The organism is Cupriavidus sp. 01L415, assembly GCF_056400065.1.
Genome location: NZ_JBFTSP010000001.1, coordinates 281,387 through 394,877, shown reverse-complemented (window position 1 = coordinate 394,877; position 113,491 = coordinate 281,387). Strand labels below are relative to the sequence as shown.

Annotated in this window: 104 protein-coding genes and 1 pseudogene (2 of these 105 cut by a window edge); 57 read left to right on the top strand and 48 right to left on the bottom strand. The window is 66.2% G+C overall.

All coding sequences use genetic code 11. The features are described from left to right. The 3 genes in view from garL to AC1DOX_RS01815 are tightly spaced (at most 19 nt apart) and all read right to left on the bottom strand, a layout consistent with a single transcriptional unit that may run on beyond the window. Window positions 1-791: the 5' portion of a 2-dehydro-3-deoxyglucarate aldolase gene (gene garL, locus AC1DOX_RS01825; protein WP_441617552.1), read on the bottom strand. It extends 1 nt beyond the left edge of the window; 791 of the gene's 792 nt are visible here — the first part of the coding sequence; its start codon is at window positions 789-791; only part of the stop codon is in view: it crosses the left edge, with 2 bases visible at window positions 1-2. A 19-nt stretch (window positions 792-810) separates the two neighbouring features. Beyond that, entirely contained in the window at window positions 811-1,905 is a 1,095-nt protein-coding gene (locus AC1DOX_RS01820; protein WP_441617550.1) for a malate/lactate/ureidoglycolate dehydrogenase, read from the bottom strand. 2 nt (window positions 1,906-1,907) lie between these two features. Further along, entirely contained in the window at window positions 1,908-2,909 is a 1,002-nt protein-coding gene (locus AC1DOX_RS01815) for a Bug family tripartite tricarboxylate transporter substrate binding protein (RefSeq protein WP_092137895.1), read from the bottom strand. Between the two features lie 202 nt (window positions 2,910-3,111). On the opposite strand from AC1DOX_RS01815, the gene AC1DOX_RS01810 reads away from it, so the two are divergent. Further along, window positions 3,112-4,791, top strand: coding sequence for a thiamine pyrophosphate-binding protein (locus tag AC1DOX_RS01810; RefSeq protein WP_441617548.1), 1,680 nt, complete (start codon window positions 3,112-3,114; stop codon window positions 4,789-4,791). Between the two features lie 14 nt (window positions 4,792-4,805). Here the strand turns inward: AC1DOX_RS01810 and AC1DOX_RS01805 are convergent, their stop codons facing one another. The 5 genes from AC1DOX_RS01805 to AC1DOX_RS01785 form a co-directional block, all read right to left on the bottom strand. Next, window positions 4,806-5,123 carry a CppA family protein gene (locus AC1DOX_RS01805; protein ID WP_441617546.1) on the bottom strand — a complete coding sequence of 106 codons (318 nt, stop codon included), beginning with the start codon at window positions 5,121-5,123 and terminating at the stop codon, window positions 4,806-4,808. A 100-nt stretch (window positions 5,124-5,223) separates the two neighbouring features. After that, window positions 5,224-5,919: a substrate-binding domain-containing protein gene (locus tag AC1DOX_RS01800; RefSeq protein ID WP_441617544.1), complete on the bottom strand. Its 696-nt coding sequence runs from the start codon at window positions 5,917-5,919 to the stop codon at window positions 5,224-5,226. A 72-nt stretch (window positions 5,920-5,991) separates the two neighbouring features. Further along, the gene (locus tag AC1DOX_RS01795; RefSeq protein WP_441617542.1) at window positions 5,992-6,984 is read right to left on the bottom strand and encodes a tripartite tricarboxylate transporter substrate binding protein; all 993 of its coding nucleotides are present in this window, start codon (window positions 6,982-6,984) and stop codon (window positions 5,992-5,994) included. Window positions 6,985-7,039: 55 nt separating this feature from the next. After that, window positions 7,040-8,011 carry a tripartite tricarboxylate transporter substrate binding protein gene (locus tag AC1DOX_RS01790; protein ID WP_441617540.1) on the bottom strand — a complete coding sequence of 324 codons (972 nt, stop codon included), beginning with the start codon at window positions 8,009-8,011 and terminating at the stop codon, window positions 7,040-7,042. A 120-nt stretch (window positions 8,012-8,131) separates the two neighbouring features. After that, window positions 8,132-9,013, bottom strand: coding sequence for a fumarylacetoacetate hydrolase family protein (locus AC1DOX_RS01785; protein WP_441617538.1), 882 nt, complete (start codon window positions 9,011-9,013; stop codon window positions 8,132-8,134). A gap of 181 nt (window positions 9,014-9,194) precedes the next feature. On the opposite strand from AC1DOX_RS01785, the gene AC1DOX_RS01780 reads away from it, so the two are divergent. Next, a complete protein-coding gene (locus AC1DOX_RS01780; RefSeq protein WP_441617536.1) occupies window positions 9,195-9,887 on the top strand; it encodes a FadR/GntR family transcriptional regulator in 693 nt (230 codons plus the stop codon). Between the two features lie 188 nt (window positions 9,888-10,075). On the opposite strand, the gene AC1DOX_RS01775 is transcribed toward AC1DOX_RS01780, so the two are convergent. The 11 genes from AC1DOX_RS01775 to AC1DOX_RS01725 form a co-directional block, all read right to left on the bottom strand. Then, window positions 10,076-11,182, bottom strand: a complete 1,107-nt coding sequence (locus tag AC1DOX_RS01775) for a porin (protein WP_441617534.1) — start codon at window positions 11,180-11,182, stop codon at window positions 10,076-10,078. Between the two features lie 181 nt (window positions 11,183-11,363). Beyond that, window positions 11,364-13,481, bottom strand: coding sequence for an acetate--CoA ligase family protein (locus tag AC1DOX_RS01770; RefSeq protein ID WP_477113984.1), 2,118 nt, complete (start codon window positions 13,479-13,481; stop codon window positions 11,364-11,366). A 57-nt stretch (window positions 13,482-13,538) separates the two neighbouring features. Further along, window positions 13,539-13,934: a Zn-ribbon domain-containing OB-fold protein gene (locus AC1DOX_RS01765; protein ID WP_441622496.1), complete on the bottom strand. Its 396-nt coding sequence runs from the start codon at window positions 13,932-13,934 to the stop codon at window positions 13,539-13,541. After that, window positions 13,931-15,109: a thiolase family protein gene (locus AC1DOX_RS01760; protein ID WP_441622494.1), complete on the bottom strand. Its 1,179-nt coding sequence runs from the start codon at window positions 15,107-15,109 to the stop codon at window positions 13,931-13,933. The genes AC1DOX_RS01765 and AC1DOX_RS01760 overlap by 4 nt, the downstream gene beginning before the upstream one ends. After that, window positions 15,088-16,335: an ABC transporter substrate-binding protein gene (locus tag AC1DOX_RS01755; RefSeq protein WP_441622510.1), complete on the bottom strand. Its 1,248-nt coding sequence runs from the start codon at window positions 16,333-16,335 to the stop codon at window positions 15,088-15,090. The genes AC1DOX_RS01760 and AC1DOX_RS01755 overlap by 22 nt, the downstream gene beginning before the upstream one ends. 70 nt (window positions 16,336-16,405) lie before the next feature. Beyond that, the gene (locus AC1DOX_RS01750; protein WP_441622492.1) at window positions 16,406-17,464 is read right to left on the bottom strand and encodes a cyclase family protein; all 1,059 of its coding nucleotides are present in this window, start codon (window positions 17,462-17,464) and stop codon (window positions 16,406-16,408) included. A gap of 4 nt (window positions 17,465-17,468) precedes the next feature. Beyond that, complete coding sequence (locus AC1DOX_RS01745; RefSeq protein ID WP_441622490.1) at window positions 17,469-18,284, bottom strand: IclR family transcriptional regulator; 816 nt, start codon at window positions 18,282-18,284, stop codon at window positions 17,469-17,471. A 313-nt stretch (window positions 18,285-18,597) separates the two neighbouring features. Beyond that, entirely contained in the window at window positions 18,598-19,833 is a 1,236-nt protein-coding gene (locus AC1DOX_RS01740) for an AI-2E family transporter (protein WP_441622488.1), read from the bottom strand. 416 nt (window positions 19,834-20,249) lie between these two features. After that, window positions 20,250-20,414, bottom strand: coding sequence for a hypothetical protein (locus tag AC1DOX_RS01735; protein ID WP_176860967.1), 165 nt, complete (start codon window positions 20,412-20,414; stop codon window positions 20,250-20,252). A 336-nt stretch (window positions 20,415-20,750) separates the two neighbouring features. Further along, window positions 20,751-21,188, bottom strand: coding sequence for a hypothetical protein (locus tag AC1DOX_RS01730; protein WP_441622486.1), 438 nt, complete (start codon window positions 21,186-21,188; stop codon window positions 20,751-20,753). Window positions 21,189-21,281: 93 nt separating this feature from the next. After that, on the bottom strand, window positions 21,282-22,253 hold the full coding sequence (locus AC1DOX_RS01725; RefSeq protein ID WP_441622484.1) for a LysR family transcriptional regulator: 972 nt from the start codon (window positions 22,251-22,253) through the stop codon (window positions 21,282-21,284). Between the two features lie 117 nt (window positions 22,254-22,370). Between AC1DOX_RS01725 and AC1DOX_RS01720 the strand changes: the two genes are divergently transcribed. Further along, the gene (locus tag AC1DOX_RS01720) at window positions 22,371-23,342 is read left to right on the top strand and encodes a Bug family tripartite tricarboxylate transporter substrate binding protein (protein ID WP_092137880.1); all 972 of its coding nucleotides are present in this window, start codon (window positions 22,371-22,373) and stop codon (window positions 23,340-23,342) included. Window positions 23,343-23,380: 38 nt separating this feature from the next. Here AC1DOX_RS01720 and AC1DOX_RS01715 read toward each other — a convergent pair whose 3' ends face one another. From AC1DOX_RS01715 to AC1DOX_RS01705, 3 genes are all read right to left on the bottom strand, one after another. Continuing rightward, window positions 23,381-25,069, bottom strand: coding sequence for an MBL fold metallo-hydrolase (locus AC1DOX_RS01715; RefSeq protein WP_441622482.1), 1,689 nt, complete (start codon window positions 25,067-25,069; stop codon window positions 23,381-23,383). Window positions 25,070-25,204: 135 nt separating this feature from the next. Continuing rightward, a complete protein-coding gene (locus tag AC1DOX_RS01710) occupies window positions 25,205-27,574 on the bottom strand; it encodes a DNA polymerase II (RefSeq protein WP_441622480.1) in 2,370 nt (789 codons plus the stop codon). Between the two features lie 211 nt (window positions 27,575-27,785). Continuing rightward, complete coding sequence (locus AC1DOX_RS01705; protein ID WP_441622478.1) at window positions 27,786-28,457, bottom strand: response regulator; 672 nt, start codon at window positions 28,455-28,457, stop codon at window positions 27,786-27,788. A 486-nt stretch (window positions 28,458-28,943) separates the two neighbouring features. On the opposite strand from AC1DOX_RS01705, the gene AC1DOX_RS01700 reads away from it, so the two are divergent. From AC1DOX_RS01700 to AC1DOX_RS01630, 15 genes are all read left to right on the top strand, one after another. After that, on the top strand, window positions 28,944-30,203 hold the full coding sequence (locus AC1DOX_RS01700; protein ID WP_441622476.1) for an ROK family protein: 1,260 nt from the start codon (window positions 28,944-28,946) through the stop codon (window positions 30,201-30,203). Then, window positions 30,190-31,836 carry a sugar ABC transporter ATP-binding protein gene (locus AC1DOX_RS01695; protein ID WP_441622474.1) on the top strand — a complete coding sequence of 549 codons (1,647 nt, stop codon included), beginning with the start codon at window positions 30,190-30,192 and terminating at the stop codon, window positions 31,834-31,836. Before AC1DOX_RS01700 ends, AC1DOX_RS01695 begins: the two co-directional genes overlap by 14 nt. Before the next feature lie 71 nt (window positions 31,837-31,907). Beyond that, a complete protein-coding gene (locus AC1DOX_RS01690; protein WP_441622472.1) occupies window positions 31,908-32,915 on the top strand; it encodes an ABC transporter permease subunit in 1,008 nt (335 codons plus the stop codon). A 77-nt stretch (window positions 32,916-32,992) separates the two neighbouring features. Further along, window positions 32,993-33,943 (top strand): ABC transporter substrate-binding protein, encoded by a 951-nt coding sequence (locus tag AC1DOX_RS01685; protein WP_441622508.1) that lies wholly within the window; start codon window positions 32,993-32,995, stop codon window positions 33,941-33,943. A gap of 91 nt (window positions 33,944-34,034) precedes the next feature. Next, a complete protein-coding gene (gene zwf, locus AC1DOX_RS01680) occupies window positions 34,035-35,525 on the top strand; it encodes a glucose-6-phosphate dehydrogenase (protein ID WP_441622506.1) in 1,491 nt (496 codons plus the stop codon). A 125-nt stretch (window positions 35,526-35,650) separates the two neighbouring features. After that, entirely contained in the window at window positions 35,651-37,324 is a 1,674-nt protein-coding gene (gene pgi / locus AC1DOX_RS01675; RefSeq protein ID WP_441622470.1) for a glucose-6-phosphate isomerase, read from the top strand. After that, window positions 37,318-38,253 (top strand): carbohydrate kinase family protein, encoded by a 936-nt coding sequence (locus tag AC1DOX_RS01670; RefSeq protein ID WP_441622504.1) that lies wholly within the window; start codon window positions 37,318-37,320, stop codon window positions 38,251-38,253. Before pgi ends, AC1DOX_RS01670 begins: the two co-directional genes overlap by 7 nt. Before the next feature lie 93 nt (window positions 38,254-38,346). After that, window positions 38,347-38,694: a mechanosensitive ion channel protein MscS gene (locus AC1DOX_RS01665; RefSeq protein ID WP_441622468.1), complete on the top strand. Its 348-nt coding sequence runs from the start codon at window positions 38,347-38,349 to the stop codon at window positions 38,692-38,694. 478 nt (window positions 38,695-39,172) lie between these two features. Continuing rightward, a complete protein-coding gene (locus AC1DOX_RS01660) occupies window positions 39,173-40,138 on the top strand; it encodes a Bug family tripartite tricarboxylate transporter substrate binding protein (protein ID WP_441622466.1) in 966 nt (321 codons plus the stop codon). 25 nt (window positions 40,139-40,163) lie between these two features. Beyond that, window positions 40,164-41,132: an NAD(P)H-dependent flavin oxidoreductase gene (locus tag AC1DOX_RS01655; protein ID WP_092137868.1), complete on the top strand. Its 969-nt coding sequence runs from the start codon at window positions 40,164-40,166 to the stop codon at window positions 41,130-41,132. Then, window positions 41,125-41,856 (top strand): enoyl-CoA hydratase/isomerase family protein, encoded by a 732-nt coding sequence (locus tag AC1DOX_RS01650; RefSeq protein WP_441622464.1) that lies wholly within the window; start codon window positions 41,125-41,127, stop codon window positions 41,854-41,856. The genes AC1DOX_RS01655 and AC1DOX_RS01650 overlap by 8 nt, the downstream gene beginning before the upstream one ends. Before the next feature lie 6 nt (window positions 41,857-41,862). Then, window positions 41,863-43,062 (top strand): CaiB/BaiF CoA transferase family protein, encoded by a 1,200-nt coding sequence (locus tag AC1DOX_RS01645; protein ID WP_441622462.1) that lies wholly within the window; start codon window positions 41,863-41,865, stop codon window positions 43,060-43,062. A gap of 18 nt (window positions 43,063-43,080) precedes the next feature. Beyond that, a complete protein-coding gene (locus AC1DOX_RS01640) occupies window positions 43,081-43,839 on the top strand; it encodes an enoyl-CoA hydratase/isomerase family protein (RefSeq protein ID WP_441622460.1) in 759 nt (252 codons plus the stop codon). After that, the gene (locus AC1DOX_RS01635; protein WP_441622458.1) at window positions 43,836-45,461 is read left to right on the top strand and encodes an AMP-binding protein; all 1,626 of its coding nucleotides are present in this window, start codon (window positions 43,836-43,838) and stop codon (window positions 45,459-45,461) included. Before AC1DOX_RS01640 ends, AC1DOX_RS01635 begins: the two co-directional genes overlap by 4 nt. Window positions 45,462-45,475: 14 nt before the next feature. Beyond that, a complete protein-coding gene (locus AC1DOX_RS01630; RefSeq protein ID WP_441622456.1) occupies window positions 45,476-46,435 on the top strand; it encodes a hydroxymethylglutaryl-CoA lyase in 960 nt (319 codons plus the stop codon). Here AC1DOX_RS01630 and AC1DOX_RS01625 read toward each other — a convergent pair. Beyond that, entirely contained in the window at window positions 46,403-47,026 is a 624-nt protein-coding gene (locus tag AC1DOX_RS01625) for a MarR family winged helix-turn-helix transcriptional regulator (protein ID WP_092137862.1), read from the bottom strand. The two genes, AC1DOX_RS01630 and AC1DOX_RS01625, sit on opposite strands and share 33 nt — an antisense overlap. A 204-nt stretch (window positions 47,027-47,230) precedes the next feature. Between AC1DOX_RS01625 and AC1DOX_RS01620 the strand changes: the two genes are divergently transcribed. Then, window positions 47,231-48,355 (top strand): porin, encoded by a 1,125-nt coding sequence (locus AC1DOX_RS01620; protein WP_441622453.1) that lies wholly within the window; start codon window positions 47,231-47,233, stop codon window positions 48,353-48,355. A gap of 107 nt (window positions 48,356-48,462) precedes the next feature. On the opposite strand, the gene AC1DOX_RS01615 is transcribed toward AC1DOX_RS01620, so the two are convergent. From AC1DOX_RS01615 to AC1DOX_RS01605, 3 genes are all read right to left on the bottom strand, one after another. Further along, on the bottom strand, window positions 48,463-48,867 hold the full coding sequence (locus tag AC1DOX_RS01615) for a DUF2501 domain-containing protein (protein WP_441622502.1): 405 nt from the start codon (window positions 48,865-48,867) through the stop codon (window positions 48,463-48,465). A 202-nt stretch (window positions 48,868-49,069) separates the two neighbouring features. After that, window positions 49,070-50,290: an MFS transporter gene (locus tag AC1DOX_RS01610; RefSeq protein ID WP_441622451.1), complete on the bottom strand. Its 1,221-nt coding sequence runs from the start codon at window positions 50,288-50,290 to the stop codon at window positions 49,070-49,072. Window positions 50,291-50,405: 115 nt separating this feature from the next. Then, on the bottom strand, window positions 50,406-51,329 hold the full coding sequence (locus AC1DOX_RS01605) for a LysR family transcriptional regulator (RefSeq protein WP_441622449.1): 924 nt from the start codon (window positions 51,327-51,329) through the stop codon (window positions 50,406-50,408). 295 nt (window positions 51,330-51,624) lie between these two features. On the opposite strand from AC1DOX_RS01605, the gene AC1DOX_RS01600 reads away from it, so the two are divergent. The 6 genes from AC1DOX_RS01600 to phaZ all read left to right on the top strand — a co-directional run bounded on the left by AC1DOX_RS01600 (window position 51,625) and on the right by phaZ (window position 58,352). Further along, window positions 51,625-52,623: an AraC family transcriptional regulator gene (locus tag AC1DOX_RS01600; protein WP_441622447.1), complete on the top strand. Its 999-nt coding sequence runs from the start codon at window positions 51,625-51,627 to the stop codon at window positions 52,621-52,623. A 291-nt stretch (window positions 52,624-52,914) separates the two neighbouring features. Beyond that, window positions 52,915-54,708: an acyl-CoA dehydrogenase gene (locus AC1DOX_RS01595; RefSeq protein WP_441622445.1), complete on the top strand. Its 1,794-nt coding sequence runs from the start codon at window positions 52,915-52,917 to the stop codon at window positions 54,706-54,708. Between the two features lie 40 nt (window positions 54,709-54,748). Then, window positions 54,749-55,213, top strand: a complete 465-nt coding sequence (locus AC1DOX_RS01590) for a MaoC family dehydratase (RefSeq protein ID WP_441622443.1) — start codon at window positions 54,749-54,751, stop codon at window positions 55,211-55,213. Between the two features lie 161 nt (window positions 55,214-55,374). Beyond that, complete coding sequence (locus tag AC1DOX_RS01585) at window positions 55,375-56,961, top strand: alpha/beta fold hydrolase (protein ID WP_441622500.1); 1,587 nt, start codon at window positions 55,375-55,377, stop codon at window positions 56,959-56,961. A gap of 58 nt (window positions 56,962-57,019) precedes the next feature. Beyond that, window positions 57,020-57,439 carry a phasin family protein gene (locus AC1DOX_RS01580; RefSeq protein WP_441622441.1) on the top strand — a complete coding sequence of 140 codons (420 nt, stop codon included), beginning with the start codon at window positions 57,020-57,022 and terminating at the stop codon, window positions 57,437-57,439. A 70-nt stretch (window positions 57,440-57,509) separates the two neighbouring features. Next, window positions 57,510-58,352, top strand: coding sequence for a poly(3-hydroxyalkanoate) depolymerase (gene phaZ / locus AC1DOX_RS01575; RefSeq protein ID WP_441622439.1), 843 nt, complete (start codon window positions 57,510-57,512; stop codon window positions 58,350-58,352). 51 nt (window positions 58,353-58,403) lie between these two features. On the opposite strand, the gene AC1DOX_RS01570 is transcribed toward phaZ, so the two are convergent. The 10 genes from AC1DOX_RS01570 to AC1DOX_RS01525 all read right to left on the bottom strand — a co-directional run bounded on the left by AC1DOX_RS01570 (window position 58,404) and on the right by AC1DOX_RS01525 (window position 68,675). Further along, window positions 58,404-59,564 carry a porin gene (locus AC1DOX_RS01570; RefSeq protein WP_441622437.1) on the bottom strand — a complete coding sequence of 387 codons (1,161 nt, stop codon included), beginning with the start codon at window positions 59,562-59,564 and terminating at the stop codon, window positions 58,404-58,406. Window positions 59,565-59,649: 85 nt separating this feature from the next. After that, on the bottom strand, window positions 59,650-60,981 hold the full coding sequence (locus AC1DOX_RS01565) for an MFS transporter (protein ID WP_441622435.1): 1,332 nt from the start codon (window positions 60,979-60,981) through the stop codon (window positions 59,650-59,652). Window positions 60,982-61,273: 292 nt separating this feature from the next. Beyond that, window positions 61,274-62,119 (bottom strand): IclR family transcriptional regulator, encoded by an 846-nt coding sequence (locus tag AC1DOX_RS01560; RefSeq protein WP_441622433.1) that lies wholly within the window; start codon window positions 62,117-62,119, stop codon window positions 61,274-61,276. Then, a complete protein-coding gene (locus tag AC1DOX_RS01555) occupies window positions 62,116-63,798 on the bottom strand; it encodes a fatty acid--CoA ligase (RefSeq protein WP_441622431.1) in 1,683 nt (560 codons plus the stop codon). Before AC1DOX_RS01555 ends, AC1DOX_RS01560 begins: the two co-directional genes overlap by 4 nt. Window positions 63,799-63,826: 28 nt before the next feature. Then, window positions 63,827-64,609 carry an alpha/beta fold hydrolase gene (locus tag AC1DOX_RS01550; RefSeq protein WP_441622429.1) on the bottom strand — a complete coding sequence of 261 codons (783 nt, stop codon included), beginning with the start codon at window positions 64,607-64,609 and terminating at the stop codon, window positions 63,827-63,829. Further along, window positions 64,606-65,520, bottom strand: coding sequence for an alpha/beta hydrolase (locus AC1DOX_RS01545; protein WP_441622427.1), 915 nt, complete (start codon window positions 65,518-65,520; stop codon window positions 64,606-64,608). Before AC1DOX_RS01545 ends, AC1DOX_RS01550 begins: the two co-directional genes overlap by 4 nt. A gap of 13 nt (window positions 65,521-65,533) precedes the next feature. Next, window positions 65,534-66,343 carry an enoyl-CoA hydratase/isomerase family protein gene (locus AC1DOX_RS01540; protein ID WP_441622425.1) on the bottom strand — a complete coding sequence of 270 codons (810 nt, stop codon included), beginning with the start codon at window positions 66,341-66,343 and terminating at the stop codon, window positions 65,534-65,536. 17 nt (window positions 66,344-66,360) lie between these two features. Further along, window positions 66,361-66,858, bottom strand: coding sequence for a DUF6841 family protein (locus AC1DOX_RS01535; RefSeq protein WP_441622423.1), 498 nt, complete (start codon window positions 66,856-66,858; stop codon window positions 66,361-66,363). Between the two features lie 26 nt (window positions 66,859-66,884). Next, the gene (locus AC1DOX_RS01530) at window positions 66,885-67,874 is read right to left on the bottom strand and encodes a Bug family tripartite tricarboxylate transporter substrate binding protein (RefSeq protein WP_441622421.1); all 990 of its coding nucleotides are present in this window, start codon (window positions 67,872-67,874) and stop codon (window positions 66,885-66,887) included. Between the two features lie 36 nt (window positions 67,875-67,910). Continuing rightward, entirely contained in the window at window positions 67,911-68,675 is a 765-nt protein-coding gene (locus AC1DOX_RS01525; protein ID WP_477112265.1) for an SDR family NAD(P)-dependent oxidoreductase, read from the bottom strand. 400 nt (window positions 68,676-69,075) lie between these two features. On the opposite strand from AC1DOX_RS01525, the gene AC1DOX_RS01520 reads away from it, so the two are divergent. Beyond that, entirely contained in the window at window positions 69,076-69,684 is a 609-nt protein-coding gene (locus AC1DOX_RS01520) for a methylamine utilization protein (protein ID WP_441622417.1), read from the top strand. A gap of 8 nt (window positions 69,685-69,692) precedes the next feature. After that, window positions 69,693-72,053, top strand: coding sequence for a putative bifunctional diguanylate cyclase/phosphodiesterase (locus AC1DOX_RS01515; RefSeq protein WP_441622415.1), 2,361 nt, complete (start codon window positions 69,693-69,695; stop codon window positions 72,051-72,053). 90 nt (window positions 72,054-72,143) lie between these two features. Here AC1DOX_RS01515 and AC1DOX_RS01510 read toward each other — a convergent pair whose 3' ends face one another. Genes AC1DOX_RS01510 through AC1DOX_RS01500 form a run of 3 tightly spaced genes read right to left on the bottom strand, consistent with a single transcriptional unit; the run spans window position 72,144 to window position 75,384 of the window. Then, a complete protein-coding gene (locus AC1DOX_RS01510; protein ID WP_441622413.1) occupies window positions 72,144-72,869 on the bottom strand; it encodes a Coq4 family protein in 726 nt (241 codons plus the stop codon). Between the two features lie 32 nt (window positions 72,870-72,901). Beyond that, window positions 72,902-73,870: an alpha/beta fold hydrolase gene (locus tag AC1DOX_RS01505; RefSeq protein WP_441622411.1), complete on the bottom strand. Its 969-nt coding sequence runs from the start codon at window positions 73,868-73,870 to the stop codon at window positions 72,902-72,904. Beyond that, window positions 73,867-75,384: a flavin-containing monooxygenase gene (locus AC1DOX_RS01500; protein ID WP_441622409.1), complete on the bottom strand. Its 1,518-nt coding sequence runs from the start codon at window positions 75,382-75,384 to the stop codon at window positions 73,867-73,869. The genes AC1DOX_RS01505 and AC1DOX_RS01500 overlap by 4 nt, the downstream gene beginning before the upstream one ends. Window positions 75,385-75,458: 74 nt before the next feature. Here AC1DOX_RS01500 and AC1DOX_RS01495 point away from each other — a divergent pair, with 74 nt between their 5' ends. Then, window positions 75,459-76,121, top strand: coding sequence for a TetR/AcrR family transcriptional regulator (locus AC1DOX_RS01495; RefSeq protein WP_477113983.1), 663 nt, complete (start codon window positions 75,459-75,461; stop codon window positions 76,119-76,121). Here the strand turns inward: AC1DOX_RS01495 and AC1DOX_RS01490 are convergent. From AC1DOX_RS01490 to AC1DOX_RS01470, 5 genes and pseudogenes are all read right to left on the bottom strand, one after another. Continuing rightward, window positions 76,072-76,636, bottom strand: a pseudogene (locus AC1DOX_RS01490) (hypothetical protein); the annotation flags it as partial. The gene AC1DOX_RS01495 and the pseudogene AC1DOX_RS01490 sit on opposite strands and share 50 nt — an antisense overlap. A gap of 257 nt (window positions 76,637-76,893) precedes the next feature. Then, complete coding sequence (locus tag AC1DOX_RS01485) at window positions 76,894-78,081, bottom strand: patatin-like phospholipase family protein (protein ID WP_441624627.1); 1,188 nt, start codon at window positions 78,079-78,081, stop codon at window positions 76,894-76,896. Between the two features lie 59 nt (window positions 78,082-78,140). Next, a complete protein-coding gene (locus AC1DOX_RS01480; RefSeq protein ID WP_441624624.1) occupies window positions 78,141-79,067 on the bottom strand; it encodes a PhaM family polyhydroxyalkanoate granule multifunctional regulatory protein in 927 nt (308 codons plus the stop codon). Between the two features lie 55 nt (window positions 79,068-79,122). After that, window positions 79,123-79,983 carry an enoyl-CoA hydratase/isomerase family protein gene (locus AC1DOX_RS01475; protein ID WP_441624625.1) on the bottom strand — a complete coding sequence of 287 codons (861 nt, stop codon included), beginning with the start codon at window positions 79,981-79,983 and terminating at the stop codon, window positions 79,123-79,125. A gap of 193 nt (window positions 79,984-80,176) precedes the next feature. Continuing rightward, window positions 80,177-81,157 (bottom strand): fumarylacetoacetate hydrolase family protein, encoded by a 981-nt coding sequence (locus AC1DOX_RS01470; RefSeq protein ID WP_441624626.1) that lies wholly within the window; start codon window positions 81,155-81,157, stop codon window positions 80,177-80,179. A 127-nt stretch (window positions 81,158-81,284) separates the two neighbouring features. Here AC1DOX_RS01470 and AC1DOX_RS01465 point away from each other — a divergent pair, with 127 nt between their 5' ends. The 4 genes from AC1DOX_RS01465 (at window position 81,285) to AC1DOX_RS01450 (ending at window position 84,537) form a co-directional block, all read left to right on the top strand. Further along, window positions 81,285-82,130 carry an IclR family transcriptional regulator gene (locus AC1DOX_RS01465; protein ID WP_092135507.1) on the top strand — a complete coding sequence of 282 codons (846 nt, stop codon included), beginning with the start codon at window positions 81,285-81,287 and terminating at the stop codon, window positions 82,128-82,130. A gap of 88 nt (window positions 82,131-82,218) precedes the next feature. Continuing rightward, window positions 82,219-83,163: a DUF3108 domain-containing protein gene (locus AC1DOX_RS01460; protein ID WP_477101358.1), complete on the top strand. Its 945-nt coding sequence runs from the start codon at window positions 82,219-82,221 to the stop codon at window positions 83,161-83,163. Window positions 83,164-83,192: 29 nt separating this feature from the next. Next, a complete protein-coding gene (gene pcaD / locus AC1DOX_RS01455) occupies window positions 83,193-84,044 on the top strand; it encodes a 3-oxoadipate enol-lactonase (protein ID WP_441623836.1) in 852 nt (283 codons plus the stop codon). 235 nt (window positions 84,045-84,279) lie between these two features. After that, window positions 84,280-84,537, top strand: a complete 258-nt coding sequence (locus AC1DOX_RS01450; RefSeq protein WP_092135510.1) for a BTH_I0359 family protein — start codon at window positions 84,280-84,282, stop codon at window positions 84,535-84,537. A 141-nt stretch (window positions 84,538-84,678) separates the two neighbouring features. On the opposite strand, the gene AC1DOX_RS01445 is transcribed toward AC1DOX_RS01450, so the two are convergent. Beyond that, window positions 84,679-85,071, bottom strand: a complete 393-nt coding sequence (locus tag AC1DOX_RS01445) for a rhodanese-like domain-containing protein (RefSeq protein ID WP_092135511.1) — start codon at window positions 85,069-85,071, stop codon at window positions 84,679-84,681. A gap of 194 nt (window positions 85,072-85,265) precedes the next feature. On the opposite strand from AC1DOX_RS01445, the gene AC1DOX_RS01440 reads away from it, so the two are divergent. From AC1DOX_RS01440 to AC1DOX_RS01420, 5 genes are all read left to right on the top strand, one after another. Further along, window positions 85,266-86,339: a homocysteine S-methyltransferase family protein gene (locus AC1DOX_RS01440; protein ID WP_092135513.1), complete on the top strand. Its 1,074-nt coding sequence runs from the start codon at window positions 85,266-85,268 to the stop codon at window positions 86,337-86,339. Window positions 86,340-86,377: 38 nt separating this feature from the next. Further along, window positions 86,378-89,125 carry a methionine synthase gene (gene metH / locus AC1DOX_RS01435; protein ID WP_441623839.1) on the top strand — a complete coding sequence of 916 codons (2,748 nt, stop codon included), beginning with the start codon at window positions 86,378-86,380 and terminating at the stop codon, window positions 89,123-89,125. 288 nt (window positions 89,126-89,413) lie between these two features. Beyond that, window positions 89,414-89,779 (top strand): hypothetical protein, encoded by a 366-nt coding sequence (locus AC1DOX_RS01430; RefSeq protein ID WP_441623841.1) that lies wholly within the window; start codon window positions 89,414-89,416, stop codon window positions 89,777-89,779. A gap of 289 nt (window positions 89,780-90,068) precedes the next feature. Next, window positions 90,069-90,701, top strand: coding sequence for a response regulator (locus tag AC1DOX_RS01425; RefSeq protein ID WP_441623843.1), 633 nt, complete (start codon window positions 90,069-90,071; stop codon window positions 90,699-90,701). A gap of 52 nt (window positions 90,702-90,753) precedes the next feature. Then, window positions 90,754-91,161, top strand: a complete 408-nt coding sequence (locus AC1DOX_RS01420; RefSeq protein WP_092135519.1) for a response regulator — start codon at window positions 90,754-90,756, stop codon at window positions 91,159-91,161. Between the two features lie 23 nt (window positions 91,162-91,184). Here the strand turns inward: AC1DOX_RS01420 and AC1DOX_RS01415 are convergent, their stop codons facing one another. After that, complete coding sequence (locus tag AC1DOX_RS01415) at window positions 91,185-92,573, bottom strand: CHASE3 domain-containing protein (RefSeq protein ID WP_441623845.1); 1,389 nt, start codon at window positions 92,571-92,573, stop codon at window positions 91,185-91,187. Window positions 92,574-92,826: 253 nt separating this feature from the next. Between AC1DOX_RS01415 and AC1DOX_RS01410 the strand changes: the two genes are divergently transcribed. Then, a complete protein-coding gene (locus tag AC1DOX_RS01410; protein ID WP_092135520.1) occupies window positions 92,827-92,994 on the top strand; it encodes a DUF1328 domain-containing protein in 168 nt (55 codons plus the stop codon). Between the two features lie 100 nt (window positions 92,995-93,094). Then, window positions 93,095-93,523, top strand: coding sequence for an ElaB/YgaM/YqjD family protein (locus AC1DOX_RS01405; protein ID WP_441623848.1), 429 nt, complete (start codon window positions 93,095-93,097; stop codon window positions 93,521-93,523). 404 nt (window positions 93,524-93,927) lie between these two features. On the opposite strand, the gene AC1DOX_RS01400 is transcribed toward AC1DOX_RS01405, so the two are convergent. Beyond that, window positions 93,928-94,248, bottom strand: a complete 321-nt coding sequence (locus tag AC1DOX_RS01400; RefSeq protein WP_092135523.1) for a DUF1840 domain-containing protein — start codon at window positions 94,246-94,248, stop codon at window positions 93,928-93,930. A 209-nt stretch (window positions 94,249-94,457) separates the two neighbouring features. On the opposite strand from AC1DOX_RS01400, the gene argS reads away from it, so the two are divergent. From argS to AC1DOX_RS01375, 5 genes are all read left to right on the top strand, one after another. Further along, window positions 94,458-96,266: an arginine--tRNA ligase gene (gene argS, locus AC1DOX_RS01395; RefSeq protein WP_441623850.1), complete on the top strand. Its 1,809-nt coding sequence runs from the start codon at window positions 94,458-94,460 to the stop codon at window positions 96,264-96,266. Window positions 96,267-96,423: 157 nt separating this feature from the next. Continuing rightward, window positions 96,424-97,167 carry an SPOR domain-containing protein gene (locus AC1DOX_RS01390; RefSeq protein ID WP_441623852.1) on the top strand — a complete coding sequence of 248 codons (744 nt, stop codon included), beginning with the start codon at window positions 96,424-96,426 and terminating at the stop codon, window positions 97,165-97,167. Window positions 97,168-97,277: 110 nt separating this feature from the next. Then, window positions 97,278-97,916, top strand: coding sequence for a thiol:disulfide interchange protein DsbA/DsbL (locus tag AC1DOX_RS01385; RefSeq protein WP_092135528.1), 639 nt, complete (start codon window positions 97,278-97,280; stop codon window positions 97,914-97,916). 161 nt (window positions 97,917-98,077) lie between these two features. Beyond that, window positions 98,078-98,875, top strand: a complete 798-nt coding sequence (locus AC1DOX_RS01380) for an SDR family oxidoreductase (RefSeq protein ID WP_441623854.1) — start codon at window positions 98,078-98,080, stop codon at window positions 98,873-98,875. Next, window positions 98,875-99,708, top strand: coding sequence for a helical backbone metal receptor (locus tag AC1DOX_RS01375; protein ID WP_441623856.1), 834 nt, complete (start codon window positions 98,875-98,877; stop codon window positions 99,706-99,708). The genes AC1DOX_RS01380 and AC1DOX_RS01375 overlap by 1 nt, the downstream gene beginning before the upstream one ends. Before the next feature lie 122 nt (window positions 99,709-99,830). Here AC1DOX_RS01375 and AC1DOX_RS01370 read toward each other — a convergent pair whose 3' ends face one another. Then, entirely contained in the window at window positions 99,831-100,907 is a 1,077-nt protein-coding gene (locus AC1DOX_RS01370; RefSeq protein WP_441623858.1) for an MBL fold metallo-hydrolase, read from the bottom strand. Window positions 100,908-101,074: 167 nt separating this feature from the next. Between AC1DOX_RS01370 and AC1DOX_RS01365 the strand changes: the two genes are divergently transcribed. The 13 genes from AC1DOX_RS01365 to AC1DOX_RS01305 all read left to right on the top strand — a co-directional run. Next, on the top strand, window positions 101,075-101,503 hold the full coding sequence (locus AC1DOX_RS01365; protein ID WP_092135534.1) for a MerR family transcriptional regulator: 429 nt from the start codon (window positions 101,075-101,077) through the stop codon (window positions 101,501-101,503). 102 nt (window positions 101,504-101,605) lie between these two features. Further along, window positions 101,606-102,787 (top strand): isovaleryl-CoA dehydrogenase, encoded by a 1,182-nt coding sequence (locus tag AC1DOX_RS01360; protein ID WP_441623860.1) that lies wholly within the window; start codon window positions 101,606-101,608, stop codon window positions 102,785-102,787. A gap of 84 nt (window positions 102,788-102,871) precedes the next feature. Further along, a complete protein-coding gene (aceK, locus tag AC1DOX_RS01355; RefSeq protein ID WP_441623862.1) occupies window positions 102,872-104,695 on the top strand; it encodes a bifunctional isocitrate dehydrogenase kinase/phosphatase in 1,824 nt (607 codons plus the stop codon). Beyond that, on the top strand, window positions 104,692-105,363 hold the full coding sequence (can, locus tag AC1DOX_RS01350) for a carbonate dehydratase (protein ID WP_092135539.1): 672 nt from the start codon (window positions 104,692-104,694) through the stop codon (window positions 105,361-105,363). The genes aceK and can overlap by 4 nt, the downstream gene beginning before the upstream one ends. Window positions 105,364-105,405: 42 nt before the next feature. Further along, complete coding sequence (locus AC1DOX_RS01345; protein WP_441623864.1) at window positions 105,406-106,587, top strand: acetyl-CoA C-acetyltransferase; 1,182 nt, start codon at window positions 105,406-105,408, stop codon at window positions 106,585-106,587. 35 nt (window positions 106,588-106,622) lie between these two features. Beyond that, the gene (locus AC1DOX_RS01340) at window positions 106,623-107,303 is read left to right on the top strand and encodes an SDR family oxidoreductase (RefSeq protein ID WP_092135542.1); all 681 of its coding nucleotides are present in this window, start codon (window positions 106,623-106,625) and stop codon (window positions 107,301-107,303) included. A gap of 6 nt (window positions 107,304-107,309) precedes the next feature. Then, entirely contained in the window at window positions 107,310-108,440 is a 1,131-nt protein-coding gene (locus tag AC1DOX_RS01335) for an acyl-CoA dehydrogenase family protein (RefSeq protein WP_092135543.1), read from the top strand. A 112-nt stretch (window positions 108,441-108,552) separates the two neighbouring features. Continuing rightward, a complete protein-coding gene (locus AC1DOX_RS01330; RefSeq protein WP_092135545.1) occupies window positions 108,553-109,212 on the top strand; it encodes a 2-hydroxychromene-2-carboxylate isomerase in 660 nt (219 codons plus the stop codon). Then, window positions 109,209-109,892, top strand: a complete 684-nt coding sequence (locus tag AC1DOX_RS01325) for an HAD family hydrolase (RefSeq protein WP_477101356.1) — start codon at window positions 109,209-109,211, stop codon at window positions 109,890-109,892. Before AC1DOX_RS01330 ends, AC1DOX_RS01325 begins: the two co-directional genes overlap by 4 nt. Further along, window positions 109,889-110,314 carry a YchJ family metal-binding protein gene (locus AC1DOX_RS01320; protein WP_441623869.1) on the top strand — a complete coding sequence of 142 codons (426 nt, stop codon included), beginning with the start codon at window positions 109,889-109,891 and terminating at the stop codon, window positions 110,312-110,314. The genes AC1DOX_RS01325 and AC1DOX_RS01320 overlap by 4 nt, the downstream gene beginning before the upstream one ends. 175 nt (window positions 110,315-110,489) lie before the next feature. Further along, the gene (locus tag AC1DOX_RS01315) at window positions 110,490-112,097 is read left to right on the top strand and encodes a carboxyl transferase domain-containing protein (protein WP_092135550.1); all 1,608 of its coding nucleotides are present in this window, start codon (window positions 110,490-110,492) and stop codon (window positions 112,095-112,097) included. Between the two features lie 34 nt (window positions 112,098-112,131). Next, window positions 112,132-113,049: a dienelactone hydrolase family protein gene (locus AC1DOX_RS01310; RefSeq protein ID WP_441623872.1), complete on the top strand. Its 918-nt coding sequence runs from the start codon at window positions 112,132-112,134 to the stop codon at window positions 113,047-113,049. 35 nt (window positions 113,050-113,084) lie between these two features. After that, window positions 113,085-113,491 carry the 5' portion of an enoyl-CoA hydratase/isomerase family protein gene (locus AC1DOX_RS01305; protein ID WP_092135553.1) on the top strand. It continues 382 nt past the right edge of the window, so the window shows 407 of its 789 coding nt (coding positions 1-407); its start codon is at window positions 113,085-113,087; its stop codon lies beyond the right edge, outside the window.

Genomic DNA, 113,491 nt, shown 5'->3' with positions numbered 1-113,491 from the left:
CACGAGGCAAAGCGCTCGCGCAGCGCACGCGAGGCATCGCGCAAGAGCCCGTGGTCGAGCCCGACGGCCACGAAATGCGCGCCCATGTCGAGGTAGCGCCGCGCGTCGGCTTCGACCGGCGTCAGCGTGCCAATGGCCTTGCCGGCACGGTTGGCCGCGTCGTAGATGCGGGCCACGGCCGCCTGCACATCGGGATGGTTCGGGTTGCCGAGGTGCCCGTAGGCCGCGGCCAGGTCGTTCGGACCGATAAAGATGCCGTCGACGCCGGGCTCGGCGCAGATCGCATCGGCGGCGTCCACGCCTTTGCGGCTTTCAATCTGCACCAGCACGCAGATGTTGTCGTTGATGGTCTTGAAGAAGTCCGGCAGGGTGCCGTAGTGGTTCTGGCGCTGCGCCCCGGAGACGCCGCGAATGCCGTCCGGCGGATAGCGCGTGGCGCGGACGGCGCGACGTGCTTCCTCCTCCGACTCCACGAACGGCACGAGGAAGTTGTAGAAGCCGATATCCAGCAGGCGCTTGAGGATCACCGGATCGTTCCATGGCGGGCGCACCACGGGCGCGCTGGTGCTGTCCTTCAGCGCCATCAGCTGCGGCACGAAGCTCAGGATGTCATTGGGCGAGTGTTCGCCATCCAGCAGCAGCCAGTCGAAACCGGCCAGGCCGAGGATTTCCGCTGTCACGGGCTGGCCCAGCGAGCTCCAGCAGCCGATCAGGCGCTTGCGCGCGAGGATATCGGCCCGGAAACGATTGGGCAGCGGCGAGATTTGTGGCAGGTGAGCGGTGGTGGTCATGGTGTGCATTCCCCTTTATTCAGTCCGCAGCCAGCGCCGAGAGCGGCCCCGGCGATTGTCCGCGCGCCTGCAGCACGCGGGCGGCGGCATCGTCCAGTTGGGACAGCGTGCTGCTGTCCACCGGAATGATTTCGGCCCGCGCGCGGCGCCAGGCACGTTCGGGATCGCCGGGCAGGCGGATGGCGTCGTTGCCGGGCTGCAGGCGCGACGCGCGCAGCCATTCGACAAATGCCTCCACCTCGTGGCCGAAGGTGGTGGTGCTGCCCAGCCGTGCCGGGTCGAAGATGATCGCCAGCATGTTGTTCCAGACCGCGTGCTCGTGGGTGAGCGTCTCGGGGCGGATCGTGTGGCCGCCCGTGACGGCCGCGCCCAGCAGTTCGCACATCACGGCCAGCACATAGCCCTTGTGCTCGCCGAACGTGCGCAGCGCGCCTTGCGGCGAGCCGGACGGCGGGAACATGACGGACGGGTCGTCGGTGGAATGCCCCGACGGATCCATCAGGCTGCCGGCCGGCACCGGCACGCCCTTGTTGTTGGCCACGCGGACCTTGCCCAGTGCGATGGCGCTGGTCGCAAAGTCCAGCACCAGCGGCGGCGCACCGGCCACGGGCACGCCGATCGTGAACGGGTTGGTGCCGAAGCGCGCATCGTAGCCACCGTGCGGGGCGACGATCGGCTTGGACAGCACGTTGACGAAGTGGATCGAGATCATGCCGGCCGCCGTGGCCTGTTCCGCCCAGTGGCCGACGCGCCCGAGATGGTGTGAGCGGCGCAGGCCCAGCACGCAGACACCGTGCGCCTGCGCGCGCTCGATACCCATGCGCATCGCTTCCTCGGTCACGGCCTGGCCCATGCCGCGGTTGCCATCCAGGCTCAGGATGCCGCCCGACTCATGAACCACGCTGACATGCTGGTTCAGTTGCAACTGCTCGCCCTGCCAGGACATGACGTACTTCGGGATCATCCCCACGCCGTGCGAGTCGTGGCCGGACAGGTTGGCGCCGACCAGGTGATCGGCGGTCAGCGTGGCCTCGCGGGCATCGGAGCCCGCGGCCAGCCAGAGATCGGCAACCCACCGATGCAGCGCGGCGGTCGGAATACGGTGTTCAGCCATGCTTACTCCAGGTGAATGTTGGCCACCTTGATGAGATTGGCCCACTTGGCGACCTCGCTCTTCTGGAAGCTGCCCAGTTCCGCAGGGCCCGCGCCCGAGGGCTCCACACCCATCGACGCCAGCCTGGCCTTCATGTCCGGCTGGCGGATGATCTTGCCGATTTCGGCAGAGAGCTTGTTCACGATCGGCATCGGCGTGCCGGCCGGCGCGAAGATGGCTTGCCACGACACGATCTCGTAGCCGGCCAGGCCGGACTCGGCCATGGTCGGCACGTCGGGCAGTTCCGCGGCGCGCTTGCTGCCGGTGGTGGCCAGCGCGCGGAACTTGCCGGACTGGATCATCGGCATGGCGGCCACGCTGTTTTCGAACACCAGGTCCACCTGGCTGCCCAGCAGCGCCTGCACGGCCTGGCTGCTGCCCTTGTACGGCACGTGGGTCATGCGCAGGCTGGCCATGTTGGCGAACAATTCCGCGGCCAGATGCTGGGAGGTGCCATTGCCCGACGAGCCAAAGTTGATCGAGCCCGGTTTGGCCTTCGCGGCGGCGATCACGTCCTGAACGGACTTCCACGGGCTGTTGGCGTTGACCACCAGCACGTTGGGCAGCGTGCCGATCAGCGCGACAGGCTGGAAGTTCTTGACCGGGTCGTACGGCATCTTGGGGTAGAGGCTCACGTTGATGGCGTGGGAGCTGATGGTGCCGCCCAGCAGCGTGTAGCCATCCGGCGCAGCCTTGGCCACGTAGTCGGAGCCGATATTGCCGCCAGCGCCGGCGCGGTTTTCCACCACCACGGACTGGCCGAGGGCCGTCGCCAGCTTCTGGCCGATCAGCCGGCCCAGCAGGTCGGTTGTGCCGCCGGCAGCAAACGGGACCACGTAGGTGATGGGCTTGCTCGGCCAGCCATCGGCGGTCTGGGCGGACTGGGCGCGGACCTGCGGGGCTGCCATGCATCCAAGGCAAAGCATCGTCAGCAGCGGCCGCATCAGTCGATGAGGGAAGGGCATTGCGTGGTCTCCGGTTGCGCGATCGTTGTGGATATCAATCACGGGCGTCTTCTGGGGCGCCTCGCCAGCAAATCTACACGGGCGCGTGGCGGGCTGACTTGCATAAAATGCATAGCAGAAATGCACGATAGACCCCGCGCATAAGGCCGTCAAACGGAAAAATCCCTGTCATCCCGCTTTTGCTCCGACCATACTCACTGCCATGACCGCACATACCCCATCCCCCAAGGCCCGCACTGGCGGCCGAGTCCTCGTGGACCAACTGCGCCTGCATGGCACCGAGCGGATCTTCTGCGTGCCGGGCGAGAGTTTCCTGGACGTGCTGGACGCCTTGCATGACCAGCCGGCCATCGACCTCGTCGTCTGCAAGCACGAAGGCGCCGCCGCCAACATGGCCGAGGCCGACGGCAAGCTGACCGGCCGCCCCGGCGTGTGCTTTGTCACGCGGGGGCCAGGCGCGACGCACGCCAGCATCGGCGTCCATATCGCCGCGCAGGACTCCACGCCGATGATCCTGTTCGTCGGCCAGATCGCGCGCCAGCACAAGGGCCGGGAGGCGTTCCAGGAAGTGGACTACGCCGCCGTGTTCGGATCGATGGCCAAATGGGCCGCCGAGATCGACGATCCGGCGCGCATTCCGGAGATGGTAGCGCGCGCGTTCCAGGTGGCCACGTCAGGGCGCCCGGGCCCGGTGGTGCTGGCCCTGCCGGAAGACGTGCTGGACGATCTGGTGGAATGCGCCGATGCCGCGCCGTACCGGGCCGTGGCCGCCGCGCCGCGCGCCGAGGATGCCAGGGCGCTGGCGGCGGCGCTGGCCGAGGCCCTGCAGCCGCTGGTGATTGCCGGCGGCGCCAACTGGACCGCGTCGGCGGTGAAGGACTTTGCGGCCTTCGTGAAAGCTTGGGATCTGCCCGTGGCCTGCGCGTTTCGCCGCCAGGACGTGATCGACAACCGCGATCCGCACTACATCGGCCACCTGAGCCTGGGCGTGAGCCCCAGGCTGGCCGAGCGCGTGAAGACGGCGGACCTGATCGTAGCCTTCGGCACCCGGCTGGGCGATATCGCCACGGACGGCTATACGCTGCTGGAAGCCCCGCAACCGAAGCAGAAACTCGTCCACATCCATGCGGACAGCGCCGAACTGGGTCGCGTGTATCAGGCAGCCCTGCCGATCCATGCGGGCATCGAGGCCGGTGCCGCGATGCTGGCCGCCCTGCAGCCGCCATCGGCCCCGGCCTGGCATGACTGGACCGCAGGGGCCCGCGCCGAGCACGAAGCCTTCGTCTCCCCGCCGAAGCCCCATCCAGAGCTGACCGGTGTGGACATGACCGCCGCCATGGCGCACCTGAACGCGGTCTTGCCGGAAGACGCGATCCTGACCAACGGCGCCGGCAACTACACGGTCTGGCTGCACCGCTTCTATGCCTACAAGCGGGCGCGGACCGAGTTGGCGCCAACGTGCGGGGCGATGGGCTACGGACTGCCGGCGGCCATCGCCGCCAAGCTCCGGTCGCCGGAGACGACCGTGGTCTGCCTGGCCGGCGACGGCTGCTTCCTGATGTATCCGCAGGAAATCGCCACGGCCGCCGCGCATGGCGCGAACCTGGTGGTCATCGTGGTGAACAATCGCATGTACGGCACGATCCGGATGCACCAGGAGCGGCGCTATCCGGGCCGGCAGAGCGGGACGACGATCGCCAATCCGGATTTCGTGGCGATGGCTCGCGCATGTGGCGCCTGGGCGGAGCGCGTGGAAAAGACGGAAGATTTCGCGGCCGCATTCGAGCGCGCCCGCAACGCCGGCCAGCCAGCCGTGCTGGAGCTCATGACCGATCCGCTCCAGATCACGCCGGCGATGCGCGTCACCGACTTGCCCGCGTAGTTGTCCGTATCGTCCTAGAACAGTGAACCCTGCGGCCGGGCCTCGTGCCCGGCTTTTTCACGTCCGGCGGCAGGCTGGCTGAGGATCTGGCGGATCTTTTCCAGGTATTGCTCGCCAACGGCGCGATGCAAATGCCGCGCCTCGTCCGCAAATGCGCGGCGCGACGGCGGGCGAATGTTCAGCATGCGGCAAATCGTTGAAAGATAAGGCTTTTTCCCGTCACTGGCGGCCCGGCGGGCGGCTGAGAGCAGTGCCGCATCGGAAATGCGTCCCCGCAGCCATCCCAGGACCAGGCGGTCATATTCGTTCTGCACACGGATCAGATGCTCCATTACGCCCACTCCGATACTGTTCATTTATACAGTTACTGTAAATATATACAGTGAATCGGATATTTCAAGGCGCGCGTGGTGCTAGTGACAGCGCCGAGGTTCAAAAACCAAAACCACTACGCTTGCGCAGCGCGACCGACTCCTCACCGGCCAGCACCTCGACAAACTTCGCCGCCAGCGCGGGTGACCGTCCCCGGCTGCAAACGGCTGCGGTGTACACCGTGCTCAACGCGTGTGCCGCGGGTAGTTCGCCCACCAGACGCACGCCCGGCGTGTAGAGGATTTCGGTCACCTGCGTGCAGCCCAGCATGCCTTCGCCCTCGCTGCGCGCGAGCTCGCGCATGGCAGTGGCTCCGTTCGGAAATTCGTGGATGCGCCCGGCCAGCGCTTCGGCCAGCCCCAGTGCCTTCAGCATGCCCGCGATGTGGATGCCCGCGCTCGACTTGGTCATGTCCGGCACGTAGAGGCCGCGCGCCGCCGCGAGTGTGGCCTTCAGCGCCTCGCTGGTGCCAACCGCCGCGGCGGGCATGCCCTCGCGCACCGCGACGCCGGTGGCCACGGGCCCTAGCGCGCGTGCGCTGCCAGGTACGACGTGGCCTTGTGCGGCAAGCTGTTCGATCAGCGCCGCCGACAGCACTAACAGGTCGCAGGGCTCGCCGGCCAGCAGCTTGTCGCGCATTGTGCCGACGGCGCCGAAGGTCGGGGCGAGGGTGCAGCCGTTGGCATGCTCAAAGTTCTGCTGCAGCCCGGTCACCACGGCCTGGGCTGCGCCGCCGCTGAAGATGGTCAGGTTCATTGTTGTTCCATCGATTTCAAAAGAATAATCAGGAGGCCTCGCCCGCGTCGAGCGAGACGACGCCGCACGTCATCAGTCCACCGTGATGCGAGCCGACTCAACGATCTTGCGCCACTTCGCGATGTCCTGATTCAGGTATTGCGTAAAGGCCGCGGGCGACATCGTCATGCCTTCGATGCCGCTCCTGGCCCACTGTGCGCGCACGGTCGGGTCTTGCACGGCCTTTGTGATCCGCTGGTTGAGCTGATCGACGATCGGCTGCGGCGTGCCCTTGGGCGCGAGGATGCCGAGCCACAGCGTGGCGGTGTAGTCGGGCAACCCCAGTTCGGCCATGGTCGGCACGTCGGGCATCACGCTCGAACGCGTCTTGCCGGTGGTGGCCAGCGCGCGCACCTTGCCGGTGGCGATCAGGTCCGTCATGGTACTGACCGCATCGAGCATCATGTCGACCTGGCCGCCAAGCACGTCGGTGCGCGCACCGCCGCTGCTCTTGTACGGGATGTGCACGATGTCGATGCCCGCCATGTTCTTGAAGAGCTCACCGGCCATGTGGTAGGGCGTGCCAGTGCCGGAGGAGGCGTAGTTGAGCTTGCCCGGCGCGGCCTTGGCATACTTGATCAGATCAGGCAGCGTTTTCGGCGCGAGACCCTCACGCACCACCAATACCAGGGGCGCTTCGTTCACCGGTGCCACTGCCACAAAGTCGCGCATCAGCGCATAGGGCTTCTGGCGCAGTAGCGATTCGTTCACGGTCTGCGTGTTCGACATCATCAGCAGCGTGTAGCCGTCGGCCGGTGCCTTGGCCACGAACAGGGTTCCGATGACCGCTCCGGCACCGGGGCGGTTTTCGACGATGAAAGGCTTGCCGCTTTCGCGGCTCAGCTTTTCGGCCAGCACGCGGGCGTACACGTCGGCAGATCCGCCCGGTCCAAAAGGCACGACGATGGTTACCGGGCGCGATGGATACGCCGACGCATCTTCGGCCCTGGCCGCCGCGCTCAGCCCGAGCGAAAACGCGGCGAGCGCAAGCGCGGCCAGGCCGCGCACTGATCCTGCTTTCCACATGGGTTGTCTCCTTTTGTTCTTGTCGTGTGGCCTGTATCAGTGCCCAGCCAATCGCCTATTCCACCTTTCCGATCTTGCGCACGGCGGTGGCGATCTTGCCGGCATCCTTGTCCCAGTACGCCTGGAACTGGGGCGAATCCATGTAGAGGACCGGCGACCCGGCGTTCTGGATGACCGAGTTGACCTTGGGGTCGGCCGCAGCGATACGCGCGGCATCGCGCAAGCGTTTGATGATCGGGTCTGGGGTGCCTGCGGGCACGAACAGGCCCGACCATTGCGCGAATTCGACGTTGTAGCCCAGCTCCGTCAGGCTGGGTACGTCGGGAAGCGCGACGAGCCGATTGTCGCCCCAGTGGGCCAGTGCGCGCAGCTTGCCGCCCTTGATGAACTGGAGGACAGACGAGGGTCCTGTCGAGACGGCATCCACCTGACCGCCCATCAGGGCCACCACCGCCGGGCCGGCGCCCGTGTATGGCACGTGGAGCATGCTCAGGCCGGCCTGGTTGGACAGCATGGCCATCGGCACATGCATGGTGCCGTAGTTGCCCGATGAGCCGTAGCTATAGCGACCGGGATGCGATTTCACATCGGCGATGAAGTCCTTTGCGGTCTGCCACGGACTGTCGGCCCGCACCACCAGGACGGTGGGATCGGCCGTGAAGCGCGCGATGGGCTTGAGCTGATCAAGCTGAAACAGGGGCTTGCGCCCGATGATCTTGTCGGCTTCCGGGATGATGGAAATGGACGAAAGCGCCATCAGGACCGTGTAGCCATCGGGAGACGACTTGGCGACGTAACCCATGCCGATGCCGCCACCGGCGCCCGCCCTGTTGTCCACCACTACCGGCTGGTGAAGTTCGCGCGAAAGTGCTTCGGCAACCGGCCGTGCCACCGCGTCCGCCACACCACCGGGCGCGAAGGGCACCACCATCGTGATCGGCCGCGTGGGCCATGAGTCCTGAGCGGATACTGCTGGTGCGGCCAGGATCAGCGCCACACCTGAGATGTTGAGCCATTTGTTGTTCATCTTGTCTCCTACCGCACTCAGCGCGAGATGGCCTGCGTCTTCTTCATCTTCTCTTTGAGCAGGTCCACCCGGCTTTTGTTTTTTTGTCACCCGGCGCGTGCTGCGTTGCCGGGGTCGCGCTCAGACAACGCGATTGGTCAGCGTACCGATGCCTTCGATACTCACTGCCATCACATCGCCCGGTTGCAGGAACCTGGGCGGTTTGAAGCCCAGGCCGACACCGGCAGGCGTGCCGGTCGCGATCACATCGCCGGGGTGCAGTTCCATTGCCGCGGACAGCGTTTCGATCAGTGTCGGGATATCGAAGATCAGGTCCGCGGTGTTGGCGTCCTGGCGCAACTCTCCATTCACGCGGCACTGAATGGTCAGGTTGGCGGCATCGACAGCATCTGCCGTGGCAATCCACGGCCCCATCGGGCAGAAGGTGTCGATGGACTTGCCCAGAAACCACTGACGGTGCTGCTGCTGCAGATCTCGTGCGGTCACATCATTGACGATGGTGTAGCCAAAGATGTGCTGCCAGGCGTTCGCCTTCGAGATCGCCTTGCCGGCCTTGCCGATGACGATGGCCAGTTCGGCCTCGTAGTCCAACTGCGAGGTAATTTGCCGATGGGCATCGACGGCCTCGCCGTCTGCGATGATGGAAGTTGGCGCCTTGGTGAAAATCACTGGGTATGGCGGCGCATGTTCCCCGTCCTTGGACGACGAGTCGAAGCCAGACTGCTGGAACTCCCTGGCATGCTCGTGGTAGTTCTTGCCGACACAAAAGACATTGCGCCGGGGGCTCAGCGGCGCGAGCAGCTTCGTTCCATCGAGCGCTTTCCAATCGGCATCAGCGGGCGGATTGGTCAGTTTGGCGCCGGCGACAAACTCGCTGATCAGCGATTCCATGTCGCCTTCGTAGGCGACGCCAGCCTTAAATGTCTGGCAATAGTTCTTGCCGTCGGCGGAGATTGCCACCACACGCGGGCCGGTGGAGGTTTGGATGCGGGCGAGCTTCATCGATTGGGCCTATTTGGGTTGATATGGGTCTGACGACAACCCAATTTACCGCAAGGATTTCGATGGAGTCAATACAAAGCCGTGGCTTTAAGGGGGTTTCGTTCGCCCCACCTTCAACCCAATTGGGCCCAATTCAGGCTTTCGCGATAGAATGCCGTTCGTTGACAGGGCGGAAACAGTAATGACGCAACTTATCGAGGAAGACGGTATCCAGGGCGCACTGGCTCTCAAGAACCAGATTCTGGAGAACCTCAGAAGCGGTCGGTGGATCGCCGGGCAGAAGCTACCGACCGAGCGAAAACTTAGTGAGACTTTCCAGATCGGGCGCTCCACCGTACGCCGCGTGCTTGCGCAGCTGAAGGCGAAAGGTCTCTTGCGCCAAAGCGTGGGCAGCGGAACCTATGTCGCCGACGAAATCGAGAAGACGATCAGTGTAGAGCGTGCTGCAACCGTCAACGTCAGCCCTGCGGACCTGATGGAGGCGCGCCTGGTTCTCGAGCCGTCCCTGGTGGAGCTAATCGTTCGCAACGCCACGGCGGCGGACTTCGTCGAGATGGAAAGGTGCTGCGACGAAGCAGAGGCCGCTACCAGTCTGGAATTGTTCGAGTATTGGGACGGTGCGCTACATCGGCAAATTGCGGCTGCCGCGCACAACAATTTCGTACTGGACGTATTCGAATCGATGAATCGCGTCAGGGCGGCAGGTGAATGGGGGGCAATGAAACGCAAGAGTGTCACGCCCGAGCGGCGGGCAGCCTACCAAGTTGAGCATCGCACCATCGTCAGAGCGTTGAAGGACAGGGACATCGATCAGGCGCGCGAAGCGACCTTGGATCATCTCGTGCATGTGAGGAAAAACCTTCTGGGTTACTAGTGCCACGCAGAGCTTCACAAACGACGTAACGAGATAGAAATCGCCCGTTAATCGGTAACGTCTGTTCGATATTCATGTCTTCTGACAAGCGTGGCTGGCGGGCGCCCCGGCGCGCGGACGAAAAAAAGCCCGCCGAAGCGGGCTGAACAAGACGAAGGGAAAGTCTTCGCCGGATGGTGTCGTTGTGGTTAGAAGCGATGGCGTACGCCAATGATCGCGCCGAACTGGTTCTGGCCGGCGCCCACTTGCTCGGACGTGGCGGTCAGCGTGGTGGCGCTGCGGTTCAGCGACGGGCCAAAACCCCCCAGTCCCATTGACGACCCTTCGTTGTTCTTGGCGAAGGCCAGGACCGTGTAGAGGTCCGTGCGCTTGGAGAATGCGTACGTACCGGTCAGCACGAAGCTGTACGGGTCGCCGCTGCTGTTGCGCACGTCGGTGTAATAAGCGGCACCGGTCAGCGTGATGGCCGGCGTCACCTGGTACGTGGCACCCACCCAGTACAGATTGGTGCGCAGCGAGCTCGTGGCGAAGTCGCCGTAGTACCAGCGATAGGCGGCAAATACGCGGCCACGGGCGAAATCGTAGGCGGCGCCGATGCTGGCGCGGCGCTCGCGGTTGTCGTCGGTGGCGACCGTGCTGCCGCGCACTTCGTCATAGACCACGCGGGCGGACAGCGGGCCGGCTGAGTATCCCACGGCTGTGGACCAGTTGCGGCCCGCCTTGTAGTCGCCCGGAATTTCGCCACCGGCGCTGCTGTCGTAGCCGGTGCTGTAGAACAGGCCGTAGTACAGGCCGCCAGTCTGGCCGGTCAGCTTCAGCGAGTTGTCGGCACGGCCGGACAGCCACTTGTCATGCGACAGCACCGAATAGCGCGAGGCGATGGCCATCGGGTCATACGTCTGCGAGAAGTCGTAGAGCACCGTCTGATGGCGGCCCAGCGACAGCGTGCCGTACTGGTTCTGCAGGCCCACGTACGCCTGTCGGCCGAACAGCCGGCCCCCCTGGTTGACGTTCGCGGTGTCCAGGTCAAAACCGCTTTCCAGCGTGAAGATGGCTTTCAGGCCGCCACCGAGATCTTCGTTGCCGCGCAGGCCCCAGCGGGACGTCGACAGGTTGCCGGCGGACATGCGCACGGTATCGTGGCTGGTGCCGCCGGCCGTCGGCAAGTTGGTCAGGTATTCGATACCGGCGTCGACGACGCCGTAGAGGGTGATGCTGCCCTGGGCATGGGCAGCGGCGGGCAGGGCAGCGGGGAGCACGGCCATGGCGGCCAGGCAGGCGAGACGGGTCTTCATATCTTCGTGATCCTTGTTATATGGCGCGCAGACGTTCTCCGGTAGGGCTCGGAAAGCATGCGGCGATTCGCAATGTAACGAGGGGTCAGCGAGCGAAAAAGACCGGGCGCGTCGACAGTCTGTTCCAGCGGTTGAACAATGGAAGCTTGTGCCGGACCGCGATTTGCGTCTTCGAGGAGTATCAGTCGACGATTTCCATGAGTGCATCGACAACGATGGCACCGTCCGCACTCACCATGACCGGGTTGAGGTCGATCGACCGGATCGCCCCCTGGGCCGCGTGAATCAGGGCGCCGACGCGCGCCGCCAGCTCGCAGAGCGCTGGCATGTCGACGGCCAGCTCGCCACGCACGCCTGCCAGCAACGGGGCGATCCGCAACGTGGCCAGCGCACGCGCAATAGCCGCCGGACTGGCCGGCGCCAGCAGCACGGCGGTGTCGTGCAGCACCTCCACATATTTGCCGCCGTCGCCAATCAGCAACACCGCGCCGAAGACCGGGTCCCAGTGCGCGCCGACCAGGCACTCTCGCTGGCCCTTGATCATCCGCGCCACCAGCACGCCCTCGCACGGCGCCCCCAGGGCTTTCAGCGTCTGCGTTTGCCGCGCATAGGCTTGCGCGATGGCGTCGGGGTCATTGCAGTGCAGCGCCACCAGGCCATGCTCGCTCTTGTGTGGCACCTCGGGCGAACAGGCCTTCACGGCCACCGGCGCGCCGATCCGCTGCCATGCGGCAACCGCCTCGTCGGCGCTCCGGCAGAGCTGATGATCGACCACCGGCACGCCGGCCACCGCCAGACGCGCAAGGCTTGCGGCTTCGCTCAGCGTCCGGGCGGCGCCCATCGGCCCGCTTGACCCCATCGACCCGACCGGTGGCATCGCGGGTTCCGTGGCGACCTCGCGCAGCAGTTGCTGATGCCCGGTGAGCTGGTGGAACGCGGCCAGCGCATCCGCCGCGCTGGAAAAGGTCGGCACCCCGGCCTGCCGGAAGGCGCCGGCAACCGATTCCTGCCACGCCGCGACGGCAATCGGCTTGCCGGCGTGGTCGGCAAAGTCGGCGGCATCGCGCGCAAAGCGCGGCACGTCGTAGCCCATGCCGGCCACGGGGATGTCGAGCAGGAACAGGTCCGCCGCTGGGTCCGCGCCGACCACCGGCAGGACGTCGCCGAACAAGGCGCTGTTTGTCAGCAGCGCCGCGGTGACATCGACGGGATTGGCTGTGGCCGCAAAGCCGGGCAGGCGTTCGGCCAGCGCGGCCTGCGTCGCATCGGCCAGCGGCGCCATGCCGATGCCGAGCGTATCCGCCGCATCGGCCGCCATCACACAACTCGCGCCGGAGTTGCTGACCACCACCAGACGCCGCCCCGCGGGTTGCCAGCCGCGCAAATAGAGCGGCGCACAGCGCGCAAGCGCGTGGGCGTCGTCGACGCGCCAGATGCCATGCCGCGCAAGGAAGGCATCGACGGCGCGGTCTTCGTTGGCGATGGCGCCGGTGTGCGACGCCGCCGCGCGCTGCCCCGCGTTCGACCTGCCGGCCTTGACCGCGACCACCGGCACGCCGCGCGCACGCGCCACGGCGGCGGCCCGGGCCAGCACATCGGGGTCCGACAGGGTTTCCAGATAGAGCAACAGCAGCCGGACGTCCGGGTCCTGCGCCGCCGCCAGCGCCAGTTCGCTGGCGGTGACATCGGCCTGATTGCCGGTGGCATGGACGTGCCGCACCCCCAGCCCCTGACTGCGCAGCAGGCCATAGACCATTGCCGCCGTACCGCCGCTCTGGCTCACCACGGCGACGGGCCCATCCTGCGGCGCGATCTCGATGAACATCGTGGAAAAACTGGCCACGGCACCGTTGCCGAAATTCGCCAGCCCCTGGCTGTTGGGCCCGATCAACCGCAGGTTGGCCGCGCGGGCGACGCGGACCATCTCGTCCTGCTGGCGCCGGCCTTCCTCGCCGGCTTCGCCGAAGCCGGAGGCGATCACGATGGCGGCGCCGACGCCCAGCCGCGCCGCATCGCGGACGGCCTCCACGGCCGCCTGGCCGCTGACGACGATGATGGCGAGGTCGGGCACGGCGGGCAGGGCGTCGAGCGACGGGTAGCCGGGCAGCCCCTGGATGGTGGTGCGCTGCGGGTTGACCGGGTAGATCGTGCCGGCATAGCCCTGCTGGCGCATGTAGTAGATCGGTCGGCCGCCGATCTTGTGGATGTTGTCCGAGGCGCCGACGATGGCGACTGATCGCGGGGCGAGGAGGGCGGGGAGCGTGGAGGATGTGGAGGAGGTTGAGGATGTGGAGGGCATCGTGGTGACTCGAAACAGGGACCCGGGCGTAGGCGGTGGCCGCAAGATGCGGCGGCGCTACGCCCGCTGAAACCGCAGTAGCGTCTGCGTGCCGATTGTCAGGAAGCCGGCCCGGACGCGATCCCCGATCGCCACGCCCGGCTCCGCATGCCCCATCACGCGGGGCCCTTCATCGAGCGTCGCCAGCACCAGCGTGTAGGGCGCCAGCGCGCGAAACGCCTCGGTGGGCGCACGCGCGACCTCGGTCACCGCATAGACGGTGGCGCCGCCGCCGGCATCGCGCCAGAGCAGCCGCTGCCCGCCGCACTGCCGGCAGGCATGGCGCGCGAGCGGTTGCCAGGCGCCGCACGTCTCGCACACCTGATAGCGGACCACGCCGGCGGTCAGACCTTCCAGATAGGCGCCGGGCGGATGCGGGGGATTTCCGGGGCTTGCCGTGTCGGGGTGGCTCATGTCGCCTCCAATATCAGGCTGACGTGCGACGACAGCACGCCACCGTCGGCATGAAACAGTGCGCGATGGCGCCGGGGCAATTGCCGCGTGCCGGCGCGGCCCGCAAGCTGGCGGGCCGCCTCCGCCAGATGCATCAGGCCGCCCGCCACGCCCGAGTGACCGAAGCCGAGCAGGCCGCCATGCGTATTCAACGGCAGCGCGCCGTCGACGCCGAAATCCCCGGCCCGCAGCCGGTGGATGGCCTGTCCGCGTGCGGCGATGCCAAGCTCTTCCAGCAGCATCACCAGCGTGATCGTGAACGAGTCGTAGATTGCCAGGTAGTCCGCGTCGGCCACGGCGCAGCCGGCCTGGGCCAGCGCGCGATGCATCGCGTCCGCGGCGCCGGTCTCCATCACGCTCTTCATGGCGCCCAGATGCTGTTGGCGATGCCCTTGGCCGGCCCCGGCAATCCGCACTGGCGTGCCCGGGCCCGCATCCGTGGAGACCACCACCGCCACGGCGCCGTCGGAAATCGGGCAGCAATCGGACAGCCGCAGCGGCGCGGCGATGGGGCGCGCATTGCGGGCTTCCTCGATGGTGAGGGGATCGCGCAGGTGGGCGTCGGGATGTCCGGACGCATGCCGGCGCATCAGCACCGCGAAATCGGCCAGCCCATCCGCCGCCATGTCGGTTTCGTGCAGGTAGCGCGAGGCCAGCAGCGCGTAGTAGGCCGGCACCGAGGCGCCGTTGGGCACTTCCATGTCGGGCTCGCCGACCTGAGCCAGCGTCTGCATGGACTGATCGCGGCTCTGGCCGGTCAGGCGGTTTTCCCCGGCCACCACCAGCACATGCCGGCAGCGGCCGGCGCGCACCAGATCGTGTGCGAGCATCGCCATCAGCCCGCCCGTGGCACCGCCGCCGGCCATGCCATGGGCGTAGGCCGGCGTCAGGGAGGCGTACTCGCAGAACCGGTCGGCCAGCATCAGGTGTGGCAGCGTGGTGGCGTAGCCGCACAGCACGCCGTCCACCTGATCTCGGGCGAGCCCGGCGTCCGCGAGCGCGCCATCGGCGGCCTGCGCCATCAGCGTCAGCGGCGTGCTGCCCGGCAGGCGTCCAAACGGCGTGTTGGCGACCCCGCGCACATAGGTGGGGACGCCCGCTGCGGGACGGTCGATCACTTCTTCAGCAGCGGGCACTGCGATTTCGACACCGGCATGAACGCCTGATCGCCCGGCACGGTCGCCAGCACCTTGTAGTAGTCCCACGGGTACTTGGACTCGGCCGGCGTCTTGACCTCGAACAGGTACATGTCGTGGATCATGCGGCCGTCCTCGCGAATGCGCCCGTTCTTGGCGAAGAAGTCATTGATCGGTAGCGTTTTCATCTGCTTCATCACGGCGGCGGTTTCATCGGTGCCGGCGGCCTGAACTGACTTCAGGTAATGCGTGACCGACGAATAGACACCCGCCTGGCTCATGTTGGGCATCTTCTTGAGCTTGTCGAAGTAGCGGCGCGACCACGTGCGCGTGGCGTCGTTCATGTCCCAGTAGAAGGCCTCGGTCAGCACCAGCCCCTGCGCGGTCTTCAGGCCAATCGCATGGATATCGTTGATATAGAGCAGCAGCCCGGCCATGCGCTGGGCGCCGTTGCGGGTCAGGCCGAACTCGGACGCGGCCTTGATGGCGTTGACGGTGTCGCCGCCCGCGTTGGCCAGCCCCACGACCTGCGCCTTGCTGGCCTGCGCCTGCAGCAGGTACGAGGCGAAATCGCTCGCGCCGATCGGATGCCGCGCGGCCCCCAGCACCTGTCCGCCCGCTTCGGTCACCACCGCCGTGGCCGATTGCTGCAGCGTGTGGCCGAACGCGTAGTCGGCGGTCAGGAAGAACCACGTTTTGCCGCCGCGCTGCACCATCGCCTTGGCCGTGGTGTTGGCCAGCGCGTACGTGTCATACGCGTAGTGGACCGATACCGGCGTGCACAGGTCATTGGTAATCCGCTCGCTGCCGGGGCCGGAGAACACCACGATCTTGTTCTTCTGCTTGGCGACGTCCAGCACGGCCAGCGCGGGCGCGGAGGCCGCCACGTCCAGGATCGCGTCGACGTGGTCCGTGTCGAACCATTCGCGGGCCTTGTTGGCGGCGATGTCCGCCTTGTTCTGGTGATCGACCACCACCAGCTCGACCTTCTTGCCCATCACCTTGCCGCCGAAGTCGTCGATCGCCATCTGGGCTGCCGTGGCGCTGCCCCGGCCTGTGACGTCCGCGTAGAGCCCGCTCATATCCAGCAGCAGGCCGATCTTCACCACATCGTCGGAAATCCCCGCCTTCGGCTGGGCGGCCGCGCCGCCTGCCGCGCTGGCCAGCGTAACGGCTAGCAGCAGCGCGCTAACCGATTGAATCTTCCGAAGCGTCCGTGCCTGCATCCCGGTGTTCATCATGTTGTCTCCTCCTGGTTCTTGTTGGCGTTGTCTCTTGAGGGCTCGGGCCGGCGCTTCAGACCGTCGCGATCGGTGTCACCGGGGAGCCCACGGCAGCCGGCAGCCGCAACGGCGGCGCGGTCAGCATGAAGCGCGTGCGCCGGTGCGCGCGCAGCCAGTCGGCCAGATCCTTCATGTACCAGAGCTCGCCCAGCGGCAGGCCGAGCTTGAACAGGCAGTGGTGATGCAGGGGCAGCAGCGGGTGGGTGCTGGCATCGGCGGGTGCCGGCCGCGCGGGGTAGCGCTCCACGGCGTAGTTGTCGGCGATCAGCGCGGCGATGCCGGCATCGGTGATCCAGTTCAGCAGCCGCTCGTCGCGGCCATCGAGGGCGCAGCAGCTGTGGTGCAGCACGGTTTCGTCCGGGTTGCGCTGCATCGACAGCACCACCTCGGCAAAGCCGGTGCGCAGCAACAGCATGTCGCCGGACTCCACCTCCACACGGTGCGCCTCCATCGCGCGCATGAGGTCGTCATAGCCCACGTCGCGGAAGTCCATGCCGAAGACGTCGGCCAGATCCACCAGCACGCCGCGTCCCTGCATGCCCTTGACGGCGAAGTTCTCGATCCCGAGCGCGTCGGCGTGGCTGTGCTGGCCGTGGCCGCAGTCGTGGGCCTCGAAGTGATCGTCGTCGGCGTAGTCCACGGGCCCCACTATGTCCGCATTCGCGCGGTAGCCGTTGTAGTAGACCCGCTCGGGCCGGCCGTCGCCGTCGGCATCGAACAGCGCCCCCACGTGCGCGAGCGAATCCCATTGGGTCGAGTACTGCAGCGACAGCAGGACCTGGTCGTCGCTGATCACATCCGTGGCTGCCGGGTTGACCTTGGCCAGCGGGAAGTTGAGATAGGGGATGTCGTCGCGCAGCGTGGGCCGCAGCACCGGCGGATGGCGACGCGGGTTGAGCTTGTTGCCGCCCGGATAGTCCAGCGGCAGCGACAGGCAGAAACTCAGGCCGGCCTGGATCTCGCGCGCACCCTTGACCACCTGGTCGGGGCCGATCAGGTTGACGCGGCCGAGTTGATCGTCAGGGCCGAAATCGCCCCAGTTGGAGCCTTGCGGACGTTGCTTCCAACGCATGCTGTCATGCCTCCTGGCGATGAGTGGGCCGGCCTAGCGCCGGCTTGTGGGAATCCGGTGTGGCGGGAGGCTGGCCGCGCCAGGTGGCGCAGATGGCCTCGGCCTCGCGGCGCAGCGCACGTGCCATGACGGCCTCGCGCCCGGTGATGCGTTCGTTCAGCGCGGCAATGCTGATGGCGCCCAGCGGGTAGCCGTCGGCGCCGGGCAGGGCGATGGCGATGCCGCCCATGCGCTCCACCACCACATCGAGCAGCAACGCATAGCCGCGTGCGCGCGTGGTCTCCACATGGCGGCGCAGCAAGTCGGTATCGATGCGCGGATAGTGGCGAAGTGCGGGGCCGATGCAGTCGAGTACGGCGTCGACCTCCGCATCGGGCAGCGCGGCCATCAGGGCCAGGCTGCCGGCCCCCACGCCCAGCGGGCGGCGGCTGCCGACGTCCAGATAGCTGGCGCGGATGGGGAAGGTGCCCAGCCGCAGTTCGATGCAGACGGATTCCCAGCCGCTTGGCACGGAGAGGATCGCGGAATCCTCGAACGCATTGGCCAGCCGGATCAGGGCCGGGCGCACCAGCGGACGCAAGTCGAGCCGGCACAGGGTCGCCGCCTGCAGCGTCAGCCACTCGCGCCCGGGCGAGAAGGCCTTGGTGTCGGGGTTCCGTTCCACCAGCCCTTCCGCCGTCAGCGTTTCCAGCAGCCGCAACGCCGACGCCTTGTCCACGCCTGCCGCGGCGGCCAGATCGGTCAGCCGGGCATGGCGCGTATCGGACAGCGCACGCAGCAGCCGGCAGGCCTTCTGCAGGGAAGTGCTCGGTACTGTCACGCGGCGAGGCCTCCGGAACCGGTGGGATTTCGCGGCGTGAAACCGGCGCGCCGCGGCAACTGTTGGGTTATAGGCGATCCGGCACGTCAGGTCATTCTGCGATGCATCAAAGTTTTGCCGGCCGAAACTCCATCGGCGGCTTCAATGCGAAGTTCTGCGGGGGGCGGGGCAGGGACTAACCGGGGCGGGGAACGAGAGGCGCTATCAAAATGAAGCGATAGCGGTTCTGGCTAGGCGCGCGGCCGCAGACAGTACAAGTAGTACGGCAAGGCCGCGCAACGACGCCAGAATCATTTTGATAGCGCCTCTCCCCTTACTCGCCGAGGAACTCCGCGAGCAGCTCGAGCCCCTCCACGTGGTCCGCCACGACCTTGGCGATGACGGCGAGGGGAATCGCCAGCAACATGCCCCAGGTGCCCCACAGCCAGGTGAACAGCAGCAGCGAGACGAACACCGCCACGGCATTCATGCGGGCCATGCGTCCCGTCATCCAGGTCTGCATGCCCGATCCGATCAGCGTGGCGATCAGCAGCGAGCCGCCCCCCGCGATGGCGGCGATGCCGAGCGTGCCGAACTGCATGAACGCCGCCACGCCCAGGCAGATCGCGATCAGGACCGCGCCGAAGTAGGGCACCAGGTGCAGCGCGGCGGCGGCCAGGGCCCAGGTGCCGGCATTGTCGATCGACAGGTACTTCAGCAGGAGGTACACGCCGACGCCCAGCGAGGCGTTGGTGATCAGCAGCATCAGCATGTAGCGCTGGATCGAGCGGTTGATCTCGTCGAGCATGTGTACGCTGATTTTCTTCTGGCTGATGGTGGTGCCCACCATCTTGACGAACTTGCGCTTGAAGATGTCGCCGGCCAGCAGCAGGAACCACGTCAGGAACAGCACCACGATGGTCTGGGCCACCATCTCGAACGCACCCCGCCAGCTGGCCAGCAGCACGGTATTGAGGCTGTCCGCCGGGCGTTCCACCATGATCGGTGCGCCACGCACCGGCAGCGGTTGCCCTGTGCCGCTGAGCACCGTGGCCGCGCGGCGGATCTTCTGCAGCATGGAGTCGTCCCCGCTCAGCAAGGCGCCTACGGAGCGCGAGAGCTTGCGGGCGATCTCGGGCAGGCGGTCGACGATCGACTCCACCTGCCCCTGCAGCAGATACGCGCAGCAAAGCACGATCGCGAGCAGACCCATCAACACGGCGGTGGCGCCAATCGCGCGCGGAATGCGCTGGCGCTGCAGCAGCGCGACCAGGGGATTGAGCAGGTAGGCGATGACAATCGCCACCACCACGGGAACGATGAACGCCTGGGCGATATGCAGCGCGGACAACGCGGCCAGCGTGGCGAGGATGGTCAGTGCGGTGCTGGCGCGGCGCAGGGACAGGGTCCAGGCGGGCGGCGCGTCCTCAGCCGGTTCCGTGGGTGCCGCAGGCGTCTTGTCCGGGACTTCGGAGGTGTCGGGGATGCCGGCGTCAGCGGGGACTTCGGCGACAAAGGCCACCGGGTCCGCGGCAGGCGAGGCCGTGACTTCAGGTGAGGCGGCCCGCATGGCAGGCCGGGACGTGTCAGACGGCATGGGAAGCAGGGCGGCAAACCCGATACATGGATCGATACATGGATGGCAGCGCATCTGGAATCACAGGTGTGCCAGGCCCGCGCATGCAGGGCCGCACGACACCCTGTGGCGCCTGCTCTAACCATAGCGAGGGTGGCGACGCTGGATGTGTCGGCGCGTGGCGCCTTGTTGTGTAGGACAGCGGCGCAACGGCGCGTGGCAGCAGGAGCGTGTGCCGGGCGCGGCACGAGGAAGGGGCCGGTGGGCTGGTGATCCGGTGGCCGGTCCGGAGGGCTGGCGAGGCGGGGAAGAAAGTCGGAAAGCGGAGGCCGGGAGGGCGAGGCGGGAAGGCGCGTGCGAAACGCGCGCGACAACAAAAAACCCGGTCTCGTGAACCGGGTCTTTCGATATTAGCGCGTCAGCGTGGGATGCTCGTCAGCGTGCGGGCCAGCGCCCGGGTCCAGCATGTGCTGCTGCTTGAGCAGCGGATCATTCTTGAGCACCCAACGAGCGCCAATGGCCAGTGCAACGATGCAGGCCAGCATATACGCAACGATCACAGTGAGGGTAAGCATGGTCTTCACAGGAGTAGGTTGCGACCGCAGTGCCAGCGCGATCCGCGGAGGTCGCGGGTCAATGTGGCGGGCCGGATGGGAACGAATTGTATGTGACACAAGACGTTATTCCGCCCCGAAATCGCCTGAAATTTTCTGTATGGCGATCTAAGCACCGCTAATATCGGCAGGTTGTCCAACGCACTGCGCCGCAGCACGCAAGACGAGCGCCTCATGTATGCGACATGGACGCACGAACGCCGCCGCGATCGGGCCGCAACCGGTTCACAACCGGGCCACCACCGATCGCGTCGGCGAAGAAAAATCAGAAAATTCCGACGCCAGGTGCCGCGTGCGTCAGAACACGCAACCCATCTCGTACTGCTGGGCGCGTAGCGCGCGGACGTCGTTGCGATAGCGGTCGGCGTAGCTCCAGTATTCGGTCTGGTGCATCGCACGCTCGGTCGCACGGGCCTGGTACTCGAGTGCCCGGCACTGGTTCCAGAACGCATTCTGGGCGCGCCAGTCCAGTTCGTCTTCCTGCGCGTTCCAGTTCTGGATCTGCTGGGCCATCTGGGCGCGGTTGCGCAGGTACGCCTGCTCGTCCTGCCGGGCCTTGGCGGACTTGGAGACCGTGGTCACGTTGCCGCGCATGCCCGCGCTGACATCCTTGTAGCCGGCGGGGCAGGACGCCGTCGTGTAGAGCGTTTCCCGGCCGCTCTCGCACTTGGTCACGGCTTGTGCCGCACCTGTGGCGGCCAACAACAGCAGCATCACAGCAAAGTGTCTGGACATGGCGGCGATCCCGGCGGATGGCGATGCCCTCAATGTAGGCAGCGATCGGGCCCACCGCCAGTCCGGCAAGGTATCCAGATATTTCACAGGCTTTCAGTTTGCTTGCAGCCGGCGCGCGGTCGTCCGCGCGGTTGTCAGATCTCCCGCGTTGCGTCCCTTCTTGCGCCCCGTGTCGCCATCGGCGTTGGCGGTGAGCAACATGTCGTAAAGCTGCTGCGCTGCGGGAGACAGGGACCGGCCGCGCTTGCGGATCAGGCCCACCGTGCGCGACACCGTCGGCTCCACCAGCGGCACGCTGGTGAGCGTGGGATGCTTGCCCGGCGGCATAGCCAGCCGGGGCACCGCCGCCACGCCCAGCCCGGCTTCCACCAGGCTGACCAGCGTGCTGACGTGACGGACCTCGCAATACCACTGGGGCCGCGTCGGCACATCCGTCAGCGCCAGGTCCAGCAGCATGCGGTTGCCGCTGGCCTTGCCCACGGTCATGTACTCGTAGTTGCCCAGCTCGGCCCAGGTCACCTTGCGCTTGTGCGCGAGCGGATGATCGGGCGGGCACGCCAGCACGAAGGATTCCTTGAGCACGGGCTCGAAGTCGACGTCCGGTTCCTGCGTGCCGATGTAGTTGAGCCCGAAATCGGCCTCGTTGCGCACGATCAGGTTCAGGACCTCGTTGGCGCCTTCGTCGATCAGGCGCACCACGATGCGCGGATAGGTCTCGTGGTATTTGCGCAGGACCGCCGGCAGGAAATAACGCACGGCGGACGGCACGCAAGCCACCGTGACCTCGCCCGTGACGCGCGTGGCGACGTCGCGGATGCCCAGCAGCGACTCATCCAGCCCGTTCAGCAGCTCGCGCGCCTTGCGCGAAAACTCGCGGCCCACGGCAGTCATTTCCACGGACCGCGTCGTGCGGTCGAACAGGCGAACGCCCAGCGCGTCTTCCAGCTTCTCGATACGCCGCGACAGCGCGGGCTGTGACAGGTGCAGTTCCGCCGCCGCGGCCCGGAAGCTGCTCAGTTCCGCGACGGCCACGAAGGCGCGCAGGTCCGACAGGTTGAAATTCATGCAGTCCTTGCATCAATCTTGAGGAAATTTGCAATTCACAGTCTAGCACCGGGCGGCGATGATGCGGCTTCATCCAAGAACAAGGCGCCACGCGATAAAGGCGCATCTGGAGGAGACATGAATCCGAAACGCCGGGTCCTGATGAAAGCCAGCACCTTGCTGCTGGCCGTGCCTGGCCTCGCCGAGGCCCAGGACAGCTTTCCCACCAAGCCGATCCGCTACGTGGTGCCGGTGTCCGCCGGGGGCGGATCGGACCTCGTCGGCCGGACCGTGGCCGAGCGCTGGGGCAAGGTACTGGGGCAATCGATCGTGGTGGAAAACCAGGCTGGCGGTGGCGGCGTGATCGCCTGCCAGATGACCGCCAAGGCCAGTCCGGACGGCTACAGCCTGATGCAGGGGTACGTGGCCACGCATGGCACCAATCCGGCGACGCGCAAGGTGCCCTACGACCCGGTCAAGGACTTCACGCCGATCGGCATGATCGGCGGCACGCCCAACGTGCTGGTGGTCAACAGCGCGGTGCCCGTGGCCAATCTCAAGGAATTCATCGAGTACGCGCGCAAGCAGCCGGTGGCCTACGGATCGGCCGGGCCGGGATCGCTGACGCATCTGACGATGGAATTGTTCGCCCAGCAGCTTGGCCTGAAGATGACCCACGCGGCCTATCGCGGCATTGCCCCGGCTTTCACCGACCTGATCGGCGGCCAGACGCAGGCGATGTTCCCGGGGCTGGCGGCGGCGCTGCCGAATATCCGCTCAGGCCGGGTCAGGCCGCTGGCCGTGACCGGCCACGCGCGCCATCCGCTGGCGAAGGACGTGCCGACGCTGGAAGAGGCCGGGCTCAAGGGCTTCGACGCCATGCAGTGGTACGGCGTGGTGGGTCCCGCCGGCATCCCGGCCGATGTGGTGAAGCGCCTGAATACGTCCCTGACCACGGTGCTGCAGAGCCCGGATCTGAAGGACAGGCTGTCGGCAGAGGCGCTGGACCCGACCCCGATGACCCCGGATCAGTTCGGTCATTTCATCGCCGACGAGGTGAACCGATGGAGCCAACTGGCCAAGGCGCGCGGCATCCGGCTCGACACCTGACATCCCCTCCGGGGAGCGCCTGACTGCCCGGCCTGACTTCAGGCCAGATGCCAGATGCCGTCGATTTCCCGCGCTACGCCATCCGCTTCCAGCTTGCGCAGGTGGGCCAGCAGCGAGCGCTGTGCGACGGGATGCATGCGCGGGGGCACGTCGTCATAGACGCTGGCGAGGACGGTGGCGAGGTCCGCCGGGGCCAGCGCACGCAGCGCATTCACGACCTTGGCTTCGCGTTGCCGGCGATGGCGGATCAGCAGGCGAATGGCGTCATGGGGCCGTGACATCAGGAATCCGTGCCCGGGTGCGATCCACTCCAGGTCTTCGTCCAGCAGCGCCTGCAATGACGCTAGGTAGGCTTGCATATCGCCATCGGGCGGGTTGATGACGACCGTCGAGCCCTGCATGACATGGTCGCCGGTGAAGAGCGTCTTCTCTTCCTCCAGCAGGTAGCAGAGATGGTTCGACGCATGGCCCGGCGTGTGGATCACACGCAGCGTGGTCTGCGGCCCCAGCACGATCCGGTCGCCGTGGGCGGGCATGTGGTCCGGGGCGAAGGTCTGGTCCTGGCGGTCCTGCACGGTGGTCACGCGCCCCCAGACCGGCGCGCCGGTGGCTTCGCGCATGCGGTTCGACGCCGGCGAGTGATCCAGGTGCGTATGCGTGACCAGGATCCATTTCACGGGCCCCGGCGCGGCGGCCAGCACGGCATCGATGTGCGCAGGATCGTCCGGGCCCGGATCGATCATGGCCCAGGTATTGTCCGGGGCACCGCCGACGAAGTAGGTATTCGTGCCCGGGCCGGTCATCACGTTGCCATTGTTGGCGGTGACGCGCCAGACGCGATCCGACAGTTTCACCGCTACCCCGGGCTCCAGCGCATAGCGGCCGTGGCCAGCGCCATCCGGGTCGATGCGGGCGATTTCCGCGTAAGGCGATTCTTCCGGCATGACCGGCCGCACACCCTTGGGTCCATTGGCCAGCCGGGGCATGATCAGGGAAACGCTGCGCAGTTGCCGCGCATGGTCGAAGCAGGCCTGCGCGCGATCGAAATGCACGATCGACTGAAGCATCTTGCGGGTGACATTGACCAGCGAGATGTTGTTGGCGGGGTCCAGTGCGTCCGCGGGGCGCATCCAGCGGTGTTCCTCCGCCTCCACGCCATCGTGCTGCGCGGTCTGGCCAGCCGGCGCCAGCGCCAGGAAAAATCGCGTATCGAAGCGCTTGGGCAGGCCCGGCGGCGTCAGCCAGTGGCTGCAGTACGCCAGCTTGTCCACGGCGATGCGCAGGCCCAGGCGTTCGCAGGCGTGGGCCAGGCCCTCGCCATCACGCGCGACGGCTTCGCGCAGTTGGGCGCGGGTGTCCGCGTCGAGCTGGTCGAGCGCGACGACCTCGCCGCGCGCATCGTAGGCGAACAGCAGGCTGGCTTCCTCGAAGGCTTCCCGCACCGCGCAAAGGTAGTAGTCCAGTCCGTTCGCATCGACATTCAGCCGGGCGCTGGCGGCGGCGTCATCGAGCCCCGCGCAGTGTGGATGCAGCGCGGCGTCCTGCGGATCGAGCGTGCCGCCCGGGAAAACGAATGCGCCGGCGCTGCGGTCGTCGTCGCGCTGCGGGCGGCGCATCATCAGGACTTCCATGCCCTGTGGCCCGTCACGCAAAACCAGCAGGCTGGCGGCCTTGCGCAGGGCTTTGGATCGGTCAGGGGAAACGGCGGCAGCGGTGGTCTGGGACATGAACGGCAGGGCGGGGCGCACGGGGGAATTGGCGGGAAGCCGCCAGTGTACTGGTTTGGCGCCCCGTCATTTCCCCGCAGTGCAGCATCAAAACGGGTCATATCGGGGCATTGGCGGCCGGGGCGGCGCTTCCGGCTAGTCCGGGAACAACGCCATCTGCCCGGTCAGCAACGTTTCAAAGTCGTCGTCCAGGAACGGCAGGATCGCATCCGCCACCGGCTGAAGCTGGCGCGTGACGTAATGGTCATAGTCGATGGGGGTCTTGCGCGTCTCCAGCGGCTCCGGACCGCTCATCGTCATGACATAGCTGATCCAGCCGCCGTTCTGGTACTGGCGGGGGCGTCCCTGCTGGTCGTTGAAGGCATCGGCCATGCGCGCCGCGCGCACGTGGGGCGGCACGTTCCGCTGGTAGTCGTCCAGCTGGCGGCGCAGGCGCTTGCGATAGATCAGCAGTTCGTCGAGCTCGCCCGCGCGCGTCCGGCGGACGATGTCGCGCACGTAGTCCTGATAGGGCTCGCGATTGAAGATTTTCGCGTAGAGCGCCTGCTGGAATTGCTGCGCCAACGGCGACCAGTCCGTGCGGACCGTTTCCAGCCCCTTGAACACCATCTCGACGCGACCGTCGGCATGCGCCACCTGGCCTGCATAGCGCTTTTTGCTGCCGAGTTCCGCGCCCCGGATCGTCGGCATCAGGAAGCGCTGGAAATGGGTCTCGAACTGGAGTTCGAGCGCGCTGTCGAGCCCGAACTGCTGCTGCAGATGGTCGCGCCACCATGCGTTGACGTGCGTGACCAGCTCGCGGCCGATGTGCGCGGCGTCGGCTTCCGCGTGGGCGCGCCGCAGCCAGACGAACGTGGAGTCGGTGTCGCCATAGATGACGTCGTAGCCCCTGGCCTCGATCAGGGCCCGCGTCTGGCGCATGATCTCGTGGCCGCGCATCGTGATCGACGAGGCCAGGCGCGGGTCGAAGAACCGGCAGCCGCTGGACCCCAGCACGCCGTAGAACGCGTTCATGATGATCTTGAGCGCCTGGGATAGCGGCTTGTTCTTGTCGCGTTTGGCGGCTTCGCGCCCCTGCCAGACCCGGGCGACGATGGCCGGCAGGCAGTGCTTCGTGCGCGAAAACCGTGCCCCGCGAAAACCCGGCACGGAATCCGCATCGCCTGGGTGCGCGAGGCCTTCCACAAGGCCAATCGGATCGATCAGGAAGGTGCGGATGATCGACGGGTACAGGCTCTTGTAGTCCAGCACCAGCACCGATTCATACAGCCCCGGGCGGGAATCCATGACGAATCCCCCCGGGCTGGCCTCGGGCTCCAGTTCGCCCAGGTTGGGCGCCACATAGCCCTGCCGGTGCATCAGCGGCATATACAGATGCGTGAATGCGGCGACCGAACCGCCGTTGCGATCCGTCGGCAGGCCGGTGACCGTGGCGCGCTCCAGCAGGAAGCTCAGCAACTCCGTCTTCTCGAAGATGCGCGTCACCAGCTCGCAATCGCGCAGGTTGTACCGGGCCAGCGCCGGTTTGTCTTCGGCGAACATCCGGTCGATCGCCTCCATGCGGTCGTACGGATTGTCGATGGCCTTGCCTTCGCCCAGCAGGGTCTGCGCGACGGATTCCAGGCTGAACGACGGAAAACTCCACGTCGCCGAGCGCAGGGCCTCGATGCCGTCGATGATCAGCCGGCCCGCCGCCGCGGCAAAGTAGTGCTGCTGCCGGTTGTGTTCGCGCCATTCCATCTCCGCGCCCCCTCGGCCCAGCCGCAGCGGCACCCGGAACTGCTTCGCGTGGGCTTGCAGCACGCGAAGATCGAACTGGACGAGGTTCCAGCCGATGATCGCGTCCGGATCATGCGTGGCCAGCCACAGGTTGAGTTGCTCCAGCAACTGCACGCGGGTTTCGCAATACGCGAGATCGAAGTCGGTGGGAACGGTCTCGCCCTGCGGGGCGGTGCCGAGCATATAGACCTGGCGCTGGCCGCAGCCCTCGAGCGCAATCGAATACAACTCGCCGAAGGCATTGGTTTCGATGTCGAGCGAGACGAGACGCAGCGTCGGTCGATAGTCGGCGGCGGGCTTCATCTGCGCGTCCCGCAGCACGCCGTCGTCGCCCGGCTGACCATCGAACCAGACCGGCGCGGTGATGAAGCGCTCCATCAGATAGCGTTCCGGCGGACGGATATCGGCCTCGAAGACATCCACGCCGCCCTGGCGCAGCGTCCTGTCGAGCTTGATCAGCTGGCGATGCTGCGGGCAATAGAGACCCAGCACGGGCCGGCGCCGGAAATCCTGGAGCTGCAGCGCACGCAGTTCGACATTGCGTTCGTTGCGCAGCAGCGCCTCCGCCTGCTCGCGTTGCTCGGCGGGCAGGAAAGCGACGGACGGTTGATAGGGCAGGCGCAGCTGGCGCGGGCCGTGGTCGGTCGCCAGCCAGAAATCGACTTCCGTGCCGGCGGGGGTGTCGCGCCAATGTCGGGTCAGGATAAAACCCTGCTGAAGTGCCACGCTGGAAACCTTGGGGGGACGACTGGAGACTGTTACTGAGCGCGATTCTAGCGGAGATCGCCGCCAGGCCAGCGCTGTCAGGAGGCGGCAGCAACCTCGGAAACCTGCGGGGGAAGACGTTGCAGGATGGGTTGTGCCGCGTGGTGGCCGGCATGTCGCCTCTCGCCGAGGTGGAATGGCTGTTGCGGGTCGGACCCTCGCAGGGTCGGAACTATCTGGCTGAGAATGCGTGCACCCAGCCTTCGGCGGCCGCATGGCCCAGGAAGTCGGGGTCGGAGATGGCAGCCAGGCGCCGTTTGATCGAAACCTTCTGCGTACTGACCGTCTTGAAGCTTCGATCCAGCATCGATGCGATCGCCATGACGGGGAAGCCGCTCAGCAACAAGCCGAGGATCTCCAGCTCGCGCCGCGAAAGCGTCTTCAACGCTTCCGCGGCCCTGACGCCTGCTGCGCTGGCGCGGGCGGCTTCCGCCATCGGCGACAAGTATTGCTGGCCGGCTACCGCCGACCTGACCGCCGTGACAATTTCGCCGGAAGTATCTCTCTTGCTGACGATGCCCGAGACCCCCAGCCTGGCAAGAGCCACGACGAGCTCGGGCGCGTCGAAGGCGGTATGGCAAACCACCGGCGTGCGTGGCAGCCGGTTCAGAAGGTTGACGAACAACGCCCATTTGTCGTTGGAAAGCCCCTCCGACATGGCGTAGTCCGTCACGATGGCGTCGCACGGCACGCGATCGAGCAATGCCGTCAGGCGTTCCGCGCTGTCGGCCGTGCCCACGACATGGATGCCGGATTGCGACAGGAGCGCGCACTTCAAACCGTGAAGCGCGAATGGATGGTCATCGGCCAGGATGGTCCGGATATTGGCACGTTTATCTGTCATGGCGTCAGATTTACTCGGCAACCTTCAGGTGATCGATTCCCAGCGTATGACGCGGCGGAGCTGACCCGATATCGGAATATTCCGAAAGTCGAGTATCCGCAAATGACAGCACAGGTTTTTTCGGGCGATCACAAAGATTAATGACGAGCGGACTGATAGCATTTCCGCGCCTTGTTTCCAGCGATGCCGAACTGTTCGACTATGCCGTCGAACATGGCATGCGGGGCTGACACAGGACGATCCGTCCACGACCTCACGTAAGCCACTGATGTCCAGCAAGGGAACCGGAAGGTTCCCTTGTTGCTTTTCCGGCGCCCCCGTTTCGCCCCGTTACGGCGCCCCATTCCGGCGCTGCGCGATCGCTAGGGTTTCCCCCCGGTTGAGTTCTTCGGCTGCGCAGCATTTAATTCAACGTGAATTAATTAATAGGGGCCGCCAGCAGCCATCCAGCTGCCAGAAAGCGGCGCATTCGACACCGGAGACAGCATGACCCTTTCCAAAGCCGGCCGTGGCGTCAACTCGGCAAGCCTGCGGCTGTATAACGAACGTGCGCTGCTGCTGGCATTGCGTCGGGCAGGCGAGGCGTCCAAGGCCGACCTCGCGCGCATGGCCAAGCTCACCAACACGGCCGTTGGCAGCATCGTGCAGACGCTCACGGAGGACGGGCTGGTCCAGCCGGTCGGCCGGCGGGTGGAGGGGCAGCGCGGGCAGCCGGCAAGCCTGATCCGCCTGCAGTCCAAGGGCGCCTTCGGGATCGGCGTCCGACTGGACCGTTCCGGCATCGAATGCGTGATGGTCGATTTTGGCGGCGCGATCCTTGCCAGCCGCAACCATCCCGGCATCCTCGCGCATCCCGATGCCGTGCTCGCACAAGTCAGCCAGGACGTTGCCGAACTGCGCGCGACGCTCGATGCCAGCGAGCAGAAGCGCTTGCTGGGTATCGGCGTGGCGCAGCCGTATAACCTCGGCGCCTGGCTCCGTGAACTCGATATCGAGGACGCCGCCATGCGCGACAGCTTTCGTGCATGGGACGACGTGGACTTCGCCGCCGCACTGAGCGAGGCCACCGATCTGCCGGTGTTCAGCGAGAACGACGGCACCGCTGCGGCCGTTGCGGAGCTGTTTTATGGCCGCCATCACGCGCAGAACTTCCTCTATGTGTTCATGGGGCCGGCCGTCGGCGGCGGCGTGGTTCTCAACGGCGACTGCCTGCGCGGCATGACAGGCAATGCCGGAGACATCGGCATGATTCCGGTCACGCCCAGCACCCTGCCGTCGGCACCGCATACCGGCAAGCGCCGTGACATCCTGCTGGCGCGCGCGTCGCTCAACGCGCTGACACGGCATCTGCGCCATCACGGCATCGCCATCCACTCCCTCGCCGACCTGGAAGCGCAGGTTGTCGCGCGGCATCCCGCCGTGACCGAATGGCTCGAGGACTGCATCGATGCGCTGGTGCCCGCATTGCAATCCGCGCTGGCAGTGCTGGATGTGCCGCTGATCATCTTCGATGCCGATATCGGCGACGCGCTGCTGCCCGAGCTGATTGCCAGCCTGCAGGCCTCGCTCGAGGAAAGCGCACCGGAAGCGCGCCGCGCGCCGCGCATCGTGCGCGGTTGTTTCGGCTCCAACGCCGGCGCCATCGGCGCGGCGTCGCTACCCATGTTCATCAATTTCTCCCCGCGCGCCGAGTTGCTGAAAGGCGGTTCGGCCATGATTCCGGAGGCAAACCATGCCATCGTCTGATTCCGATCTCCAGGCCCGCCACGGTGGCACGGCTGCGCCACTGCTTGCGCTGCGCAATATCTCGAAGACGTTTCCGGGCGTCAAGGCGTTGTCCAACGTCGAACTCACGGCATGGCCCGGAGAGGTGCACGCGCTGATGGGGGAAAACGGCGCCGGCAAATCGACGCTGATGAAGATCCTCTCCGGCGCCTATATTGCCGACCCGGGCGGCGAGTGCCGTATCGGTGGCGACGTGGTGCATATCGACGGCCCGCAGGCCGCAAGAGAGCTGGGCGTGGCGGTGATCTACCAGGAGTTCAGTCTTGCGCCCAACCTGACCGTGGCGGAGAACATCTATCTTGGCCGCCACCTGCATCGCCGTGGCGTGGTGGACCGCGCCGGCATGGCCCGAGCCTGTGTGCCCACGCTGGAGCGGCTCGGAGCCGACTTCACGGCCACGACCACCGTCGCGGACCTGTCGATCGCGCAGCGCCAGCTGGTGGAAATCGCGCGCGCCGTGCACTTTGAAGCGCGCATCCTGGTGATGGACGAACCCACCACACCGCTCTCCACGCGCGAGACGGACCGGCTGTTCGCGCTGATCCGCAAGCTGCGCAGCGAGGGACTGGCCATCCTCTATATCAGCCACCGCATGGCGGAGATCGATGAACTGGCCGACCGCGTCACCGTGTTGCGCGACGGCTGCTACGTGGGCACGATCGACCGCGCGCATCTGTCGCAGGCCGCGCTGGTCAAGATGATGGTGGGGCGGGACCTCTCGGGGTTCTATGCCCGCACCCACGAAGAACACCCGCCCCACGACAAGCCGGTGCTGACGGTGCGCGATGTCTCCGATGGACGGCGCGTGCGCGGATGCAGCTTCGACCTGCATGCCGGCGAAGTGCTGGGCCTGGCCGGGCTGGTCGGCGCGGGGCGCACGGAGCTTGCACGGCTGGTGTTCGGCGCCGATCCACGCAAGGCGGGCGAAGTGTGCATCGCGGCCGAGGCGTCTGCTGACTTGTCTGCGGTTTCGGCGGCGCTGTCGACCGTCCCGGGCGCGCTGAAGCCGCTGCCGCCAGGCAGCCCGCGCGTGGCGATCGACGCCGGCATGGTTTACCTGACCGAAGACCGCAAGCTCCAGGGCCTGTTCCTGGACCAGAGCGTGCACGAAAACATCAACCTGATCGTGGCCTCGCGCGACGCAAAAGGGCTGGGGCGTCTCAATCGCCCGGCGGCGCGAGAGCGGACCCGCGCGGCCATTGGCGCGCTCGGCATCCGCGTGGCGCACGCGGGCGTCAATGTCGGCGCGCTGTCCGGTGGCAACCAGCAGAAGGTCATGCTTTCGCGCCTGCTGGAAATCCGCCCGCGCGTGCTGATCCTTGACGAACCGACTCGCGGCGTCGACATCGGCGCCAAATCGGAGATCTACCGCCTGATCGGCCAGCTGGCCGCGAGCGGCGTGGCGATCCTGCTGATCTCCAGCGAGCTTCCCGAGGTGGTGGCGCTGTGCGACCGCGTGCTGATCATGCGCGAGGGCGAGCTGGCCGGCGAGGTTCGGGCGCAGGCCAGTGCCGCGTCGATGCAGGAACACATCATCGCGCTGGCCACCGGCGCTCCATCCACCGCCATGCCAGCCAGCGCTGCACTGCACTAGCCCACGATTCCCACGCCACGCCAGACAGATTCGCGGCGCCGCCACCAGGGCGACCGTGACCGGAGACAGCCATGCATCTTTCCCGCCCCCACCACGACGCCGCGGCCATCGCCGCACCCGCCGGCCGCAGCGGCATCACCACGCAGGAGCGCCTGCGCGCGCTGGGCATGTTGCCGATCCTGGTGCTGCTTTGCATCGGCTTTGCGGTGCTCACGGAGAACTTCGCGAGCTGGCAGAACCTCTCCATCGTCGCGCAGCAGGCGTCGATCAACATGGTGCTGGCCGCCGGCATGACCTTTGTGATCCTGACGGGCGGCATTGACCTCTCGGTGGGTTCCATCCTGTCGATCTCCGCCGTGGTGGCGATGCTCGTCTCGCTCATGCCGCAGCTGGGCGCGCTGAGCGTGCCGGCCGCGCTGCTGTGCGGGCTGTTGTTCGGGCTGGTGAACGGCGCGCTGGTGGCCTTCCTCAACCTGCCGCCGTTCATCGTCACGCTGGGCACGCTCACCGCGGTGCGCGGCCTGGCGCGGCTGGTGGGGCATGACAGCACGATCTACAACCCCGATATCGGCTTTGCCTTTATCGGCAATGGCGAAGTCCTCGGCGTGCCGTGGCTGGTGGTGATTGCCATCGCGGTCGTGGCGGTGGCCTGGTTCGTCCTGCGCCGGACCGTGCTTGGCCTGCATATCTATGCCGTGGGCGGCAATGCCGAGGCCGCGCGGCTCTCCGGCATCAAGGTGTGGATCGTGCTGCTGTTCGTCTATGCGGTGTCCGGCCTGCTGTCGGGGCTGGGCGGCGTGATGTCGGCCTCGCGGCTCTATGCCGCCAACGGGCTGCAGCTCGGGCAGTCCTATGAGCTGGATGCCATCGCGGCGGTCATTCTCGGCGGCACCAGCTTCGTCGGCGGCGTGGGCTCCATTGGCGGCACCCTGATTGGCGCGCTGATCATCGCGGTGCTGTCCAACGGACTGATCCTGCTGGGCGTGTCGGACATCTGGCAGTACATCATCAAGGGCCTGGTCATCATCGGCGCCGTGACGCTGGATCGCTATCGCCGCAAGGGTTCGGCCCGGACGTGATGCGACGTGACGCAACGACTGGCGAATCCTTGTTCAGGAGACATGACGTGTGGAAGCAAACTCTGATGGCCGTGGCCATGGCCGCCTGCGCGGCAGGCGCGCAAGCGCAGGCGCAGGCACAGGCACAGGGCCAGACGGCCCCGGCAACGTCCGCCGATAGCCGCCCGCTGAAGAAGGTTGGCGTAACGCTCGGTTCGCTTGGCAATCCTTACTTCGTTGCGCTGGCGCGCGGCGCGGAGGCCGCGGCCAAACAGGTCAATCCCGATGCCCGGGTCACCGTGCTGTCGGCCGACTACGACCTGAACAAGCAGTTCTCCCACATCGACAGCTTCATCGTGTCGAAGGTGGACCTTATCCTGATCAATGCGGCCGATGCCCGCGCAATCGAGCCCGCCGTGCGCAAGGCCCGCAAGGCCGGCATCGTCGTCGTGGCGGTGGACGTCGGGGCCGCTGGCGCCGATGCCACCGTCCAGACCGACAACACGCGCGCCGGCGAGCTTGCGTGCGGCTATATCGCGGACCGCCTGAAGGGCACCGGTGCCGTGATCATCCAGAACGGTCCGCCGGTTTCCGCCGTGCTCGACCGCGTGAAAGGGTGCAAGACCGTACTCGCCAGGCATCCGGCCATTCGGATTCTTTCCGACGACCAGGATGCGAAGGGATCGCGCGAAGGCGGCCTGAACGTGATGCAGCACTACCTGACGCGCTTCCCGAAGATCGATGCCGTCTTCACCATCAACGACCCGCAGGCGGTGGGGGCAGACCTGGCCGCGCGGCAGCTGAACCGCCGGGGCATCGTGATTGCCTCGGTGGACGGGGCGCCCGATATCGAGGCCGCGCTCAAGGCCGATACGCTGGTGCAGGCGTCCGCCAGCCAGGACCCCTGGGCCATCGCCCGCACCGCCGTGGAGATCGGCGTCGGCCTGATGCACGGGCAGGCGCCCGCCAGCCGCACGGTGCTGCTGGCGCCGACGCTGGTCACGCGCGACAACGTGAAGGAATACCGCGGCTGGTCCGCGCCGCGATAGCGGATAGCCGATAGCGCCGGCGAGAGCAATGCAACCCACGTGGATCGGCCCGCCAGCGCTGGCGGCGTCCACGTCCGATACAGGTGACACGATGCAGAACCCATCCATACCGGCGGTGCCGGAATTCGATTTCGTCCTTTTCGGCGGCACGGGCGACCTGGCCAGGCGCAAGCTGCTGCCGGCGCTGTTCGATGCGCACAGCGTGGGATCGCTGCATGAGCGGGGACGCATCATTGCGCTCGGCAGCCAGCCGCTGACGCAGTCCGCCTACCTGAACATGCTGGAGGCCGAGGTCCGCCCGGCGTTGCCCGCCGCTGCGGCCGCCGAGGTGTGGAACGCCTTCGTCGCCCGCATCACCTATCTGCAGGTCGATGCCAACGTGCCGCAGCAATTCGACGCGCTGGCGGAACTGGTGCGGGCCCGTGCGGCGCCCGTCGTGGTCTGCTACTTCGCGACCGGCCCGCAGCTGTTCGTGCCGATCTGCCAGCAGCTGGCGCGCACGGGGCTCAATCATCCTGGCGTGCGCGTGGTGCTGGAGAAGCCGCTCGGCCATGACCTGCAATCGTCCGAATCCATCAATGCCGCGGTGGCCGAATTCTTCGCCGAAGACCAGATCTATCGCATCGACCACTACCTGGGCAAGGAGTCCGTACAGAACCTGCTGGCCATGCGCTTCGGGAACGCGCTGTTCGAACCCCTCTGGCGGCGCGAATGGGTGCGGGATGTCCAGATCACCATCGCCGAAGAGCTTGGCGTGGAAAAGCGCGGCGGCTTCTATGACGGCACCGGTGCGCTGCGCGACATGGTGCAGAACCACCTGCTGCAACTGCTCTGCATGGTGGCGATGGAACCTCCCGCCAGCCTGGCGGAAGACGCCATCCGCGACGAGAAACTGAAGGTGCTCAAGGCGCTCAAGCCGATTGCCCTCCACGAGGTGGCGGAAAAGGCGGTGCGGGGCCAGTATTGCCGCGGCGCGGCGGTGGGTGGGCCGGTGCAGGGCTACGTGAATGAGCCAGGCATCCCCGCCGACAGTCGCACCGAGACCTTCGTGGCCGTCAAGGCCGAGATCGCCAACTGGCGCTGGGCGGGCGTGCCGTTCTACCTGCGCACCGGCAAGCGCATGCAGCAGCGACTGGCCGAGATCGTGGTGCAGTTCCGCGACGTGCCGTACTCGCTGTTTCCGCGCCCTCTGGACCATGCGCCCGGCAACCGGCTGGTGATCACGTTGCAGCCCGAGGAAAGCATCCGGTTGCATTTCCTCGTCAAGCAGCCGGGTGATACCCAGGCGCTGCAGCCCGCCTCGCTGGATCTGCAACGCATCCTGCCGCGCGGGCAGGGCGCTCGCCATGAGCGCAAGGCCGGCGCGTATGAGCGGCTGTTGCTCGATGTCATCCGCGGCCGGCTGCGGCTGTTCGTGCGGCGCGACGAGCAGGCACAGGCCTGGCGCTGGGTCGCGCCGATCCTGCAGGCGTGGGAACACAACCGCGAGGCGCCCAAGCTCTACACGGCCGGCACCTGGGGCCCGGCGGCGTCGAGCGCGCTGCTGTCCCGCAACGGGGCGGTCTGGCACGAGGAACTATAGGCAGCGCATGCTGCGCGGGCGGACGGATCGACAGGACGACGGACCGCCGGACAGCCCGCAATCCGGTCCGTCACACGGCAAGCCGCGCAGCAAGCCAGGCAGCACACAACGCAGGAGGCCACATCATGTCCCACACGCTACCCGCTTGGCGGGCCCTGGAGATTCACGCCGAATCGCTCCGCCATGCGCATATGCGCGACTGGTTCGAGGGCGAGGCCGGCGCCGCGCGCAGCCAGCAATTCGTGGTGGAAGCCGCCGGCCTGACACTCGACTATGCCAAGAACCTGATCACCGCGGAAACGCTTTCGCTACTGCGCGACCTCGCCAACCAAATCGGACTGGTGCAGCGGCGTGAGGCGATGTTCCGGGGCGAGACCGTGAACACGACCGAATGCCGCGCGGCGCTGCACATGGCGCTGCGCGCGCATCCCTCGGATGACTACCGGGCGCAGGGCCTGGCCGTGACAGCGACAGTGGCCGCCGTGCTCGACCAGATGGCGCGCTTTGCCGATGCCGTGCGCAGCGGCAGGTGGCGCGGCCACGACGGCCAGACGATTACCGATGTGGTCAATATCGGCATCGGTGGCTCGGACCTTGGCCCACGCATGGTGTGCCGCGCGCTCGGCCATCTGGACCCGACCGGGCCGCGCATGCACTTCGTGGCCAATGTCGACGGCAGCGACCTCGCTACCGTGCTGGCGCACCTGGACCCGGCCCGCACGCTGGTGATCGTCTGCTCCAAGACGTTCACCACGCTGGAGACCATGGCCAACGCGCATACCGCGCGCGCGTGGTACCTCGACCGTGGCGTCAGGTCCGATCAACTGGCGCGTCATTTCGTGGCGGTGTCCACGCATCGCGAGGCCGTCGTGGCCTTCGGCATCGATCCGGCGAACATGTTCCCGTTCTGGGACTGGGTTGGCGGCCGCTTCTCGCTTTGGTCCGCGGTGGGGTTGTCGATCGTGCTGGCGATCGGCTTCGAACGCTTTCGCGCATTGCTCGACGGCGCCCGCGCGATGGATCAGCACTTCGCGCAGGCGCCGCTGGCGCACAACATGCCGGTCATCCTCGGCTTGCTGGATGTCTGGTACCGCAGTTTCCTCGGCACGGGCAGCCGCTGCGTGGCGCCATACTGCGAACCGCTGGAACTGCTGCCGGCGTACCTCCAGCAACTGGAAATGGAAAGCAACGGCAAGTCGGTGCAGCACGACGGCTCGCCCGTTGTCGGCGGTACGGCGCCCGTGGTGTGGGGCACGACGGGCACCAACGGCCAGCACGCCTATTTCCAGATGGTGCATCAGGGCTCGCACTGGATGCCGGTGGACTTCATCACCACGCTGACTCCCGTGCGCGACGTGCCGGGCCATCACAGCAAGCTGCTGGCCAACTGCTTCGCCCAGGGCGAGGCGTTGCTGCGCGGCCGCACGGCCGACGAGGTCCGCGCACTGGGCATCGACGACGAACGACTGGTGCCGCATATGGTCTTCCATGGCAATCGTCCGAGCCATACCATCCTGCTGCAGTGCCTGGACCCGTTCCACCTCGGCGCGCTGATCGCGCTGTCGGAGCACCGCACGTTCGTTCAGGGCGTGCTGTGGAATGTCAATTCGTTCGACCAGTGGGGCGTGGAACTCGGCAAGACGCTGGCCGGGCCAATCGAGCGCGAGCTGGAGGGCGGGCCGAGCCAGTCGCACGATGCCTCCACCGCGGCGCTGATCCGCCGGGCGCGACTTGCCACAGGCACTCGTCGTTCGCAACCCGTCGCGGCCGGATGCCGTATGGAGACATCGCAATCATGACGCCGCTACCGTCCTATGTGGTCTTTGGCGAAGCGCTGACCGACATGGTCTGCCAGGGTGGCCAGCACTGGCTGGGGCTGCCGGGGGGCTCGTGCTGGAATGTGGCGCGTGTTGGCGCGCGCCAGGGCATCCCCACCGCCTTCGCGGGTGCCATCAGCCAGGACACGCTCGGTGACGCGCTGACCGAGGCGAGCCTGGAGGCCGGCCTGGACCTGCGTTTCCTGCAGCGGGTGGACCGGTCACCGTTGCTGGCCTTCGTGACCGCCCAGCATCCGCCGCAATACTTCTTCGTGGGCGATGACAGTGCGGACCTGTATTTCGAGCCGGCGCGTCTCCCCCCGGGCTGGCGGGAAGCGGCGCGCACCGTGCACTTCGGCTCGCTGAGCCTGGCACGCGAGCCCCTGGCCGGCAGGCTGTGCGCGGAAGCCGGGCAGGCCGCCGCCGCCGGCAAACGCATCGCCTTTGATCCCAATTTCCGCGAGCCGATGCGCGATCCGGCCTATGCGCGGGTGTTCGCTCATATGGTGGGGCTGGCCCACTACATCAAGGTATCCGACGAAGACCTGCGGGCCCTGTACCCATCGCTTGACGAAGGTGCGGCAGTGGCCGCGCTGCGTGCAATGGCGCCGAAGGCAGCGGTGCTGCTGACGCGCGGTGCGCATGGCATGACGCTCCTGCAAGGCGATGACGTCGTGGAGCAGCGGGCCCTGCCGGTGGAGGTCAGCGATACCGTGGGCTGTGGCGATGCCGCGATGGGGGGATGGATGACAGCGCTGCTGCGCAATCCGGCTGCCACACCGGCCGAGCAGGTTCACTGGGCGGCGGCCACGGCAGCCGCGGCCGCCATGCGGTCCGGCGCCTATGCGCCGACGACGGACGAGGTGGCGGACCTGCTGCGGGAGGCGCGTCCCCTTGGTTACGCCCGTTAACATCTGCTCACCATCGCGTAACCCACTGTAATCAATCGTCGTGCATGATGGATTCCATCTGACAACGCCAATCTGGGCGACAAGGAGCCTGAAATGCGCAAGTCGATTCGTTACACCGGTTTGGCCGTACTTTGTGCCGCGATGGTTGCCGCAGGGCCTGCCTCGGCCCATGGTCGCTACCACGGCGGCGGCGGATCAAACGATGGCATCGCGCTGGCGTTGGGGGCGCTCGCCGGCCTGGCCATCGGTGCCGCCGTGGTCGGCAGCCAGGTAGCCGTTGCCGCGCCGGCGCCGGTCTATGCGCCCCCGCAACCGGTCAGCTATGCCGCGCCGCAGGTGCCGCCGGGCTACTGCTATCGCAACTACGACGGCGCCTACGTGCCATGCCAGCCGGCCGCGCCGGTGCGCTACATGGCGCCACAGCCCATGTACGGCTATTGAGAGGCATTGAACCGCGCTAACGGCAATCCCGGCGGCGACGGTCACCATCGTGGGTGATTGGCCGTTGCCGCCAATGCTGCCGTTGCCACCGTAGCCGGGCGCCTGACCGAGGCGCCGCCACGGTGCGCCACCTCGGCAGGCCATGTTCGACAACGGCCTGCAAGACGCACAGAAAACTTCGCCGCATCTCCCATGCGGCCATGACTTCGGCCCGCGGGGCCGCCCCGGGCTTCCGCCCCTCGTAACGAGGGCGGCCCGGCTTCTCTCTCGCTCACAGCCCATCCCGAGCACAGGCCTGGCTGCCTTGACCACCGGCATGCCATTCGCCTTCCGCACGAGTGCGCGCGGGAGACGCTTCCTGCATATATCCTCGAGCGCCCGTTTACTCACGCAAGCTCACGCAGGAATGGTGGACGAATAAAACTATTTAAATTACTATGTCCACAAACGTCGAACTAGAACAACCGAAGGAGACCCAATGTTGCGCCTCATGAAGTACACCATGTCGCTGGCCACCCTGCTGGCCGTCGGTTCAGCGCAGGCAGCCTTTCCGGAAAAGCCGGTGGTCCTGATCGTGCCGTTCGCGGCCGGGGGGCCGGCGGACGTCATGGCGAGAACCCTCGCCAAGTCCATGGGGACCCGCCTCGGGCAGACCATCGTGGTCGAAAACCGCCCGGGGGCGGGCGGCGTGGTGGGGATTTCGTCGGTGGCAAGGGCGCAGGCCGATGGCTACACGCTCGGCATGGCCGGCACCGGCGCCATGGTCTATGCACCGTTCATCTCCCCCAAGATGCCGTTCGACCCGCTCAAGGATGTCACGTACCTGACCACGATGGTCCGCACGCCGAACCTGCTGGTCGTCAATGCCGGCTCGCCGATGAAGTCGGTCGCGGACTTGCTCGCCAGCGCCAAGCGGGAGCCGGACAAGTTCACGGTCGCCTCCGCAGGCGTAGGCAGCAGTACCCATGTCGTCGGCGCGCTGTTCCAGCGTGAAGCGGCCGTCCGACTGCGACATATCCCCTACAAGGGGGGCGCACCGGCAGTGCAGGACCTGATGGGCGGACAGGTGGACATGTTCATCGCCGAGGTTCCTGCCGTGGCCCATCTGATCAAGTCCGGCAAGTTGCGCGGATTGATGGTGACGGACACCAAGCGGCTGCCCGCGCTGCCCGATGTGCCGACGGCCGCCGAAGTCGGCTTGCCCAAGGTCATCGCATCGGGTGCCTACGGCATCGTCGCACCGCGTGGATTGCCGGACGACGTGGCGCGCAAGCTCGTCGACGCCGCCACCGCCGCGTTGCGCTCGCCCGAGGTCGTGGAGAAATTTGCAGAGCAGGGTGGCATCGCACAACCCGGCGGGCCGGATGCCTACCGTGCGCAGGTGAAGGCCGAACAGGATCGCTGGGGGCCGATCATCAAGGCGGCAGGCATCACGTCGGAGTGACCGGGTTTTCAAGAGGAAGCACAACATGAGCATCAAGACGCGCATCACCGAACTACTCGGGATCCGCTACCCCATTTTCCAGGCGGGCATGAGTTGGGCGTCGTCGAGTTCCCTGCTTGCCGGGACGGTATCGAAAGCCGGCGGCCTTGGGGTCATCGCGGCCGGGCCGATGCGGCCCGAGGACCTGCGCAGCGCGATTCGCGAAGTGCGCGAGATCACCGATGCGCCGTTCGCCGTCAACGTCGCGCTGTACAACAAACGCGCGGCCGAGCACCTGCAGATCGTGCTCGATGAAGGGGTGCCAGTCCTGATCGCCTCGCAGGGAAGCCCCCGCGAACATATCGCGCGCTTCAAGAGCGCAGGGGTCAAGTGGCTGCATGTCGTGGCGCATCCGGATCACGCACGCAAGGCGGAAGCCGCAGGGGTGGACGGGCTGATCGTGGTCGGTGGCGAAGCCGGTGGCCATCCGCCACCGAGCGGCACGAGCACGCTGGTCCTGGTGCGGATGATTGCCAGGGCGGTTGGCATCCCGGTCGTGGCGGGCGGGGGCGTGGCCGATGGCGCCGGCGTGGCGGCCATGCTGTGCCTGGGCGCCGATGCGGTCCAGATGGGAACACGCTTCCTGCTGACGCCCGAAGCATCGCTGCATGATGCCTACAAGGAAAAGGTGCTGGCCGCCGGTGTCGGCGACACCACGCTGGTGGGCTGGCGCGGCTTGCCGATCCGCGCGGTGCGCAACGCCTTTACGGCCGAGTACGAGGCCGCCGAGCAGGCCGGCCAGCCGCGCGAGGCACTCGAGGCGCTATTTGGCAGCCGATCACTGAAAATGGCGGCGCTCGACGGCGACGTCGAGCAAGGCAAGGTCGAGGCGGGCCAGTGTGCCGCGCTGATCGATGAGCTGGTGCCGGCGGCCACGCTGGTGGAGCGCATCATGGCCGAGACATGCGAAGCGGTAGGACATATTGCGAAACAACAAGGGTACAGACATGGATGAACTCCTGATCGAGGACGTCGGCCACGTGCGCATGCTGCGCATGAACCGGCCGGCCAAGCGCAATGCGCTGAACAATGCGCTGACCCGCGGGCTGGTCGACGCCCTGGCCGCCGCCGAAGCCGACGATGCGGTGCACGTGGTGGTGCTGACAGGAAACGGCCCCGCATTCTGCGCGGGTGCCGACATCTCCGAATTCAAGGATCTCACGCCCGACCAGATGTCACGCGTGGAGGATCGCGCCGAGCTGACGATGCAGCTTCACCTCAGCGTATCGCGCATGAGCAAGCCCGTGATTGCCGCGGTGAATGGCTTCGCGATGGGTGGCGGGGCGGGGCTGGCCATCGCCTGCGACCTGGCGCTTGCGGCACGCTCCGCGCGCATCGGCTATCCCGAGGTCAAGCATGGCATCGTCGCCGCCATCGTGTTGCCGAACCTGACGCGCCAGATTGGCCGCAAGGCGGCCTTCCATCTGGTGGCGACCGGCGAGACCATCGACGCGGAACGTGCCGTCGAACTGGGCATGTTCAACGCGGTGCACGCCGACGACGTGCTGATGGATGAAACCATGGCGCTCGCGAGCCGGCTCGCGGGCGTCAGCCGTGCCGCCATGGCCACGACCAAGCGGACCTTCCACGAGGTGGTGGACTCCCCGCTCGCGCGCGGCCTGGAGATCGGCCGGGAAGCCAACAAGCGCATGCGCAGCTTCGTGCCGAAGGGGCAGTAGATCGCCATGGCCAAGCCACTCGAGCACATCACCATTCTCGACCTCTCGCGGGTGCTGGCATGCCCGTTCGCGTCGATGATTCTTGCGGAACTCGGCGCCACGGTGATCAAGGTCGAGCAGCCCGACGTCGGCGACGAGACACGCGGTTTCGAGCCGCGCGTCGAAACGCCTGCGGGCTCCGAGAGCGCCTATTACATGGCCTTCAACCGCAGCAAGCAGTCGATCACGGTCAACCTGCGCAGCGAGGCGGGCCAGCAGATCGTGCGGGATCTGGCGGCCGGCGTTGACGTGGTGATCGAGAATTTCCCCGTGGGTACGCTGAAGCGCTACGGACTGGGCCCCGAGACGCTCCGGGAAATCAATCCGCGCCTGGTCTACCTGTCTTGCACGGGCTTTGGACAAACCGGCCCCTATGCGCCGCGCAAGGGCTATGACACGGTGTTTCAGGCCATGGGCGGCATCATGAGCCTGACCGGAGAGCGCGATGGCGGCCCAGTCAAGCCGGGGCTGCCGGTGGCCGACCTGACCTCGGGCCTCTGGGCGGCCATCGCCGTCCTGTCCGCGTTGCAGGGCCGCAGCGCAACGGGAGAGGGCTGCCACATCGATCTTTCCATGTTCGATGGGCAGGTCAGCCTGCTGACGCTGGCCGCGGCGCGCTGGTTTGCGCTGCACGAGGTGCCGCCGCGCATGGGCACCGAGCATCCGGGGCGGGTGCCGTCGGCCAGCTTCCAGGCGGCGGACGGGCGCTGGCTGCATATCACCGCCAGCGATCAGCACTGGCTGCCGTTGTGCAAGGCGCTAGGACTCGAGGCCTGGGGCGCCGAACCGGAACTGCTGACCAATGCCGGCCGCGTGCGCCGGCGCGACGAGGTGATGCTGCAACTGACGCAGGCGATGGCCGCGCACGAACGCGACGCGCTCTGCGCTCTCCTGGACGCCGCAGGCGTGCCTGCCGGGCCGATCAAGGCCGTCGATGAAATCCTGACGGATCCCCATGTGCTGGCGCGCGGCATGGTCTCCAGTTTCGATCATCCCGTCATCGGCTCATTTCCGGCGCTGCCGGTGCCCTTGCGCTTTGACGGCTGGGACAACCCCGAGGTCGGGAGGCCCCCGCTGCTCGGGGAGCATACGAGCGACGTTCTCCAGGAGCGGCTCGGGATCGATGCGGAACGCGTGCGGCAGTTGCGCGAAATGAAGGCCATTTGAGGGCCAACCGAGGCAATCATGACTGAAGCTAACGAACAGGCGGTGCGGTATGCCGTTGACGGCGGCATCGCCACCATCACCCTGAACCGGCCGGAAGCCCGCAATGCGCTGAACCTGGCGATGTGCGAAGGCCTGCAGGCCGCGGCCAGCGCGGCGGCTGCCAACCCTGAGATCCGTGTGGTGCTGGTGCGAGCCGCCGGCTCCGTGTTCTGCGCCGGGGCCGACCTCAAAGAGCGCAAGACCATGGACGAATCGCAGGTGCTTGCGCGCCGCATGCGCGGGTTCTTTGCCTATGAGGCACTGGAGAGCCTGCCGATGCCGGTGATCGCCGTGATCGATGGCGCCGCGGCGGGCTCGGGCGTGGAAATCGCCGCTGCCTGCGACTTCGCCGTTGCCACGCCGGACGCGACGTTCTGGACGCCGGAAGCGCAGTGGGGCACCGTGGGCGCGACGCAGCGCCTGTCGCGAATTGTCGGCAAGCGGCTGGCGAAGGACATGATGTTCACCGGGCGCCGCCTGACGGCGGCGGAGGCGCTCGAGGTGGGCCTCGTCACGCGTATCGTCGCGCGCGATGCCCTGGAAGCGGAAGTCGGCCAGATGGCCGCGACCATCGCCAAGGCGCCGCCGCTGGGGATGCGGCTGGCAAAGCGTTGCATCGATCGTGGCATCGAGCTGGGCCCGCGCGGCGCCCTGGCCGAGGAATTGCTGGCGATCGAGGAAAATCTGGCACGCTCCGACTGGCGGTCGGGGATCGGTGCCTTTGGAGAGACGAAATGAAATGGGAACCTCGCACGCTGAGTGCCAACCTGTCGTTGCAAGCCAGGCAACGGGGCGCGCAGCAAGCCCTCGTGACGCAGGATGCATCCACCAGCTGGCGCGATCTCGAGGCGCAGGCAATCCGCGTTGCCAAGGCGTTGCTGGCCCACGGCGTTCGCCGGGGGGATTTTGTCGGCCTGCTGTGCGGCAACGATGAACACTGGGTGGCGAGCTTCTATGGGGCCGCGCTGATCGGCGCCGTGACCGTGCCCGTGAATACCCGCTTCAAGGCGGCCGAGATCGAATACTGCCTGCGCCAGTCGGACGTGCGGCTGCTGATCCTGGCCGATCGCTTCCTCAAGATCGACTTCATGGTATTCCTCCGCGAGGTCGAGCCGGCGGTCGATCAGGCGCTCCCGGGGCAGGCGCTGCCGCTGCTGGACAACGTGGTGGTCATCGGCGAGGACGTGCCGCGCGCCGGGCTTGACTGGTTTGCGTTCCTCGATGCCGGCGCTGCGGTGTCGGACGACGTGCTCGCCGAAGCCATGCGATGCGTGACGCCGTTCGACCTCTTGCTCATCCAGTTCACCTCCGGCACGACGGCGCACCCCAAGGGGGTGATGCTCACGCACGACAACATGTTGCGCAACGCCACCGCCGTGGGCCGGCGGCTGGGCATCGAGGCTTCGGATCGCTACTTCAACTGCCGCCCGTTCTTCCACGTCGCAGGCTCGACGCTCTCGCTGCTGTGCGCGCTGTGCGCCGGCGCGTGCATCGTCACGCTGCCAACTTTCGAGGCGGGCGCCGCGCTGACGATGCTCGCGGACGAGCGCTGCACCTTCATCTCGGGCAACGACACGATCTTCCAGATGCTGATGGCGCATGCCTCGTTCGACCGCACGCGGCTCCACCTGCGGGGTGGGTGGGCTGCGGCGGGACCGGACACCATGCGGCGCATCATCGACGAGATGGGTATCGACAAGATCTGCTGGGCCTACGGCCTGTCGGAAGCTTCGCCCAATGTCGCGATCAATGACTGGCGCGACGAGGAGTCGCTGCGCGTGGGCGGCTTTGCCTCGCCGCACGACGGCGTGGCCGTGCGCATCGTCGATGAAGCATCGGGGCACCCGTGCGCGGCCGGGGAAGTGGGCGAGATCCAGGTGCGCGGCTGGGGGGTGATGAAGGGCTACTACAAGCAGGCCGAGGCCAATGCCAGGGTGTTCACCGCCGACGACTGGCTGAGGACCGGCGATCTGGGCGCCTTGCGCGCCGACGGGCGGCTGCGTCTGGTTGGCCGCCTGAAGGATGTGTTCCGCGTGGGCGGGGAGAACGTCGCGCCTGCCGAGGTGGAGCAGGTGCTGCTGTCTCATCCGGCAATCGCGACCGCCCAGGTGGTGGGGGTGCCGGACGCGCGCCTCGGCGAGGTGCCTGCCGCGTTCGTGACGCTCAAGCCGGGCCAGACGCTGGACGCCGAGGCGCTTCTGGCCTGGAGCAAGCCGCGCATGGCCAACTTCCGGATCCCGCGCTATGCGCAGGTGGTGACGGATTTCGAACGCATCGGCATGACGGCCAGCGGCAAGGTGCAAAAGAACAAGCTGCGTGAACACGCGATTGCGCTGTTTCAACTGTCGGGCAAGCCATGATTGCGGAGACTGCAATGAATGCCGAAGTCGTGCTGTGTGAGTGCTTTGCCCGCGACGGGTTGCAGCATGAACCGGATTTTGTGCCCACCGAGATCAAGGCGGCACTGGTCGATCGCTTCGCGCAGATCGGATTTCCTCGCGTGGAGGCCACGTCGTACTCGAATCCGAAGGTCGTGCCGCAGTTCTCCGACGCGACGGAACTGCTACGCACGCTGCCTCGACGCGACGGCGTCATGTACAAGGCGACCTGCGCCAATCTGCATGCCGTGGAACGCGCGCTGACCGACCGCGAGACCGGTATCGGCGCGAATGAGGTGAGCTTGCTGGTGTCCGCCTCGGCGTCGCATTCCGAGCGCAACCTCAAGCGCAGCCGCGAGGCGCAGTGGGAAAACGTTCGCGCCATGGCGGAGGCGGCGCGGGGGCGCTTTCGCATGGTGGGGACCATTTCGGTGGCCTTCGGCTGCCCGTTCGAAGGCCGTGTCGATGCGCAGGAAGTGCTGCGCGACGTCGGCCGCTTCCGCGACCTGGGCGTCGGGCTGGTGACGCTGGGCGATACCACTGGCATGGCCACGCCGCAGACCGTCCGCGCGCTGTTCCGCGCCATGCGCAAGGACTTTCCCGACGTCACGCCGATCGCGCATTTTCACGATACGCGGGGTACGGGCCTGGTCAACTACGTCGCCGCGCTGGAAGCCGGCGTCACCCACTTCGATTGCGCAATGGGCGGGGTCGGCGGGCATCCGGCCAAGGTGCAGTATGGCGGCGGCCATACCGGCAATGTGTGCACGGAGGACTGGGTCGGGCTGCTCGATTCCATGGGGGTGCGCACCGGCATCGACCTCGACGGGCTGCTGGAAGCATCGAAGCGGTGCGAAGCGGTGCTCGACCGGCCGTTGCACAGCCGGGTGCTGCGCAGCGGCTTCAATCCGCTGCGTGCCTCGTCAGTTGCCGCCAACCAGCCGGTTGAGCCGTGACACCAGCGCGCGGATCTCGGCAAGATCGAGTCCGTCGCTGTTCCCCGAATCCGCCGGCGACGTACCGGTCGCGGCGGGCTCGTCCTCGTCGATCGTCTCGCCGCTGGCTGCCCGCCGTTCGTCCTCCAATACGCTGCGTGCACTGACGGTCAGCGCCGCCAGCATCTCCATGAGCTGACTGCGCTGCTCGGTGCTGAGCGGGCTCAGCAGCCGTTCATTGCGTGCATTCGCATCGACAATCACCTTGCGGTAGAGCGCATCGCCTGCCTTGGTCAGGCTGAGCAGCACGGCGCGGGCATCCGCGTCACTGCGCTCGCTGGCGACGAGTCCGCGCTCGATCAGACCCGACACCGTACGGCTTGCATAGCTCTTGTCCAGGGCGGCACGGCGTGCGAGTTCCTTCAGCGAAAGCGGCGCGTGGGCGCCGAGCATCCCGATTGAACGCCATTCGAGCAGCGTGAGGTTGAACTTGCGCTGAACGCGCAACGACGCGCTCGCGGCGGAGAGGCCGGCCAGGTTATGCAGGCGCGAGGAGAGCAGGTCGGTAATGACCCGCGGTGCCGCGCTTGAGCCGCGTTTCGATCCGCTCATTGGCAAGGACTCCGGTTGGTTGTTTCCGTCAACGATTCTAACTGCATTGTCTGATGCGCAGGCGACACAGTGACGCGCCCATTTAGTTTACCTCGTCCATCATATAGTTTACATTCGAAACCACTTTAAACGAGAAGAGAGAGGAGACAGCATGTACATCACAGCAGGAACGTTCGAGGTCAACGTGCGAGGCCGGGCGACGCGATGAAGAAGATCTGGACTGTCGGCATCATGCTGAGCATGACCGGCGCCGCGCACGCGCAAACCTCGATCACGCTTTACGGTCTGCTCGATACGGCGATTTCGTATCAGACGCACCAGGTGGCCGCGACGAATGCGGCAGGCCGCGCCACCAGCAGCGGTTCGGTGCTCGGCGTGGCACCGGGATTCTTCAACGGATCGCGTTGGGGCATCCTGGGGAGCGAGGACCTCGGTGGCGGCCTGTCCGCGGTGTTCCGGCTCGAATCCGGATTCGCCCCGGATACCGGCTTGTCGCTGCAGGGCGCGCGGCTGTTCGGTCGACAAGCCTTTGTCGGCCTGAACGGCGAATACGGACAGATCACGCTGGGTCGTCAATACAGCGTACCGTTCGACGTCCTGCTGCCGTTCGACACGATTGGCTGGGGCAACACGCCCGCGAGCGACGTCTGGGTGCAATTGCTGGCCGGCTCGCGCCTTGATAACTCAGTCAAGTACGCGCAGCAAATCGGGCCGCTCAAGCTGACGGCGGCGTATTCCGCCGGCGAACTGGCGGGAAGCGTCGCCAATGGATCGACGTTTGCGGCAGGTGTTGGCTACGCAAGCGGAAAGTTTGCAACCGGGATTGTCGGCCAGCAGGCCAAGGATCCGGCCGGACACAAGCAGACCAATTCCGGTGTGGGCGCGTCGTACGTGATCGGCCCCGTGACCTTGCATGGCTACTATCTCTTCGCGCGCCGCGATGGTGCCTTCGCGCCGTCGGGCGGCCAGGACTTTGCGCCGACCTATGGCACCTTCGCCCAGGCGTATGCCAATCCGGGACTGACCAATGTCGGGGCCAGCACCACGGCACGGACGGATCACGTCTTCCAGTTCGGCACCACCTACCAAGTCACGTCAGCGCTGCAGGTGAAAGCGGCGGCCATCTATGACACGGCCAGGCATGTCAGCGCCGCCGGAGAGAATGGCTACAAGCTGTCCGCATTCCTGATCGGGGATTACTTCTTCTCCAAGCGCACGGACGTCTATCTCGCAGGGACCTACAACAAGGTCAGCGCCAGCCTGAACGCGCCCTATGGCGGTCACTCCGACAGCATCGGCGCGTTGCTGGGGATGCGGCATCGGTTCTGAGGCCGACTGCATCGGAGGGGTCAATCGGTGGAGCTCACATCGCCTGCGCGCGATGTGAGCTCGCCGGGGCAGGCAGCATGGCCCCGGGATCTTTCATATTCGAGCGGTCAAAGCATGGATTTGCCCTGGGCGAGGATCTTGTCGCAGACCTGCTTGGTGACCTCGGCTTTCAGGCCGCTGCTGCTGAGATCCATCTTGCTGCCACTGCTGGTGGACAGGATGCCGCGCGAGCCGTCGCTATAGCCGCTGTCCTTCGTACCGCCTGAAACCGAGCCGAGCAATTTGTCCTTCACCGCGGAGGTCGCGGCATCCGCGTTCAGATAGTTGTTCTTGACGCAGTATTCGATCACGCCGGCTGCGTTGCCGGCGCTGCCGGAGCTGAGCGACGACATCGACAGGCCGCCGAGGCCGCCGAGGCTGCCGAGCGCACCGGTGGCACTCTGACCGGAGCTGCCGCCCAGCGGGGACGATTTCATCATGTCGCCGAGCTGCGCATTGACAAGACCGGACATGACGAGCAGGCAGGCGGGAACGGTCAGCCATGCCGTGCGGCGCACGGCGGCGGGGAGGGAAAACTCAGCCATGGGAAGACTCCTTGTGAGGTCATGCCGTGAATGGCCTCACTACTATATGCCGCGTGAAGCGGCTGAATCCGGAATCGACGCCGTGACATGATCTATCGGGCACAACCGCGGGGCCTCGGTCGGCGTGGCGTTACGGCTGCGCCCGGCGACGCGGTGCCATGGCGAGCGCCGTGAGCGACAGTATCGCCAGCGCACTGCCGGTCAGTGCCACGCCGTGCCAGCCAAGGCGGGCGTACAGGCCGCTGGCCATCGCCGATCCCGCGGCGCCGCCTGCGAAGATCGCCGTCATGTAGAGCGCATTGAGCCTGGCGCGGCTGGCGGCATCGAGCGCATAGATCGCGCGCTGGCCCAGCACCATGTTCATCTGCACCGCAAAGTCCAGCGCGATGCCGGTGAGGGCGAGCCAGTAGACGCCATGCGCGCCCCCCATCATGCCGGGCACGAAACTCAGCGCCGCGAGGATCATCGCGGCAAACGAGGCGATGCGGGTATGGCCCGCGTCCGCCAGGCGGCCGGCAATCGGTGCGGCGGCGGCGCCGAGCGCGCCGACCAGCGCGAACAGGCCGATCTGCGATTGCGACAAGCCATAGTGGCTGGCCAGCTCCATCGGCGCGGCCGTCCAGAACAGGCTGAACGCCGCGAACAACAGGGCCTGATACAGCGCGCGCTGGCGCAACACCGCAAAGCGCGCGAACAGCTGCCACAACGACGCGAGCAGGCTCCGGTAGCTGGCCTTGTGCTGCGGCACATGGCGCGGCAGCGTGCTGGCCATGATGCCGACGGTCGCGAGCGTCATTGCCGCAGCCACCATGAAGACCGAGCGCCATCCGAAGTACTGGGCGAGCAGGCTCGACAGCGGGCGCGCCAGCAGGATGCCGGAAAGCAGGCCGCCCATGATCGTGCCGACGATGCGGCCGCGCATGGCCTCGGGTGCCAGATGTGCCGCGAGCGGAATCAGGATCTGCACGCTGACGGAGCTGAGGCCGAGCAGCAGCGACACCAGCAGGAACGGGCCCGGGTGCGCGGCGAGCCCGGCGGCGACGAGGCTCACCGTGGCCGCTGCGCCACTGAGCATCAGCAGTCGGCGGTTCTCGTGGAGATCGGCCAGCGGCACCAGGAAGAACAGGCCGAACGCATAGCCGACTTGCGTGAGCGAGACGATCAGGCTGGCGCTGTGGGCAGACAAGCCGATTTCGGGGGCGATCAGCTCGATGATCGGCTGCGCATAGTAGAGATTGGCCACGAGCACGCCGGCGCAAAGCGCAAACAAGGCGACCAGTGCCGCCGGCATGGCGTGGGGCGCGGAACGGACGGTTCCGAGGGCAGGGGAGGTGGGTGCGGGGGTATCCATGGCGATGGCGTTGGGGCCAGTTCGGTTGCAATGCCCAAAGCTTAAAAACAGGATGGCGCCAGGGGAATGCCAACGCCTCGCAACTCAGCGTTGCGCACAGGGCAATGCGCGTGCCTCAGGCGTCACGGCGAAAGGGGCCGGGAAGCTCCGCGAGGAATGCGAGGAATGCGCCAATGCGGCGTGAACCGCGTTGGTTTGGCAGGTAGAGCGCGGAGATCACGCCGCTGGTCTGGTCCGGATTGACCGTCCAGTCGTCAAACAGGGCGATCAGGTCGCCGCGTGCGATGTCGTCATCGATGAGCCAGTCAGGCAGCAGGCCGATGCCGCCGCCGGACAGCACGATCTCGCGCAGCACCTCGGCGTTGTTGGCGCGGAAAGGGCCGGCGACCGGCACCCTGAGCTCATCGCCGCCAGCGCCGCCGCGCCGGAACGTCCAGACCTGATCGCGTGCGCCATAACTGAATCGCAGGCAGCGGTGATTGACCAGCGCCATCGGCTCCACCGGCGAACCGGCGTCTTTCAGGTAAGCGGGGCTCGCCACCACGCGTCGCCGGAACTGGCCGATCTCGCGCGCGATGACGTTGTCATAGGTCGCCGCGGTGCCCAGACGTACCGAGAGGTCGATGCGCTCGCCGAGCAGGTCGACAATCTCGTCGGTCAGCGTGACTTCCAGCTCGAGTTGCGGGTACCGGGCGAGCAGGCTGCCAAGGTGGGGCGCGATGCAGCGCCGGCCGAAGGCGACGGGCAGCGACACGCGCAGCTGCCCTACCGGCACCTCGCCGCGGTCCGCGATCAGCGCATCGGCTTCTTCCACGGCATCCAGGATCTTGCGCGCCTGCTGGTAATACGCCGCGCCGGCCTCGGTGACGGTCACCTGGCGTGTGGAGCGGTTCAGCAGCACGGCACCGAGCGAGTTCTCCAGGCCGTCCAGTGCACGGGTGACCGACGACGTGGCCAGATCCATGCGACGCGCGGCGGCGGAAAAACCCTGCGCATCCACGGTCTCGACGAACATCTTCAATGCGAGCAGCTTGTCCATGGCGGTGTCAGCGTTTTGCAGCGCACAGGATGCGCAGGGTGGCGGGCGCGCGGTGCAGGCATAGGTCGACCATATCGTCCCTCAGGCAAACGCCACACAATTTCGGTAGCGGCGATTCTACCAACCGGGTGCTACATCGGCCGTGAAATGGCAAGCCTCACCCGGACGGCACGGGGCTTGCCGCCCTGCGGGCGAAGCGCCCGGGCTGGCGGGTTGCGGCGTTCTCAATGCACCGCGCCTGTGCCAGAATGTACCGTCATCATCCCAGACCGGCATTCACTGCCCGTGCCCTCGCTTGACAGGCCTGTCCGCTACCGTTCCCATCTCCGTCGTCAACGGCTTCCTGTCGGGCGCGGATCCGGCTGCTATCGCGCGGCTTGCCGAACGCTCGGGCATTGCCCATGAACTTCTGCGGGAACCCGCCGCACGGGTGACCCAGGAGCAATTCGCCACGCTCTATCGGCTGCTGGCGATGGAGCTCGACGATGAAATGCCCGGCATCTTCAGTCGTCCGCTGCGCAATGGCGTGCTGAAGTTCCTGGGTCTCAGCCTGCTTGACGCGCCGAGGCTGGAGGTCGCCCTGCATCGCTTTGGCCAGTTTTTCCATCTGATCCTGGACGAATTCCGCCTGACGTCACGGCGCGAAGGCAGCGCGGCGCACGTCGAACTGGTGGCGAACCCTGAAGGCCCCGGCGTCAGCGTACTGGGCTGCGAGCTGATGCTGAAGCTGGTGCATGGGATGGCCTCGTGGCTCATCCTCCAGAGAATCCCGCTCCATGGCGCGGAGTTCGCATTTCCGGTCCCGCCGCAAAGCAGCGATCACCTCTACCTGTTTCCGGGTCCGGTCCGCTTTGACTGCGCCCACACGCGGATCAGCTTCGATGCGGCCTACCTGGACCTGCCGGTCAGGCAACGCAAGCCAGACCTCGAAAAATTCCTGGCGCGTGCCCCCGAAGACTGGATCTTCGTCGCTTTCGCCGAGCAACTGACCTGTCACCGCGTGCGCCAGCACCTTGCCGAATGCCTGCCCGCGTCGCCCACCATCGACGCCGTCGCGCAGGCACTCCACCACTCCGTGCGCACCTTGTGCCGGCGCCTGTCGGCCGAAGGCACGACATTCCAGGCCATCAAGGACGAAGTGCGGCGCGATATCGCCATCCAGCGCCTGACGCGCTCCGAGGATTCCATCGCCGCGATTGCCTACGACGTCGGCTTCGACAATCCCACCGCCTTCCATCGCGCGTTCCGGCACTGGACGGGCAGCACACCCAACGCCTACCGCCGCCCGCTCTGATCCGCTCGCTCTGATCCGTCGATGGGCGCCGCCTAGCGCCCGTCGATGCCGATCCATGCCGACTGGCAATCCTGGCCGTCGACTTACAAATCCTGCCACTTCAGGCGGCGCAAACGCTGTCTGACGGCCGCGCACGCCCAGTCGTGACGCAAAGCGGCAGGATTTGTCAGCGAATGGGCTAGTTCGGGTAATCGTCTTTGCGCCGTCTGACATTACGATCAATTCCGTCAATGTCGCAGCGCAGCGAGCCAACCAGCCGCGGGTGCTGCATCTCAAGATAAGAGGCACGAGATGAGCTATACCGCACCTACCAAGGATATGTTGTTTGTCATTCAGGACCTGGCCGGACTGACAAAGATTGCCACGCTTCCCGGTTTCGAGGATGCCACGCTGGAGACGGTCGAAGCCGTCCTCGACGAGGCCGCGAAATTCCACGGCGAGGTACTTGCGCCGCTGAACGCGGCAGGGGACACGGCGCCGAGCACCTGGCACGACGGCGAAGTGCGCACGACGGCAGGCTTCAAGGAGGCGTTCCGCCAGTTCGGCGAAGGCGGCTGGCAAGGCATCGTCCATCCGACCGAATTCGGCGGCCAGGGCCTGCCCAAGCTGGTCGCCACGCCCTGCATCGAGATGATGAATGCGGCGAACATGTCCTTCGCGCTGTGCCCGCTGCTGACCGACGGCGCCATCGAGGCGCTGCTCACGGCGGGCTCCGACGAGCTCCGTCGGCGCTACCTGCCGCGCCTGATCGCTGGCGAGTGGACCGGGACGATGAACCTCACCGAACCGCAAGCCGGCTCCGATCTGGCGCTGGTCCGCACGCGCGCCGTGCACCAGCCGAACGGTACCTACAAGGTATCGGGCACCAAGATCTTCATCACGTACGGTGAGCACGACATGGCCGAAAACATCGTCCATCTGGTGCTGGCGCGCACGCCGGACGCGCCCGAAGGCGTGAAGGGCATCTCGCTGTTCCTGGTGCCCAAGTTCCTCGTCAACGAGGACGGCTCCCTCGGTGCGCGCAACGACGTCGAGTGCGTGTCGATCGAGCACAAGCTTGGCATCAAGGCCAGCCCCACCGCCGTGCTTCAGTTCGGCGACAACGGCGGCGCCACCGGCTACCTGATCGGCGAGGAGAACCGCGGGCTGGAGTACATGTTCGTCATGATGAATGCGGCACGCTTTGGCGTGGGCGTGCAGGGCATCGCGATCTCGGATCGCGCCTACCAGCAGGCCGTCGCCTACGCGAAGGATCGCGTCCAGAGCCGGCCGGTGGATGGATCGGCAAAGGAAGCCGTTCCGATCATCCGGCACCCCGACGTACGCCGCATGCTGACGGAAATGCGTGCGCTGACCGAAGGCGCACGGGCGCTCGCGCTGGTGGCGGCTGGCTACTCGGATATCGCGCACCACGCCGCCGATGCCGAAACCCGCGAGCAGTATGCCGCGGCCTATGAATACCTCGTCCCGGTCATCAAGGGATGGAGCACGGAGATGTCCGTGGAAGTGACCAGCCTCGGCGTGCAGGTGCACGGCGGCATGGGCTTTATCGAGGAAACCGGTGCGGCGCAACACTACCGCGATGCGCGCATCCTGCCGATCTACGAAGGCACCACCGCCATTCAGGCCAACGACCTGGTGGGCCGCAAGACGGTCCGCGATGGCGGCGCCACCGCACGGGCCATCCTCTCGCAGATCGACGACACGCTGGCCGCGCTCGCAGAGCGTGGCGCGAACGCGGCGTGCAGTGCGATGTACGCCCGCCTCGGCGCGGCACACACCGCGCTGGCCAATGTCGTCGAGTTCATCGTCGCGAAGACGCGCACCGATGCCAACGCCGTGTTTGGTACCAGCGTGGCCTACCTGAAGCTGGCCGGCATCGTGCTGACCGGCTGGCAGATGGCGCGGGCGCTCATCGTTGCCATCGAGAAGCATCACGAAGACGAGACCTTCTACGACGCCAAGATCGCCACCGCGGAATTCTTTGCCAACCATATCCTGACCCGCGCGCCGGGCATGGAGGCGGCCATCACCAGTGCCGCCGGCACGGACGGATTCCTTGCCCTGAACGACGCACAGTTCTGAGGCAGCCAGACCAAAATCAGAGACATAGAAGGAAAACAACATGGCAATCGATGGATACAGCATGGCGACGCTTGACGCGTTCGTCGGCCAGGAGTTGGGCGTATCGGAGTGGGTCGAAGTGGATCAGGCGCGCATCGACGCGTTTGCAGACTGCACCAACGACCATCAGTGGATTCACGTGGATGTGGACCGGGCGGGCCGCGAGAGCCCGTTTGGCGGCACCGTCGCGCACGGCTTCCTCACGCTTTCGCTGCTGGGCGGCCAGCTCACCCGCATGGGCATCGTCCCTGACGACGCGAAGGCGGCAGTGAACTGCGGCCTGGAGAAGACGTGCTTCCTGACGCCGGTAAAGGCCGGTGCCCGGGTGCGCAATCGTGTGAAGCTGCTGGCGGCAGAGGACAAGGGCGAAGGCCGCGTCATGCTGAGGACGGAGAACACGATGGAGATCGAAGGGCAGGCCAGGCCGGCCCTGGTCGCCGAGTCGCTGGCATTGCTGGTGGCCTGAGGAGATACGTCATGACAATCACAAAGCAACGTACCAGCAACGCCGGCAAGGGTAGCAAGGCCGGCAAGCCGGCCAGCGTCACCCGGCCGGTCGCGCCCGACAACGGCGGTCCGCTCGTGGCCGGCCCCAATCCCTTCGTGGGCTTGCGTCCGGAGGATCTGATGTCCACGGCCCAGCAGATCGGCGCGCAATGCGTTCAGGAGCCCGCACTGCTGCTGGAGCAGCAGACGCGGCTGGCCGACGACCTTCTGCGCGTGCTGGACGGCACGGCTTCCGCGCCCCCAGCCCGCGACCGTCGCTTCGCGGACCGCGAATGGCACGACAACCCGCTGTACCGCATGCCGCTGCAGGGCTACCTGGCCTGGCGCGATGCCGCGGCCGGCTTTGTCAGCCGATCCGTCATGGATGCGCGCAGCAAGGAACGCGCGCAGTTCTTCACGTCACTGGTGTTCGACGCGCTGGCGCCGACCAACATGCTGCTGGGCAACCCGGCTGCGCTGAGGGAGACGTTCGAGTCCTGCGGTCTCAACCTGCTCTCGGGCATGACCAACCTGCTGACCGATGCCCTGACCAATCAGGGCATGCCTTCCCAGGTCGACAAGAGCGCGTTTCGTGTTGGCCGCGACCTGGCGAGCACGCCGGGGACGGTGGTCTTCCGCAATGACGTACTCGAACTGATCCAGTACGCGCCCGTCACGGCCAAAGTGCATGCGCGGCCGCAACTCATCGTGCCGCCCCAGGTCAACAAGTTCTACGTGTTCGACCTCGCGTCGGGCAAGAGCATCGTCGAGTACCTGCTGGGGCAGGAGTTCCAGGTGTTCATGGTGAGCTGGCGCAATCCGACTGTGGCGCAGCGCGAGTGGGACCTCGACACCTACGTGGCCGCGTTGATCGAGGCCATCCATGCCATCCGCGACATCACCGGCAGTGACGATGTAAACCTGCACGGGGCCTGCGCCGGCGCGATGACGATGGCGGCGCTGATGGGTTATTGCGCAAGCCGTGGCGAGAAGCTGGTGAATGCCGCCACGCTGATGGTGTCCGTGTTCGGCCTGGACGAGCAGTCGCAGCTCGGCCTGTTTGCCACGCCGGAGGCCGTCACCACCGCGCGGCAAAGCAGCCAGGCGAGAGGCGTGCTCGACGGCGAGGAACTGGGCCGGGTGTTCGCATGGATGCGGCCCAATGACCTGGTGTGGAACTACTGGGTGAACAACTACCTGCTCGGCAAGGCGCCGCCGGCGTTTGACGTGCTGTACTGGAACAACGACACGACGCGACTGCCCGCGGGGTTCCATTGCCAGTTGCTCGACATCCTCTCGGACAACCTGCTTGCCATGCCGGGGGCCTTGACGGTACTCGGCGCGCCGATCGATCTGTCCAAGGTCGACTGCGACAAGTTCGTGGTCGGCGGCATGACCGACCATATCACCCCCTGGCAGGGCGTATTCCGCTCGGCACGCGCCTTTGGCGGACAGACTGAATTCGTCCTGAGCTCCAGCGGCCACATTCAAAGCCTGATCAATCCCCCCGGCAACCCGAAGGCAAAGTACTTCGTGAATGACGACGGTACGTCTGATCCCGAGGCCTGGCTGGACGGCGCCACATCCACGTCCGATTCGTGGTGGAGCCACTGGAGCCAGTGGCTGAAGCAGCGCTCCGGCCCGAAGCGGAATGCGCCCACTGCGCCGGGCAGCGCCCGCCATGCGCCGTGTGGCGATGCCCCCGGACGCTACGTGATCGAAGCCTGACGCGCGGCATCCCGCAGTTTTTTAGTTTCTCAACGCAACCTGAATGGAGACCATGAAGATGGAATCGACCAACACCGCGAGCACGTTTGCTCCGCACAAGAAGCTGCTGGACTTCGTCAAGCAGAACCGCCTCGACCCCGTGGCAATCCTGGAGTCGCGCCGCAAGGACATCGAGGCGCTGGCCAGTGTCAATCTGACGCTGCTGGACGGCCTGCAATCGCTGGTCCGTCTGCAGGCCGAGTACCTGTGTGGCACCGCGGCCGATCTGCAATCGCTCGGCACGAAGAAAGAGGGCGATGACGCCAAGACTGTCCGCGTGACCGAACTGCTGCCGGCGACCCTGAACAAGGCCGTGACCAGCCTGCGCGGCCTGACCGACACTGTGTACAAGACGCAGGCCGACAGCTTTGCCGTGGTTGGCAAGCGCTTTGCGGAGAACGTGGAAGAAGCGAAGGGCATCCTGCGCCCCAAGCAGTAAGCGCCACGGCACGGCCTCATCAGGTCGTGCCGTCTCGCCCGTTTCAGGGCAATGCATCCAGGATGACTTGATGACAATAAGCGGTGCCAGCGTTGAATCTGGCCACAAGATGGCAATCCGGACGGTAGACGTGGATGGACAAGTGCTGCGGGTCGGCATCCGGCCCGGCAGCGATGCGGGGCCGCCGCTGCTCATCTTTAACGGCATCGGCGCCAACCTGGAGCTCGTCGAGCCATTCGTCGATGCGCTCGAGGGTGTCGAAGTGATCATCTTCGACGTCCCCGGCGCCGGCGGGTCCCCCGCGCCGTTGCTGCCCTATCGCCTTTCCAACCTGTGCGTGCTCGCCGACAAGCTGCTCGGCAATCTCGGCTATGCAGGACAGGTCGACACGCTCGGCGTTTCCTGGGGCGGGGCGCTCGCACAGGAGTTCGCGCATCTCTATCCGGAGCGCTGCCGGCGGCTTGTGCTGGCGGCGACGTCGCCGGGCGTGATCATGGTGCCGGGCAGCGTGTCGGTTCTCTCGAAGATGATCGGCGCGCGTCGCTATACCGACCCGGACTACCTGCGCCGCGTGGGTGCCGACATCTATGGTGGCGCGTTTCGCGACGATCCTGCATTGCTGGAAGAGCACGGCCGGCATATGCATCCGCCGCGCGGTCGTGGCTATGTCTATCAGTTGCTGGCGGCATGGGGATGGAGCAGCCTGTTGTGGCTCGGTGCCCTGGGCCAGCCCACGCTGATCCTGCATGGGTCCGACGACCCCATCGTGCCCGTCGTCAATGCGAGGATCCTCGCTTCGCGCATTCGCAATGCCGCACTCCACGTATTCGAGGACGGCCACCTCTTCCTGCTGACGCGCGTCAGCGAAGTGGCACCGGTGGTGCTGCGCTTCCTGCGTCGGCCTCAGGCCTGACGCCGCGGGCGCCCGGATTCCCGGGCGCCCCGCATTCCATATCCCATCCGCTCAGAACTTGTGACGCAGGCCGACGGCCGCGCCGATCATCGTGCTCTGCCCGTTGCCAAGCGCATAGTTGTTGCCCAGCGAAAGGCTGTTGGCGTAGACCGTTGCGAGTGATTCGAGCATCAGGCCGGCGTTCTTGGCGAACGCGGTGCTGACATAGACATCCGTACGCTTCGAAAATGCGTAGTTCGCGACGAAGGCGACCTGCCACGGGTTGGCGACCTGCGTATTGCCGAACAGATTCTTCAGGTTGTCGTAGTTGTATTCGAGCGTGAGGGCCACGGCAGCGGTCGCCTGGTAGGTCGCGCCGATCCAGTAGAAGTCGTCCCGCTGGAACAGGACGTCCGCCGCGTTCGTGTTCCGACCCCAGCGATAGCCGCCCATGAACTTGGCCGGGCCGTAGGTGTAGCTGGCGCCAACCACGGCTTTCCTGACGGTGCCGCTGCTGGTGCCGATGGTCGGATTCCACTGGTCATAGCCAACGGTGACGCCAAACGGGCCCGCCTCGTACGCCACGGCGGCGCCATAGGCGGTGTCGCGCCGGAACTGGCCCGGGACTTCGCCGTTGCCGCCAATCGGCGTGGCGATGCCGACCGTCGCGGGCAGGGCCACGCCGACGCCGAACGACCAGTGTGCGAGGGCCTTTACCGGGCCGAACTGACCGGTGTACTTGACGGTATTGTCTTCGCGGAAGTTAGGGCCAGATTGCAGGATGATGGGCTCATACTGCGTGGCATAGGCGGTCGGCGAGTAATTGGCCAGCGCCTCGAACATCGAGGTGTACTGGCGGCCAAAACTGATCTGGCCATAGGGGCTTTGCAGGCCCACAAACGCCTGGCGGCCGAATAGCCGGCCGCTTTGCTGCGAGGTGCCGCTGTCGAGGTTGAAACCGCTTTCCAGGACAAACACGGCTTTCATACCACCACCAAGGTCTTCGGCGCCGCGCAGACCCCAGCGCGAGCCGGATAGTCCGCCCGAACTCATCCGGACGACATCATGGGCGGGCCCGCGATTGAACTGGTTGAACGCCGTGGGCACCACGCCCAGGTGATTGACATACTCGATGTTGGTGTCGACCACGCCGTACAGCGTGACGTTCGACTGCGCAAAGGCTGCCCCCGAGCAGATGGGCAGCGATGCCATGGCAAGGCTCTTCAGTTTCACCTGGTCTCCTCCTGTTTTCCTTCATGGAGATGCGACGCCGGATCATCCCGTAAATCCCATCATAGGAGAGCGCAGGGGAAAGAGGTCAGGTCTGCGCTTGTGCGGCGCGGTGGCTTTCAATGCGGCGCAGGTCGGCGGCGTAGTACTTGCGGCCGATCGCGAAACACAATGTGGCGCACAGGCCAGCCAGCGGAATGATCTGCAGGGCGCCGAGCAAGCCGATCCTGTCGGCAATCAGGCCGGTCACGAAGGGGCCGGGCGCCAGGCCCAGCAGGTTGTTGGCAAGCGTGAGCGTGGCGAAGGCAGTCGCGTGAATGCTGGGGTGCGTGAGGTTGGCCACCACGGCGCTCGCCGGTCCGGCCGTACCGCCAACCAGCAGCATGCCGGCGAAGATCAGGGCCATTTGCGCGGTGCCTGCCGGCGTATGGAAGGCAGCCACGAGCAGCGTGCAACTGGTGATGCTGTAGGCAATGGCCATCAGCCACTTGCGGGTCGGGGCATTGCGGGCCACCCAGTCGGTCAGCGCGCCGCAGGCAATCATGCCTGCGCCGGCGGCCAGCACGAAGCCGGCGGCTGTGAGGCCAGCGCGGTCCGTCGCCATGCCGTAGTAGCGCGACAGGTAGCTCGGCATCCACGCCAGCAGGGCGCCGGTGACGAGCAACTGCATGGCGCTGCCGACATAGGCACAAAGAATCGAAGGGGCCGAAAACAGGGCGGATACCATGGGCCGCAATGCCAGGCGCCTGGGTGCCGACGCGTCGCCCTGTTCCTCGCCGATCCGTTCGCGCTGCGCCTTCAGGCGCGGCTCCGTCACCACGAATCGAAACACGGCCACCAGCACCAGTCCGAAGATGGCCATGGCGGCAAACGCCCAGCGCCACCCAAGGTGGGCGGAGAGGGTGCCGCCGAGTGCCATCCCCAGCACCGACCCGAACGGGCCGCCGGCGATGAACGCCGCGCTCAGGCTGGATCGAAGTCGGCGGGGAAACACCGACAGCACCATGGCAATGCCCACGCTGCCATAGGCGGCTTCACCGATTCCCACGAACAGCCGGGCGATGAACATTTCGCCGAAGTTGGTCGCCACCGCACAGCCAAGCGTAGCGAGGCTCCACAGGCCGGCCATCAGCATGAGGCTCCTGACGCGGCCCCAGCGGTCGGCCAGGACCGACAGCGGCAAGGTCAGGACGCCCACCATCAGCGCAACAATGCCGCCAAGCGCGCCCAGCTCCGTATCGGTCAGCGTCCATTCGTGCTTCAGCAGCGGAAATACCGCATTGAGCACCTGGCGCGACATGTAGTCGGAAAGCAGCAGGCCAAAGCCGAGTGCGAAAACCACCCACGAGTAGTAATGGATACCGACTGGCCGGTCCGGATTGGCTGCCATAGTGGGAAGTGTGGAACGTTGGCCGTACATGAATACCTCAGAAGGAACATTTTGACGACTCCCGGCTACTGAGCCGAGGCGCTGCCGCTCCCTTCCAACGGCACTTGCCGGGCCGGTCGCAACTGAAGCAAGTATCTAGTATCAGTAGCGTCCGGTTTGATCATCCGGGACATGCATTTTGCTTTCTGGGACAGTTCGGGAAAACCTCAGGCCCTTGTTGTGGCGTTGTCGTGGCCGGTCAGCATCGCAGGTTTTTGCAGGTTTTTGCAGGTTTTTGCAGGTTTTTGCAGGTTTTCGCCGGTCGCCGCCCGCGCCGATTTCGTCACGTGCGCCGGTATCGATTTTCGATGCGCTGGGCGGCGGTAATCAGACGCGGCCGCACGACCGAAAGGAACTTCTCCGCCGAGATCGTCCGGGCCGGCGCGGCGGCATTGATGACAATCGGCGGCAAGGTGCTGCCCAGTTTCAGCGGCACGGCGATCCCGTTGATTTCCTTGTTCCAGTCGCCAAAGGAAGTCACGCATCCCAGTTCAGCGATCTCGACGGATGCTTTCGCGATGCCTTGCTCGATGGCCGGCCAGTTGGCCTCGTTCAGCGCCTGGAGCCGTCCCATGACACTGCGGCGTTCGGTAGCGCTCATCATCGCGATATGCGCCCGGCCCATCGCTGTCGTGCCAAGCGGCAGCCGGCTGCCGATGTCGAGATTGAGGGTCACGGCGGTGGACTGGCTCCGGCGGCAGTCGATATACAGGACGGACAGGTCTTCGCGGATACCCAGCGAGATCATGGATCGCGTACTGTCGGCCAGTTCCTGCAGCAGCGTCTCGCTGGCTTCGCGCAGATCCAGCCGCGAATGCGCCACGTGAGACAGCGTAAGCGTGGCCAGGCCGATGCGATAGCGGCCGAGGTCGGGGATGTGGTGCAGGAAACCGAGCGTAGTCAGCGTATAGGTCAGTCGGGTCACGGTGGACTTCGGCAGGCCGCAACGGTGAGCGATTTCGAGGTTGCTCAGGCGCTCCTCGCTGGAGTGGAAGGCTTGCAGGATGCGCAGCCCTCGCGCGAGAGCCTCGACGAAGTTGCGATCGGCACCTTCCCCGATGATGGACGTCACGGCATCGGCGTCCGCAATGGATTCGGCGGATGGCTGCTCCTGTCCCGATCTCTTCAAGTTGACCCTCCCGAAGGCTGATAGCGTTCGCGCATGGCGCGCTTGTCATACTTGCCGACGCTGGTACGCGGCAGTGCGTCCACAAAGTGTATCGCCTCCGGAATCGCATATCGCGGAATCCGGCCCGACGTGACGTAGTCGCCCAGATGCTTGCGGAGGGCGCTGGCATCAAACCAGCTCGGGGTTGCGATTTCCGTCACCACGATCGCCATCGGCCGTTCGCCCCATCGCGCGTCCGGCACGGCGATGACCGCGGCCTCCCTGACATACGGGTGCTGGCAGATTAGGTCCTCCAGCGTGCCGGATGACAGCCATTCCCCACCGCTCTTGATGACGTCCTTGAGGCGGTCGGTAATGCGCAGGTATCCATCTGCGCTGATGACGCCGATATCGCCGGTGTGAAGATACCCGCCACGCCAGAGGTCCTGCGTGGCCTGGTCATTCGCCAGGTATCCCGGCGTGAGCCACGGCGCGCGCAGGACAACTTCTCCCTGAGCCTGGTTTCCCGGCGGCAGTGCGCGCATCGATTCGTCGACGATTTGCATGTCGACCAGCGGCAAGGCCCGCCCTGCGCGGGTGCGGGCGGCAAGCGCCGCGTCGAAATCGCTGGCATCGCCGCCATCGTCGCTCTCGTCGATATCGGCGATGGCCTGGACCTGATGCGAGGCGGTAACGAACGGACCGGTTTCCGACATGCCATAGCCCGCAAACGCATCGATACCCTGTTTCATGGCCCTGCGGGCGAGATGCGTGGAGAACGGCGCGCCACCGACAATGATCTTCCAGCCGGACAGGTCGCTCTGGTCGGTCGGATCGGACTCCGCACGATCCAGGATCATCTGCAGGAGGGTGGGCACGCAATGGGAAAACGTCACGCCTTCGCTGGTGCGCAGCGTCAGCAACATCTCCGGCGTATAGCGCCCGGGATAGACCTGCTTGACGCCCAGCATGGTCGCGACATAGGGCATGCCCCAGGCGTGGACGTGGAACATCGGGGTGATCGGCATGTAGACGTCTTCCCGGTGAAACCGGCCATGGCTGCTCGTGCCGAATGCGACGCACACGGCAAGCGTGTGGAGCACCAACTGGCGATGGCTGAAGAAGACGCCCTTGGGCAGGCCCGTGGTGCCACTTGTATAGAACTGGGTGGCGCGGGTGTTCTCATCGAAATCGGGAAAGACGAAATCTGACCGGCTGCCGGCGAGCAGGGCCTCGTAGCCATCGGCGGCGGTGCCGTCATCGCCGTCATCGAGGATCACCATGGCCGCCGCGTCGACCACACCGCCCAGGGAGGAGACGAGCTCAAGGAAATCGCGGTGTACCAGGAGGACTTTGGGCTTCGATTGCTCCAACGTGTACTGGATCTGCTGCGGGCTTAGCCGAATGTTGGCGGTCATCAGCACGGCACCCATCATCGGCACCGCAAAGAAGCCTTCCAGGTACCGATGGCTGTCCCAGTCCAGAATGGCGACCGTATCGCCGTGGCCAACGCCCAGCGATTGCAGCCCGGACGCCAGCCGGCCAATCCGCTCGCGCAGCCCGCGGTAGGTGTATCGGCAGATGTCGCGATAGACAATGGTCTGGTCAGGCGTCTGCGCCAACGGCGTGAGCAACAGTTGCTTGATCAGCAGTGGGTACTGCGCCCCCAGTGGCGACGCGTGGGTGTCGCTGGCTTGCATTCCAAGTCTCCTGTGTGGCGTCGGACGTTCAGGGTTGCCGCGCGGTGGTCTGGCGCTGCGCATGGACGAAGTCCGTCAGGACCCGCGCCAATGCTTCCGGTTGTTCCAGTTGTGGCCAGTGGCCGGCGCCAGATACCCTGGCGACGGCACCTTGCGTGAATCGGCGCGCCGTTACCTCGATCAGTTCCTCGGTGAAGAACTTGTCGTCGGTGGCAATGCAGAGGGTGGGGTGCCTGATTGGCGATGGAGACTCGCCGTCGGGATGCCCTCCGGTCCACGCATGCAGCTGTGCAATCGACTCGTCGCGGCGGGTGGCAAGCGTGCTGTCGACCAGGGTTTCCAGTCCTTCCTGGTCGAGCGCCACCGCCAGGCCTCGCTTGCCGTCGGCGATGGCGCTGCGGTCGGTCAGGCCCGCCCGCGAGATGAAGCGCTCCATGACCGGCGGCGGCAGCGCATAGCCGCCCAGCGGGGCGGAGGTGATCAGCACCAGCCCCGCCAGCCGATCGCCAAGCCGCCGTGCCACCAGTTCGGCAATCTGGCCGCCCATGCTGTGCCCAACCACGACAACGCGCGCCGATGGATTGACGCTGGCCTCCCGAATCTGCGCCATGACATCGCTGGCGTATTGCTCGAGCTGTTGCGCGGAGGTCGCTGCCGGTGGTCGGTCGGATTTCAAGGCGACGGGCAGGAGATGCCAGCCAGCGAGATCCAGCCGGCCGATCAAGCGATCCCAGACTTGCGGCCCGTCGAGATAGCCATGCAAGAGCACCACGATGCCGTCTGGCGTGGGCATGTCACGCGGCGTGGTCATGCCGGTGCTCCGGGCTTCAGATGGGTCCGGAACCAGTCAAGCGCCGCCGAGCTGGAGGCCTCGAATTCCTTGCGATAGGCGTCGAAATGGCCGCCACCGATGATCTGCAGCCGCTTCGGCTCCACGGCGCGCTCATAGGCAGCCAGCGCCAGATCCGTGGGGGTTACCACGTCGTTTTCCGCCACCACCATCAGCAGCGGCTTCGGTCCGATGCGCGGAATCCACTGCCCCGGCTCATACATCTGCGACAACTTCGACGAGCGGATCGTGACGTACTCGCTTGGCTCCACGCCCTCTGGAATCTCGTAGGCGTCGTGGAATGCCAGCATGTCCGTGGACCGGTAGACGGCGCGTACCGCAGGGTCTAGGCTCACCACGCGCTGCAGCATCGGGGGCTCGCCGCGCAATTGCGCACGTTCGTCTTCATTGAACAGCGCTTGCTGGGCCGCGCGGGCATCCGGCGGCACGCGTCGCAGGCTTTGTTCGTATCCGCTCACGATCGGCACCTGCGCCACGACCACGCGCAGGCGGGCATCGGTGGCGGCAAGCACCGTGGCATGGCCGCCTGCATAGCTCGTGCCCCAGATGCCGAGGCGATGCGTGTCGACGCCATCGAGCGATTCGAGATAGCTGATCACACGGCGCCAGTCCGCAATTTGCTGCCATGGATCGATGTCGCCGCGTACCGCGCCGCCACTGAGCCCGAAGTTGCGGTGATCGTGGACGATCACGACGAAGCCGGCTGCGGCGAATCGCTCGGCGTATTCGCGCAGGCCACGATACTTCAGGCCGGAGAAGCCGTGCGCCATGGTAATCGCGGGAGCCGGGCCGGTGACGCCGCTTGGCCGGAAGACCCAGGCATGGAGTTCAATACCGCCTTCGGCGGGAATGTAGTGTTCTTCTGCGTGCATCGGACGCTTGCCTTTATTGACCGTTGAATGAGATGTCCGGCCGGGCCACGCCGGCCTCGATCGCCTGGATGGCGGAGGTCACGCCGCGCTGCACGTCGTCGGTAGCCAGCAGCACCGAGACGTGCTCGATCATGGCCTCGTCGGCACTGCGCACACCGCCGGCGGACCACGCTGCCAGCACTGACTTGGTCACGGCGTGGGCACGCGTGGGGCCGGCGGCGAGCGCTTGCGCATGGGCCAGCGCAACGTCCGCGAGCTGCTCGTCGGGCACCACCTTGGCGACGACGTTCAGCGACAGGGCTTCCGCCGCCGTGATCTCTTCGGACAGCATCACCAGCCGCGCCGCCACGCTGCGTCCGCTGCGTTCGGCAATGCGCTGGACCCCACCCGCCAGCGGCGAGACGCCCAGCGTCGCTTCGGTAAAGCGGAACCTGGCGGACTCGGCGGCGAAAATCAGGTCGGTGTGCAGCGCGAACTCGAAGCCGCCGCCGTAGGCCCGGCCATTGACTGCGGTGATGGTGGGAATCGGCAGCGATTCAATCGCGTTCAGGATACCGTTGGAGTAGCCGAAGCGTTCGCGTCGCGCGGCATGGGTTTCCAGATGGGGCCACTCGCGAAAGTCGCCGCCGAGGCAGAAATCATCGAGATCGCTGCGAAACAGCATGCATCGGGCGCCCTCGCGAGCGGCCTGGCGGACCGCGGTTTCCAGCTCGGCATAGAGCGGCCGGGTCAGGCGGTTCTGCGGCGGCCGGTTGAGCGTGACGATCGCCACGCCGTTCTGCAGTGCGTAGCGCACCAGTCCGGTTTCGGTGGAAGGCTTCATCTTGATTTCCTCGTGCTTTAGACGGTTTCCCAGATTTCGCTGAGCAATGTCTGGTCAGTCAACGTGCTGGCCACGGTGACCACGCGCCAGCCTTCGCCGGTGCGATGGATGTCGAAGTGGACCGCGCGGCGCTCGATCTCGCTTTCGTCGGCGCGGCGGCGTGACCAGATCACGTCGATCGATCCGGCGTTGCTGTTGTAGCCCTTGACGGCGCGGTCCAGGACCACGGTGTGGGTGTACTGCTGGGCCTGCAATGGCGCCTGGTTCGCGCGCAGCAGTCCGATGACCTGGTCGCCGGTCAACAGGCATTTGGTCATGTTGACCGACGCGGCGTGCAGGGGCGCGCCCCAGTACTGCAGGATCGCGTCGTCGCTGGTGGCAGCGTCGGCACCCATCCGGACCCAGTCGGGAAGGTAGGTGTCGAAGAACCAGCTGTTCATTTCGCGCACTGCGGTGCGATCGGCGGTCGTGGCCGTGGTGGTAGTCTGGGTCTTGGTCGTTTTGGGGGAGGTCATGTTGCGCGGTCCTGATGAGGGTGGGACTAGTCGAGCTTGGCGCCGGACTGGCGTACCACTTCCTTCCAGATCGGGGCCTCGCGTCGATACGTCGCGGCGATGTCTTCGGGCCCCTGGTAACTGGGCGCCCAGCCCAGGTCGCGGATGCGCTTCTGCACATCGGGCTTGCGGAGGGCCTTGTCGATTTCGCTCGCCAACCGGTCGACCACGGGCGCCGGCGTGCCGGCGGGCGCGGCAACGCCAACCCAGCCCACGGCGCGGAGCAGCGGGTCACTGATGCCGGTTTCGCTCAATGTCGGCACTTCAGGTAACGCGGCGAGCCGCGCCGGTCCGGTGACACCGATCGCCTTCAACCGCCCGGCCGCGATGAACTGTGGCGCCTGTGCGCCCGTCACGAAGGAAACCTGGATGTTCCCGGCGACCAGGTCATTGATCATTGGCGATTCCCCGCGATAGGCAACGTGCGCCATGTCGCCGCCAAGCAGGTCGTTCAGCCGGCTGGCACTCAGATGGGAAATCGTGCCCACGCCCCACGATCCGTAGGACATCTTGCCCTTGTGCGACTGCACATACTTGCGTAGCCCGGCGATGTTGCTGACTTCAAGGTGCGAGTTCACGACCAGCACCAGCGGGGCTTCGGCGACTTTCGCCACCAGCTTCAGGTCTTTTTCAGGGTGGTAGGGCAGCTTCGTATAGAGAAACTGGTTGATCATCAGGTTGGAACTCAGCGCGACGGTCAGCGTGTAGCCATCGGGCGGTGCCTTGGCCACGGCATCCACGCCGAGGTTGCCCGCCGCGCCGGTGCGGTTGTCGACCACCAGCGGCTGGCCCAGCGCCCGGCCCACCGGTTCCGACAGGGTGCGCGCAACGATGTCGATGGCCCCGCCCGCCGCGTACGGCGCCACGACCTTGATGGGTCGGGAAGGGTAAGACTCCGCGGCGAAGGAGAATTGACTGAGGGCCAGCAGTGCGGTGCCGAGCAAGCCGGCGCACGTGGGGCGCAATTGCAGATGCATGATGGTCTCCGTTGTGTTTTGTTTTTTGGGTGCGGCTTACATCCAGCTAAGGATTTGTCCGCCATCGATGGGAATGACGGCGCCTGTCATGTAGCGGCCGGCTTCGGAGGCCAGCAGCAACGTGGCGCCGTCGAGGTCGGACGGCTCGCCAAAGCGGCGCATCGGGATGCGCTTGAGGATGCCTTCCTCGATACCGCGTTCGGCGAACTCGGCCTGCATGTCGGTCAGGATGTTGCCCGGCGCCAGCGCGTTGACACGCACCCCCTTGCTGGCCAGTTCCAGGGCCATGATGTGCGTCAGGTGAATCAGCCCGGCCTTGGAGGCGCCATAGCTCGACATCTGGCCGCCGGCACGCAAGCCCGACGAGGAGGCGATATTGATGATGCTGCCGCTGCCGTGCGCCGCCATGCGACGGGCGGCCTCCTGGGCCATCAGGAATGCGCCCTTGAGGTTGGTGTCGAAGATGCGCGATACCTCGTCGTGGCTTTGCGAGATGAAGCGCTCGACGTAGATCACGCCGGCGTTGTTGAACAGGATGTCGATCGGCTGGCCGAGCTGGCTCTCGGCTTCCTGCCAGGCGGGGGCGATGCGGGCCGGATCGGTGACATCGAGCGGGACGGCGCATGCCGTGTGGCCCTGTGCGCGGAGTTCGGCGACAACGGCATCAAGACGATCGGCACGCCGCGCGCCCAGCGCCACCGCCGCGCCGGCTTGCGCCAGTGTGCGTGCCGTATGCAGACCGATGCCGCTTGAGGCACCGGAGATGAATGCGGCTTTGCCGCTCAGATCGAAGCGTGACATCGGGTGGTTCATAGGGGGCCTGATTTCCATGCCCGGCGTTGACGGGTCTCCGGGAGTCGGAGCCCGTGTGCGGCGGTGTGGAGAGTCTAGGTTGGGGTCGGCCCGCTCTCCAACGTCGCGTTCCGCTCTGCGGTCTGAAGTTGAGCGCGCGGTGAAGGGCAGGGCTGCGGGGGGAATCCGTGAACGGGGGCATGCTTCAGCGCGGAAGCGACGCGAACGCCGGGGTGACGGACCGCCCGGATAACTCAAATGAGTGTAAATAATGCGACGCCAAACGCATTCCGGCCGATACCAGCCACAATGCGCCAAGGCAGATTCATCGAGGTTTTCCACGACGGCGGGCAAGGCGTCACGCGTCCTGATGGATGCATTGCCGCTGCAAGGGGCTATTCGAATGCGAATGATGAAACGTGCGTCGCTCGTACTGCTTGGTTGTGCGCTATGCCTGGGTCTTGGCGAGGCGGCTGCGGCAGGGCTGCGCGTGCAGGTTGTCGACCAGACGGGTGCGCCCGTGACCGAGGCCGTCGTCTACGCGACACCGCTGAGCGGAAAGATGGCGCACGGAAAGCCTGCCGGCGCGATCATCGACCAGATCCAGGGGCGCTTCGTGCCGTTCGTGTCAGTCGTCCAGACCGGCACGGCGATATCCTTTCCGAACAAGGACAACGTCGAGCACGACGTCTATTCGTTTTCCCCAGCCAAGAATTTTGATTTGCCCCTGTATCACGGCGTTCCGGCGAATCCGGTCGTCTTCGACAAGGCAGGGCTCGTCGTCATGGGGTGCAATGTCCACGACAAGATGATTGCGTATCTGCTGGTGGTCGATACGCCGTACTTCGCCAAGACCGACACGACGGGCTTTGCCTCGATCGACCGGGTTCCGGCGGAGTCGTACAAGCTGACCGTCTGGCATCACCGCATGACGGACGCGAATGCCATGCCGACGCAGAAAGTTGCGGCGGGCGCCGACGCCACCACGATCTTCAGCCTGCAACTCAAGGCCCAATAGGCGTCGCCATGCGATTCCACAGCTTGCGTGTCCGCATCGCCGTGGTTGTCGTGGTGCTGATGCTGGCGGCCCAGGCGGCGGGGTATGTGGTGATCAGTTCGGTCATCCGTGCGAATGCCCGCAGCAATTCGCAGGAGCAACTGCTGGTCGCCGAGCGCGTGTTCAAGCAGATCCTGCGCTCCAATGGCGAAAAGCTGACCCAGGCGGCGGGCGTCGTGGCGGCCGATTTCGGCTTTCGGCAGGCCGTTGCCACGCACGATGAAAACACGGTCGTGTCGGCGCTGGATAACCATGGGCGCCGCATCCGCGCGGACATCGTGATGCTGGTCGACCTGGATGGCAGGCTGGTCGCCGATAGCCATGGCGTTGCGCCGCAGAACACCGCCTTTCCATTTCCCAGCCTGATCCACACTGCCACCCGGGACGGCGACGCGTCATCGATCGACGTGATCGGCGGGCGGCTATACCAGCTTGTGGCCGTGCCCGTCAAAGCGCCCCTGATCATTGCCTGGGTGGCGATGGGCTTCCGCATCGACGACGGCATCGCCCGGGAAATGGCGAACCTGACCTCGCTCGACGTTTCCTTCGTCACGCGCGGCGCCGGCGGCACCCGCAAGCTGCTTGCCACCTCGCTGGCACAGCCGCGCGATGTCGACACGGAAGACGAGGCGCTCACCGATGACGACTACGCGACCCGGATCGTCTCGTTGCCGTCCAACGGCGAACCCATGGCCGTCGAGCTGCAACGCTCCTTGCAGGCCGCGATGGCGCCGTTTCACCGCCTGCAATCGACGCTGCTGATCATTACGGTCTTTGGCGTGGTGTTGTCGATTGCCGGCAGCATCCTGACCGCCGGCAGCGTCACGCGGCAGCTTGCCGCGCTGGCCCAGTTCTCGCGCCGCGTCGGCCTGGGGGACTACGGCAAGCCGATCGACATTTCGCACGACGACGAAATCGGCGAACTGGCCAGGGCCTTCAACCATATGCAGGAGGACATATCCGAACGTGAGCGGCGAATTGCCGAGCTTGCCTACACGGATCGCCTGACCGGCCTGCCCAATCGGGCGCTGTTCAACGACAGGCTGCAGCAGGCGATTGCGGAGGCCGCGCCGACGCAGCGGCCGTTGAGCGTGATGATGATGGACCTTGACCGCTTCAAGTACGTCAACGATACGCTCGGTCATCCGATTGGCGACCTGCTGTTGTGCGAGGTCGCCACGCGGTTGCGGGCTGTCCTGCGACGCACGACGGATGTGGTGGCGCGGCTCGGGGGCGACGAATTCGCGGTGTTGCTGCCGGGCGATGACGTCGGCGCGGCCCAACGGATCGCGGAGCGGCTCCTGAAGGCGCTGGAGCTGCCGATGGCCATTGAAGGCCAGCTGGTCGACGTGGGGGCAAGCATCGGCATCGTGACCTTTCCGCAGAACGGTGCGGACATGGACGTCCTGCTGCGTCGCGCGGATATCGCGATGTACGCCGCCAAGCGTTCGAATTCAGGCTTTGCGCTCTATCTTGAGGAGCAGGATCAGAACAGTGCGGGGCGCCTCTCGCTGATGAGTGAATTGCGGCAGGCCGTCGAGCACGACCAGCTGATGCTCTACTACCAGCCGAAGGTGGACCTGGACACGCGCGCCATCAAGTACGTCGAGGCACTGGTACGCTGGGACCATCCAACGCGCGGCTTTGTGCCGCCGGACCAGTTCATTCCGTTTGCCGAGCAGACCGGCTATATCAAGGCGATCTCGCACTGGGTGGCGGAGAAGGCCATCCAGCAGTGCGCAGCCTGGCACACGAGCGGCATCGAGCTCGCCGTGTCGATCAATGTCTCCGCGCGCGATCTGATCCAGTCCGCGCTGCCCGACAGCTTTGGCGCGCTGTTGAAGAAGTACGGCGTTGCACCGGAGATGGTGTGGATCGAGATCACCGAGAGCGCAATCATGGAAGACCCGAACAACGCGATCGAAACACTCGATCGTCTGCACGCGCTCGGTATCCGGCTTGCCATCGACGACTTTGGCACGGGCTATTCGTCGCTGTCGTACCTGAAGCGCATGCCAGTGGACGAGCTGAAGATCGACAAATCCTTCGTCATGGGCATGGCGCAACACAGGGACGACGAGACCATCGTGCGCTCGACGATCGACCTCGGCCACAACATGGGGCTGAAAGTCGTCGCCGAAGGGGTGGAATCCGAGGACATCCTGGAACGATTGCGGGACCTGCGCTGCGATCTGGCCCAGGGCTTCCATCTCTGCCGGCCCTTGCCGCCATCGCGGCTGGAAGCCTGGCTGGACAACTGGCAGCGTGCAGATCCCATGGCGCTGCCGTCAGGCGAGCGGGATTTGATTGAATCCGGCGAGACGACCTAGCAGCACGGCCGGCCATCGCGCCTTGCTGACTACCCTTTGGACGCCTGACGAACGCTTGCCAGGCGTTCGCCCTTGCGTTGCCGCACAGGCTTACGCCGTCCACTCCTGCGCCGGATTGCAGGCAAGGTAGCGTGCCGGTTCGGCGATGCCGAGCCGCTCTCGCGCCGACTCGATCGGCTCGCGAAGCAGCTTCTCGTAGTCCTCGCCGAGCAGCCAGCTTGCCCGGCGGCCCAGGCGGTAGCCTTCGAACACCGCGCGGGCGAAGGCCAGGCTGCCGGTCACGCGTAGGCTTTTCAGCGAGGCCGCGACGGCGATGAAGGCCCAGCCGGTGCCGCCGGTCTGCGCGTAGCTGAACGCAACCAACGCTGCCTCGCCGAGGCTTTCGTCGGCGCGATAACCAGTCAGCACGTGCCAGATGTCATGGATGTCGCGTGTCCGGCGGCCGAACCACATGTAGGCGTCCTCGATCAGCGGTTCCTGGTTCAGGTTGGATACCTGGGCCAGGCCGTCGGCGCTGTAGCCGGTCTTTTCGAGGAACGCGCGATAGACGGCGCCGACCGTACCCGGCGCGAAGCTGGCGATGTACGCCGGATCGGAAAGGCGCTCGGCCAGTTCGATGCGCTGATAGGCCAGTCGCCTGCCATCGGGTGTGCTCAGCAGCCGGCGGTAGTTCTTCGGCATGGCGGGGCCGTTCATCGCCCGCATGATGCGGAACACCTGCTCGGTGTCGTTGCCGTCCGCCAGCAGCTTGCGCACGGCGCGAAATGCCGTGAGCAGGTCGCGCCTGTAGGGATCGATACCGGTTGAAGCAGCCATGGCAGGGTTCCTTTCAGTCATCACGATCGCGCTCAGGCGGGTACCGCGTCGCGCAGGCTTGCCGCGGCGGTGCGCACGAAATCGACGCTGGTGTCGACGGCAGTCACGGGCAGCATGTGCCCGCCGGTGACCAGGGTCAGTCTGGCGGCCGGCACCTTGGCGACGAACGCTTCACCGTTCATCCGGTAGTCGAGGATGCGGTCTTCGCGGCCAAACAGGATGCTGACCGGCACGCGCAATTCACCATAGCGCGGCAGCAGCGGCGGCAGGCTGTGCGCCACGCCGATCAGGTCTTCCGACGCGCCGATGAAATGGCTGGGCCGCAGTGCAAGCAGGCCGCCACCGCGCGTGGGGAAGTCCGCCGGCACCGCGTCGGGGCCGAAGACGATTTTCATGACTTGCTCGCGGCGGCGGATCGACATCGGGATGACAAGCGTCCAGGCGATCAGCTTGCGCATCAGCGCACCTTGCACCGTCATCGCCTTGAATACCGGCGACACCTCGCCCGGGGGATGCGTCAGCGGGGCGATCAGCGCCAGGCCGCCGACGCGTTCGGGGTAGTGGGTGGCCAGCGCCAGGGAGATGGCGCCGCCGAGCGAATGGCCGACCACGAGCGGTTTTTCCAGCCCCAGCTTGTCGATCAGCGCGGCCAGCGTGTCGGCCTGTGCGCGGAGGTCGGCGGGCGAACCGGGCTCGCGCGTGGAATAGCCCGCGCCGGGGCGGTCGACGGCGATGACGCGAAAGTCGCGCGACAACGGCGCGATCATGCCGTAGTCGAAGTTGCCCAGCTGGCCGGACAAGCCGTGCACCAGCAGCACGGCAGGGCCCTGGCCACGTTCGACGATATGCAGGCGCGCGCCGGGCACATCGACGAACCGGCCGGCGGGCGGCAGGGCGGCCTCGATCTTGCGCGTGGTGCGCCAGGTAAACAGGAAGAGCAGGGCGAGCAGCACCAGTAGCGGCACCGCGATGACAAGCGCGAGAATCAGGAGGGCATTCATGGCTGGGCTTCGGCGATCGGATCGTTGTTTGGCATCGTGGCGGATTGCGTGGGGTCGAACCGGAGCACGCCGTCGTCGATGCGGCCGTGACGGATCGTCAGCATATCCATCAGGTAGTTCTGGTAGACGCGCCAGGGCTTGCGATGCCCCTGCCGGGGCAGCACCGTGGCGGCACGCTGCACGTAGCCCGAGGTGAAATCGAGGAAAGGCACCGCCTGTATGTCAGGGTCGACCTGCGGCATGGCGTAGCGGTAGCTGCGGCGATCCATGAACCGCAGCAGGCGGCAGACGTACTCGGCGGTCAGATCTGCCTTCAGCGTCCACGACGCATTGGTGTAGCCGAAGGCCAGCACAAGGTTCGGCACGTTGCTCAGCATCATGCCCTTGTACGCGAGCGATTCCGACGGGCGGCGCGGCTGGCCATCGACGCTGAGCGCGATGTCACCCAGCATGTTGAGCTTCAGCCCGGTGGCGACCACGACGATATCGGCGGGCAGCGTCTTGCCTGACTTGAGCAGGAGGCCGGCCTCCGTGAATCGGTCGATCTGGTCGGTCACCACCGACGCGCGGCCATCGCGGATTTCGCGGAACAGGTCGCCATCGGGGACCAGGCAGACGCGCTGGTCCCATGGGTTGTAGCGTGGGGTGAAATGCGTGTCGACATCGAAACCGGGTTCGAGCTGCGCGGCGGCCATGCTGACCAGGCGCTGCTTGACCTTTGCCGGCCGACGGCGCGCCAGCTGGAAGAAGAACATGCCAAGCAGCACGTTTTTCCAGCGCGTGGCGCGGTAGGCCAGGTGCTCGGGCAGCACGCGCCGCAGTTGCTGTGCGATGGCATCTTCGCCGGGGCGGGTCACGATGAAGGTGGGCGAACGCTGGAGCATCGTCACGTGCGCGGCGGTCTGCGCCATGGCAGGCACCAGCGTCACGGCGGTGGCGCCGCTGCCGATCACCACCACGCGCTTGCCGGCATAGTCGAGCGAGTCGTCCCAGAACTGCGGATGCACCATCTGGCCGCGGAAGTTTTCCTCGCCCGGGAAGGTGGGCCGGTGGCCTTCGGCATAGCTGTAGTAGCCGGCGCAAACGTACAGGAACCGGGCGCGCAGCCGTATCCGGGTGTTGTCCGCCGCGCGATCGACCTCGACGGTCCAGCAGGCTTCCCGGCTATCCCACGCCGCGCTGACGACCTTGTGGCCGAAGCGGATGTGGCGGGTAATGCCGGCTTCCTCGGCGGTTTCGCGGATATAGGCCAGGATCGACGGGCCGTCCGCGATGGCTTTGGCGCCACGCCACGGCTTGAATCGGTAGCCCAGGGTGTACATGTCCGAGTCGGACCGGATGCCCGGATAGCGGAACAGGTCCCAGGTGCCGCCCATCGATTCACGGGCCTCGAGGATCACATAGCGCTTGCCGGCGCAGCGCTGCTGCAGCTGCCGGGCGGCGCCGATGCCGGACAGGCCGGCGCCGACGATCAGGACATCAAGGACTGCGTCACTGGAAGAGGGGGCTGTCATGACGGAAATCCGAATCGGGGATGTATTTGACAACATAGGTTGTCAGACGCAATCTGACAATAGGGAATGTCATAATGGCTTCCATGACTGCCGAGCTAGCCCCCGCACGCCGCTACCGCGGCGCAGAAGCCGACGAGCGCCGCGCCCAGCGCCGCGCCCAGCTGATTGCTGCCGCCGTCCAGGTCTATGGCGAAACTGGCTACCAGAACGCGACCGTCAAGGCCGTGTGCGAGGCCGCTGGCCTGACCGAGCGCTATTTCTACGAGTCGTTTGCCAACAGCGAGGCCTTGCTGCTGGCATCGTTTGAAACGGTCACGCGGCTGTTGCTGCAGAAGATCGAGAAAGCGGGGGAGGCAGCCGGTGGAGATGGCCAGCACCGGGCACTGGCGATGCTGCGCACGTATTTCGGCACGCTGCAATGCGAACCACGCTCGGCGCGGGTGTTCCTGGTGGAAATCCGTGGTGTGAGCCGGCCGGTGGATGCCGCGCTGGGCTTGTCGCTACGCGAATTTGGCGGACTACTGTCGCGCGCGCTGCTGCCGGGCGAAGCCGAGCCCGATCCGATGCTGCTGGCCGGCGTGGCAGGCGGGATCATCCACGTAGCGCTGCACTGGATCCGCCATGGTTACTCGCCCGATGTCGACACGGTGGCGGCCACGGCGCTACAGCTGGCGCTGGTGCTGAAGCGAACGTGCGCTCGAACAGCAGCGACATGTTGTGCAGGATCCGTTCGATAACCTTCTTTTCCCAGCCTTCGTCAAAGCGGATCTGCTCGTCGAGCCAGTGCTCGAGCCAGTCCGGGTCCGGCAGGCGCGACTGCACCGTGTCGCGGGGGAACAACGCCTTGTTCACGTGCAGGTTGGTCGGGTGCAGCGGCTTTTCCGTGCGGCGGGCCGATGCCATCAGCACGCCGATCTTGGCAAACGCGGCGCGTGCCGAGTCGCCAAACTGGGCCAGGTACTTCTTCATGTAGCGCAGGTACGCGCCGCCGTGGCGGGCTTCGTCCTGRGACAGCGTGCGGTAGATGTGCTTGATCACCGGTTCCGAGTGCCATTCGGCGGCGCGGCGATACCAGTGGTTCAGGCGGATCTCGCCGCAGAAATGGGGCGGACCATTCGGTGATGGCATTCATGCGGATGGTTTTCGCCTGGTCATCGGTCAGCAGGCTGGCGTCGAAGGAATCCCATGGGATGTCCTTGTCCATGTGCCAGCGGACCGATTCCAACGATTTGAACAGTTCGGGGTAGAGCATGGTAAGCCTTTGAAATTACGGGCGGATTCTACCAGATGGGAATTATTCTCGAATATTTTCTCTAATCCCTTTTTAGCGCGGATGCGCGGGAATGCAACCGGCTAGCCCGGTTTTCGAGAAGTCTTCTTGACAGAATTGCCGGCCCCGGTCCCGAAAGTGGCGCAAGGACGGTGTCGGCACGGTCGACGTGCCGGAAGCGCCACCTGACTTCGGGCTTGCTTCGCCAACATCGTCACTACGTCCCCACTGCATCCACTCTACGTCGCGACGACGTCCGGTGTGCCCGCCCGCACCGGAGACGTGGTCTCGGGCACTACGCCGTACAGGAACGCGGCGATTTCGTCGGCCTGGGCTTCGGCGTCACGTTCGCCCAGCGCCAGCAGGGCTTGGGTGAAGGCGGGCTCGAACAGCAGGTAGCTGGCAAACGCGGCGCCGCGCGCCTCGGTGCCGCCCAGCGGCGCCAGGAATGCCCGTACGGTTCGCGGCAACCGGTGCAGGTGCCAGGCGGCAATGGCTTCGATCGGCTCGCTCGGGGCGATGGTCATCACCTCCACCGGCCGCCAGCCTTCGGCATCGCCGGCAATCTCGGGCATGCGCGCCAGCAGGCGGTTGATGTGCATCAGCCGTTCGATGTCGGCCTGCAGGCCGTCCAGGAAAATGCTCGCCAGCGCCTGCCCGCCCACCTGCGCCAGCGACGGGTAGCCGCCGGACGGCACGGTATCGAACCAGCCCGGCCGCTGGCGCGATGCCGCCCCAATCGCCAGGATGCGCGACGCGCCCAGATGGATGGCAGGCGAAAGCGGCGACATCTGCCGCATCGTGCCGTCGCCGAACCATTCATGATGGCCTTCGATCTCCAGCGGCATCGACGGGAACAGGAACGGGATCGACGACGACGCCAGCAGGTGATCCACGCCGATCTGCGCTTCCACCGCCAGCCGCTGGCTGCGCTGCCAGGGATGGATGCGGCGGTGCGACTGGTAGAACGTGACGTGCCGGCCCGTGCTGTATGACAGCGCGGTGACGGCGAACGCCTGCAGCACGCCGGCGTCGAGGCTGGCCTGCACGCGCTCCGGCTCGAACAGTTCGGTGAGAAAGCTGCCCAGCGGCGCATTGTCGAAGAGCGCGCGCGGGGACGTGCGGGTGACCCAGCCGAAGGCCAGTGACGACAGCCAGCGCGCGCCGGACAGGCCTACGCGCAGCACATCGGTCCGGTAGACATCGTCGGCGTGGATGCCATGCCAGAGGGCGGCAAGGCTGTCGGCGGCGGCCTGGAAGTCGGCGGCGCCCACCGCCAGGCCGGCGCCATTGATCGCCCCGGCCGAGGTTCCCGCCACGATGCCGAACGGCAGCGGGCAGTGTCCCAGCCCGTGGCGAGCGGCAATGCGCGCGATGCCGGCCAGCACGCCCGCCTGGTAGGCCGCGCGTGCGCCGCCGCCCATCATGACCAGCGCCGTGCTCTGACGCTGCAGCGCACGGGCGGCCGGGTTGGCCTGGCCAGTGCTCACTCGGAGAGATCCTCAGGGGTGTCCGGCGCGGTGGTCTTGGCCGGATCTGGCGAAGGCGCCTTCGCCGGAGTCTTCTTCGCGGGCGCCTTCTTTACTGTGGCTGTCTTTGCCGTGGCCTTCTTTGTTGCGCCCTTCTTTGCCGCGACCTTGCTTGCTTCGACCTTCTTTGCTGCGGGCTTCTTCGCCGCTGACTTCTTTGCGGCCGGCTTGGGAGCGGTAGCGCCGTTCGCGGCTTTCGCGCCGGCCTCAGCGCGCTCCGCGCCCTCGGCACCCGGCGGCGTCGCGCAGAATCCCGCGAGGTTGCCGAACGGTGCGCCACTCGCCGCGGCTGCGGTGGCTCCGGCGGCGATCTGGGTGAATTGCTGTTGGAGCAGATCCCACCACAGTGACGCGTTGGGCGGCAACTGGGCGGCGCCGGCCGACGATTCCGACGACGCCTCGTCGCCGGAAGCACTCGCGGATGCACTCGCCTCGGCGGCGCCCGTATCCGGCGGCGCGTCGAAATCGTCCTCATCCTCCTCGGCATTGGCCGCGTCGGCCTCTTCCTCGGAGATGGTTTCCGGGGCCGGTTGATGGAAGTGCGGCGGCGTGGCGCTTGGCGCGTTCGCCGCGCGTGCCACGTTTTCCATCGCGCTCTGCATGGCCTCGGGCGACAGGGCGTTGCCGAACGTCTGCAGCGCCACCAGCGTGGCGCGCTGGACTTCGAGGCCCTGGATGGTCGTGCGCAGCAGGCTGGCGTTCAGTTGCAGCCAGCCTTCCACTGCCTTGAGGTCATGAATGCGCTTGTCGACCTCGTCGAGGTCCATGGGGGGCGTCATCGCGCTCAGGCCCGGCATCAGGCCGCTCGGCATGCCGCTGCCGGAGGCCCAGAGCTTGCGCAGGAACTCAAAGCCGTTGGTGAAATCGGGGATCTGTCCGAACATGGTCGCGCAACTCCGTCTGACTTGGCGGCCCGTGACTGCAAGTCCGGCCGGCCGGTTACTGGAATTCGGGCGGCCGCTTCTGGCGCAGGCTCGCCATGCCTTCGTGCACGTCGGGGCCGGCAAAGCCCATGAATTCGAGCGCCAGCGAGGTATCGAACGCGGGACCGGCCATGCGCAGCCAGTTGTTGAGCGCGTACTTGGTCCAGCGGATGGCGGTCTGAGATCCCGCCGCAAGCCGGTTGGCCACCTCGAAAGCCTTGGCCACCAACTCGTTTTCCTCCACCGCCAGCGACACCAGGCCGATCCGCTCGGCTTCCTCGCCGCTGACCGACTCGCACAGCATCAGATAGTACTTGGCCTTGGCCATTCCGCACAGCAGCGGCCACACGATGGCTGCATGATCGCCAGCCGCCACGCCCAGCCGCGTGTGGCCGTCGACGATGCGCGCCGTCTTCGACGCGATCGAGATGTCGGCCAGCAGGCCGGCCACCAGGCCCGCGCCGACCGCCGGCCCGTGCATGGCGGAGACGATGGGTTTGTCGCAGTTGATGACGTTGTAGACCAGGTCGCGCGCCTCATGCCAGACCCGGGTGCGGGTGGCGAAGTCGTTGGCCATGTCCTCGACCAGCGCCAGGTCGCCGCCGGCGGAAAATCCCTTGCCTTCGCCGCGGATGATGGCGACGCGGACGTCCGGATCGGCGGAAATGTCGCGCCAGATCTCGGCCAGCTCGCGATGCATGCTGGCATCGGCGGTGGCCAGTTTCTGGTTGGCGGATTGTGCGGCGCCCATGACGACTTCGAGCACGGGTCCGTGCCGGCGCAGGGTCAGCGCACGATAGCGGGCGAGGCGGGGGGAGAGTGCGTTGGCGTCGGCGCCGGAATTGGCGGCGCTGTCCGGCTGGCTGGGGGTGGTCATGGCGGCTTTCCGTTGCGGCGTCCGCGGACGCCTGGGTACGACAGGATGCGAGCCGCCCGGTGCGGGCCTGAAGATCGGGGATGCGTCGATTTCCCGACCGTGCGGTCGGGCAATTATAGGCGCAATCCCCGGGCCGGCGGACAGGCGGGTTTCCCCCGGTGCGCCCCGGCAAGGTCCCGGTGTTTGCCGACGGTCAGCGCGCCGCCACCACCTGGTCGATCGCGCCAAAAATGGATTGGCCCTGGGCGTCGAGCATCTCGATCCGCACGGCATCGCCGTACTTCATGAACTCGGTGACCGGCTTGCCGCCGTCGATCGTCTCCAGCATGCGCTTCTCGGCGATGCAGCAGTAGCCCTTGCTGCGATCGACGTTGGAAATCGTGCCCGAGCCGACGATGCTGCCCGCGCGCACGTTGCGCGTCTTGCAGATGTGGGCGATCAACTGGCCGAAGTCGAACACCATGTCCGTGCCGCAGTCGGGCGCGCCGACCTTCTTGCTGTTCCAGTGCACGGTCAGCGGGCGATGGACCTTGCGCTCGCGCCAGGCGTCGCCAAGCTCGTCGGGCGTGACCGCCACGGGAGAGAACGCCGTGGCCGGCTTGCTCTGGAAGAAGCCGAAGCCCTTGCCCAGCTCGGCCGGGATCAGGTTGCGCAGCGAGACATCGTTGGCCAGCATCACCAGGCGGATGCTATCGGCGGCCTGCGCGGGCGTGGCGCCCATGCGCACGTCGCCGGTAATGACGGCCACCTCGGCCTCGAAGTCGATGCCGAAGGCCTCGTTGGCGCAGACGATGTCGTCTTGCGGGCCGATGAAGTCGTCGGAGCCGCCCTGGTACATCAGGGGATCGGTCCAGAATTCGGGCGGCATCTCGGCGCCGCGAGCCTTGCGCACCAGTTCCACGTGATTCACGTAGGCGGAGCCGTCGGCCCACTGGTATGCGCGTGGCAGCGGCGCCATGCAGTCCTTCGCCTGGAACGGGAACGGATGGCGGGCGCGGCCGGCGTTCAGCGCGTCATAGAGGTCCTGCAGCTGCGGGGCGTAGAAGTTCCAGTCATCCAGCGCGGTCTGCAGCTTGCCGGCGATATCGGTGGCAAAGTGCGCGGTCTTCAGATCGCGGGACACGACGACGAGCTGGCCGTCGCGCGAGCCGTCCTTCAGGGTTGCGAGTTTCATGCGGGTATCGGGCAGTGGCGATATGCGATGGGGCGGTAGTCTACCGGACCCGCCATCGCGGCAACCGGCGCCCGTATAGAATGGCCGGCAATACCTCCACCTTCACTTCCACCTTTTTCACGCCCGCATGACCGCAGCCGAAGACGACGATTCCAGGGACGACGACGCGAAGCGCTCGGGCATCCAGTCCATCGAGGTCGGATTCCGGCTGTTGCAGGCGCTGGCCGCGTCGCCGCGCGCGATGATGCTGCGCGACCTGGCCGCCGCCGCGGATATGAACCCGGCCAAGGCGCACCGCTACCTGGTGAGCTTCCAGCGGCTGGGCGCCGTCACGCAGGACGCGGTGAGCGGCCGCTATGACCTCGGCCCGTTCGCGCTGCAGCTTGGACTGGCAGGGCTGAACCGGCTGGATCCCGTGCGCCGCGCGCGCCCCATTCTGTCGCAACTGCGCGACGAGATCGACCAGACCGCCGGCATTGCCGTGTGGGGCAATCATGGGCCCACCATCGTCCATTGGGAGGAGTCGAGCCATCCGGTCAGCGTGAGCCTGCGCCTCGGCGATGTCATGCCGATGCTGAATTCGGCGACGGGGCGCCTGTACGGCGCGTACCTGTCGCGCCGGCAGACGCTGCCGCTGATCGAGCGCGAACTGGCCACGCGCGGAGACGTGCCGCTGCCGGACATGCCCGCGTCGCTGGCGGAATACGACGCGATCTGCGCCGACGTGCGCGCCCAGGGCGCGGCACGCACGCGCGGTGGCGTGCTGCCCGGCATCAATGCGATCTCCACGCCAGTGTTCGACGCCAACGGTCATTTGTCGATGGCGCTCATTGTGCTCGGTGCACAAAGCGTATTCGATGCAGAATGGGATGGTTTGGTGAACCGCCGCGTGCGGGACATCGCCCGACAGATTTCTTCGGAGCTTGGTTACCTTGGCGGCAGCCAGCCGGCCGGACAAGACGGTCACCCCTGATATCAAGAAGCAGCGGCGGCGGCGCTGGCTTGCCGTCGCCGCCATTGTCGTCATCTTGCACGCGCTGGTGCTGCTGGGACTGGTGCACATGCCGCTGTGGCCCGGATTACCGGACACCAGGCTGCCGCCGACGATAGACGCGATCCTGCTGCCGCCGCCGGCACCGCCCACGCCCCCCGCGCCGCCGCGCCAGCCGCGGCCGCGTGCCACGCCGCAGACCCAGCCGGGCACCCCCACGCCCGAGGAGCCGACGTCGCAGGCGTCGGCGCCCGACCTGGCGACATCGTCCGGGGGCGCCACCACCGCCACAACGGGGCCAGGGGGCGAAGGCGCCGCTGCCGCGCCAGGCGCGTCGGCCGGCGCACCGGCCGCCGAACCGGGCCCACCCGCGCCGCAGTACACGGCGCCGCCTTCCGCCACGATGCACTACGCCAGCTACGTCAACGGCGTGCAAAACCCCGATGGCCTGATCCGTTGGGAACAGGACGGCAAGCGCTATCACCTGGCTGTGGAAACGCGGGTGCTGTGGTTCCGTTTCGTATTCCAGAGCAGTGGCGAGATGGGCGAGCGCGGACTCGTGCCGGGGCGCTACGAGGAAGCGCGACGCAGCAAGGTGGAGGTTGCGCGGTTTGATCCGGCGGCTGGCGTTGTCGCGTTCGAGACGCGTGGCAACCAGGTGCCGATGCCGGCGAACTTCCAGGATCGCTTCAGCGTTTTCCTGCAACTGGTGGGCTGGGTGCGGGCCGACCCGCAACGCTACGCCACGCCGGGCGTGACCGAGACCTTCAACGTGGCCGATACGCGAGATGTCGAGGCCATGCAGGTTCAGTACGTGGGCGAGGACACCATCGACACCGGCAGCGGCATGGTGCGCGCAAAGCACTTCGTGCGGCTGCCACGCCACCCGGGTGACAAACGGCGCGTGGAAATCTGGCTGGCGCAGTCGCTCGGGTGGATGCCGGCGCGCTTGCGTCAGACGGAGCCTGATGGCACGCAGATCGATCTCGTCTATCGTAGTAGTGAAGGGCGTTGATCGTCGACGCCGTGTCAGGAGACTGCCACATGTCTGTCACAACGGCGCCGTCGATTGCTTCGCAGACCCGCCGCGTGCGTGCCGGCGATGTCAATCTGCAAGTGCGGATCGACGGCAATGACGGCCCGTGGGTGATCCTGGCGCATGCGCTGGGCGCGAACCTGAGCCTGTGGGACGACACCGCGCGCCATCTTGCGGGCCGCTATCGTGTGATGCGTTACGACCTGCGCGGTCATGGTGGCAGCGATGCGCCGGTCGGGCCCTATACGATGCCGCGCCTGGCTGACGACGTGGCGGCGCTGATGGACGCGCTGGAGATCGGGCAGGCGCACTTCTGCGGTGTGTCGGTTGGCGGAATGATCGGACAGACGCTGGGGGTGCGGCATGCGGAGCGGTTGTTGTCGCTGACGCTGGTGGACACCATCCACCACACGCCGATGGAGGCCCATCCGATGTGGGCCAACCGGATCGGCCAGGCGGAGGCGCACGGCATGGCGGGGATGACCGACGCGACGCTCGAACGATGGCTGACCGCTCCATATCGCGAGGCGCATCCCGGCGTGGTCGAGGGCATCCGCAAGATGCTGCTGACCACACCGGTGCATGGCTACGTTGGCGTGGCGCAGGCGATCGTGGCCTTTGACTTGGCGGAGGCGATTGGCCGCATCCACTGTCCGACGCTGGTGGTGGCGGGGGCGAATGACGAAGGCGCGCCCGTCGCGATGGCCCGGTCCATCGCGGAAAAGATTCACGGTGCCAGGCTGGAGGTGTTGCCCGACGCGGCCCACCTGGCGTTTATCGAGCAACCGGAACGCTTTCATGCGGTCTTCGATGCGTTCCTGGGCAATGCCGCGTGCGGCGGGCAGTGTGATATTCCGTAACGCCGTTGAGAAGATCGCAACACAGTAATGCACGGCGCTCAAGAAACTTGCGGAAGGCGCCGATGCCCAATAAAGGAGGGCAATGCTACGAAGGTTCGTCCGGCAGTAAGAACTTGAATTACGGGCGACTACCCTCAGCTTGGAGGTGAAATCGCGTCAGTCCCCGAGGCCTTGGGCCGGAAGCGCGCCGCAATTGCGCGGGATTGTCGCCAACTAAACGCCAGGAGGTAGTGCGATGCAAATGATCTACAACAGCGACAATTACTGCATTGTCGAGTTTGGAGCAGATGTCGAGCATGCGCCCCTTGCCTCGGGCGGCTACGAAATCGTCGACAAGAACCTGAAACGCGAAATTTTCCTCGGTGGCCAATTGGCCGAGACCTTCCGCGCCGACGTGACGCGTCTGATTGAGAGCGAGCCATCCGTGGAAGAGGTGGATGAATTTCTCGGCAAGTTCGATATCGTGATGAACAACCCGCTGGTGATGCACTGAGCGGCGCTCATTCCTCAAAATCAAATGCCCGCGGTCGTGCGGGCATTTTTGTTTTCATCGGCCGTATTTCGGGGGCGACTTTCAGGGGCCACATCCACAAGCCACATTCGGGGCTGCACTTCCGGCCTCCTTCCGATGCGATCAGTACTGCTCCCACGGCAGCCCGTCATGGCGCCAGCCGTTGAGCGTATTGCGATGCCGCTGTGGGTCGAGATCGCCCTCGAACCCATGCATCACGTAGTAGACCGTGGTGAAGCCGGCACCCTCCAGCGCCCGCGCGGCCGCCGAGGAGCGGTTGCCGCTGCGGCAGATCAGCAGCACCGGGCGCGCCGATGCATGCCCGGCCAGCTTCTTCACCGCCTGCACAAAGTGCGGATTGACCTCCCAGTCCGGGCCGTCGTTCCAGGGCACGTTGTGCGCACCCTTGGGGTGGCCGACGAACAGGTATTCCATCTCGCTACGGCAATCGATGAATAGCGCGTCCGGGGCATTGTCGAGCAGGGCAAGGGCGTCGGCGGGGATCAGATGTTGCATCGGGCGGGTCATGTACCGGTGAGCGGGGCGGAGGAATGGTGGCGAATGCGTCTCCCAGTGTAGGCTTGCGGGCCGGCCGCTGGCAACCGCGAAAATGGGCCCCAACGCATGCCCTTATCGGCCGCAATGCCTTGATCTACCTGATAAAATCCCGCTCTTACCTAAAATCCGCAGTCTTTCGCCTGAGCCCCATCATGAGCGCCGCCAATTCCACCCCCGCACGCCCCTATACCCGGGCCGCCAACCTGCCCCGGCTGCTGCGCGACCGCATCCTGATCCTGGATGGCGCCATGGGGACCATGATCCAGCGCTACAAGCTGACCGAGGCGGACTATCGCGGTACGCGTTTCGCCGACCACATCATCGACGTGAAGGGCAACAACGAGTTGCTGCTGCTCACGCGTCCGCAAGTCATCAGCGAGATTCACGAGCAATACCTGGCCGCCGGCGCCGACCTGATCGAAACCAACACGTTCGGGGCGACGGGCGTCGCGCAGGAAGACTACAAGCTGGCCGGGCTGGCGTACGAGATGAACGTCGAGGCTGCCCGCCTGGCGCGCGCCGCCTGCGACAAGTACAGCACGCCCGAGAAGCCGCGCTTCGTGGCTGGCGCGTTCGGCCCCACGCCGAAGACCGCCAGCATCAGCCCGGACGTCAACGATCCCGGCGCGCGCAATGTCTCGTTCGAGGAGCTGCGTGCCTCGTACTACGAACAGGGCAAGGGACTGCTCGACGGGGGCGCCGACGTGTTCCTGGTCGAGACGATCTTCGACACGCTCAATGCCAAGGCCGCGTTGTTCGCGATCGACCAGTTGTTCGAAGATACGGGCGAGCGCCTGCCCGTGATGATCTCCGGCACCGTGACCGACGCGTCGGGCCGCATCCTCTCCGGGCAAACCGTGGAAGCGTTCTGGAACAGCCTGCGTCACGCCAGGCCGATCACGTTCGGCCTGAACTGCGCGCTCGGCGCCACGCTGATGCGTCCGTACATCGCCGAACTGGCCAAGGTATGCGACGCCGCCGTGTCGTGCTACCCGAATGCCGGCCTGCCCAACCCGATGAGCGACACGGGCTTCGATGAAACACCGGAGGTGACGTCCTCGCTCGTCGAGGAATTTGCTGCGTCCGGCCTGGTGAACCTGGTGGGCGGCTGCTGCGGCACCACGCCGGAGCACATCGCCGCCATCGCGAAGCGGGTCGCCGACAAGGCACCGCGCGCCTGGCCCGGCCAGTACCGCGAAGACGACGCCCAGCGCCACGCCGCCTGATCCATCGAGCGCCCCCAGCCCCCAAGACAAGAACTCCCATGAGCCAGCAAAACCTCCCCCCGCGTCCGATGCGCCTGTCCGGCCTGGAACCCTTCACCATCGATGACGACACGCTGTTCGTCAACGTGGGCGAGCGGACCAACGTCACCGGCTCCAAGGCCTTCGCGCGCATGATCCTGAACAGCCAGTTCGACGAGGCGCTGGCGGTGGCCCGCCAGCAGGTGGAGAACGGCGCCCAGATCATCGACATCAACATGGACGAGGCGATGCTGGACTCCAAGGCCGCGATGGTTCGCTTCCTGAACCTGATCGCGTCCGAGCCGGACATCGCGCGCGTGCCGATCATGATCGACTCGTCGAAGTGGGAAGTCATCGAGGCCGGCCTGCAGTGCGTGCAGGGCAAGCCCGTGGTGAACTCGATCTCGCTCAAGGAGGGCGAGGAGCAATTCCGCCATCACGCTGAACTGATCCGCCGCTATGGCGCCGCGAGCGTGGTGATGGCTTTCGACGAGAAGGGCCAGGCCGATACCTTCGCGCGCAAGACCGAGATCTGCAAGCGCAGCTACGACTTCCTGGTGAACGAGGTCGGCTTCCCGCCCGAGGACATCATCTTCGACCCGAACATCTTCGCGGTGGCCACCGGGATCGAGGAGCACAACAACTACGCGGTGGACTTCATCAACGCCACGCGCTGGATCAAGGAGAACCTGCCGTACGCCAAGGTGAGCGGCGGCGTCTCCAACGTGTCGTTCTCGTTCCGCGGCAACGACATGGTGCGCGAGGCCATCCACACCGTGTTCCTGTACCACGCCATCGAAGCCGGCATGGACATGGGCATCGTCAATGCCGGCCAGCTCGGCGTGTACGACCAGCTCGACCCCGAGCTGCGCGAGCGGGTGGAAGACGTGGTGCTGAACCGCCGCGACGACGCCACGGACCGCCTGCTGGAGATTGCCGACCGCTTCAAGGGCGGCAGCGCGAAGAAGGAAGAAAACCTGGTCTGGCGCGGCACGCCCGAGCAGCCCGTGACGGTGGCTGCGCGGCTGTCGCACGCGCTGGTGCATGGCATCACCACGTTCATCGTCGAGGACACCGAGGAAGCGCGCCAGGAGATCGCCGCGCGCGGTGGCCGTCCGATCGAAGTGATCGAAGGCCCGCTGATGGATGGCATGAATGTCGTCGGCGACCTGTTCGGCGCGGGCAAGATGTTCCTGCCGCAGGTGGTGAAGAGCGCGCGCGTGATGAAGCAGGCGGTGGCGCACCTGCTGCCGTTCATCGAGGAAGAGAAGCGCCTGCTGGCCGAAGCCGGCGGCGACGTCAGGGCGCGCGGCAAGATCGTGATTGCCACGGTGAAGGGCGATGTGCACGACATCGGCAAGAACATCGTGTCGGTGGTGCTCCAGTGCAACAACTTCGAAGTGGTCAACATGGGCGTGATGGTCCCGTGCAACGAGATCCTGGCGCGCGCCAAGGTCGAGGGCGCGGACATCGTCGGCCTGTCCGGGCTGATCACGCCGTCGCTCGAGGAAATGGCCTACGTGGCATCCGAGATGCAGCGTGACGACTACTTCCGCATCAAGAAGATTCCGCTGCTGATCGGCGGCGCGACCACGTCGCGCGTGCACACGGCCGTGAAGATCGCCCCGAACTATGAAGGCCCGGTGGTGTACGTGCCGGACGCCTCGCGATCGGTCAGCGTGGCATCGAGCCTGCTGTCCGACGAAGGCGCGGCCCGGTACCTGGACGAGCTCAAGACGGACTACGACCGCATCCGCACGCAGCACGCCAGCAAGAAGGCCACGCCGATGGTGACGCTGGCGCAGGCCCGCGCCAACAAGACGCCGTTCGACTGGAGCACGTACGTGCCGCCGAAGCCCAAGTTCATCGGCCGCCGCGTGTTCCGCAACTACGATCTTTCCGAGCTGGCCAACTACATCGACTGGGGTCCGTTCTTCCAGACGTGGGATCTGGCCGGCAAATTCCCGGACATCCTCAATGACGAGATCGTCGGCGAGTCCGCCCGTCGGGTCTTCTCGGATGGCAAGAGCATGCTGGCCCGCCTGATCCAGGGCCGCTGGCTGACCGCCAACGGGGTGATGGCACTGCTGCCGGCCAACACGGTCAACGACGACGACATCGAGATCTACACCGACGAATCGCGCAGCGAAGTCGCGCTGACGTGGCACAACCTGCGACAGCAGAGCGAGCGCCCCGTGGTCGATGGCGTGCGTCGTCCCAATCGCTGCCTGGCCGATTTCATCGCGCCGAAGTCGAGTGGCGTGGCCGACTACATCGGCCTGTTCGCGGTGACGGCTGGCATCGGCGTGGACAAGAAGGAAGCGCAGTTCGAAGCGGATCACGACGACTACAGCGCGATCATGCTCAAGTCGCTGGCCGACCGTCTGGCGGAAGCGTTCGCCGAATGCCTGCACGCACGCGTGCGGACGGACCTGTGGGGCTACGCCGCGGGCGAGTCCCTGAGCAACGACGAGCTGATCGCCGAGGACTACCGCGGCGTCCGCCCGGCGCCCGGTTATCCGGCTTGCCCCGAGCATACGGTCAAGGCGCCGATGTTCGAGTATCTCGACGCCACCGAGATTGGCATGGGCATCACCGACGGGCTAGCGATGACGCCGGCCGCTTCGGTCAGCGGCTTCTACCTGTCGCATCCCGATGCCACGTACTTCAGCGTGGGCAAGATCGGCCAGGACCAGCTGGAAGACATGGTGGCCCGTCGCGGCGAAGATCGCGCGACGATGGAGCGGGCGCTCGCACCGAACCTGTAACGATGTGCAATGGCCGGCGCGCTGCTTGCGGGCAGTGGTTCGGCCACCGCGGCGGGTGCCGCGGCCGTTGATGCGTAAGGGAATTTGCGCGGCCACGCGGGCAGCGATGAACCACATCGCACCCCGATGACAGGTGCACGGCGCACTCACCACTGCTTACAGGGCATTACAAGTGCTCACAGACCGGGTAGCAGGGACTCCATAGACTGAGCCTCAGTTCACGTGACACCGCGTGAATGCCGCGGCGAATGTTTCGCCGCGGAGCATTCCAGAAAAGGAGTCTCTTCCATGAACAAACTGCTGATCTCCCTGTCCGCCCTGTCGATCGCCGCCGCTTCCTCGCTCGCGATGGCGCAAGGAACTGGCGCGACCGCCGGCACGCAAGCCGGCGTGGGCGCCGCCGTGACCGCGCCGGGTGCGCAGTCCGGTGTCAACGCAGGGGTCAACACGTCGGGCGGGCTGAGCACCCAGGGTGCCGCCGCCACGCCGTCCGCCGCGGACGCCAAGGCCGATGCCGGCGCCCAGGCCGACAGCAAGGCGAAGAGCAAGCACGGCAGCCATGCCAAGGCCAAGTCGAAGAAGGGCGATGCCAAGGACGGCGTGACGCCGCTCGGCGCCAGCGGCGGTGCGGATGCCGGTGCCAAGATCCAGTAACGATTCCATCGTTCCGATCGACGGCCCCCTCCAGGCCGCCTCGACAAACCGGGAAACGGGCGCTTCGGCGCCCGTTTTTTTTCTGCCGCCGCCGACGTGGCGCAATGCAGCAATGCGCAGCGTCCCGCTCCGCGCCGATGGCCGCCTGCAAGCCGCATCCGGCTGTCGCCGTGGCGCGTCATGTCAGCGCGACACCGACATATTTGACGCGAGGGCGGCACTACAATGCAGGGAACCGGCCCGGACCGTGCAGCGGCATGCGGGCCGCACCCTCACCGTGGAGACACCGATGATCCGCGTCTTGATCGCCGACGATCATGAGATCGTTCGCGCCGGTCTGCGCCAGTTCATTTCAGAGGAACCCGACATCAAGGTGACGGGCGAAGCCGCCAGTGGCGACGAAGTGATGGCGCAGTTGCGCGACAGCGAGTTCGATGTCCTCGTGCTCGATATTTCCATGCCGGACCGCAATGGCATCGATGTGCTCAAGCTCATCCGGCAGCGCTTGCCCAGTTTGCCGGTGCTGATCCTCTCCACTTATCCGGAAGACCAGTACGCGATCAACCTGATCCGTGCAGGCGCGTCCGGCTATCTGACCAAGGAGTCCGCGCCGGAGGATCTCGTCAAGGCGATCCGCACCGTGGCCCAGGGCCGTCGCTACGTCAGCCCCACGGTGGCGGACCTGCTGATCGGCGGTCTGGATAAGCCCACCGAGCAACCGGTGCACCAGACGCTTTCCGAACGCGAGTTCCAGATCTTCTGCAAGCTGTCGCGCGGCCAGTCGGTATCGGTGATCGCGGACGAGCTTTTCCTGAGCGTGAAGACCGTGAGCACCTATCGCTCGAGGATCCTGGAGAAAATGGGCATGAAGACCAACGCCGACCTGACCTACTACGCGATCAAGAATGGCCTGGTCGAATAGGAATGGTCTGACTCCCTCGCAAAACCCATTCGTCAGTCCGCCCCCTCACACCATGCCGGAGCAAGCCACGGCCTCCCCGAACCGATCGCTGCGCGTCCTCCTGATCGAAGACTCCGCAGTGTTGCGGGGTATGCTCCTGGAATACCTGACGGCGTTCCCGTTCGTGGAAACGGTGGACTGGGCCGATACGGAAAGCATGGCGCTGCGGCTGGCCACGGATGGCCATTACCACGTGGTGATCGTCGACCTGCAACTGCGCCAGGGTAATGGCATCAACGTGCTGCGGGAGATGCAGCGCGCCGGGCTGTCCGGTATCCGCATCGTGTACACGAACCACGCCCAGGTATCGATGTACCGCCGCCAGTGCGCGGAGGCGGGCGCGGACTACTTCTTCGACAAGTCGCTCGAGCTGGAACAAGTGTTCCGGGTCATCGAGGACTACGCCACCTCGGCGTCATAGCGACGCCGCCCCGCTCGCTTTCATCACACCTCGGTGTCTTCCGGCGGTGCCAGCACGCTGGTCGTGAGCGGCACTTCGATCCGCACCTCCACGCCCTCGCCGGGTGCCGAGTCGATGTGCATGGTGCCGCCCAGCGCCAGCACGCGTTGCTCCATGCCCAGCAGGCCGTGATGGCCGGCGATGCTGCCGGCTTCGAAATCGGGGGGCAACCCCTTGCCGTCGTCGCGGATGGTCAGCGTCAGGTGGTGGCCGGTGTGCGCCAGGCTGACCGAGACATACACGGCCTCCGCGTACTTGCTCGCGTTGGTCAGCGACTCCTGCACGATGCGGTATAGCGCGATGGCGGCGCTGTCGCGCAATTGCGGCAGCGACTCCGGCACGTTCACTTTCATTTCCCACTGGTTGCGGGTGCCCACGTCCTCCACCAACTGGAGGATGGCCTCGCGCAGGCCCAGGTTCAGCAGCACGGTCGGGCGCAGGTCCTCGATCAGCCGGCGCTTGATCTGGATGCCCTGGTCGACGTGCAGCATCACGCGGGTCAGCTTGTCGCGCGCCTCCGGATGATTCTCCTGCACGCGCATGCGCACCCAGTGCAGGTCGAGCTTGATGGCGGTCAGGATGGCGCCCAGTTCATCATGCAGCTCGCGCGCCAGCCGGGTCTTCTCGTCTTCGGTCACGCGTTGCAAGTGCGCGGCCAGCGCGGACAACTGGCGGGTGCGGGAGCGCACCTTGCGGTCCAGCCGGGCGCTTTCCTCTTCCAGCTGGGTACGCGCGGCCTCGGCCATCGACATCCGGCGCGCATGTCCCAGCCCCACCGTGACCAGCAGCAGGATGTTGATGGCCGTCAGCAGCCCGATGCCGTAGCGAGAAAGCTGGAGATCGTGCTCGGCGGCCTCCAGGTTGTGGGTCACCGTGCCGGATTCACGCGCCTGCAGTTGCTCCAGCCCGCGCCGGGCGCTTTCCATGGTTTGCCGGCCAAAGTCCGTGCGAATCAGGTCCATCGCCACTTCGACGTCGCGCTTGCCGTAGACCAGCGTCAGCGCCATCTCGTTGAGCTTGCGCGTGACGAACTGCGACGCCTCGCCAAACTGCCGCAGGCCTTCGGGATCGTTGGCGTAGTGCTGGCGGATCCGTGCCATCAGCTCGTTGATGTGGGGGAGTGCCTTGTAGTACGGATCCAGGTAGCTGTCCTTGCCGGTCAGGAGGAAGCCGCGCTGGCCAGCTTCCGCATTGACGAGTTCGCCGACCAGCGCTCCGAGATCGCTTTGCAGTTGCTGGGAGCGGATGGCTTCGGTGTAGCCGGCGCGCAGGCGCAGGTTGCCCGTCTCCGAGGCGATCAGCACGGCCAGCGTCAGCACGATGCCGCCGGCAAGCAGCAGGGTGTTCCGGAGTAGGAGGGAATGCTTGGCCATGAGGAGTACCGGTTTCTGGCGTGCGGCCATGGAATCACATCGTCATTGCGGGGTCAATCGTACCGGGCGCGGCGGGCCGGCGCACCCGGCGTGGAGCGATGCGCGTTGTAGGACTTGGCTGACACGGGAATCGGTGTGGTTTCGGTACTGCCTGCCGGGGACGGACCCTAGGATGAGGCTATGAGCTTGCGCACCGTGGCGCAAGCCGGACGCACCACCCGCCGGTGCGCCCGCTAACCTCGGGAGACTGGCCATGCTGCACTACGCACTCGTTTTCTTCATCGTCGCCCTGATCGCCGCGATCTTCGGCTTTGGCGGTATTGCCGCCGGCGCCGTGGAAATCGCGAAGATCCTGTTCTTCATCTTCCTGATCGTGGCCCTGGTGACCTTCGTCATGGGCCTGCTCCGACGGGGAAGGTAGGCGCGGCGATCCGCATCCGCCCGCCGGGGGCCCTGACGGGCAGCAGTGCTGCCGAATGGCTCCGTCTGGCGGGGTCTCACATCCGAATAGAGGAGTACCTATGCTCACGCAGAACCCCAAAGTCCGGAAGGAAATCAATCATCTGCACGACAACGCCGACGCAGCCGTACGGCAGATCAAACATGCCGCCCGCGATACCCGCGATGCCGCGCGCGACGCCGCCGGCCCGGTATCTGACGAAGTACGCGCGCTGATCGCCCAGCTCCAGCAGACGATCGATGTGCTGGCACACGAAGGATCGGCGGAAAGCATGGCCGCCGGCCGCCGCCTGCGCATGCGCGCCCAGGACATGGCGGACCGCGTGCGTGCGCGCGGCGCCGACGGGATGCACTGGGCGCGCGACCAGATGGACGTGGCCGTGGATCACGGTCGTCAACGCGTGGTGGATTCGCCGCTGAAGGCCGTGGGACTGGCCGCGCTGGTAGGTGCCTTCGTCGGTCTGCTGCTGGCCGGCCGCCGGGGCGAGTAGCCGATTTCCGTCGACGATCTCCGTCGCATCAACCGTTTTTTCGCTTTACCCCTTCAGCAGAACCCCCTTTCCGGATATCTCCCTGGTCCGGGACGCCCGGTCACCCTAACACGGCGACCGGGCTTTTTTTTGCGCGCGCCGGCCCCGATCTCCAAGGCGAGGGCCGACGGCTTCCATCGGCTTTCCGGCAATGGGCGAGGCGCGGGAATCGGGTGGAAAACGGGCCGGATGCCCGGCAGGGTCAGTCGGGACTGGGCGTGGCTGGGAGGGGCTGGGAGGGGCTGGGAGGCCGCTGGGCGGGGCTGGCGCGCCGGAGACCCGGCGCGGGGATAGTAGGGGGCAGGCGCCGCACAACGCGACGCATAGGGGCGCCGCTTAAGGCGACGCCCGGATCGGTCAGCGGGTCAGACGCCCCACATCACGTCAGTGCCTTCCTTCTGCGAGGCGCGCAACATGTCGAGGAACGGGTAGGCGCGCTGGCCGAGGTGCAGCGGCTCTTCCTCCTGATCGTCATCCTTGCCGGGATGGACTGAGGTGTCGGCCGGGTGAACCTTCCTGGCGTCCTGGACGGCGGCTTCCAGCTTCTGGATGGCGCGCGGCAGCTCTTCGGTTGTGATCACCCCGCGTTCGCCCAGATGCTTGCCGATGATGCCAAGCAGCGTCATGGCAAGATCCTTCATCATGATCAGGTCTTGCGCCGCGTGGGATTTGAAGGTGATCAGCATGATGTTTCCTTTCACGAGTGGCGATACCCGCGCGCGAAGCACACGAGTCGTCGCATGATGTCAGCATAGCACCTGATAAAATTCCGCGTTTCCCGAATTCCAGAGCCGGTCACGCGACGCGGCGTTCACATGCCGGCCATCCCTGGCCGCCGCGATCGTGAGCGACCCCCGCGGTGCCGGACGCACCCGGCCTCAGGGCCCAGAGATCCATGCTGCCAGTTCAGACCTCCAATCTTGCCGCCGCGTTCACGGACGCCGTACGCGCGCTCGCCCCGGCCGACGCCGCCCTGCCCGCGGTCACCTTCGAGCGTCCCAAGGCGGCCGCCCACGGCGACCTGGCCTGCAACATCGCCATGCAGGTGGCCCGCGCGCTCAAGAGCAACCCGCGCGAACTGGCCCAGAAGGTCGTCGACGCCGTCAAGGCCGATCCCCGCGCGTCCGCGCTGGTGGCCGCGCTGGAAATCGCCGGCCCCGGCTTCATCAACCTGCGCCTGACGCCGGCCGCCCGCGCCGACGTGCTGCGCGCCATCCTGGCCGAAGGCAACCGTTTCGGCGCCCGGCCGGCCGGCGAGCATGGCCAGGTGCTGGTCGAATTCGTTTCCGCCAACCCCACCGGCCCGCTGCACGTGGGCCACGGCCGCCAGGCCGCGTTGGGCGACGCGCTGGCCAACCTGCTGGCCTGGCAGGGCTGGGCGGTCCATCGCGAGTTCTACTACAACGACGCCGGCGTGCAGATCCAGACGCTCGCGATCTCCGTCCAGGCCCGCGCGCGCGGCCTGAAGCCGGGCGATGACGGCTGGCCCGAGGCCGCCTACAACGGCGACTACATCGCCGACATCGCCGCCGATTTCCTGGCCGGCAAGACCGTCGCCGCCTCCGATGGCGAGCCCGTGACCGCGTCCGGCAACATCGAGGATATCGAGTCGATCCGCAAGTTCGCGGTGACCTACCTGCGCAACGAGCAGGACATCGACCTGCAGGCTTTTGGCGTGAAGTTCGACCGCTACTACCTGGAGTCGTCGCTCTACAGCGACGGCCGCGTGGATGCCGCCGTGCAGTCGCTGGTCGCCAAGGGCAAGACCTACGAGAACGAAGGCGCCCTGTGGCTGCGCACGACCGACGACGGCGACGACAAGGACCGCGTCATGAAGAAGACGGACGGCACCTACACGTATTTCGTGCCGGACGTGGCGTACCACACCACCAAGTGGGAGCGCGGTTTCGCCAAGGTCATCAACGTGCAGGGCAGCGACCACCACGGCACCATCGCCCGCGTGCGCGCCGGCCTGCAGGGCCTGGACCTGGGCATTCCCCAGGGCTATCCGGACTACGTGCTGCACAAGATGGTCACCGTGATGAAGAACGGGGAGGAGGTGAAGATCTCCAAGCGCGCCGGTTCGTACGTGACCGTGCGCGACCTGATCGAATGGAGCAACGGCGGCGATGAAACCATCCGCAGCTGCCTGGAAGGGGGCGTGGCCGACTGGCCCGCGCACTTCACGCGCGGCCGCGATGCGGTGCGCTTCTTCCTGCTGTCGCGCAAGGCCGACACCGAATTCGTGTTCGACGTGGACCTGGCGCTAAAGCAGAACGATGAAAACCCGGTGTACTACGTGCAATACGCCCACGCCCGGATCTGCTCGATCTTCGAGGCATGGGGCGGCGCGGACTGGGAAGCCCGCCTGCCGGAACTGGCCGGCGCCGACCTGGCCGCGGTGACCGCGGCGGACGTGAGCCCGCAGGCCATCGCCCTGGGCCGCCGCCTGGCCGAATTCCCGGACATGCTGGCCGCCGCCTCGACGGAACTGGCCCCGCACGCCGTGGCGTTCTACCTGCGCGACCTGGCCGGCGACTTCCACGCCTTCTACAACGCCGACCGCGTGCTGGTGGACGATGAAACGGTCAAGCGCGCGCGACTGGCGCTGCTGGCCGCCACGCGCCAGGTGCTGAAGAACGGCCTGGCCGTGATCGGCGTCTCTGCGCCGCAGCGCATGGACCGGGAAGCCCCGGCCAACTGAGCGATGCGCGAAGCGGTGGCGCGGCGTGTCGTCGTGCAGCCGCGTCGCGCGCCGGGCCCGCCACGGGGGTGGTCGCCGTTTCGGAATTTCAGGCCAATATGAGACAGCACCCCACGGGACTGGCTCTATAATCCCCGGCAACACCGAAGAGGACTTCATGCAACAGCAACGCAAGCGCGATCCGCGCCCGCACCGCCCCGTCCGGATGCAGCGCGGCGGTACGTTCCTGGGCCTGGTGCTCGGGCTGATCGTCGGCCTGGCCATCGCCGTGGTGGTCGCCCTGTACATCACCAAGTCGCCCGCGCCGTTCCAGCAGAAGGGCGGCAACGGCAGCAGCGCGCCCCGGCCGAGCGAGCCCGGCAATGTGGCCAGCACGCTGCCCAATCCGGCGCAGCAACCGCAGCAGCAGGGCGAAGCGCAGAGCGATCCCAACAAGCCGTTGTGGAGCAAGACCCCGGCCAAGCCGGTGGGCCAGCCGCCCGAGGCCGCCCAGCCGTCGGCCCCCGCGCCGCAGCAGCCGCCCGTGGCGGTGACCCGCCCGGCGGAGGTGCCCAACGGCAAGCCGGCCGAGGCGTCGAAGCCGGCGGAAAAGCCTGCCACGCGTCCGGCGGAGAAGCCGGTGGCGGACCCGATTGCGGAAATCGCGCAGGCCGATGCCAACAAGGTCGGCTATCTCTTACAGGTCGGGGCCTTCCGGTCGCAGGATGACGCCGATCGCCAGAAAGCCAACCTGGCCATGCAGGGCTTCGAGGCCAAGGTGACCGACCGTGATGTCAACGGCGTGAAGATGTATCGCGTTCGACTTGGGCCGTTCAACCGCATCGAGGAAATGAACCGCGCCCGGGACCGCCTGCAGTCGGCGGGTTTCGAAGCGTCCGTGATCCGCTTTACCAAGCAGTAAGATGGCTGGCGGCCGCGGTGAACCGGAACCCGGTGCCGCGGTCATACGCTGAGTTCGATCCGTCTTTCACCTCGCTTAACTATCCTGCCTAACCAGAAGGCCCTTCAAAGATGAAGAAAATCGCCGCCCTGTTTGCCACGCTTGCCGCTGTCAGCGGCCTGCTGATGACCGCCCCCGCCGCCATGGCCGCGCCGACGGAGGGCAAGGACTACACTGTGCTGAAGTCCCCGCAGCCCGTGCCCGCCGGCAAGATCGAGGTGACCGAGTTCTTCTGGTACGGCTGCCCGCACTGCTACGACTTCGAGCCGGAACTGGAAGCCTGGGTGAAGAAGCAGGGCAAGGACGTGGTGTTCAAGCGCGTGCCGGTGGCTTTCCGCGAAGACCTGCTGCCGCACACGAAGATCTTCTATGCGCTGGAATCGCTGGGCAAGCTGGAAGCCCTGCACGGCAAGGTCTTCGATGCGATGCACAAGGACCGCAAGCGCATGCTGTCCACGGACGAAATCGCCGATTTCATGGCCAAGAACGGCATCGACCGCAAGCAGTGGCTGGACACCTACAACTCGTTCTCGGTGACCACCAATTCGCAGCGCGCCAACAAGATTGCCGATGCCTACAAGATCGACGGTGTGCCGACGGTGGTGGTGCAGGGCAAGTACGAGACCTCGCCGTCCATCGCCGGCACCAAGCCGGCGGCCATCCAGGCCATGGACTTCCTGGTCACGGGCGTCCGCGACAAGAAGCTCTGATCGCCATCGGCTGGCAGGCGTGCTGCGGCGGAGGCCGTGGCAAATTGTCGCAGCCACCTGGCGTGTGATCCCCGACGGCCCGGTGCACGTTCCAGTGCGCCGGGCCGTTTTGCCATGTGGCCATGCCATTCATCCATTCCCGAGTTCGCTATATTGATCCGATGCAAGCCCTGAAAGTCTTCCTTACCGGTGCCTCCAGCGGCATTGGCCAGGCACTGGCCCGTACCTATGCCGCGCAAGGCGCCGTACTGGGGCTGGTGGGGCGGCGCGAGGATGCGCTGCGCGAATTCGCCGCATCCCTGCCCAATCCCGGTGCCGTGCGCGTGTATGCCGTGGATGTGCGCGATGCCGACGCCATGGGCAATGCCGCCGCGGACTTCCTGGCCCACATCGGTTGCCCGGACGTGGTGATCGCCAATGCGGGCATCTCGGTGGGCACCGTCGCCAGCGAACGTGAGGACCTGGAGGTATTCCGCACGGTCATGGATACCAACTGGTTTGGCGTGCTGACGACGTTCCAGCCGTTCCTGAATCCGATGCGCGAGCGCGCGCCCGGGGTCGGCGGCTGGCGGGGCACACTGGTCGGCATCGCCAGCGTGGCCGGTGTGCGCGGCCTGCCGGGCGGCGGGGCGTACAGCGCCTCCAAGTCCGCCGTGGTCAAACTGCTGGAAAGCCTGCGGCTGGAACAGAGCCGTCATCGGATCCGCGTGGTGACGATCGCACCGGGCTACATTCGCACGCCGATGACCGCGCACAACCCATACCGGATGCCGTTCCTGATGGACGCCGACGTCTTCGCCCGCAAGGCCGTGCGAAGGATCGCCGCGGGCACGCGCTACACGGTGATTCCGTGGCCAATGGGCGTGGTGGCGTCGATCCTGCACGTGATGCCGCTATGGCTCTACGACGCGCTGTTCGCCCGTGCGCCACGCAAGCCGCGCCGGTCCGGGAGCGCGTGATGTGGACGGACGCGATCGGGCAGTTGCACGCCGTCGCCGCCGGCGAGGTGCGGATCGCATCGCTGGTGCCGTCGGTGACGGAACTGCTGTTCGACCTGGATCTTGCCGACCGGATGGTGGCGCGCACCGGCTTCTGCATCCATCCCGAGCCTGCCGTGCGTGCCGTGGCCAAGGTCGGTGGCACCAAGGACGTCAAGCTCGACAAGCTGCGCGACCTCGCGCCGACGCATGTGGTGGTCAACATCGACGAGAATCGCCGCGACACCGTCGACGAGATTCGCACGTTCGTGCCGCACGTGATCGTGACCCATCCCTGCGCGCCGGAAGACAACGTTGCGCTGTACCGGCTCCTCGGCGGGATATTTGGTCGCCAGCCGCAGGCCGAAGCGCTGGTAACGGCTCTGCAGGCCGAACTCGACAGCATCCGCGCCAGGTCGTGGCCCGCCCGCCGCGTGCTCTACGCGATCTGGCAGGACCCGTGGATGACGGTTTCGCGCACCACTTACATCAGCCGGATGCTCGCGCTGGTGAACTGGGCCACGTGGCCGGATGACAGCGCGGACATGGCGGCCTGCGTCGATGGCGACTGCAGCCGTCCCAATGCGCCGGGCGAACGCTATCCGACCTTCCGCTGGAGCGACGCGCTCGTGCGGGACCTCGATGCCGTGCTGCTGTCGACCGAGCCCTATCGATTCACCGAAGACCACGCCGATGCGCTGGAGCGTCAGCTCGGCAAGCCGGTGATGCTGGTCGACGGGGAAATGCTGTCGTGGTACGGCAGCCGGGCCGTCGCCGGCGTGCGCTACCTGAAGACGCTTGCGGAAGGGTTCTGAAATGCAAACGCCCCGACGGATGCCGGGGCGTCTGGGTGTCGGGCCTTGAGAGCCCTGGCCCTGGAGGCGCTAGAAAAATGAAGCGATAGCGGTTCTGGCCAGGCTGCGCAACGACGCCAGAATCATGTCTTGCGGAAGCGGATCACGCCGTCATCGCCGCATTCCCGCACCAGCTCGCCGCGATGCCAGAGCGCGTGCAAGTGCGCCAGCGCTTCGCCCATCGCGAACGTCAGCTGGTGAATGTCGAATTGGCGCCGGAAGATCACGCCGACGATGTCGTGCGCGTTGCACGGCTTTTCCGCGCAGGCGGCCAGTGTTTCGGCCAGGCGGTCGACATGGTGCTCCTGCAGTTGCCGGATGCGGATATGCAGGTTCTGGAACGGCCGGCCGTGCGACGGCAGGATCTTCACATCGTCGGGCAGGTCGGCGTACTTGCCGAGCGAATCCAGGTAGAGCTGCAGCGGATTGGCCTCGGGCTCCATGTCGAACACGCTCACGTTGGTCGAGATCCGCGGCAGCACCATGTCCCCGGAAATCAGCACATGGGTCGCAGGGTTGAACAACGCGACATGTTCCGGGGCGTGACCGTAACCCGTGATGACGCGCCAGGCGGACGTGGCCGGATCGGTGCCGATCGAGACCGTGGCGCCATCCATCAGGCGACGGTATTGCGTGGGCAGGTCGGGCACCAGCGACGGGTAGTAGCTCTTGCGGGCGCGCAGCTTTTCCAGGTTGTCCGGATCCACCAGCCCATGGCGGGCAAAGTGGCTCGCGGCAAAATCTCCACCCGCGTTCGAGCCGACGCCCGAGCCGCCGGCCATCACGCGCGCGGACATGTAGTCGCCCAGGCTCATCCACAGCCGCACGTTCCAGTGCTTGCACAGCCAGTGTGCCAGCCCCACGTGGTCCGGGTGGCAGTGGGTCACCAGCACGCGCAGTACCGGCAGGCCCTCCAACTCGTTGGCGAAGATGGTTTCCCAGTGGGTCTTGATGGTGTCGTTGGTGATGCCGCAATCGATGATGGTCCAGCCGTCCCGGCCATCCAGATGGTCGCGCACGAGCCACAGGTTGATATGGTCCAGCGCGAAGGGCAGCGGCATGCGCAGCCAGTAGACGCCGGGTGCCACTTCCTGCCGGGCGCCAGGCTCCGGCATGGTGTCGCCAAACGGGTATTGAAGCTGGTGTTCGAGTGCGTTCATTGGGGAATGTCTCGTCAATCTGGCGCATCGGGCTGCGCTCTTGTCAGGGTCATTGTCAGGCGCCGCAGTTGACGCTAACGTTAACGTCAATTCGCGCATCACGATTCTCAATCTTAGACGAAAAGTTGATCGCGCAACGAACGACCGTTCACTTTTCTGGGCGCACCATGCCGGCACAGCCATCTTCCGCCACTTACACGATCACCGACCTCGCGCGCGAGTTCGACGTCACGCCTCGCGCCATCCGGTTCTACGAGGATCAGGGCCTGCTGTCGCCGGACCGCGAAGGCCCGGGCGGCCGCAAGCGCGTCTATAACGGCCGCGAACGGACCCGCCTCAAACTGACGCTGCGAGGAAAACGGTTAGGGCTCACTCTCAATGAGATCCGCGAAATTCTGGATCTCTACGAATCACCCCGCGACACCGCGCCCCAGCTTGAGCGCTTCCTGCACTCGCTGGCCCAGCACCGCCGGACGCTGGAGCGGCAAATGGAGGACCTGCAGGCCCAACTGGCCGAGATCGATCAGCACGAGCGCCAGTGCAAGTCACTGCTGGCGTCACACGCCCATGGCCACGCCAAGACCGGTACCGCCTGATTCGCCACTTTTTTGCCCGACACGCCGGTTTCAATTGACGTTTACGTAAACGTCAATAGAATATCCGGCACGACACCATACCCATACCGACAGGAGACCAACATGACCGAACTGCCAGGCCTGAGATTCGATCTGGGCGAGGACATCGAGATGCTGCGCGAATCCGTGCGCAGCTGGGCCCAGACGGAGCTGGCGCCCCGTGCGGCCGAGATCGACCGGACCGACCAGTTCCCCATGGACGCCTGGAAGAAGATGGGCGACCTCGGCGTGTTGGGGATCACGGTGGCCGAGGAATACGGCGGCGCCAACATGGGCTACCTGGCCCACATGATCGCCATGGAGGAGATCAGCCGTGCGTCGGCGTCGGTGGGGCTGTCCTACGGCGCTCACTCGAACCTGTGCGTGAACCAGATCCACCGCAACGGCTCGGCCGCCCAGAAGGCGAAGTACCTGCCCAAGCTGGTCTCGGGCGAATGGATCGGCGCACTGGCGATGAGCGAGCCCAACGCCGGGTCGGACGTGGTCAGCATGAAGCTGCGCGCCGATCTCAAGGGCGATCGCTACGTGCTCAACGGCACCAAGATGTGGATCACCAACGGTCCGGACTGCGATGTGCTGGTGGTCTACGCCAAGACCGAGCCGGACCTGGGCGCGCGCGGCATGACGGCCTTCATCGTCGAAAAGGGCATGAAGGGCTTTTCGGTCGCGCAGAAGCTGGACAAGCTGGGCATGCGCGGCTCCCATACGGGCGAGCTGGTGTTCCAGGACGTCGAAGTGCCCATCGAGAACATCCTCGGCGCGGAGAACGGTGGTGCCAAGGTGCTCATGAGCGGGCTCGACTATGAGCGCGCCGTGCTGTCCGGCGGCCCGGTCGGCATCATGCAGGCCTGCATGGATGTCATCACGCCGTATATCCATGACCGCAAGCAGTTCGGCCAGAGCATCGGCGAATTCCAGCTGATCCAGGGCAAGGTGGCGGACATGTACACCACGCTGCAGGCCGCCCGCAGCTACCTCTATACGGTGGGCAAGAACCTCGACGCGCTGGGCAGCGGGCACGTGCGCCAGGTGCGCAAGGATTGCGCCGCCGTGATCCTGTACACCGCGGAAAAAGCGACCTGGATGGCCGGGGAATCCGTGCAGATCCTCGGTGGCAACGGCTACATCAACGATTACCCGACCGGTCGCCTGTGGCGCGATGCCAAGCTGTACGAGATTGGTGCCGGCACCTCGGAGATCCGCCGGATGCTGATCGGTCGCGAGCTTTTCTCCGAAACAATGTGATGCAAGCGCCGTTCGGTGGGGCGCGGAAGCGACCACCGAACGCGCATACAATCTCCTGACCGCCATCCTCCGCCCGTCCGAGTCATGTCGCACTTCCCCAAGCTGCTCTCGTCGCAGATTGCCTACGATGTGGCGCGGACCATGCTGGGCGGGTTCGACAAGCACTATCGCCTGTTCCGGGAAGTCAGTCATGCGGCCAAGGTCCGCTTCGAGGCGGGCGACTGGCATGGCCTGCAGCAACTGCAGCGCGACCGCATCGCGTTCTACAACGAGCGCGTGCGCGAAACCAGCCTGATCCTGCAAGAGGAATACGACGCCGAGCGCATCGAGGACGGCATCTGGCAGCAGATCAAGCTGCATTACATCGGACTGCTGACCAAGCATCACCAGCCGGAACTGGCCGAGACGTTCTTCAACTCGGTCTGCACGCGGCTGCTGCACCGTTCGTACTTCAACAACGATTTCATCTTCGTGCGGCCGGCGATCTCGACCGAGTACATCGAGAACGAAGAATCGCCGACCCGACCGACGTTCCGGGCCTACTACCCGGGCAGCCGCGAAGGCATGGCCGCCTGCTTCGAGCGAGTCGTCCACAACTACCAGCTCGAGCGACCGTTCGAGGACCTCACGCGCGACATCGGCTACGTGGTGCGCGCCGTGACCGAGCACTTCGGCGAATTCCGGATCGCCCCGAATTTCCAGGTACACACGCTGTCGTCGCTGTTCTTCCGCAACAAGTCGGCATTCATCATCGGCCGCGTGCTCAATGGCGACCAGACCTATCCGCTGGCAATCCCGATCATCCACGGCCCGTCCGGCAAGCTGATGCTGGACACGGTGCTGCTGCGCCAGGAACAGCTGCTGATCCTGTTTTCGTTCGCGCACGCCTATTTCATGGTCGACATGGAGATCCCGTCGGCCTACGTGACTTTCCTGCGCGACCTCCTGCCGCGCAAATCGCGCGCGGAAATCTACACGTCCCTGGGTTTGCAGAAGCAGGGCAAGAACCTGTTCTACCGGGACTTCCTGCACCACCTGCAGCACTCGTCGGACAAGTTCATCAGCGCGCCCGGCATCAAGGGGCTGGTGATGCTGGTGTTCACGCTGCCGTCATACCCGTACGTGTTCAAGGTCATCCGGGACTTCTTTCCGGCGCCGAAGGAAACCACGCGCGAACTGGTACAGTCGAAGTACCAGCTCGTGAAGCAGCACGATCGCGTGGGCCGCATGGCCGATACGCTCGAATACTCGGACGTGGCCTTCCCGCTGGCGCGCTTTGACGAGGCGCTGGTGCGCGAGCTCCACCAGCACGCGCCGTCAATGATCGAATACCAGCGCGGCAAGGACGGCGGCGAGGAAATCGTCGTGCGCCACGTCTATATCGAGCGCCGCATGACGCCGCTGAACCTCTGGCTGCAGGAGGGCACCGACGAGCAGGTGGAGCACGGCATCATCGAATATGGCAACGCCGTGAAGGAATTGATCGCCGCGAACATCTTCCCGGGCGACATGCTCTACAAGAACTTCGGCGTGACGCGCCATGGCCGCGTGGTGTTCTACGACTATGACGAGATTGAGTACCTGACCGACTGCAATATCCGCCGCGTGCCGGAACCCCGCAACGAGGAAGAGGAAATGTCCGGCGAGGTGTGGTACACCGTACATCCGCACGATATCTTTCCGGAGACCTATCGCACCTTCCTGCTGGGGGACCTCCGCGTGCGCGCCGCCTTCTTGCGGCATCACGAAGATTTCTTTGACGCCACCATGTGGCAGCACCACAAAGACCGGCTGCTGGCCGGACATGTCCATGACTTTTTTGCCTACGACAGTAAAGAGCGCTTCATCAATCGCTACGGCCCCGGCGCGGGCCAGCCTGCAACAAATCTCGCAAGGAGGGCAGCATGAGTGACGCCATCGCCCAGCTGTTCCGCAACAACCGCGAATGGGTGGACCGCGTCAACGCGGAAGACCCCACGTTCTTCACGCGCCTTGCCAACCAGCAGGCGCCGGAATACCTGTGGATCGGCTGTTCCGATTCGCGCGTGCCCGCCAACCAGATCCTCGGCCTGGCACCGGGCGAGGTCTTCGTTCACCGCAACATCGCCAACGTGATCTCGCACAGCGACCTCAACGCGCTGTCCGTGCTGCAGTTCGCGGTGGATGTGCTCAAGGTGCGCCACATCACCGTGGTGGGTCACTACGGCTGCGGTGGCGTGAAGGTGGCGCTCAAGCGCCAGCGCGTCGGCCTGGCCGACAACTGGCTGCGCCACGTGCAGGACGTGGCCGACAAGCACTCGGCCTACCTCGGCACGGTGCTGCGCGAGGACGACGCCCACACGCGCCTGTGCGAGCTGAACGTGATCGAGCAGGTCAACAACGTCTGCCAGACCACGGTGCTGCAGGACGCCTGGGACCGCGGCCAGGCCCTGACCGTGCATGGCTGGGTCTACGGCGTGTCCGACGGCCTGCTGCGCGACCTCGGCATGGCCGCCAGCAGCAACGATGAACTTCAGGCGCAACTGGCCGCCGCTTACCGCCAGTTCGGCGATCCGCCACAAGCATCGATCCGCTGATTCCGACATCCCGGGCCACACCCCCGCCTTCAGGAGACCGACATGCAAGACCCGATCGTTATCGTATCCGCCGCCCGCACCCCAATGGGTGCATTCCAGGGAGAACTCGCCAGCGTGACGGCGCCCCAGCTCGGTGCCGCCGCGATTCGCGCCGCCGTCGAGCGCGCGGGGCTGAAGCCCGAGCAGATTCAGGAGGTGGTGTTCGGCTGCGTGCTGCCAGCCGGCCAGGGCCAGGCCCCGGCCCGTCAGGCGGCCCTGGGCGCGGGCTTGCCGCTGGACGTGGCGTGTACCACCGTCAACAAGATGTGCGGGTCCGGCATGCGCGCCGCGATGTCCGTCCACGACGGCCTGCTGGCGGGGTCGTTCGAGATCGCCGTGGCCGGCGGCATGGAGAGCATGACCAACGCGCCGTACCTGATTCCGAAGGGGCGCGGCGGCTATCGCATCGGCCACGGCATGATCTACGACCACATGATGCTGGATGGCCTGGAAGACGCGTACGACAAAGGCCGCGCAATGGGCACCTTCGGCGAGGACTGTGCCGCCAAGTACCAGTTCACGCGTGAGCAACAGGATGCCTTCGCGATGGAATCGGTGCGCCGCGCGCAGCAGGCCACCGAGCGCGGCGACTTCCGCTGGGAGATCGCCCCGGTGACGGTTTCCGGCAAGGCCGGCGACACGGTGATCGATACCGACGAAGGCCCGCGCCGCATCAAGGTCGACAAGATTCCCTCGCTGAAGCCCGCCTTCGCCAAGGACGGCACGATCACGGCCGCCTCGTCGTCGTCGATCAATGACGGCGCGGCCGCGCTGGTGATGATGCGCGAATCCACCGCCAGGGCGCTGGGGCTGCAGCCGCTGGCCCGCATGCTTGGCCATACCTCGCACGCGCAGGCGCCGGGCTGGTTCACCACCGCGCCGGTGGAAGCCATCTCCAAGCTGTATCGCAAGCTCGACTGGAACAGCGACAGCGTCGACCTGTTCGAGATCAACGAAGCCTTTGCCGTGGTGCCGATGGCCGCGATGCACGACCTCAGGATTCCGCGCGAGAAGGTCAACATCCACGGCGGCGCGTGCGCGCTGGGCCATCCGATTGGCGCGTCGGGCGCACGCATCATGACCACGCTGATCGGCGCGCTGCGCAAGACCGGCGGCAAGCGGGGCGTGGCCAGCCTGTGCATCGGCGGCGGCGAGGCCACCGCGGTCGGTATCGAACTGCTCTGATCCCTCCACCCACATCGAAGAACAGGAGTCTCTCCATGCCCACAGCCCTCGTCCTTGGCGCTTCGCGCGGTCTGGGTCTCGAGTTTGTCCGCCAGTATCGTGCCGATGGCTGGCGCGTGATCGCCGCCGCGCGCAGCGACGAAGGCGTGGCGGAACTCAAGGCCCTCGGCGCGGAAGCCCACAAGCTGGACGTGACCGATGCCGCCGCCATGGCGGGACTGGGCTGGAAGCTGGACGGCGAATCGCTGGACGTGGCGATCTACAACGCCGGCGTGATCGGCCCGCGCACGGAAGGCGCGCAACCGGTCACGCGCGAGGACTTCGATGCCGTGATGCACACCAACGTGCTGGGCGCGATGATGGCGCTGCCGGTGATGCTGCCGTTCGTCGAGACCGGCAACCAGGGCCGCGGCGGCGTGCTTGCCGTGCTGTCGTCCCGCATGGGCAGCATCAGCGCGATGGATAGCAATCGCAGCTGGCTCTATCGCGTCAGCAAGGCGGCGGCCAATGCCGCGCTGAAATCGATCTCGCTCGATGCGCGTCATGCGACCTGCGTGGCGCTGCATCCCGGCTGGGTGCAGACCGACATGGGCGGTCCGAAGGCCGATATCACGGCGCGGCAGAGCGTGTCCGGCATGCGCCGCGTGCTGGCCGGCGTGACCCATCGCGATAACGGCAGCTTCCACAACTACGATGGCACCGCCATCCCCTGGTAAGACGACATGCTGCTGACCCCCGAACAGGAAATGATCCGCGACGCCGTCCGGCAGTTCGCGCAGGAAGTCATCGCGCCGCAGGCGGCGCAGTGGGACCGCGACAAGACGTTTCCCAAGGACGTCCACAAGGAACTCGCGGCGCTGGGCGCCTATGGCGTGGCCGTGCCGGAAGAACTCGGCGGTGCCGGGCTCGACTACCTGTCGCTGGCGCTGATCCTGGAAGAGATCGCGGCCGGCGATGGCGGCACCTCCACGGTCATCAGCGTGAACAACTGCCCGGTGTGCAGCATGCTGATGTCGTTTGCCGACGATGCGCAGAAGCAGCAGTGGCTGGTGCCGCTGGCGCGCGGCGAGATGCTCGGCGCGTTCTGCCTGACCGAGCCGCACGTGGGCTCGGACGCATCGGCGCTGCGCACCACGGCCAGGCGCGACGGCGACCACTACGTGCTGAACGGCGTGAAGCAGTTCATCACCAGTGGCAAGCATGCCGATGTGGCCATCGTCATGGCCGTCACCGACAAGGCCGCCGGCAAGCGCGGCATCAGCGCCTTCCTGGTGCCGACCGCCACGCCGGGGTACATCGTCGCCCGCCTGGAAGACAAGCTGGGCCAGCATTCGTCGGACACCGCGCAAATCGTGTTCGAGGACTGCCGCATCCCGGCCGCGAACCTGCTGGGCGAGGAGGGCGCCGGCTACAAGATGGCGCTGTCCGGCCTCGAGGGCGGCCGCATCGGCATTGCCTCGCAGAGCATCGGCATGGCGCGCGCCGCGTTCGAGGCCGCGCTGGCCTACGCCAAGGAGCGCGAGAGCTTCGGCCAGCCGCTGTTCCAGCATCAGGCCGTGCAGTTCCGCCTGGCCGACATGGCGACGCGCATCGATGTGGCCCGCCAGATGGTGTGGCACGCCGCCGCGCTCAAGGACGCCGGGCGCCCCTGCCTGAAAGAGGCCGCGATGGCCAAGCTGTTCGCCAGCGAAATGGCCGAGGCCGTTTGCTCGGATGCCATCCAGGTGTTCGGCGGCTACGGCTACGTGAATGATTTCCCGGTCGAGCGGATCTATCGTGATGTGCGCGTCTGCCAGATCTACGAAGGCACCAGCGACATCCAGAAGATCTTGATCGCCCGCGCGCTCGGCTGACGCGCCGCGCACGGATTCGCCCCGCAAGAAGAAGACCCGAAGGACGCAGCACAGAAAGACGCAGCACCGTTAGCCCAGTCGTCACTGAATCCTGAACCGGAGCCCGCTCGCCATGACCGCACCGATCGATTTCTACTTCGATTTTTCCTCGCCCTACGGCTACTTCGCCAGCACCCGCATCGACGAGATCGCGCAGAAGCACGGCCGCTACGTGGTGTGGCATCCGATCCTGCTGGGGGTGGTGTTCAAGACCACGGGGTCCTCGCCGCTGCCGAGCATTCCGCTCAAGGGCGAATACTGCTGGCGCGACTTCGAGCGCACGGCGCAGTTCCACGACATCGACTACAAGCGGCCCACGCATTTCCCGCTGCCGACGCAGCATGCCGCGCGCGCGATGCTGTGGCTGCACAACCAGCACGGCGCGGACAAGGCCACGGCCTTCGCCAAGGCGGTCTATCGGGCGCTGTTCGTCGATGACATCAATATCGCCGAGCCCGCGGAGCTGGCCAGGCTGGCCGAGGCGCTCGGCATTGACCCGATCGCCATGAACGAAGGCGCCACGAGCTACCAGATCAAGGACCAGCTGAAGGCCGAGATCGATGTGGCGATGGCCAAGGGCGTCTTCGGGTCCCCGTTCGTCATCATCGATGGCGAACCGTTCTGGGGCTTCGATCGCTTCGACCAGGTCGAGCAACATCTGAAAAGCCGTCGGCAGACCGAACTGCGCGCCGTCGGCGGCAACGACATCACCAAGGAAAAGAAACCCGCATGACCGCAGCAAACCAGCCCGCACGCTTTGATTGTGTCATCTTCGACTGCGACGGCGTGCTCGTCGACAGCGAGCCCATCGTCCATCGCGTGCTGAACCGCGTGCTCAACGAACTGGGCATCGAGATCACGCTGGAGGAGTCCACGCGCTGGTTCCTCGGCAAGGCCGTGCGGGACGAGCTGGGCAACATCGAAGCGCGTCTCGGCAAGCCGCTGTCGCGCAACTTCCTGTCCGAATGGTTCGTGCGACGTGATGCCGCGCTGATCGAGGAACTGGAGGCGGTGCCGCACATCCGCCCGACGATCGAGGCCATCAAGGCGCGCGGCCTGCCGGTTTGCGTGGCGTCCGGCGCGGACCGCATCAAGGTCAAGCTGCAACTCGGGCACACGGCGCTGATCGACCTGTTCACCGACGACGATGCGCACGAGCACATCTTCACCGCCACCGAGGTCGAGCACAGCAAGCCGGCGCCCGACGTGTACCTGCTGGCGGCCCGCACGATGGGCGTGGACCCGTCGCGCTGCGCGGTCGTCGAGGACAGCCCCACCGGCGTCACGGCGGGGGTCGCCGCGGGCATGACCGTGTTTGGCTACGCCGCGCGCACCAACGCGGACGAATTGCGTGCGGCCGGCGTCAAGACAGTCTTCACCGACATGCGCGACCTGCCGGAGCTGATCGGATGAGCGCGCGTCGCCCGCCGCGCGCCAGCGCCGAGCCCTGCCCGTGCGGCAACGCCGACTATGCGGCGTGCTGCGGCCGCTTCCATCGCGGCGAGGTGATGCCCCCCAACGCCGAGGCACTGATGCGCTCGCGCTACAGCGCCTATGTGCTGAACAACCTCGACTGGTTGCGCCAGACCTGGCATGCCACCACCTGCCCGGGCGACCTGGCCGCCGATACGGGTACGCGCTGGCTCGGGCTGGCAGTCAAGGCGCATGCGCAGCAGGACGATACGCATGCCACGGTGGAGTTCATCGCGCGCTACAAGGTGGGCGGCCGTGCATGGCGGCTGCATGAGCGCAGCCGTTTCGTGTTCGAGCCGCGCGAGGCTGGCACCACGCCGCGCTGGCTCTATGTCGATGGCGAGATGATGGAAAAGGACTGACTTCGGCCTCGTGGAGGCGCTTGTCAGGATGAAGCGATAGCGGTTCTCGCCGGACGCGGCCGCAGGCAGTACAAGTGGTAAGGCAAGGGAGTGTGGCAACGCCGGCAACGACGCCCGAATCATGTGGATCGTGCCGCCTGCGGCGCTCCGGGATCAAGACAAAACAGGAAGAGACATGCCCACGCTGGAAACCAAACTGAACGCCCGCTCCGAAGCCTTCAAGGCGAACGCGGAGTCCATGCAGGCGCTGGTGGCCGATCTCAAGCAGAAGATCGCGAAGCTGGCCGAGGGCGGCGGCGAAGACGCGCGCGCCAAGCATCTGTCGCGCGGCAAGCTGCTGCCACGCGACCGCGTGCAGCAACTGCTGGACCCGGGTACGCCGTTCCTGGAACTGTCCCAGCTGGCCGCGTACGACATGTACGACGATGCGGCCCCCGGCGCGGGCATCATCACCGGGATCGGCCGCGTGGCCGGCCAGGAATGCGTGATCGTCTGCAACGACGCCACGGTCAAGGGCGGCACGTACTACCCGCTGACCGTCAAGAAGCACGTGCGCGCGCAGGAGATCGCCGAGCAGAACAATCTGCCCTGCATCTACCTGGTGGATTCCGGCGGCGCCAACCTGCCGAACCAGGATGACGTGTTTCCGGACCGCGATCACTTCGGCCGCATCTTCTACAACCAGGCCAACCTGTCCCGGCAGGGCATTCCGCAGATTGCCGTGGTGATGGGTTCGTGCACGGCGGGCGGCGCCTACGTGCCGGCCATGAGCGATGAGTCCATCATCGTCAAGAACCAGGGCACGATTTTCCTGGGCGGCCCGCCGCTGGTGAAGGCGGCGACCGGCGAGGAAGTCAGCGCCGAGGACCTGGGCGGTGCGGATGTGCACACGCGGCTCTCCGGCGTGGCCGACTACTTCGCGCAGAACGATCATCACGCGCTGTCGCTGGCACGCAATATCGTCCAGCACCTGAACCGCCGCAAGCCGGACCAGATCCGCCTGCACGAGCCCGTGGAGCCGCTGTATCCGCCCGAGGAACTCTATGGCGTGATTCCGACGGATACCCGCAAGCCGTACGACGTGCGCGAAGTCATCGCGCGGCTGGTCGATGGTTCCGATTTCGACGAATTCAAGGCGCGCTATGGCACCACGCTGGTCTGCGGCTTCGCGCGCATCTGGGGCTACCCGGTCGGCATCATCGCCAACAACGGCATCCTGTTCTCGGAGTCGGCGCTCAAGGGCGCCCACTTCATCGAGCTGTGCTGCCAGCGCAAGATCCCGCTGGTGTTCCTGCAGAACATCACCGGCTTCATGGTGGGCCGCAAGTACGAGAACGAAGGCATCGCGCGCAACGGCGCCAAGATGGTGACGGCCGTGGCCACGGCGCAGGTGCCGAAGTTCACGGTCATCATCGGCGGGTCGTTCGGCGCCGGCAACTACGGCATGTGCGGCCGCGCCTATTCGCCGCGCTTCCTGTGGATGTGGCCGAATGCACGGATTTCCGTCATGGGCGGCGAGCAGGCCGCCAGTGTGCTGGCCACGGTGCGCCGCGACGGCATCGAGGGCCGCGGTGGCCAGTGGAGCGCGGAGGAGGAGGAGGCGTTCAAGGCGCCGATCCGCGACCAGTACGAACACCAGGGGCACCCGTACTACGCCAGCGCACGGCTGTGGGATGACGGCGTCATCGATCCGGCGCAGACGCGTACCGTACTCGGCCTGGGCCTGTCGGCGAGCCTCAATGCGCCGATCGGCGACATGAAGTTCGGCGTGTTCCGCATGTAACGGCCGACGCACCCACCTTGTAGCCATTGTCATCATGTCCCGACTTGCCTCCATCGTTCTCGGCATCGCCGTGCTGGTCTGCCTCGTGCAGCACGGCACGGCTGTCGCGCAGGCGCCGTTGCCGCCGCGCACGATCGAGCAGGTCGTGATGGTGCCGAAGGCCGGCGCGCTCTTCTCGGTGGATCTGGAGACGACGATCTTCCGTCCGGCCGGCGACGGGCGCTACCCGCTGGTCGTGATCAATCACGGCAAGGCGCCGGGCAAGCCGGCCTTCCAGGGCCGCGCGCGCTTTGCCGCGCAGACCGCGGAGTTTCTGCGGCGCGGCTACGTCGTGGCGCTGCCGATGCGCCAGGGCTTCTCGAAGTCCGGCGGCGCGTATATCGGCGGCGGCTGCAATGTGCGCGACAACGGCATGATGCAGGCGGAAGACGTGGTGGCCGCGCTGGACTACCTCGTGCAGCAGCCTTATGTGGACCCCACGCGGATCATCGTGATCGGGCAGTCGCATGGCGGCCTGTCGACCATGGCGTTGTCCACGATCGGCTATCCGGGCGTGCGCGGCGTCGTGAACTTTGCCGGCGGCCTGCGCAACGACAACTGCGTGGGCTGGGAAGGCAATCTGGTCGACGCGTTCGGCGAATATGGCCGCGGCGCGCGCTATCCCTCGCTCTGGGTGTACGGCGACAACGACAGCTACTGGCCGTGGCCGTTGCCCGAGCGCATGTTCAACAACTACAAGGCCCATGCCACGGGCGCCGCCGCCGATGCGCGGTTCGTGGACGTGGGCGAGTTCGAGGGCGATTCGCATCGGCTGTTCAGCAGCCGAAACGGCATCGCGATCTGGCTGCCGGAGGTGGAGACATTCTTCCGCCAGCTTGGCCTGCCGTTCGATCGCACGCCGGACACCGCCGATCCTGCCGGGCGCGGGTCGTCGACGGATCGCACCTCGTGAGATACGCACGACAACATCCGTCATCGGAGAGAGACATGAATTTCACCACGCTCACGGTCACTGCCGCCCATCACGTCGCCACGATCACGCTGAACCGGCCCGATGTGCGTAACGCGTTCAACGAGACCGTCATCGCGGAGCTGACCGGCGCCTTCCGCGCGCTGGGCGACACGCCCGAAGTACGCGCCATCGTGCTGGCCGGCAACGGCCCGGCGTTCTGCGCGGGGGCGGACCTGAACTGGATGAAGAAGATGGCCGGCTACTCGGACGACGAGAACCGCGCCGACGCGCTGACGCTGGCGCAGATGCTCCACACCATCTGGGTCTGCCCCAAGCCCGTGATCGCGCGGATTCATGGCGATACCTACGCCGGCGGGGTCGGGCTGGTGGCGGCGTGCGACATCGCCGTGGCTGCGGAGCCCGTCAGCTTCTGCCTGTCGGA

Bases quoted from the DNA above. Each gene is read 5' to 3' on its own strand.
- AC1DOX_RS01820 (WP_441617550.1), bottom strand. From the start codon at position 1,905: ATGGCTGAACACCGTATTCCGACCGCCGCGCTGCATCGGTGGGTTGCC.
- AC1DOX_RS01815 (WP_092137895.1), bottom strand. From the start codon at position 2,909: ATGCCCTTCCCTCATCGACTGATGCGGCCGCTGCTGACGATGCTTTGC.
- AC1DOX_RS01810 (WP_441617548.1), top strand. From the start codon at position 3,112: ATGACCGCACATACCCCATCCCCCAAGGCCCGCACTGGCGGCCGAGTC.
- AC1DOX_RS01805 (WP_441617546.1), bottom strand. From the start codon at position 5,123: ATGGAGCATCTGATCCGTGTGCAGAACGAATATGACCGCCTGGTCCTG.
- AC1DOX_RS01800 (WP_441617544.1), bottom strand. From the start codon at position 5,919: ATGAACCTGACCATCTTCAGCGGCGGCGCAGCCCAGGCCGTGGTGACC.
- AC1DOX_RS01795 (WP_441617542.1), bottom strand. From the start codon at position 6,984: ATGTGGAAAGCAGGATCAGTGCGCGGCCTGGCCGCGCTTGCGCTCGCC.
- AC1DOX_RS01790 (WP_441617540.1), bottom strand. From the start codon at position 8,011: ATGAACAACAAATGGCTCAACATCTCAGGTGTGGCGCTGATCCTGGCC.
- AC1DOX_RS01785 (WP_441617538.1), bottom strand. From the start codon at position 9,013: ATGAAGCTCGCCCGCATCCAAACCTCCACCGGCCCGCGTGTGGTGGCA.
- AC1DOX_RS01780 (WP_441617536.1), top strand. From the start codon at position 9,195: ATGACGCAACTTATCGAGGAAGACGGTATCCAGGGCGCACTGGCTCTC.
- AC1DOX_RS01775 (WP_441617534.1), bottom strand. From the start codon at position 11,182: ATGAAGACCCGTCTCGCCTGCCTGGCCGCCATGGCCGTGCTCCCCGCT.
- AC1DOX_RS01770 (WP_477113984.1), bottom strand. From the start codon at position 13,481: ATGCCCTCCACATCCTCAACCTCCTCCACATCCTCCACGCTCCCCGCC.
- AC1DOX_RS01765 (WP_441622496.1), bottom strand. From the start codon at position 13,934: ATGAGCCACCCCGACACGGCAAGCCCCGGAAATCCCCCGCATCCGCCC.
- AC1DOX_RS01755 (WP_441622510.1), bottom strand. From the start codon at position 16,335: ATGCAGGCACGGACGCTTCGGAAGATTCAATCGGTTAGCGCGCTGCTG.
- AC1DOX_RS01750 (WP_441622492.1), bottom strand. From the start codon at position 17,464: ATGCGTTGGAAGCAACGTCCGCAAGGCTCCAACTGGGGCGATTTCGGC.
- AC1DOX_RS01740 (WP_441622488.1), bottom strand. From the start codon at position 19,833: ATGCGGGCCGCCTCACCTGAAGTCACGGCCTCGCCTGCCGCGGACCCG.
- AC1DOX_RS01735 (WP_176860967.1), bottom strand. From the start codon at position 20,414: ATGCTTACCCTCACTGTGATCGTTGCGTATATGCTGGCCTGCATCGTT.
- AC1DOX_RS01730 (WP_441622486.1), bottom strand. From the start codon at position 21,188: ATGTCCAGACACTTTGCTGTGATGCTGCTGTTGTTGGCCGCCACAGGT.
- AC1DOX_RS01725 (WP_441622484.1), bottom strand. From the start codon at position 22,253: ATGAATTTCAACCTGTCGGACCTGCGCGCCTTCGTGGCCGTCGCGGAA.
- AC1DOX_RS01720 (WP_092137880.1), top strand. From the start codon at position 22,371: ATGAATCCGAAACGCCGGGTCCTGATGAAAGCCAGCACCTTGCTGCTG.
- AC1DOX_RS01715 (WP_441622482.1), bottom strand. From the start codon at position 25,069: ATGTCCCAGACCACCGCTGCCGCCGTTTCCCCTGACCGATCCAAAGCC.
- AC1DOX_RS01705 (WP_441622478.1), bottom strand. From the start codon at position 28,457: ATGACAGATAAACGTGCCAATATCCGGACCATCCTGGCCGATGACCAT.
- AC1DOX_RS01700 (WP_441622476.1), top strand. From the start codon at position 28,944: ATGACCCTTTCCAAAGCCGGCCGTGGCGTCAACTCGGCAAGCCTGCGG.
- AC1DOX_RS01695 (WP_441622474.1), top strand. From the start codon at position 30,190: ATGCCATCGTCTGATTCCGATCTCCAGGCCCGCCACGGTGGCACGGCT.
- AC1DOX_RS01690 (WP_441622472.1), top strand. From the start codon at position 31,908: ATGCATCTTTCCCGCCCCCACCACGACGCCGCGGCCATCGCCGCACCC.
- AC1DOX_RS01685 (WP_441622508.1), top strand. From the start codon at position 32,993: ATGGCCGCCTGCGCGGCAGGCGCGCAAGCGCAGGCGCAGGCACAGGCA.
- zwf (WP_441622506.1), top strand. From the start codon at position 34,035: ATGCAGAACCCATCCATACCGGCGGTGCCGGAATTCGATTTCGTCCTT.
- pgi (WP_441622470.1), top strand. From the start codon at position 35,651: ATGTCCCACACGCTACCCGCTTGGCGGGCCCTGGAGATTCACGCCGAA.
- AC1DOX_RS01665 (WP_441622468.1), top strand. From the start codon at position 38,347: ATGCGCAAGTCGATTCGTTACACCGGTTTGGCCGTACTTTGTGCCGCG.
- AC1DOX_RS01660 (WP_441622466.1), top strand. From the start codon at position 39,173: ATGTTGCGCCTCATGAAGTACACCATGTCGCTGGCCACCCTGCTGGCC.
- AC1DOX_RS01655 (WP_092137868.1), top strand. From the start codon at position 40,164: ATGAGCATCAAGACGCGCATCACCGAACTACTCGGGATCCGCTACCCC.
- AC1DOX_RS01650 (WP_441622464.1), top strand. From the start codon at position 41,125: ATGGATGAACTCCTGATCGAGGACGTCGGCCACGTGCGCATGCTGCGC.
- AC1DOX_RS01645 (WP_441622462.1), top strand. From the start codon at position 41,863: ATGGCCAAGCCACTCGAGCACATCACCATTCTCGACCTCTCGCGGGTG.
- AC1DOX_RS01640 (WP_441622460.1), top strand. From the start codon at position 43,081: ATGACTGAAGCTAACGAACAGGCGGTGCGGTATGCCGTTGACGGCGGC.
- AC1DOX_RS01635 (WP_441622458.1), top strand. From the start codon at position 43,836: ATGAAATGGGAACCTCGCACGCTGAGTGCCAACCTGTCGTTGCAAGCC.
- AC1DOX_RS01630 (WP_441622456.1), top strand. From the start codon at position 45,476: ATGAATGCCGAAGTCGTGCTGTGTGAGTGCTTTGCCCGCGACGGGTTG.
- AC1DOX_RS01625 (WP_092137862.1), bottom strand. From the start codon at position 47,026: ATGAGCGGATCGAAACGCGGCTCAAGCGCGGCACCGCGGGTCATTACC.
- AC1DOX_RS01620 (WP_441622453.1), top strand. From the start codon at position 47,231: ATGAAGAAGATCTGGACTGTCGGCATCATGCTGAGCATGACCGGCGCC.
- AC1DOX_RS01615 (WP_441622502.1), bottom strand. From the start codon at position 48,867: ATGTCCGGTCTTGTCAATGCGCAGCTCGGCGACATGATGAAATCGTCC.
- AC1DOX_RS01610 (WP_441622451.1), bottom strand. From the start codon at position 50,290: ATGGATACCCCCGCACCCACCTCCCCTGCCCTCGGAACCGTCCGTTCC.
- AC1DOX_RS01605 (WP_441622449.1), bottom strand. From the start codon at position 51,329: ATGGACAAGCTGCTCGCATTGAAGATGTTCGTCGAGACCGTGGATGCG.
- AC1DOX_RS01595 (WP_441622445.1), top strand. From the start codon at position 52,915: ATGAGCTATACCGCACCTACCAAGGATATGTTGTTTGTCATTCAGGAC.
- AC1DOX_RS01590 (WP_441622443.1), top strand. From the start codon at position 54,749: ATGGCAATCGATGGATACAGCATGGCGACGCTTGACGCGTTCGTCGGC.
- AC1DOX_RS01585 (WP_441622500.1), top strand. From the start codon at position 55,375: ATGTCCACGGCCCAGCAGATCGGCGCGCAATGCGTTCAGGAGCCCGCA.
- AC1DOX_RS01580 (WP_441622441.1), top strand. From the start codon at position 57,020: ATGGAATCGACCAACACCGCGAGCACGTTTGCTCCGCACAAGAAGCTG.
- phaZ (WP_441622439.1), top strand. From the start codon at position 57,510: ATGACAATAAGCGGTGCCAGCGTTGAATCTGGCCACAAGATGGCAATC.
- AC1DOX_RS01565 (WP_441622435.1), bottom strand. From the start codon at position 60,981: ATGTACGGCCAACGTTCCACACTTCCCACTATGGCAGCCAATCCGGAC.
- AC1DOX_RS01555 (WP_441622431.1), bottom strand. From the start codon at position 63,798: ATGCAAGCCAGCGACACCCACGCGTCGCCACTGGGGGCGCAGTACCCA.
- AC1DOX_RS01550 (WP_441622429.1), bottom strand. From the start codon at position 64,609: ATGACCACGCCGCGTGACATGCCCACGCCAGACGGCATCGTGGTGCTC.
- AC1DOX_RS01545 (WP_441622427.1), bottom strand. From the start codon at position 65,520: ATGCACGCAGAAGAACACTACATTCCCGCCGAAGGCGGTATTGAACTC.
- AC1DOX_RS01540 (WP_441622425.1), bottom strand. From the start codon at position 66,343: ATGAAGCCTTCCACCGAAACCGGACTGGTGCGCTACGCACTGCAGAAC.
- AC1DOX_RS01535 (WP_441622423.1), bottom strand. From the start codon at position 66,858: ATGACCTCCCCCAAAACGACCAAGACCCAGACTACCACCACGGCCACG.
- AC1DOX_RS01530 (WP_441622421.1), bottom strand. From the start codon at position 67,874: ATGCATCTGCAATTGCGCCCCACGTGCGCCGGCTTGCTCGGCACCGCA.
- AC1DOX_RS01525 (WP_477112265.1), bottom strand. From the start codon at position 68,675: ATGTCACGCTTCGATCTGAGCGGCAAAGCCGCATTCATCTCCGGTGCC.
- AC1DOX_RS01520 (WP_441622417.1), top strand. From the start codon at position 69,076: ATGATGAAACGTGCGTCGCTCGTACTGCTTGGTTGTGCGCTATGCCTG.
- AC1DOX_RS01515 (WP_441622415.1), top strand. From the start codon at position 69,693: ATGCGATTCCACAGCTTGCGTGTCCGCATCGCCGTGGTTGTCGTGGTG.
- AC1DOX_RS01510 (WP_441622413.1), bottom strand. From the start codon at position 72,869: ATGGCTGCTTCAACCGGTATCGATCCCTACAGGCGCGACCTGCTCACG.
- AC1DOX_RS01505 (WP_441622411.1), bottom strand. From the start codon at position 73,870: ATGAATGCCCTCCTGATTCTCGCGCTTGTCATCGCGGTGCCGCTACTG.
- AC1DOX_RS01500 (WP_441622409.1), bottom strand. From the start codon at position 75,384: ATGACAGCCCCCTCTTCCAGTGACGCAGTCCTTGATGTCCTGATCGTC.
- AC1DOX_RS01495 (WP_477113983.1), top strand. From the start codon at position 75,459: ATGGCTTCCATGACTGCCGAGCTAGCCCCCGCACGCCGCTACCGCGGC.
- AC1DOX_RS01485 (WP_441624627.1), bottom strand. From the start codon at position 78,081: ATGATGGGCGGCGGCGCACGCGCGGCCTACCAGGCGGGCGTGCTGGCC.
- AC1DOX_RS01480 (WP_441624624.1), bottom strand. From the start codon at position 79,067: ATGTTCGGACAGATCCCCGATTTCACCAACGGCTTTGAGTTCCTGCGC.
- AC1DOX_RS01475 (WP_441624625.1), bottom strand. From the start codon at position 79,983: ATGACCACCCCCAGCCAGCCGGACAGCGCCGCCAATTCCGGCGCCGAC.
- AC1DOX_RS01470 (WP_441624626.1), bottom strand. From the start codon at position 81,157: ATGAAACTCGCAACCCTGAAGGACGGCTCGCGCGACGGCCAGCTCGTC.
- AC1DOX_RS01465 (WP_092135507.1), top strand. From the start codon at position 81,285: ATGACCGCAGCCGAAGACGACGATTCCAGGGACGACGACGCGAAGCGC.
- AC1DOX_RS01460 (WP_477101358.1), top strand. From the start codon at position 82,219: ATGCCGCTGTGGCCCGGATTACCGGACACCAGGCTGCCGCCGACGATA.
- pcaD (WP_441623836.1), top strand. From the start codon at position 83,193: ATGTCTGTCACAACGGCGCCGTCGATTGCTTCGCAGACCCGCCGCGTG.
- AC1DOX_RS01450 (WP_092135510.1), top strand. From the start codon at position 84,280: ATGCAAATGATCTACAACAGCGACAATTACTGCATTGTCGAGTTTGGA.
- AC1DOX_RS01445 (WP_092135511.1), bottom strand. From the start codon at position 85,071: ATGCAACATCTGATCCCCGCCGACGCCCTTGCCCTGCTCGACAATGCC.
- AC1DOX_RS01440 (WP_092135513.1), top strand. From the start codon at position 85,266: ATGAGCGCCGCCAATTCCACCCCCGCACGCCCCTATACCCGGGCCGCC.
- metH (WP_441623839.1), top strand. From the start codon at position 86,378: ATGAGCCAGCAAAACCTCCCCCCGCGTCCGATGCGCCTGTCCGGCCTG.
- AC1DOX_RS01430 (WP_441623841.1), top strand. From the start codon at position 89,414: ATGAACAAACTGCTGATCTCCCTGTCCGCCCTGTCGATCGCCGCCGCT.
- AC1DOX_RS01425 (WP_441623843.1), top strand. From the start codon at position 90,069: ATGATCCGCGTCTTGATCGCCGACGATCATGAGATCGTTCGCGCCGGT.
- AC1DOX_RS01420 (WP_092135519.1), top strand. From the start codon at position 90,754: ATGCCGGAGCAAGCCACGGCCTCCCCGAACCGATCGCTGCGCGTCCTC.
- AC1DOX_RS01415 (WP_441623845.1), bottom strand. From the start codon at position 92,573: ATGGCCAAGCATTCCCTCCTACTCCGGAACACCCTGCTGCTTGCCGGC.
- AC1DOX_RS01410 (WP_092135520.1), top strand. From the start codon at position 92,827: ATGCTGCACTACGCACTCGTTTTCTTCATCGTCGCCCTGATCGCCGCG.
- AC1DOX_RS01405 (WP_441623848.1), top strand. From the start codon at position 93,095: ATGCTCACGCAGAACCCCAAAGTCCGGAAGGAAATCAATCATCTGCAC.
- AC1DOX_RS01400 (WP_092135523.1), bottom strand. From the start codon at position 94,248: ATGCTGATCACCTTCAAATCCCACGCGGCGCAAGACCTGATCATGATG.
- argS (WP_441623850.1), top strand. From the start codon at position 94,458: ATGCTGCCAGTTCAGACCTCCAATCTTGCCGCCGCGTTCACGGACGCC.
- AC1DOX_RS01390 (WP_441623852.1), top strand. From the start codon at position 96,424: ATGCAACAGCAACGCAAGCGCGATCCGCGCCCGCACCGCCCCGTCCGG.
- AC1DOX_RS01385 (WP_092135528.1), top strand. From the start codon at position 97,278: ATGAAGAAAATCGCCGCCCTGTTTGCCACGCTTGCCGCTGTCAGCGGC.
- AC1DOX_RS01380 (WP_441623854.1), top strand. From the start codon at position 98,078: ATGCAAGCCCTGAAAGTCTTCCTTACCGGTGCCTCCAGCGGCATTGGC.
- AC1DOX_RS01375 (WP_441623856.1), top strand. From the start codon at position 98,875: ATGTGGACGGACGCGATCGGGCAGTTGCACGCCGTCGCCGCCGGCGAG.
- AC1DOX_RS01370 (WP_441623858.1), bottom strand. From the start codon at position 100,907: ATGAACGCACTCGAACACCAGCTTCAATACCCGTTTGGCGACACCATG.
- AC1DOX_RS01365 (WP_092135534.1), top strand. From the start codon at position 101,075: ATGCCGGCACAGCCATCTTCCGCCACTTACACGATCACCGACCTCGCG.
- AC1DOX_RS01360 (WP_441623860.1), top strand. From the start codon at position 101,606: ATGACCGAACTGCCAGGCCTGAGATTCGATCTGGGCGAGGACATCGAG.
- aceK (WP_441623862.1), top strand. From the start codon at position 102,872: ATGTCGCACTTCCCCAAGCTGCTCTCGTCGCAGATTGCCTACGATGTG.
- can (WP_092135539.1), top strand. From the start codon at position 104,692: ATGAGTGACGCCATCGCCCAGCTGTTCCGCAACAACCGCGAATGGGTG.
- AC1DOX_RS01345 (WP_441623864.1), top strand. From the start codon at position 105,406: ATGCAAGACCCGATCGTTATCGTATCCGCCGCCCGCACCCCAATGGGT.
- AC1DOX_RS01340 (WP_092135542.1), top strand. From the start codon at position 106,623: ATGCCCACAGCCCTCGTCCTTGGCGCTTCGCGCGGTCTGGGTCTCGAG.
- AC1DOX_RS01335 (WP_092135543.1), top strand. From the start codon at position 107,310: ATGCTGCTGACCCCCGAACAGGAAATGATCCGCGACGCCGTCCGGCAG.
- AC1DOX_RS01330 (WP_092135545.1), top strand. From the start codon at position 108,553: ATGACCGCACCGATCGATTTCTACTTCGATTTTTCCTCGCCCTACGGC.
- AC1DOX_RS01325 (WP_477101356.1), top strand. From the start codon at position 109,209: ATGACCGCAGCAAACCAGCCCGCACGCTTTGATTGTGTCATCTTCGAC.
- AC1DOX_RS01320 (WP_441623869.1), top strand. From the start codon at position 109,889: ATGAGCGCGCGTCGCCCGCCGCGCGCCAGCGCCGAGCCCTGCCCGTGC.
- AC1DOX_RS01315 (WP_092135550.1), top strand. From the start codon at position 110,490: ATGCCCACGCTGGAAACCAAACTGAACGCCCGCTCCGAAGCCTTCAAG.
- AC1DOX_RS01310 (WP_441623872.1), top strand. From the start codon at position 112,132: ATGTCCCGACTTGCCTCCATCGTTCTCGGCATCGCCGTGCTGGTCTGC.